This is a genomic window from Microbacterium sp. NPDC087589 (assembly GCF_044743635.1).
GTDB lineage: Bacteria > Actinomycetota > Actinomycetes > Actinomycetales > Microbacteriaceae > Microbacterium.
The window spans coordinates 1-112,820 of sequence record NZ_JBIUWV010000006.1; the positions used below are offsets into that span (position 1 = coordinate 1).

The window sequence follows — 112,820 nt, forward strand, 5'->3', positions numbered from 1 at the left end:
GGTTACATTCCGAACCCGGAAGCTAAGCCTCACAGCGCCGATGGTACTGCAGGGGGGACCCTGTGGGAGAGTAGGACACCGCCGGACTTCTTTTAGACAGAAAAGCCACCCAATGTTGGGTGGCTTTTCTGCGTTAACGTGCGTTCGCGGCTACACACGCTTCGGCTCACCGCTTGATGCGGGATTCGAGCACGGCAGCCGTCTCGATCACGGGATCCGCGAGCGCGCTTTCATCGAGCTCGCCCCCCGCCCAGGTCACCGCGACCGCGGCGACGGGCCACCCCGCATGATCCCGGACGACGGCGCCGACGCTGCGCAGGCCGTCGGCGACCTCGCTGTCCTCCGTGGCATACCCTCGTGCGCGTACCGTGCGGAGCAGCTCGCGCAGCTCGCTCGGTGTGCGCGGACCCAGTCCTGTGCGATCGGGAAACGCAGAGGCGCTCGGATAGAGTGCGCGGACCTGTTCGCGGGGAAGCGCCGCCAGCATCGCGCGACCCGATGCGGTCAAGTGGGCAGGAAGCCGCACACCGACATCGGTGATGAGGGCTTGGCGCCGAGGCGCACGCTCCTCGACGATATAGAGCACATCTCCTCCGCTCATCATTGCGAGGTGCGCACTCTCCCCGAGGCGATCGGAGAGAGCGGCGACGAGCGGTCGTCCGAGACGCGCGAGGGGCTGCTGTCGTGCGTAGCCTCCCGCGAGTTCGAACGCGGACGTGCCGAGGCCCCAGCGCCGGTCCTCCTTCATGTGCAGCACGAAGCCGTGCGACGCGAGAGTGGTCAGCAGGTGATAGACGGTCGAGCGCGGCAGCTCGAGTTCGCGGGCGATGGCCGATGCGGCGACCGGTGCCGGCCGTCCGGCCAGGTAGCGCAGGATCCGCAGGGTGTTGTCTGCTGCCGGGACCTGGGCTGCGGCATCCGCTGTGTCTGGGATCACAGACACAGGATCCCACGAACCGCTGTCGCCCGCGACTCGACGGGTGTGGAATCGAGACATGACCGAACTGCCGCCCGTCCTCGTCGGTGACGCCCCTCTGCGCCATGCCGATCTCGTCGCCGTCGCCCGCCACGGGGCGGCGGTCACGATCAGCGCCGCAGCCCTCTCCCGGGTGGCGGACACTCGCCGGGTGATCGACGGGCTCGCCGCCGACCCGAACCCGCACTATGGCGTCTCCACCGGATTCGGCGCACTCGCCACGACGTTCATCGCGCCGGATCGGCGGCTCCAGCTGCAGGCGAGCCTCATCCGGTCGCACGCGGCGGGAACCGGCGCCGAGGTCGAGCGCGAGGTCGTGCGCGGTCTGCAGCTTCTGCGCCTGCAGACCCTGGCCTCTGGGCGAACGGGAGTCCGCCCTGTCGTCGTCGAGACGTACGCGGCGCTGCTGAACGCGGGCATCACCCCGATCGTCCGCGAGTACGGCTCGCTCGGCTGCTCGGGCGACCTGGCACCTCTCGCACACATCGCGCTGGCCACGATGGGCGAGGGAGACGTCCGCGCAGCGGATGGCGCACTCGTTCCGGCATCCGCTGCGCTCTCCGCCGCGGGGATCGAGCCGCTCACCCTCGTCGAGAAGGAGGGGCTGGCGCTGATCAACGGCACCGATGGAATGCTGGGGATGCTCGTGCTGGCTCTGCACGACCTCGAAATGCTGCTGTTCACGGCAGACATGGCGGCGGCGATGTCGGTGGAGTCTCAGATGGGGACGGACGCCGTGTTCGCGGCAGATCTCATGGCGCTGCGCCCGCAGTCGGGCCAGGCGGAATCGGCCTCGAACCTGCGGGCGTTCCTGCGCGATTCCCCGATCGTGCACAGCCACAAGGGGCCGGAGGACGGCCGCGTGCAGGATGCGTACTCGCTGCGCTGCTCGCCTCAGGTGCATGGCACGGCGCGCGACACGATGGGCTACGCGTCGACGATCGCCGAGCGCGAGCTCGCCAGCGTGATCGACAACCCCGTCATCACCGTCGACGGTCGCATCGAGTCGAACGGCAACTTCCACGGCGCCCCGGTCGCTGCGGTGCTCGACTTCCTCGCGATCTCTGTCGCGGACGTCGCATCGATCTCCGAGCGTCGTACAGACCGGGCGCTCGACCCGGCACGCAACCACGGTCTGCCTCCGTTCCTGGCAGACGAGGTCGGCGTCGACTCGGGCCTGATGATCGCTCAGTACGCCTCCGCGGGCATCGTGTCGGAACTCAAGCGCCTCGCGGTGCCGGCGTCCGTCGATTCGATCCCTTCGTCGGCGATGCAGGAGGACCACGTGTCGATGGGCTGGGCCGCGGCCCGCAAGCTCCGTCGGGCGATCGACGGACTCGGTCGTGTCATCGCCATCGAGATCCTCACCGGCGCTCGTGCGCTGGACCTGCGCACTCCGTTGCAAGCCGGACCTGCGACCGGAGAGGTGCGCGACCTGGTGCGCACCGTCGCCGCAGGACCGGGGCCCGATCGATTCCTCTCCCCAGACATCGAAGCCGTGACCGCACTCGTGCAGTCCGGCGCCATCGCCCGCATCGCAAAGGAGCACGCGCATGACTGACCCTTCGACAGGCTCGGGGACCACCGCTTCGACAAGCTCAGGGACCACCGCTTCGACAAGCTCAGGGCCGCGCGTGGTCCGGGCCGCCCGCGGCAATGAGCGCACGGCCAAGAGCTGGGGCGCCGAAGCGGCGAAGCGGATGCTGATGAACAATCTCGATGCCGAGGTCGCCGAGCACCCCGAAGACCTCGTGGTCTACGGCGGCACCGGCAAGGCGGCGCGCAGCTGGGAGGCGTACGACGCGATCGTCCGCACCCTCGACGAGCTCGAGCCCGATGAGACGTTGCTCGTGCAGTCGGGCAAACCGGTCGGTGTGTTCCGCACCCACGAGTGGGCGCCGCGGGTGCTCATCGCGAACTCGAACCTGGTGGGCGACTGGGCGAACTGGCCCGAGTTCCGCCGGCTCGAAGAGCTCGGTCTGATCATGTACGGCCAGATGACCGCGGGGTCGTGGATCTACATCGGCACCCAGGGCATCCTGCAGGGAACCTACGAGACGTTCTCGGCGGTCGCCCGGTCGCTCGGCAAGGAATCGCTCAAGGGCACGCTGACGCTGACCGGCGGTGCCGGTGGGATGGGCGGCGCGCAGCCGCTCGCGGTCACGCTCAACGACGGGGCGGTGCTCATCGTCGACGTCGACGAATCGCGCCTCGCCCGTCGGGTCGCGCACGGTTACCTCGACGAATACACGACAGACCTCGACGCGGCGGTCGCCCGCGTCGTCGCGGCGAAGGACGCCGGGGAGGCACTGTCGGTCGGTGTCGTCGGCAACGCGGCGGAGGTCTTCCCCGAGCTGCGGCGACGGGGCGTGCCGATCGACATCGTCACCGACCAGACCAGTGCGCACGATCCGCTCGCCTACCTGCCGGTGGGCATCTCGGTCGGCGAGTGGAAGGCCGAGGCCGAGCGGGATGCCGAGGAGTTCACCCGCCGCTCGCGCGAATCGATGGCGCAGCACGTCGCGGCGATGGTTGCGTTCCAGGATGCAGGGGCGGCGGTCTTCGACTACGGCAACTCGATCCGTGCCGAGGCGCAGCTGGGCGGCTTCGACCGCGCCTTCGAGTTCCCCGGATTCGTGCCTGCGTACATCCGCCCTCAGTTCGAAGAGGGCCGCGGCCCCTTCCGCTGGGCGGCTCTCTCGGGCGACCCCGAGGACATCTACAAGACCGACCGCGCGATCGCCGAGCTCTTCCCTGAAGACAGGGCCCTGCACCGCTGGCTCGAGAAAGCGGGCGAGAAGGTGCACTTCGAAGGTCTGCCCGCCCGCATCTGCTGGCTCGGTTACAAGGAACGCCACCTCGCCGGCCTCAAGTTCAACGAGATGGTGGCATCGGGTGAGCTGGCTGCGCCGATCGTGATCGGTCGTGACCACCTCGACTCGGGTTCGGTCGCATCGCCCTACAGAGAGACCGAGGCCATGAAGGACGGCTCGGATGCCATCGCCGACTGGCCGCTCCTGAACGCGCTGCTCAACACGGCATCCGGTGCATCATGGGTATCGCTGCACCACGGCGGCGGGGTCGGGATCGGCCGCTCGATCCACGCAGGCCAGGTCACCGTGGCCGATGGCTCGGCGCTCGCCGCCGAGAAACTCGAACGCGTACTCACGAACGACCCGGGCACCGGCGTCATGCGACACGTCGACGCCGGGTACGAGCACGCTCGCGACATCGCCCGTGAGCGCGGCCTGAAGGTGCCGATGCTATGAGCACCACGCTGATCACGAACATCGGAGAGCTGACGACCAACGTCGGCTCGTCCGACGGCGACCGCTTCGGCACCCTCGTCGACGCGGCCGTTCTCATCGACGGCGAGCGGATCGCCTGGGTCGGCTCCGCCGCCGACGCACCGGATGCCGACGAGATCGTGGATGCGGCCGGTCGCGCCGTCATCCCCGGGTTCGTCGACAGTCACAGCCACCTCGTGTTCGGCGGCGATCGTGCCGTCGAGTTCGAGGCGCGCATGGCGGGGCAGAAGTACGCCGCCGGCGGCATCCGCTCGACCGTCGCGGCGACCCGAGCCGCGAGCGATGACGAGCTGCGCGCGCGACTGCGCGGGTTCGTCGACGAACTGCTCGCGCAGGGCACGACGACGGTCGAGATCAAGAGCGGGTACGGGCTGAGCGTTGCGGACGAGGAACGCCTCGTCCGCCTCGCTTCAGAGGTCACACCGGAGGTCACGTTCCTCGGCGCGCATGTCGTGCCCGCGGACTATGCCGACCGCGCCGACGAATACGTCGACCTGGTGACGGGGCCGATGCTCGACGCCTGCGCTCCGCACTCGAAATGGATCGACGTGTTCTGCGAGACCGGGGCGTTCTCGGTCGAGCAGTCCCGACGCGTGCTCGAAGCCGGCATCGCGAAGGGACTCCGGCCCCGCGTGCACGCGAGTCAGCTCGGTCCGGGCGAGGGAGTCCGTCTCTCGGTCGAGCTCGGCGCGGCATCCGTCGACCATGGAACCTACCTGACGGATGCCGATGTCGCTGCGCTCGCGGCATCCGACACCGTGCTCACGCTGCTGCCCGGCGTCGAGTTCTCGACCCGTCAGCCGTACCCCGATGCGCGTCGACTCATCGACGCGGGCGTCGCTGTGGCGATCGCGTGCGACACGAACCCGGGATCGAGCTTCACCTCGTCGATGCCGTTCTGCATCGCGATCGCCGTGCGCGACATGGGGATGACACCCGGCGAAGCCGTATGGGCGGCGACCGCCGGTGGCGCCCTGGCGCTGCGGCGCGACGACGTCGGCGTGATCACGCCGGGTGCGCGGGCCGATCTCGTGCTGCTGAAAGCTCCCACTCGCATCCATCTCGCGTATCGACCGGGTGTGCCGCTCGTTGCACGGGTCTGGAAAGACGGTGTCGCGGCGCTCTCATGATGCGCTGAACCTGGAGCGGTCGCCGGCACACGCGCCGCAACAGTCTGCGGCAGCCTGCAATCTCATGCGACTGCATGTGGGTGCTTCGTTCCGGGCCCGCCATGGCCGATGCCTCTGACTGCTGCGGCGGCGAGTACGCCCGCGGCGGGGATGAGATTGATGCTCAGGCCGGGTTGTAGAACGGTCGCGACGATCAGCATGACTGTCGCGACGATCCCGAGAATCCATGAGAACGGCCCGGTTGGCACGAGGCTGAGCAGGCCGACCAGCACGCCGATCGCGCTGATGAGCGCTGCCGGGCCGACCGCGTCTGCCCAGTACTCCGCGCCCGTCATGGGTGCGTGCTCGTCCTGAACGTGCGTCGTCGACCCGTACCAGGTCAGTCCGAGGATCCACGCGGTGGACGAGGCTGCGAGAAGCACGAGACTCAGTCGGGCCGGTCGATCGTGACTTACGAACAGGGCGACGAGAGAGCCGACGACCACGACGACGAGCCACATGATGCCGAGGATCCCGGCCATGCCGAGGTACCCGATGCCGTCGCTGCAGATCCAGGTGCCCGCTCCCTCAGAGCCGGGCGGTTGCATCCCGCAATTGTGGTGCAGCTGGTCCCGAACGAGATCCAGGACCGAGCTCGCGAGGACGAAGGCGACGACGCCGCTGGCGAGTACGGACAGCGCTGCAAGGGATCGGCGGACCCATCGGCCAGCCGCTCTTCTATGGCCTGAACTGATGACGGTGTCGGCGGCGTCCATAGGTGAGGACCCTAGCAACACGACCTGGAACTGCAGCGGCAGGAGCCGGAGTCACACCCCGGGAATGACCAGGTGCGCGATCGTGAAGATCGCGAGACCTGCGAGTGCGCCGACGAACGTGCCGTTCAGGCGGATGTACTGCAGGTCGCGGCCGACCATGAGCTCGATCTTCTCGGTGGTCTCGACCGGGTCCCAGCGCTCGACGGTGTCGGTGATGATCGACGCGATGTCGTGGCGGTAGCGGTCGACGAGGAACACCGCGGCATCCGAGACCCACGTGTCGACGCGGCGCTGCAGCGCGGCATCCGTCGTCAGCCGTTGGCCGACCTCCTGCAGAGCCTGGGCCGCGCGCACGCGCAGTCCGCTCTCGGGGTCGGCGAGGGCGGCGAGCAGTCCGTTCTTGGCCGTGTTCCACGCCTCGGCGGCGAGGGCGCCCACGCGCGGGCTGTCGAAGAGCGACGACTTGGCGTTCTCGAGCTTGGCCCGGGTCTCCGGGTCGTTCTGCAGGCTGTCGGCGAGGCGGGCGAGGTACCCGTCGACGGCGATACGGGCCGGATGCTGCGGATCGGCCTGCACCGCACGCACGAACTTCACGGCCTCGTTGTAGGCGGTGTCATCGACGAATCGGTGCGCCAGCTTCGGCACCCATCCAGGGAGTCTCCGCGAGATGAGCCCCGAGAACGACTCGGCGTTCGCGTCGAGCCAGCGTCCGATGCTGTCGGCGGCGAGGTCGACGGCTCCGTGGTGGGCGTCGGCCTCGACGATCTTCTCGAGCCAGGCGCCGGCGGGTGGACCCCACTCGGGGGAGACGAGGTGCTCACGGGCCAGGTCGGTGATGAGGTCGCGCACGTCGTCGTCGCTGAGGGCGTTGAGCACGGCCGTCGCGATCGTCGCCCCCTCCGCGCCCACGCGCTCGGCGTGGGCGGGCTCGCTCAGCCACTCGCCCGCGCGCTTCGCGATCGCGGTGCTGGCGAGCTTGGTGCGCACGACGCTCGCCTCGAGGAAGTTCGTCTCGACGAACTCGCCGAGGGTGCGGCCGATCTCGTCCTTGCGGTTCGGGATGATCGCGGTGTGCGGAATCGGCAGGCCGAGTGGCCGACGGAAGAGCGCGGTCACGGCGAACCAGTCGGCCAGGGCACCGACCATGCCGCCCTCTGCGGCTGCACGCACGTAGCCCAGCCAGGGCTGTCGCTCTTGGAAGGCGAACGCGAAGACGAACACGACAGCCATGAAGATCAGTGCGCCCAGCGCCACCGCCTTCATGCGTCGGAGGGCGCGAAGCCGCGCCTGGTCTGCGGGCGACAGGAGCGCCATCGGTGTTCGCGGCATGACGTCATCCTTTCACGCGGAGTCCTCAGTGCGGGGCGGTCAGCAGCACCAGCGCCGTCGCCCTATCGGTCGGTGGCGCTGTGTAGTACTCTCACTACATTCCGAAGTGAGGTGCATCGTGTTCACCATGACCGCTCGAGAGTTCAATCAATCCGTCGCACGCGCGCAGCGCGTCGCCGAGGACCAGCCCGTGATGATCACGAAGCGCGGCGAGCCCGCCTACGTGCTGCTCTCGATCGAGGAATACACCCGGCTCGCCCCGGATCGACCCCGATCGATTCTCGAGTTCCTCGCGATGCCGGCGGATGACCTCGCGGGGGACGACGGCGAGTTCGACCGCATCATCGACGAGATCGTCGCAGACCGGAAGGACGATTTCGGTCGTCCTCCGATCGAGTTCTGACTGATGTACCTGATCGACACGAACACGTTCTCCGAGGCGAGGCGAGGCGCGGAACCGCGGTCGGCGTCGCCGCGCGGACGTGGATGGAGAGCGGGGCGCCGGAGACGCTCCATATGAGCGTCATCACGGACTACGAGCTCGAAGTCGGTGTGCTCGGACTTCAGCGACGCGATCCGCGTCAGGCGCGCGCGATCCGGCGGTGGCTGGACGCGCTCCGCCTCGGGCTCGGCTCTCGCATCCTTCCCATCTCTCCGCAGATCGCGCGCACGTGCGCCGCTCTCAACGTTCCGGATCGTCGTCCGTGGGCCGATGCGCTGATCGCGGCAACCGCGCTGCACCACGGACTGACGCTCGTCACTCGAAATGAGCAGGACTTCGACATCCCCGGGCTCACGGTCCTCAACCCGTTCTCGGGCTGACACGCGCAGTACCCGAGTACCCTCGAAACGTGATCGAAGACATCAAGAAGCGTGCACTGCACCGCACCAGCATCCTCGAAGGTCAGATGCGCGGCGTCGCGCGGATGATCGAGAACGAGGAGTACTGCATGGACATCATCACGCAGTCCCGCGCGATCCAGCGCTCACTGGAGTCCCTCAATCGCCTGCTGCTCGAGAACCACCTGCGCACGCACGTGACGCACATGTTCGACGAGGGTGGGGAGGAGCGCGACAAGGCCGTCGACGAGCTGCTCAAGGCGTTCGACTTCGACCGCAAGTAGAGCCGCGCTCCGCCGCCGTCACCGCGTGCCGTCGAAGACCTCGCCCTCCATCGCGTCGTAGCCCTCGGCCTGCGGGTCGCCGTGCGAGCCGCCCGACAGCGCGTACTCCTCTTCGGGGGAGAGGATGAGGCGGTGCCGGAAGAACAGGCCGAATCCGAGCAGGATGATCGCGTAGACGATCGCGATCGCGATGATCGCCGGACCGAACGTCGGGTTGAGCAGGAAGCCGACGAAGATCAGTGCGGCGATCACCAGGGCGATGACCGCACCCGGGATGCCCCACGGGCTCACGTATGGGCGATCGACGTTCGGGAACTTCTTGCGCAGGATGATGAACGACACGAGCTGCAGCCCGTAGGCGACGACGGCTCCCCACACGGCGATGTTCAGCACGATCGCGCCGGCGACCGTTCCCGCGCCCTCGGAGTCGACGGCGGTGAGCACGTCGAGCACGATGAGGGCCACGAAGCCGATCGCGGCACCCACGGTGAGCGCGACCCACGGGGTCTGACGCTTTCCGGTCAGCGAGAGGAAGCGCGGGTAGTACCCGGCCCGCGACAGCGAGTACATGTTGCGTCCATAGGCGAACATGATGCCCTGCAGCGAAGCGAGCAGGCCGATGAGGGCGAACAGCGCGAGCACGGCGGCGAGCTGGTCGCCGACGATCGCACGGAAGCCGTCGAGCAGCGGCTCTCCGGCCTTGCCGGTCGCCTCGGCGCCGATGACGCCCGTGTTCAGGAACAGCACCAGGAGACCGGTGACGATGAGCGTGCCGCGTGCCCAGAAGCCTGCCTTCGGGATGTCGCGCGTCGGGTTGTGCGACTCCTCGGCTGCGAGCGGCAGCTCCTCGATGCCGAGGAAGAACCACATCGCGAACGGCAGCGCGAACAGGATCGGCAGGACGCCGTGGGGGAGGAAGGTCGACTGGCCCTCGTCGGGGACGATGTCCCACAGGGCGTCCCACGAGAACGCGCCCGAGAAGAGCGCCATGGCGGAGAACACGAGGATGATGCCGATGGAGATCACCGAGACGACGATCGCGAAGCGGAACGAGATCGCAGCGCCTGCGGAGTTCAGGGCGATGAACACGATGTAGAGGATGAGATACCAGGCCCACCCGGGCAGCTCCAGGCCGAGCAGTTCGCTCGTGATGCCATTGGCATACGACGCCGAGAAGTAGACGATCACCGCCGTGGTCGCGACGTACTCGATCGTCTCGGCGGCGCCGGTGACCAGGCCGCCCCAGGGGCCCATGGCCGAGCGGGCGAACGAGTACGCCCCGCCGGTGTGCGGCATCGCGGCCGCCATCTCGCCGATCGCGAAGATCATGCCGTAGTACATCGCCACGAGGATCGCGAAGGCGATGAGCATCCCGCCGAAGCCCGCGAACTCGATGCCGAAGTTCCACCCCGAGAAGTCGCCCGAGATCACCGCGGCGACCGCGAGGCCCCACAGGCCCCAGACTCCGGCCGACCTCTTCAGGGTGCGTTTCTCGAAATAGTCACTCCCGGCGCGTGTATAGGTCGCTCCGGCGACCTTGCGGGATTCATTGCTCTGCTGGGACATCCGCTCTCCGTTCGCATGCGTGCAGGCGCCGGGTGCACCTTGCGGATGATTGTGGCAGTCAATGGTGGTTTCGTCTACCTTTAAACGGCGCGGTGATCTACTCTGAGGGCGAAGCCGGTCGGCCGATCGCTTCACCGCACGAGAACGGAGCGTCAGATGTCGGGCAACCTGAGCATCGAACAGCTGGATGCCGGCATCGCCGCCGGCGAGATCGACACGGTGATCGTGGCCTTCGCGGATGCGCAGGGGCGACTGGTCGGCAAACGCGTGTCGGCACGGCTGTTCCAGGAGGACATTCTGGCTCACGGCGCCGAGGCGTGCGACTATCTGCTCTCGGTCGACGTCGACATGAACACGGTCGACGGCTACGCGATGTCGGGCTGGGATCGCGGCTACGGCGACATGGTGCTCAAGCCCGATGTCGAGACGCTCCGCAACATCCCGTGGATCGAGGGCACCGTGCTGGTGATGGCTGACCTCGTCTGGCAGAACGGCGAGCCCGTCGGCCCGTCGCCGCGCGCGATCCTCGACCGCCAGCGCGACCGCCTCGCGGAACGCGGCTGGACCGCGTACTCCGGCACAGAGCTCGAGTTCATCGTCTTCGACAACACGTACCGCGACGCGTGGGCACGCAAGTACGAGGGGCTCACCCCGGCGACCGACTACAACGTCGACTACAACCTGCTCGCCTCGACCCGCATGGAGCCGCTGCTGCGCGACATCCGCAACAGCATGGACGGTGCGGGGCTCTATTGCGAGGGCGTGAAGGGCGAGTGCAACTTCGGGCAGCAGGAGATCGCGTTCCGCTACGCGGAGGTGCGCGAGACCGCCGACCAGCACGCGATCTACAAGAACGGCGCGAAGGAGATCGCCGAGCAGCACGGCCAGGCGCTCACGTTCATGGCCAAATTCAACGAGCGCGAGGGCAACAGCTGTCACATCCACCTGTCGCTGCGCGACGAGTCGGGCGCTCCGGTGATGGCGGGTGACGGCGAGCACGGCTTCAGCCCCGTGATGGAGCACTGGATCGCCGGCATCCTCGCCACGCTGCGTGAGTTCACCCTGCTGCTCGCGCCGAACATCAACTCGTACAAGCGCTTCGCGAAGGGCAGCTTCGCGCCGACCGGTGTGGCGTGGGGCATCGACAACCGCACGTGCGCTCTGCGGGTGGTCGGCCATGGATCGGGCCTGCGGGTCGAGAACCGGGTGCCCGGCGGAGATGTGAACCCGTACCTCGCGATCTCGGCCATCATCGCGGGCGGTCTGCACGGCATCGAGAACGAGCTGCCGCTGCCCGAGCGCTTCACCGGCAACGCCTACGAGGATGCGGTCGACCACCTGCCGACGACGCTGCGCGAGGCTGCGAAGCTCTTCAGCGAGTCGGCCGTCGCGCGAGCGGCCTTCGGCGACGACGTGGTCGAGCACTACCTGAACCAGGCGCGCATCGAGGTCGAGGCCTACGACGCGGCCGTCACCGACTGGGAGCGTATCCGTGGTTTCGAGCGCCTCTGACCCGGCGCCGCTGATCGGCGTCACCACGTACCTCGAGCGCGCGCAGCAGGGGGTGTGGGATGTGCGGGCGGCGTTCCTGCCCGAGCAGTACCTCACGAGCGTGACCTCCGTCGGCGGCGTCGCGCTTCTTCTCCCACCACAGGATCCGGATGCCGCAGAGGCGGCGATCTCGGGCATGCACGGCCTCGTGCTCTCCGGCGGGGCGGACGTCGCGCCGGAGCTGTACGGCGAGGACCGGCATCCGCTCACCGATCCGGCGAGGGCGGACCGCGACGCGTGGGAGCTCGCCCTGTTCCGTGCGGCGGAGCGCCGCGGCATCCCGGTGCTCGCGATCTGTCGAGGTCTGCAGCTCGTGAACGTCGCCCGCGGAGGCACCCTGCAGCAGCACCTGCCCGAATCGCTCGGCACCGAGAAGTACCGCATCGGCGGCGGGGTCTTCGCCGAGAACGACGTCGAGGTGTCGACGGCGACGCCGCTCGCCGGGATCATCGGCGAGACCGAGATGCGCGTGCACAGCTACCACCACCAGGGCGTCGATCGTCTCGGCGACGGTCTCGTCGCGGCGGCGCACTCCGACGACGGCCTCGTGCAGGCCTTCGTCGACACCTCGGCCGGTCACATCGTCGGCGTGCAGTGGCACCCCGAGGAGAACGCCGAGGACCGGCGCCTCTTCGCAGATCTCGTCTCACAGGCCCGCGCGTTCGCCGCGCGGCGGAAGGAGGACGCCCGATGAGCGCGTTCACAGTCATCAACCCGTCGACCGGCGCGGCGATCCGCGAGATCGTACGCGCCGACATCGGAGACGCGGATGCCGCGATCGCCCGCGCCGTCTCGGCGCAGCGCCGGTGGGCCGCTCTCGCCCCCGTCGCTCGCGCGGATGCGCTGCGTGCCTTCGCCCGCACGGTCGAGGGCGCCGCCGAAGAACTCGCGCAGCTGGAGGTGCTGAACTCCGGGCATCCGATCGGCTCCGCCCGGTGGGAGGCGGGCCATGTCGCACAGGTGCTCAACTACTACTCGGCCGACCCCGAGCGTCTGTCTGGCCGGCAGATCCCGGTGGCGGGCGGACTCGACGTCACCTTCCACGACCCGTACGGCGTGGTCGGCGTCATTGTGCCGTGGAACTTCCCCATGACGATCGCGGCGTGGGCGTTCGCGCCGGCGCTCGCCGCAGGCAATGCCGTGGTGCTCAAGCCCGCCGAGCTCACGCCTCTCACAGCCATCCGGCTCGGAGAGCTCGCCCTCGAAGCGGGCCTTCCCGAAGGCCTCTTCGAGGTCGTCACCGGATCGGGCTCCGTCGTCGGACAGCGGCTCGTCGAGCATCCGGATGTCCGCAAGGTCGTCTTCACCGGATCGACCGAGGTCGGCATCGAGGTCGCGGCCGGATGCGCGCGCGCACTCAAACCCGTCACTCTCGAACTCGGCGGCAAGAGCGCCAACATCGTCTTCGCGGACGCCGACCTCGAGAAGGCCGTCGCCGCGGTTCCGGGCTCGGTCTTCGACAACGCGGGGCAGGACTGCTGCGCTCGCAGCCGGCTGCTCGTGCAGCGGTCGGTGTACGACCGGTTCCTCGAAATGCTCGAACCGGCTGTCGCCGCCTGGCGGGTGGGTGACCCGTCGAGTGCCGACACCGACATGGGGCCTCTCATCTCGGCCGCGCACCGCGACACGGTGTCGGGGTTCCTGGACGACGCGAACATCGCGTTCCGCGGCAGCGCTCCGAGCGGCGACGGATTCTGGTTCGCGCCCGCCGTCGTGCTCGCCGATCCGTCTGACCGGATCGCGCAGCAGGAGGTGTTCGGGCCCGTGGTCGCAGTGATGCCGTTCGAGGACGAGGCCGACGCGATCCGCCTGGCGAACGACACCGCCTACGGCCTCGCCGGATCGATCTGGACCGAGAACCTCGGTCGCGCCGTGCGTGTCTCGCGAGGGGTGCAGAGCGGTGTCCTGTCGGTGAACTCGCACTCTTCGGTGCGGTACGCGACGCCGTTCGGCGGCATGAAGGCATCCGGTCTCGGGCGTGAGCTCGGACCCGACGCCGCCGAGCACTTCACCGAGACCAAGAACGTCTTCTTCGCGACCGACGAATCCTGACCCGCTCACACACACCCTGCAACGGAGAACACACATGACCATCGATCTGACCCAGCGCCTCAAGGACCGCGTCGCCATCATCACGGGCGGCGCGAGCGGAATCGGCTTCGCCACGGCCCAGCGCTTCGCCGCAGAAGGCGCGTTCGTCGTCATCGCCGACGTCGACCCCGCCACGGGCGAAGCGGCCGCGGCCGAGGTGGGCGGCGTGTTCCGTCCGGTCGACGTCGCCGACGAGGCCATGGTCGACACGCTGTTCGACGGGGTCGCGGCGGAGTTCGGCCGCATCGACATCGCGTTCAACAACGCCGGCATCTCGCCCGCCGACGACGACTCGATCGAGACGACCGAGCTGCCGGCCTGGGATCGCGTGCAGGACGTGAACCTCAAGAGCGTGTACCTGTGCAGCCGTGCAGCGCTGCGCCACATGGTGCCGGCAGGTCGGGGGTCGATCATCAACACGGCCTCGTTCGTCGCGTTGCTCGGGTCGGCGACCTCGCAGATCAGCTACACCGCGTCGAAGGGCGGAGTGCTCGCGATGTCGCGTGAACTCGGCGTGCAGTTCGCCCGGCAGGGGGTGCGCGTCAACGCGCTGTGCCCCGGACCGGTGAACACCCCGCTGCTGCAGGAGCTGTTCGCGAAAGACCCCGAGCGGGCGCAGCGGCGACTCGTGCATGTGCCGATGGGGCGGTTCGCCGAACCGTCGGAGCTCGCCGCGGCCGTGGCCTTCCTCGCCTCGGACGACTCGTCGTTCATCACCGCCAGCGCCTTCGTCGTCGACGGCGGCATCACCAACGCCTACGTCACCCCGCTGTGAAGCGGGACCATGTCGCTGTGACAGGCTGAGAAGCATGAGCGAGCACCCATCCGACGGCGATCTCGTCGGGGTGCGCCGGGCGGTCTACCGTCCACTGCGCCGAGGCAACGCCCTCGAGGATGCGGTCGCTCGGCTCGTGCAGACCATCCGTCTCGGCGTGGTCGCGCCAGGAGAGTCGCTGCCACCCGAGCGCGAGCTCGCGGCATCCTTCGGAGTGAGTCGCGACACCGTGCGCGAGGCGATCCGCGAGCTCGCCGACACCGGCTATCTGGTTCCGAAGCGCGGTCGGTACGGCGGCACGTTCGTCGCGGATCCGCTGCCGCAGCCCTCGGATGCCGGAGCAGTGACCGCCGCCGAGATCGACGACGTGCTGGGTCTGCGGCGGGTGCTCGAGACCGGCGCGGTGCGTGCGGCTGCGGGCCGCACTCTGGATGCGGCGACTCGTGCCGACCTGTGGGCCCGGCACGAGGCAGCGCTGCCGGCCGGTCCCGAGGAGTACCGCCGGCTCGACACCCTGCTGCACCTCGCGATCGCCGAGGCCGCCGGCATCCCGTCGCTCGTCGCACTCGTCGCCGAGAACAGGGCCGACGTCAACGCGTGGCTCGACACGTTCCCGCTGATGCCGCGCAACATCCAGCACTCGGGCGAGCAGCACGAGCGCATCGTCACGGCGATCCTCGCCGGGCGTCCCGATGTCGCCGAGGCCGCGATGCGCGACCACCTCGCGGGGTCGGAGGTGCTGCTGCGCGGGTTCCTGATCTAGAAGCCGCGCAGCAGGACTCTCAGCTCGCGGCGTGCTCGTCGGCGACGGTGAGGGCCTCGTCGAGCACGGCGAGACCGCGCACCAGCTCGTCCTCGCCGATCACGAGCGGCGGAGCCACGTGCATGCGGTTGAAGTGCGTGAACGGCCAGACGCCGGCCTTCTTCGCCGCGGCGGCGAATGCGGCGACCGGCGCAGCATCCGCTCCGCTCGCGTTGAACGGCACGAGCGGCTCGCGCGTCGCCTTGTCGCGCACGAGCTCGACGGCCCAGAAGAGGCCGCGCCCGCGCACCTCTCCGACGCTCGGGTGCGTGTCGACCCAGCCGCGCAGCGTCGGCTCGACGATGCGCTCGCCCAGGTCGCGTACGCGCTCGAGGATGCCGTCGCGGCGGAACACCTCGAAGGTCGCGACGCCCGCGGCACAGGCGAGCGGGTGGCCCGAGTACGTCAGTCCGCCCGCGAAGGGCGTGGTGTCGAAGGCGCGCGCGATCCGCTCGGAGATGACGACGCCACCCAGCGGCACGTAGCCGGAGTTCACGCCTTTGGCGAAGGTGATCAGGTCGGGGCGCCCGTCGTAGGCGTCGATGCCGAACCACTCGCCGAGCCGTCCGAAGCCGACCATGACCTCGTCGGCGATGTAGACGATGCCGTAGCGATCGCACAACTCGCGCACGCCCTGCAGGTAGCCGGTCGTCGGCACCAGCACGCCGTTGGTGCCGACGACCGTCTCGATGATGATCGCGGCGATCGTCTGAGGGCCCTCGAGCTGGATCGTCTGCTCGAGGTGGGCGAGTGCGCGCTCGGATTCCTGCTCCGGCGTCTCGGCGTGGAACGGCGAGCGGTAGAGGTAGGGACCGAAGAAGCGCACCGCGCCAGAGTCGGGGGTGCCGTTGGCCCACCGGCGAGGGTCACCCGTGAGCGAGATCGCCGTGGAGGTCGACCCGTGGTAGCTGCGGTACATCGAGAGCACCTTGTGGCGACCGGTCGACTGGCGGGCCATGCGCACCGCGTACTCGTTGGCCTCGGCGCCGCCGTTCGTGAAGAAGACCTTCTCGAACCCCTCGGGTGCGACCTCGACGATGAGCCGGGCGAGCTCGCCCCGCACGTCGTTGGCCATGGCCGGCTGGATCGTCGAGAGGCGACCGGCCTGCTGCTGGATCGCCGCCACGAGATCGGGGTGCTGGTGCCCGAGGTTCAGGTTCACCAGCTGGCTCGAGAAGTCGAGGTACGCGTTGCCGGCGTAATCCCAGAACGTCGAGCCCTCGCCCGCGGCGACGGGAAGCGGGTCGATCAGGCCCTGCGCGCTCCAGGAGTGGAAGACGTGGCCGCGGTCGTCAGCCCGCACCTGCGCCTCGGCCTCGGGGGCGGGGAGCGGGTGCGATGCGCCGTGGCGATCGGTGAAGGTCGTCATGTCGTGTGTCGCTCTCTGGCTCAGTGGTTGCTCGGGAAGCCCAGGTCGATCTGCGAGGGCGTGTGGTCGGGCCAGCGCGTGGTGACCACCTTCGACCGAGTGTAGAAGTGCACCGACTCGGGACCGTAGATGTGCGAGTCGCCGAACAGCGAGTCCTTCCAGCCGCCGAAAGAGTACGCGCCGATCGGCACGGGGATCGGCACGTTGACCCCGACCATGCCGACCTCGATGTCGAACTCGTACTGACGGGCGGTGCCGCCGTCACGAGTGAAGATCGCCGTGCCGTTTCCGTAGGCGTTCGCGTTGACGAGGTCGACGGCCTCGGCATACGTCTCGACGCGCACGACCGAGAGCACCGGCCCGAAGATCTCGTCGTCGTAGACCTTCATGCCCGGCGCGACCTGATCGATCAGGCTGACTCCGATGAAGAAGCCCTCGGAGTCGAACTCCTTCGTCGTGCCGTCGACGACGACCGTCGCTCCTTCGTCCGCGGCTCCCGTCACGTACGAGGCGACGCGGTCGCGGTGCTCGCGCGTGATGAGCGGACCCATCTCGCTCGCGGCGTCGGTGCCGGCGCCGATCGTCAGGCCGCCGATGCGCGAGGCGATCGCGGCGACCAGGTCGTCGGCGATGTCGCCCACGGCGACCAGCACCGAGACGGCCATGCAGCGCTCGCCGGCCGACCCGTAGGCGGCCGAGATCGCGGCGTCGGCGGCGGCGTCGATGTCGGCATCCGGCATCACGACCATGTGGTTCTTCGCGCCGCCGAGCGCCTGCACCCGCTTGCCGGCGTTCGCGGCGCGCTGGTAGATCGAGCGGGCGATCGGGGTCGAGCCCACGAAGCTGATCGCGTTCACGCGTGGCGACTCGAGCAGAGCGTCGACGGCCTCCTTGTCGCCGTGCACGACATTGAGCACGCCGTCGGGCAGACCTGCCTCCTGGAAGAGCTTCGCAAGCCAGACAGCCGCCGAAGGGTCTTTCTCGCTGGGCTTGAGCACGACCGTGTTGCCGCACGCGATCGCCGAGGCGACCATCCACAGCGGCACCATCACGGGGAAGTTGAACGGGGTGATCGCGGCGACCACACCGACCGGCTGCTTGACCGAGTGCACGTCGACGCCGCGCGACACCTGCTCGCTGCGCTCGCCCTTGAGGAGGTGCACGAGACCGGCGGCGAACTCGACGTTCTCGATGCCGCGCGACACCTCGCCGGCGGCATCCGAGAGTACTTTGCCATGCTCCGACGTGACGATCGCCGCGAGTTCGGGTGTGCGCTCCTTGAGCAGCTGACGCAGGCGGAAGAACACGTCGGCGCGCTTGATGAGGCTCGTCTCGCGCCAGGCGGGCAGAGCGGATGCCGCGGCGGCGATCGCCTCGTCGACCTCTGCGGTCGAGGCGAAGGCGACCTGCTTGGTGACCTGTCCGGTGGCGGGGTCGAAGATCTGCCCCGTGCGCGCGGCCTCGGCGGTCTCTGCTCCATTGATGATGTGACGGACGATGTCCACGGGGCTCCCTCGCAGTGTGTGATCCGCATCGAACATTCTGACCGAGGTTCGATACGCTGGCTTTCTCCCATGATCACAGAGCAAGAGGGGCTGGCCCGGTGTCAGAACGTAGCGAGATCAGCGGCAATCGTACAGATCGTCCGGCGATGGCTGCCTATCTCACGGTCGCTGACGTGCTGGGGGAGCCGGCCGTGCAGGCGGGCGAGCCCGACGTGCTCGTCGGGGGTGCGGCGCTGGACGCCGCGGTGCGGTGGGTGCACGTCTCCGACAGCGTCGGCGTCGCGCGTCTGCTCGACGGCGGTGAGCTGCTGCTGACGACGGGCGCGGGCTGGCCCGCCGACGCCGCAGAGCTGCGTGACTTCGCGACGAGCCTGCATCGGGCGGGCATCGCCGGCATCGTCGTCGAGGTCGGGACAGCGCGCGATGCCGTGCCGCAGGCGGTCGTCGACGTGTGCGCCACGGTCGGTCTCGCTCTCATCGCGCTCACCCACGAGGTGAAGTTCGTCTCGGTGACCGAGTCGGTGCACCACGCGCTGATCGCCGCGCAGACGCAAGCCCTGCACGAGCGGCAGCATCTGCACGAGCTGTTCACCGCACTGAGCCTGCAGGGGGCGCCGGCCGATGTGGTGGTGGCCGAGACCGCCCGCGCTCTCGGTGCCCCGGTGGTGCTCGAGAACCTCGCGCGGGAGGTGATCGCGGCCGAAGGGCTCGGGATGCCGATCGCCGAGGTGCTCGACCGCCGAGGCGACGCCGAGCAGGTTGCCGTGCAGGCGCGAGGAGTGCGCTGGGGCACGCTTCTCGCGCTTCCCGGCCCGGCACACGCCGCCGGCCGCGTCACCGTGCTCGAGCAGGGGGCGACCGCTCTCGCGTTCGGCTGCATCGCCGACGGCGGCGATGCGGAGTGGTCACTCCTCGCACAGCGGGCCGTGATCGACGATCTCCTCGGCGCGCGCTTCGCGAGGGCGGAGGACATCGACGCCCGCCTGCGCGCAGGAGGATTCGCGCTCGCGGGACGCCACTGCCATGGGATCGTCGCCCGCGGTTCGGCGTCGATCAGCGAACTCGCCTATCGCGCACGGCAGGCGGGCTTCGCCGTGGTCGCGGCCCGCGTGGCCGACGACGACGTCGCGCTGCTGTCGCTGCCGGCATCCGCGGTGCTGTCCGACGAGGTGCTGCTGCGCATCGCCGGCCCCGATCGCGCCGTCTTCGTGGGTCCGGTCGCGGACGAGGTGATCGGCCTGCTCGGGTCACTCCGCGCGGCGCGTGATCTCGCTGACAGCGACAGGGCCGAGGCCGGAGCGAGGGTGCGCCGCGTCGATGACCGCCCGCTCGAGCGTCTGGTGGCGACCCTGCGCGACGACCACCGACTGCACGAGCACAGCGAGCGGATGCTGGCGCCGCTGATCCGCCATGACCAGGAGCGCCGGGGTGACCTGCTCGACGTGCTCGCGGCGCTCGTCGCCCACCCGGGTAACCGCTCGGCGGCGGCCGCCGCGAGCCACCTGTCACGGTCGGTGTTCTATCAGCGCCTCGCGCTGATCGGCGACCTCCTCGAGGCCGACCTCGACGACGGTGAGACGATCGCCGCGCTGCACCTCGCCCTGCTCGCGAGGCGGCGCACCGCGGCATCCGCCTGAGCCGTTGCCTGGCATTGCGCCACTTCGGGGGCCGACACGCCATGTGTCGGACGCGCCTGCACGGGGCGTTCGGCGTCTGGTGTGTCGGCCCCCGAAGCGAGCGTCAGAGCACCGACTGCGCGTCGGTGAGCACGCTCCGCAGGATCTGCTCGATCTCACGGAACTCGGCCGGGCCCACCGTGAGCGGCGGCGCGAGCTGGATCACGGGGTCGCCGCGGTCGTCCGCGCGGCAGTAGAGGCCAGCCTCGAACAGCGCGGGAGAGAGGAACCCCCGCAGCAGCCGTTCGGACTCGTCGTCGTCGAACGTCTCCCTCGTGGCCTTGTCTTTCACGAGCTCGATGCCGAAGAAGTAGCCGTCGCCGCGCACATCGCCGACGAGGGGCAGATCGAGCAGCTTCTCGAGCTCGGCGCGGAACAGGGGCGAGTTCTCACGCACCCGCTCGTTGAGCCCCTCCTCGTCGAAGATCGCGAGGTTCTCGAGAGCGACCGCTGCCGAGACGGGGTGGCCGCCGAACGTGTAACCGTGCGGGAACGACACGTCGCCCTTCGAGAACGGCTCGTATATCCGGTCGCTCACGATGGTGGCGCCGATCGGCGAGTAGCCGCTCGTCATGCCTTTGGCGCACGTGATCATGTCGGGCACGTAGCCGAGTCCGGTGCACGCGAAGGTGTGTCCGAGACGGCCGAACGCGCAGATGACCTCGTCCGAGACGAGCAGCACGTCGTGGCGGTCGCAGATCTCGCGCACCCGGGCGAAATATCCGGGAGGCGGAGGGAAGCATCCGCCCGAGTTCTGCACGGGCTCGAGGAAGACGGCCGCGACCGTATCTGCGCCCTCGAACAGGATCATCTCCTCGATGCGGTCGGCGGCCCAGCGCCCGAACGCCTCGAGGTCGTCGCTCGGGCCACCCATCTCGGCCGCGCGGTAGAAATTGGTGTTGGGCACCCGGAAGCCACCGGGCGTGACAGGTTCGAACATCGACTTCATCGCCGGGATGCCGGTGATGGCCAGGGCGCCCTGCGGCGTGCCGTGATAGGCGACGGAGCGCGAGATCACCTTGTGCTTGGTGGGCTTGCCCATCAGCTTCCAGTAGTGCTTCGCGAGCTTGAACGCGGTCTCGACCGCCTCGCCGCCTCCGGTCGAGAAGAACACGCGGTTGAGGTCGCCGGGGGCCTCATCGGCCAGACGGTCGGCGAGCTCGATGGCCGCGGGGTGCGCATAGGACCACAGCGGGAAGAACGACAGCTCGGATGCCTGCGTCGCTGCGGCCTCGGCGAGACGGCGGCGTCCGTGCCCGGCGTTGACGACGAACAGCCCCGAGAGACCGTCGAAGTACTCTTTGCCCTTCGAATCCCAGATGCGGTGTCCGTCGCCCTTGACGATGATCGGCACACCGTTCTTCTCCATCGTGGACTGCCGCGTGAAGTGCATCCACAGGTGGTCCTTGGCCATGGCCTGCAGTTCGGCCTCGGACGGAGTCGTGCGGTGCGTGCTCATCTGGTCCCCCAGTTGTAGAGCTGCTTCTGCAGCTTGGCGTAGATGAAGGTCTCGGTCGACAGCACGCCGTCGATCGGGCGGATGTGGTCGTTGATGAGGGCGAGGAGGTCTTCGTCGTCCTCGCAGACGACCTCGGCGAGGATGTCGAACGAGCCGACCGTGATCACCACGTAGTCGATCGCGGCGATCTCGGCGATGGCCTCGGCGACCACGCGGGTGTCGCCCGAGACGCGGATGCCGATCATCGCCTGCCGGGCGAAGCCCAGCTGCATCGGATCGGTCACCGCGACGATCTGCATCACGCCGGACTCGGTGAGACGCTGCACGCGCTGGCGCACGGCGGCCTCGCTCAGGCCGACCTCACGCCCGATGTCTGAGTAGGAGCGTCGGCCGTCTTCCTGCAGCAGTTCGATGATCGTCTTGGCGACACCGTCCAACGGGGGGTGCTTCTTCGAAGGCGTCATGATGCGATCCTCGCACCAGGGCGGGCTGTCTTCAACCGATTCCGCAGAATTACCGGAGTCGCAGCGGGCAAACCGCAGAATATCGCGGTCAGGAATCGAGTGGACCCAGCCAGGCGCTCGCCGCGGTGGCGTGTGCCGATTCGGGATCAGACGGGTGGAAGGCCCCCGCGAGCACATCACGGTAGAGGCGCGAGAGCTCGTTCGAGGAGAAGTACGAGCCACCGCCGGCGACCAGCATCGCCTGATCGACGACGTGCTTCGACATCGTGATCGCCCGGTGCTTGACGCCTGAGAGCAGGGTGAACCAGCGGGCACCGTTGTCGACCTTCTCGTCGACATCGCGGGCGAGCACGGCGATCTGCGGAGGGAGGGCATCGTACGCGAGGCCCATGTCGGCGATGCGCCAGCGGATGTCCGGGTCCTGACTGTACGCCGCACCCGTCTTCTTCGAGCGGCGCTTCTGCGCGGTGAGCACGGCCAGGTCGAGCGCACGGCGCGCGATGCCCGTGTAGACCGAGGCGAGCAGGATCTCGAAGACCGAGAAGATGCCGAAGACGATGGGGTCGGGGTTCGGGCCCGGATCGATGCGGCGCACCACATGCGCGGCATCCGCCGTGGCTCCGTCGAGTCGGGTCGTGCGGCTCTGAGTGCCCCGCATGCCGAGAGTGTCCCAGTCGTCGCCCGTGACGACCGCATCGGTGCGGTCGACGAAGGCGAAGACGAGCTTCGGGGCGTCGGCGCTCGTCGTGTCGAGCCCGTGCAGGCCGAGCTTCGTCCAGACCGGCGCGAGCGAAGTGAAGATCTTCGTGCCGGTGAACGCGTAGCCGCCGTCGGCGCTGGGCACGGCATCGGTGTCGCTGCCGAACAGCACCAGATCGTTGCCGCCCTCGCTGATGCCGAAGGCGAAGACCTCGCCGGCGACCGCGCCGTCCTGCACGAACTCGAGGCCCGGCACTCCGCGGTCGGAGAACACCTTGGCGACGCCCGTCCACACGAGGTGCATGTTGATCGCGAGGGCCGTGGCCGGGGCGGCCGTGGCGAGACGCTGCTGGAGGATCGCCGCCTCGGCGAGTCCGAGACCAGCGCCCCCGCGCTCGGTCGGCACGAGGATCGACAGGTAGCCGGCGTCGCGCAGCTCGTCGAGATCCTGCTCGGGGAACGTGTTCTCGCGGTCATGGATCGGTGCCCGCTCGCGGATGCGCTCGAGCAGGTCGTCGGGAAGATACGCGGTCGGGTCGAACATGCTCACGCGAGGGCCTCTCTCAGCTGTCGAACGGTCTCTTCGGGCTTGTCGCGGTGCAGCGAATGACCGGCTCCCTCGACGACCGACATCGTGATGAGAGGGTTCGAGGCGAGTACCGCGGCGGCGACGTCGCCGGTGAAGATGCTGTAGACCGCGGGATCCGACGCGATCACATGGGTGGAGACGGTCAGCCGCGCGGCATCCGCCGTGACATCCCAGGGGGTGTTCTGCGCACTTGTCTGCTCGACGGCCCACGCACTCGCCCGATGCACGGCGTCGACTTTGAGCTCCCAGTCCTGCGGATGCCACTGCGGATGTTCCTGCTGCACGAGCTCGACTCTGTTGTCGGCGAACGCGCGCTCTTGGCTGCGGCGCACGATCGCGGCATCGCGGCCGCCGACCAGGATCGCCGGGTCGAGCAGCACCAGGCGGCGGGTCCATTCGGGAGCGGATGCTGCGGCTGCTGCGCTCGCGGCACCGCCGAGCGAGTGGCCGACCACGGCGTGCCACGGCCCGCCGCCCTCGGGAATCGTCGCGACGAGATCTGCCGCATAGGCCGCGACCGAGTAGTCGAGGGCGCGAGGGGCATCGCCGTGGCCGCGCAGATCGACGGCGGTCGCATGCCATCCGGCGTCGGCGAGGGCGACGCCCACTCGCCACATGAGGGCGCCGGATGAGCCGAGTCCGTGCACGAGGAGCACTCGGCGGTCGGAGGCCGGATCACCCCAGGAGATGCGGGGCAGCGAGAGCGGTGCGGGCATGCAGCAAGCCTACGACCGGGTCGTGCGGGTGAGGCGTGCCGAGCTCAGGCCAGCGGGGGCAGATCCCCGTGAGTGGTGAGCACGCGGGCGGCGGCTGCGTGTCCGGCCGAGAGCCGCTCGGCGAGCTCGGCGCCCTCGAGCGTCGCGGCGAGGAACCCGGCTGCGAAGGCGTCACCGGCGCCGACCGGCTCGACGACGTCGACTCGCGGGGCGGGCACGAACACCGGCTCGTCATCACCGTGGAACGCCGTCGCACCGATGTCGCCGTCCTTGACGATGAGCAGCCCGCAGCGCGGAAGGTGCGCGCGGATCTCGGCGGGAGTCACGGTGCCCCAGATGCGCTCGGCCTCGTCGCGACCGACGAAGGCGATGTCGGCGGCATCCGCAAGCCTGGCCAGGGTCTCAGCCGCCTCGTGCATCGTCCACAGCGCCCTGCGGTCGTTCACGTCGAACGAGACGAGCGCGCCGGCCGCGCGCGCGTCGCTGAACAGCTGGTCGACCATCACGCGGCAGGAGGGGGAGAGCGCCGGGGTGATGCCGGTCGTGTGCACGATGCGGACGCCCGCGAGATGCTCGGGGTCGAGGAACCCGGGTGCCATCAGCGACGCCGCCGATCCGCGTCGGTAGTAGTAGACGGACGACGACTCGATGCCAGGGTCCTTGAACATGACGCCGGTCGGAGCATCCGCATCCGTCGTCACCCAGAGGTCGACTCCGCGGCGCGCGAGCTCGGTCGAGATGCGCCCGCCGATCGGGTCGTCGCCCAGGCGTGACGCCCAGGCGGCCCGGTGCCCTGCCGAGACGAGCCCGACGGCGACGTTGCCCTCTGCGCCGGCGATCCCCAGTGCTGCCGTCTCGGTCTCGGCGAGCGGTGCGCCGAGGGCGGTGACGAGTCCCATGGACTCGCCGATGCAGACGACCTCGGGGGCGATGGATGCGGGGGAGGGGGCAGAGCTCATGAAGGGGTGACCGCCAGGGGTTCGGTGTCGGGGTGAGGACTCGCATCGCGATGACGCAGATCGGGGAAGGAACGGACGAAGATGATCGACACGACGAGTCCGGCTGCCGCGAAGAGCGTCGCGGCGAGGTAGGCGCCGCGCGGATCCGTCGCGTCGACGAGGAAGCCGGCCACCGCCGAGCCTGCCGCGGCGCCGATGAGCTGCCCGGTGCCCGCCCAGCCGAACGCCTCTGCGGTCTCGCTGAACTTGACGCTCGCAGTCGTGATGGCGAACAGCACGGCGAGAGCCGGGGCGACGCCGATGCCGGCGACGATGAGCGTGCCGCCGAGCCAGAACTCGTTGAGGGAGAACATGGTCAGCGCCAGGCCGACCGTGACGATGGTGAGTCGGCGGGCCATCGCCCATGGGCCGATCGGGATGTGCCCGAAAGAGAGTCCGCCGGCGAGGCTGCCGACGGCGAACACCGCGAGCACGAGGCCCGCCGCCAGGCTGCCGTGCTCGAACGTCGCGACGACGCCGACCTCGACGGCCGAGCACGCCCCGATGAGCAGGAACCCGATGACGGTGGCGAGCAGCACCGGCGGCTTGAGCACGACCTTGCCCAGTGCGCTGCGACTGCGCGGGATGCGCACGCGGCCGACCTCGGGAGAGAGGATGAACCAGGCTCCGCCGCCGATGAGAACGATCGCCACGAGCAGCAGTCCCTCGGCGGTGCCGACCTGGGTGGACACGAGGGTGATCACGACGGGGGCGAGGACCCAGATGATCTCCTGCAGCGAGGCGTCGAGGGAGAACAGCGGGGTGAGCTGCTTCGCGTTCACGAGCTTCGGATAGATGGTGCGCACCGCCGACTGCACCGGGGGTGTCGAGAGCCCGGCGATCATGCCCAGCACCATATAGCCGGGAACGTTCAGGGGAAGCAGTGCCAGGCCCAGCACCGCGACGACGCACACGGCGAGCGTGAGGGTGAGCACGCGGCGCATGCCCCAGGCGCCCATCCATCGACTCGTGATCGGACCGGCGACCGCCTGACCCACGCTGGTGGCGGCGAGCACCAGGCCCGCCGAGCCGTAGGAGCCGGTCTGCTGTTCGACGTGCAGCAGGATCGCGAGCGAGGTCATCCCGTTGGGGAAGCGAGCGGTCAGCTGTGCAGCGATCATGCGCGCCACTCCGGGCGTGCGAAGAAGGTCTTGATATCCCGCCACGGGTCAACGCTACCGGGAGCTGCCGACACCGATCGAAGCGGCTCATCTGCGACACGCCGCGACACGCCCAAACCGACTTTCCACAGAAAATCCGATGTCCGAGGTCGGTCGTATGGTCCGACCTGTGGATGGATCTCTCACAGGTCGTTCCCAGCCGCGATTTCTCGCGGTTCGGAGGTGCTCTCGAGGGGCCCGAGCCTGTGGAAGAAACGGTGGAGAACCTGTGTTGTATCAGTGGAGAGCGGTGGAAAACTACACGTATGTAACTACTACCCCTAGTGGTCACCCTGAATGTCCGTACCTATATGTAGTATTGAGATCCCGGTGAGGGTCTACCGGAAAACAGCCTGATTCAGATGCAGGCCAGAGATGTGAGGGGAAGCGAAAAGATGTCGATCACGGTCTACACGAAGCCGTCCTGCGTTCAGTGCAACGCCACCTACCGAGCGCTCGACGCCAAGGGCATCGAGTACGAAATCCTCGACCTGTCGGAAGACGCGAGTGCACTCGAGCAGGTCAAGGCGCTCGGCTACATGCAGGCGCCGGTCGTCGTCACCGACGAGGGCCACTGGTCGGGCTTCCGTCCCGACAAGATCGACGAGCTCGCCTCGCGTCTGGCGTGATCCACCATGAGCGCCGTCGCGACCGCCGCGCCGCTCCTGGCCTACTTCTCGAGCGCCTCGGGTAACACCGCGCGTTTCGTCGAGAAGCTCGGGCTCCCGGCCCGACGCATTCCCCTTCTCCGACAGCAGGAAGGGCTCGTCGTCGACGAGCCCTTCGTGCTGATCACCCCCACGTACGGCGGGGGTGAGGGGCGCGGCGTCGAACGAGGCGCGGTGCCCAAGCAGGTCATCCGGTTCCTCAACGACGAGCGCAACCGGAAGCACATCCGCGGAGTCATCTCCGCGGGGAACACCAACTTCGGCGACTCGTTCTGTCTCGCCGGTGACATCATCAGCCGCAAGTGCAACGTGCCTCACTTGTATCGGCTCGAGATCTTCGGCACACAAGACGATGTAGATCGCGTGAGCGACGGATTGGAGCGACGGTGGGTACCGCAGTTGACGAGCAGGCAGGATCAGACTCAGTGACGGACACGGTGGCGTTCAAGATGAACCCGACCTACGAGGGCCTCGACTATCACGCCCTAAACGCGATGCTGAACCTGTACGACGCGAACGGGAAGATCCAGTTCGACGCCGACAAGCGGGCGGCACGCGAGTACTTCCTGCAGCACGTCAACCAGAACACGGTCTTCTTCCACTCGCTCAAGGAGCGCCTCGACTACCTGGTCGAGAAGGAGTACTACGAGCCGGCCGTGATCGAGCAGTACTCGCTCGAGTTCATCCAGAAGCTCAACGACCTCGCCTACGGCAAGAAGTTCCGCTTCGAGACGTTCCTCGGCGCCTTCAAGTACTACACGAGCTACACGCTCAAGACGTTCGACGGCAAGCGCTACCTCGAGCGCTTCGAAGACCGCGTCGTGATGACGGCCCTCGGCCTCGCTGGCGGCGACGAGAACCTCGCTGTCGCACTGGTCGAGGAGATCATCTCCGGTCGCTTCCAGCCGGCGACCCCGACGTTCCTCAACTCGGGCAAGGCACAGCGCGGCGAGCTCGTCAGCTGCTTCCTGCTGCGCATCGAAGACAACATGGAGTCGATCGCCCGCGGCATCAACTCCGCTCTCCAGCTCTCCAAGCGCGGTGGTGGCGTTGCACTGCTGCTTTCGAACATCCGTGAGGCCGGCGCTCCGATCAAGCAGATCGAGAACCAGTCGTCGGGCATCATCCCCGTGATGAAGCTCCTCGAAGACAGCTTCAGCTACGCCAACCAGCTCGGTGCCCGTCAGGGCGCAGGAGCGGTGTACCTCAACGCGCACCACCCCGACATCATGCGCTTCCTCGACACCAAGCGTGAGAACGCCGACGAGAAGATCCGCATCAAGACGCTGTCGCTCGGCGTCGTGGTTCCCGACATCACGTTCGAGCTCGCCAAGAACGGCGAGGACATGTACCTCTTCTCGCCGTACGACGTCGAGAAGGTCTACGGCGTTCCCTTCGGCGACATCTCGGTCACCGAGAAGTACCGCGAGATGGTCGACGACCCGCGCATCAAGAAGACGAAGATCAACGCGCGCGAGTTCTTCCAGACCGTCGCCGAGATCCAGTTCGAGTCGGGCTACCCGTACATCATGTTCGAGGACACGGTGAACAAGGCCAACCCGATCAAGGGCCGCATCAACATGTCGAACCTCTGCAGCGAGATCCTGCAGGTGAACACACCGACCACGTACAACGACGACCTGTCGTACGACCAGATCGGCAAGGACATCTCGTGCAACCTCGGCTCGATGAACATCGCGTTGTCGATGGATGCCGATGACCTGGGCCAGACGGTCGAGACCGCGATCCGTGCGCTGAGCGCGGTGAGCGACCAGAGCCACATCCGCTCGGTCCGCTCGATCGAAGACGGCAACGACCGGTCGCACGCGATCGGCCTCGGCCAGATGAACCTGCACGGCTTCCTCGCTCGCGAGCACGTGCACTACGGGTCCGAAGAGGGCATCGACTTCACGAACATCTACTTCTACACGGTGCTGTTCCACGCGCTGCGCGCCTCGAACAACATCGCGATCGAGCGCAAGCAGGCCTTCGACGGCTTCGAGGACTCGACGTACGCGTCGGGGGAGTTCTTCGACAAGTACATCGAGCGCGCCTGGGTGCCCGAGACCGAGAAGGTCAAGGATCTCTTCGCGGGCAAGCACATCCCGACGCAGGCTGACTGGGTGGCGCTGAAGTCGTCGATCCAGGAGCACGGCATCTACAACCAGAACCTGCAGGCGGTGCCCCCGACCGGTTCGATCTCGTACATCAACAACTCGACGTCGTCGATCCACCCGATCGCGTCGAAGATCGAGATCCGCAAGGAAGGCAAGCTCGGCCGCGTCTACTACCCGGCGCCGTTCATGACGAACGACAACCTGGAGTACTACCAGGACGCATACGAGATCGGCTACGAGAAGGTCATCGACACGTACGCCGCCGCCACCCAGCATGTCGACCAGGGCCTGTCGCTGACGCTGTTCTTCAAGGACACCGCCACGACGCGTGACATCAACAAGGCTCAGATCTACGCATGGCGCAAGGGCATCAAGACGATCTACTACATCCGTCTGCGTCAGATGGCACTGGAGGGCACCGATATGACGGAGTGCGTCTCCTGCATGCTCTGACACTTCGACAGGCTCAGTGACCCAGGTATCGAGAAACGAAGAATCATGACTCCTCACCCCCCGCTCAAGCTGGTCGACAGCGTTCAGGCGATCAACTGGAACCGCATCCAGGACGACAAGGACCTCGAGGTCTGGAACCGTCTGGTGAACAACTTCTGGCTGCCTGAAAAGGTGCCGCTGTCGAACGACGTGCAGTCGTGGAACACGCTGACGCCCGAAGAGCAGCTGCTCACCATGCGCGTCTTCACCGGCCTGACGCTGCTCGACACGATCCAGGGCACGGTCGGCGCCGTGTCGCTGATCCCCGACGCGATCACGCCTCACGAAGAGGCCGTCTACACGAACATCGCGTTCATGGAGTCGGTGCACGCGAAGAGCTACTCCTCGATCTTCTCGACGCTCGCGTCGACCAAGGAGATCGACGAGGCGTTCCGCTGGTCGACCGAGAATCCGAACCTTCAGAAGAAGGCTCAGATCATCATGGACTACTACCAGGGTGATGACCCGCTCAAGCGCAAGGTCGCCTCGACGCTGCTCGAGTCGTTCCTGTTCTACTCGGGCTTCTACCTGCCGATCTACTGGTCGTCGAAGGCGAAGCTGACGAACACGGCCGACCTGATCCGTCTCATCATCCGCGACGAGGCCGTGCACGGGTACTACATCGGCTACAAGTTCCAGAAGGGTCTCGAGAAGGAGACCGAGGAGCGCCGCCAGGAGCTGAAGGACTACACCTTCAACCTGCTGTTCGAGCTCTACGACAACGAGGTGCAGTACACGCAGGACCTCTACGACGGCGTCGGCCTGACCGAGGACGTCAAGAAGTTCCTGCACTACAACGCCAACAAGGCGCTCATGAACCTCGGCTACGAAGCGATGTTCCCCTCGACCGTCACGAACGTGAACCCGGCGATCCTGTCGGCGCTCTCGCCGAACGCCGACGAGAACCACGACTTCTTCTCGGGGTCGGGCTCCTCCTACGTCATCGGCAAGGCCGAGGCGACGGAAGACGACGACTGGGACTTCTGAGTCACCTGTCGGTTCGGCTGACATCGTTCGAAAGCCATGCTGGTCCAAGAAGGGCCGCGGAATTCTTCAATTCCGCGGCCCTTCTAGCGCGTTCTCGCTCATCGATCCCTGAGAGCCGGTGATGACGAGGGTCCGCACGGCAGAGGGTTCCGGATCTTTCTGTTGGGCTCACACTCGCAGGAGCAACAGTGTCCGGACTCGCTCTTTCGCTCTACTATGAACGCCCGTTCCGCGTGCTCGGCGGTTGGAGCAAGAGAAGTCACGGTGGGATGCGGGGCGCGTGCTGGACGCGCCCCGCATCCGCTTACCCGGCTTTCTTCACGGTGTAGGTGAAGACGTCCGACCGCAGAACGTCCCCTGAGGTCTTGACTATCTCGATGGTGTGTTCCTTGTCCTTTAGCTTCGTCGCGGAGAACAGCTCCTGAGACGTGAGCCTGGTCGCGGCATGGGTGTCGACCGTCGCGACCTTCTCGCCGTCAAGGAACACGTCGACTGTTCCTTGGTCCGCTGCCTTCGGTCCGATCCATGACACTGCCGTGCCCCGGAAGGTGAACGATACGCGGTCGCCGTCCGCTGTCGTGGAGTGCACGTCGTCCAGGTAGTCACCCGAGAAGTCGAAGTCGAGGATCGTCTCGCCGACGGACAAGGTCCCCAGGAACGCGGAGGAGATTGTCACAGTGGATCCCGACAACATGTAGTCCGTTTCGCGCTCCAGCGTCACGCCCCCCATGCTGATTGCCGACAATGAACTGGGGTCGCGAAGCAGATCGACGGTGATGTCGCTGGGTTCTGCCTTGTTGAAGGCGCCCGACGTCGTACTCAGCTGACTGTCGAGGGTGACCACCAGTTTGTCCAGGAGCATGAACGAACCGGACTTTTTGACGGCACGCAATGTGTGGCTGCCGCTTGGCAAGTCCGCGACGCTGTAGACGACCTGCTGCGACAGTCGGCCGTCAGCGGGCGCCCGGTAGGTGCTCACCGTATCGACAAGCTGGCCATCGAGGTAGATCTCGACGTCCCCTTGGGATTCGTGGAGCTCAGTGACGTACTGGATGCCGGTGCCCTGGAACGTGTACTCGAAAGACGCGCCGTTCGCCTCGGCATAGTGCACATCATCGTTGTGGTCGCCGTTGCCGCGGTTGTTGCTGTACCCCCACGATCCGCCGTAGGCGATCCGTGAGTCGTCGTCGTTCAGTGTGACCGTCAGCCCCGTCGCGGGCGGGGTCGGGGTGCCGCCGCCGGGGGTATCGGAGACGGCGACCGTGAACGGCTGCGAGGTGGCAGGCAGCTCAGCGCCGTTGTTGCGCGCCCAGTCGCCTGCGTACTTCACGCGCAGGGCGTCGTCGTTGACCGTCAGTACCGACTGTTTCGCCGGCGTCACCTTGAGCAGGCGCACGCCGTGGATCGGCACGCTCTCTGCCGTGAAACTGCCATCGGCGTTGCCGAGGTTCTTGCGGGACCACAGGTCACGGACCTTCGCTGAACCGTCGAGACCGATGTCTGCGAAGTCGACGGTGATGTCGGCATCCGCTCGTCCGAGGTTGTACAGCGCGACGGTGTACGTCCCATCGGGAGCGAGTGCGTACCAGATCTGGTGCTTCGTCGCGGTGGAGACAGGGCGGGCGGGGATGCCTGCCTGATTGACGGCGATGACCTCAGGGTTGGTGAGCAGCTCGAGCCCATAGGGGTCGAGGGTGGTGAGGTCGTTGCCTAGATAGAACGGGGCGGCGGACGTGGCCCACAGTGTGGCGGCGAGGCGGCGCTCGTCTTTCGTCAGCCCGTCCATCTTGCCGTTACCCACGTTGAGGGAGTCGAGGTCGTTCCACCCGGCCGGCCCGCCGTGACGCCACCAGTCAGAAAGGCGCGGGAACAGGCGAGAGACTGTCTCCCAGCTCACGAGTGCTTCATCGCCGCAGTAGCACTCGACATCCCAGTCGATGCGCCACCCGTCCGCATACTGCTTCCAGTAGTCGGCGTAATTGATATCGACGGCCCAGGACAGTTCGAACCAGATGTTGTTGCGTTCGAGAGCCGCAGACCACGCAGCGACTTCTTCGCGGGCGTCCATGGACAGGTCGCTCACACCCGAGCCAGGAGTGACGCTGTCGAACTTGATGAAGTCGACTCCCCATTCGCCGAGCATGTCGGCGATGGAATCGATGTACTTCGTGGCACAGGGGTTCTCGAAGTCGATCCGGTAGCCGTAGCTCCAGTAGTCGCCCTGCTGGAGGGGCTGCTTGAGGATGTTCTCTGTAGTGCACTCGGGCGCGCCGTAGATCGGGAGTGCCTTCTGCGCCGTTTCGAGGCTCATACCGGGGATGAGGTAGAGGCCGACTTTCTGACCGTTGTCGTGCACGTGGTCGATGACGTCGTCCAGGCCGTCTGGGAACAGTGTCGTGCTGGGGATCGGACGACCGTACTCATCCTGCCCGCCGTTCCAGCCGGCGTCGATGTTGATGTACTCATAGCCGTACTCCTGCAGCTTGTCGTGCATTGCGTCGGACTGGGCCTTGATCTGGTCGGCCGTGATCCATTGACCGCCCTCGTAGACCTGCATGCTGTAGCTGCTCCAGCCCATGTAGGGCTTTGCGGAGAGCGGGGAGATCCCGTCGTCGCTGTTCTGCGTGCGCCGTGCCTCTTTGGCGGGGGCCGTGGAATCGGGGGACGGCGCGGAGGTCGGAGTGGTGACCTCCTCCGGGGCGGCCGACTCTGTGGGAGCCGGCGTCTCGGTCGGTTCTTCCATCGGCACGGCCGTCTCGGATGGAGCCGGCGTGCTCTCGGGCGCGGAGGTGGACGTCGGGTCCGGGGTGGGCTCGGTCGCCCAGCTCGCGCCCGGCGCGAGGCTCAGGGCTAGCGCCGGGACGGCGAGCGCGGCGGTGACCGACGCCATCCGCTTTTTCTGTCGGTGGGCTTTCATTGTTTTCCTCTCGTTCGACTGCTCTGTCGTGGGGATGGGAAGAAGGGTCGTGTCTAGTCCTGTGAGCGACGGACCTCGATGAGCATTGCCTGCTGCGGGTTCAGCGTGGGCAAGGGAAGACCTACGCCGACAATCACCGCTCCGGGGACAGCAATGGGGCTCTGGATGGCGTCCGCTATCCACTCAGGGTCGTCACCCTGATGGCGGCTCGCTGCGCCAAGATCCTCGCGGATCACGACCGTGTAGGTCGCCGCTGCGTCGAGGCCGGGGAATCGCACGCGCCCTGATTGGCCGGAGGGCGACGTGACGAAACGGCTCCAGGTGAACAGCGCAGCGCTCCCATCCTGGGCAACGATGCCGGTCAGCGCGGTCGCCTCGTCGGTCACGTCGGCATTTACAACGCGACCGCTGTGGAGCAGCGGGCGGAACTCCCGGTACATCCGTGCCCACGTCGCGATCATTGCCAGTTCCGCATTGTCGACCGCCGTGAGGTCCTGCTCGATGCCGGCGTGAGCGGTCAAGGCCGTCGTCAGTCGAAAAGAGAGGTCGGTTGTACGTGAGGTGGTGTGCGAGCGGGCCGCGCCGAGGTGCGAACCAATGAGTTCAGGCGGCACGATGGTTCGCGTCCAACGCTCGATCTGGACGCGCTCGACGGGGTCGTTGCAGTCCGAAGCCCATACGCGGTCGGTGCGATCCAGGATGCCGAGGTCGATACGTCCGCCACCGCCGGAACAGGTTTCGATCTCGAGGGCGGGATGACGTCGTCTCAGTTCGTCAAGGAGCCGGTACAGCGCCATTGTCTGCCGGTGGACGCTGGGTCGGTCGCCGTCGTCGCCACGACTCACTGCCTCCAGCAGGTCGCGGTTGTGGTCCCACTTCAAGTAGTCGATAGCGTGCTCGCGGACGAAGAAGTCGATGCGTTCGAGCAGGTAGTCGTAGGCCTCGGGGCGGGCGATGTCGAGCACGTACTGAGAACGTGATGCGGGGCCAAGGCCCTCCGCGGGTCCCAGCACCCAATCGGGATGGGTGCGGGCGAGATCGGAATCGAGGTTGATCATCTCCGGTTCGAACCAGAGGCCGAACTGCATGCTGTGGGACCGCACGAGGTCGACGAGCGGGGCGAGGCCGTGCGGCCAGACCTGCTCGTCGACGTACCAGTCGCCGAGTCCGGCATCGGCCTCGCGGCGCCCGCGGAACCAGCCGTCGTCGAGCACGATCCGTTCGACGCCGACCTCGGCCGCGCGCTCGATGAGGGCGGTGAGTCGATCAAGGTCGTGGTCGAAGTAGACGGCCTCCCAGGTGTTGAGCACGAGCGGTCGAGGGGTACGCGGGTGCGAGTGGCGCGACCTGAGTCGGCGGTGCATGCGATCCGAGAGCCCGTCGACTCCTGCGTCCGACCAGACGAATAGGGCCGTTGGCGCGTCGTAGCGGTCACCGTCCTCGAGGATGATCTCGCCCGAGTGCAGTTCCTCGCCCGCCCCGATGATTGAGGAGAATGTGCCGGCCCCCTCCGTGAGGCGCTCGGCGAGGTAGCGCTGCTCACCAGACCACGCGAGGTGCACGGCCCATGCCTCGCCGTGCCCGAAGCCGAAACCGGGCGTCCCGGCAACGAGGAGGAACGGAGAGTCGTGACCGGGCTTGCCGCGGTGCGCGGAGCGGAGGTGTGTCCCGAAGCCGAACGGCATCCGCTGAGGTGACCGCTCACGGCACCACTTGCCGGTGAAGTCGAGGACCTCCGCCGCGCGCTCAGGCAGGGGTAGGAGGGCGAGAATACCGTCGAGCGTGTACGGCGTACCCCCGATGCGCGGGCTGAGCGCGGCATCCCGCACGATTGCGGCGTCCACTGCGAGGACGCCGTGCTCGTCCAGGTGATAGCGCAGGGTCGTGCGCAGACCCGTCACGGCGTCGTCGAAGTCGAGCGTGATGCGCCCTCCACTCACCGGGCCCTCCCGCTCAACCTCGTGGGCCACGAGGCGCGGACGAGGTGTGGTCGCCCGCCCCTGCGCGTTGCCAGCGATGGCGGGCGTGCCCGACCAGCCTTCGAACTCAGTCGGCAGTGCGGAGAAAGTGCGGGGGATATCGGGCGAGTTGTTGAGCTGAGCAGGTCCCGCCGTGTGGGCGAGCGCGGATGCCGTCGCCGGATCCACTTCGCCGATGTCGGCGCCCCAGTGCAGGACGCGCGGGATCGGGGCGGCGATATGGACGACGAATGAGGCGCCTGCGGCGCGGAGTGCGACTACGGCGTCGGCACGGGAAGTCATGGAATGCGATCCTCCGGTAATTACTTGACATCGTCAATAAACCACGTCTGCGAGACGCGCGCAAGCGTTGTGCCGGATTCGGGCGGTAGGGAAATCACCGTTGCGATTTGAGCGAGGTCGTGATTTTATTACGACGTAAAGTAATCCTGCCCCGGGAGGGCGAACATGAAGCTCAGTGCCGAGCACGCACCACCGACGGAGGTCGCCTCGACCGTCCGTCGATCCACAAGACGCTCACGACTCACCAGCAGTCTGCGCCGCTATTGGCAGCTCTACCTGCTGCTCCTCGTGCCCATCGTCTGGTTCATCGTGTTCCGATACGTGCCGATGGCGAATGCTGTGATCGCGTTCAAGAACTACAACCCCATCGACGGCGTATGGGGGAGCCCGTGGGTCGGCTTCGACAACTTCGCGAACCTCTTCGGCAACCCGGTGTTCCCCCGGCTCGTCGGCAACACCTTCCTCCTCGCCGCGTACACGCTGATCGCGAGCTTCCCGCTGCCGATCATCCTCGCGCTGGCCCTCAACGAGGTCCGCCTGCGGTTCTTCACGCGCACCGTGCAGCTCGTCACCTACGCGCCCTACTTCATCTCCACGGTTGTGGTCGTCTCCATGACGATCCTCCTCCTCTCGCCGAGGGTCGGATTGTTGGGCAGGACGTTCAGCTTCTTCGGCGCAGGGCAGGTCGATCTCTTGGCCGACGCCGACTTCTTCCGGCACATCTACGTCGCCACAGACATCTGGACCACCACCGGGTACTCCGCCGTCATCTACCTCGCCGCATTGGCCTCCGTCGATACCTCGCTCTACGAGGCGGCGAAGATCGACGGCGCGTCGCGGCTGCAGAAAATCTGGAACGTCGATATCCCGGCGCTGCTGCCCACGGCATCCATCATCCTCATCCTGGGCGTCGGGAACATCATGGCCATCGGGTTCGAGAAAGCGTTCCTTCTGCAGAACGCGCTCAACCTGTCGACCTCAGAGATCATCCCGACCTACGTGTACAAGACAGGCATCCTCAATGCGAACTTCAGCCTCGGTGCGACCATCGGACTCTTTAACGCCGTCATCAGCCTCGTGCTGCTGCTCGTGGTGAACACAGTGTCGAAGCGAGTGACGGGAAACGGGCTGTGGTGACCATGACCAACACCGAAGCGCTCCTCACGGAGGAGGTCGGCGTCGCCGGGAACCGGAGACGCCGGCCGAAGCGCGACCCGCTCACTCGCGGCGTGCGCGTCAAGGAGACCAAGGCGGATCGCGTGTTCGTGATCGCCGCGTACATCCTGCTCTCCGTCTTTCTGCTCGTCGTGTTGCTTCCGCTGCTGAACATCGTCGCGAGCTCGCTCTCGAGCCCCCAGGCGGTGTCGTCCGGCCGCGTGCTGTTCTGGCCCGTCGACTTCACCTTCCGCGGCTACGTGGAGGCGCTGGGCAACCCAGCCATCCTGCGCGGCTTCGGCAACTCCGTCTTCTACACGGTCGCCGGCACGCTCATCAGCGTCGTGGGCACTGTCGCCATCGCGTACCCGCTGTCTCGGGCGGGGCTGTTCGGACGCAAGGCCATCACCGGCGGGGTCGTGTTCACCATGCTCTTCACCGGCGGCGTGATCCCGATGTACCTCGTCGTGCAGTCGTTGGGGCTCCTCGACACCCGCTGGTCGATGCTCCTGCCCAATGCCATCGGTGTCTGGCAGGTCATCATCGCCATCGTCTACTTCCGCTCGTCGGTGCCGGACGAGGTGTACGAAGCGGCTCAGCTCGACGGCGCGTCAGAGCTCCGGATCCTGTGGACTATCGTCGTGCCGCTCGCCAAGCCACTGCTCGCCGTAGTCGCCCTCATGTACGCGATCATGCAGTGGAACTCCTACTTCGACGCCTTGCTCTACTTGCGGGATGCCGATCTGCAACCTCTCCAGCTCGTGCTGCGCGGCCTGCTGATCCTCAACGACGCGGGCGGCGGTGGTGATGTCGCCGAACAGCTGCGGAGGCGCGAGCTCGCGGACCTGCTGCGCTACTCCACCGTCGTGATCGCCACAATCCCGATGCTCGTGGCCTACCCGTTCGTTGCGAAGTACTTCAACAAGGGCATCATGGTCGGCGCCGTCAAGGGCTGACCCCCACAGACCCACCACACAACCCACCCATTCACCGGTCAAAGGAGATTCCGGCACATGAGACACAGCATCATCAGAGGAGCCGCGGCCGCAGGCGTACTCGCACTGGCGGTGGGAGCACTCGCCGCCTGCACGTCGCCGAGCGACGACAACGGTCAGCTCGTGGCCTTCGGACCGCAGGGCGAGAACGGCTCCCTAGAAGACAACAAATTCACGCAGTTGCTCGAGGAGAAGTTGGACATCGACTTCGACTGGCAGACCACCACCTACGATGGCAGCGTCGCGGGGGAGAAACGTCAGGTCTCGCTGGCCAGCGGCGACTACCCCGACGCGTACTTCCTCGTGCCGTGGGTCGATGCCTTCTCGCGCAGCGAGATCCTCAAGTACGGGCAGCAGGGCGTGCTGGTGCCTCTCGAGGAGCTCATCGACGAGTACGCCCCGAACCTCAAGGAGCGCTTCGACGAGAAGCCCGACTGGAAGCAGTCGGTCACCGCGCCGGACGGTCACATCTACGCCATCACCCAGTGGACAGAGTGCTTCCATTGCGGCTACCCGTCGAAGCTATGGATGAACACCACCTGGCTCGACACGCTCGGGCTCGCTCAGCCGACGACCACCGAGGAGCTGCGCGAGGTGCTCCGCGCGTTCAAGAACGACGACCCCAACGGCAACGGCAAGGCCGACGAGATTGCGCTCAGTGCCTCGGCATCCGAGCCCGTGATCAACTACTTCATGAACGCGTTCGCGTACGCGCCGTATGGCAGCCCGTCGAGCCCGCCGCCCATGGTCATGGACGACGGCAAGGTCACGATCTCGGCGACGTCCGACGGTTGGCGCGCCGGTCTGCAGTACGTCGCGTCGCTCGCCGACGAAGGCCTCATCGACACGGCATCGTTCACGCAGAACGGCAACGCGCTTCGCGCCCTGGGCGACAACGCCGAGGCCGAAATCCTTGGGGCGGCCGCGGTGCTGCACCCCTACGAGATCGTGACGGCGGACTCTCCGGATGGGCGCGACACGCACTACGACGCCATTCCTCCGGTGAAGGGGCCCGACGGTACCCAGTTCGCGACGTATCGCTCGCCCGTGAGCCCGCTCGGCATGTTCGCGCTGACGAACAAGTCGAGCGAGGAGGAGCGCATCAAAGCGATCAAGGTCATCGACTACCTCGTCACGGACGAGGGTGACCGCCTCGGCGCCATGGGACCGGAGGGCGAGGCGTGGGTCCCCGCTGAGGAGGGCGACGTCGCCCTTGATCCCGAGCTGGAGCCCACGTTCAAGCCACTCACCTATGACGAGACGTCGAACGCCGCCTGGCGTTCGATGGGTCAGTACTGGGATTCACTCGAGTACCGCAACTCGCAGGTCGTGCCCGAGGACGTGTACAGCCCGGACGGCTACGAGCGGCGGCTGCTGGAGGCGACGAAGCTCTATGAGCCATTCGCTCCGGACGAGGACCTGCTGTTCCCCGATGCGAAGCTCTGGCCCGACCCCGACACCTCGGCGGAGGTGGCCGAGCTGCAGACGAACATCGCCACCTACATCACGCAGGCGCAGGCGGAGTTCGTGACCGGTCAGCGGGACATCGACGACGACGGAGCGTGGCAGTCATACCTCGACGACCTGTCAGGACTCGGCGTCGACCGCTACCTGGAGTTGCAGCAGCAGCTGTACGACGCACTCTGAGCGTCTGAAGGGATGCGCGGGACGGGATTCTCCGTCCCGCGCATCCTGCTGCCTGGAGATGGGTGTCCGCGCGGACACGCGGGTGAGCGCTCGAGCCTCGAGTAAGTCAGCGAGCGAGAACGTCAGCGGACGAGTGACTGTATGGCGGCCGCCGCGGCGCCGCGGGCCCAGTCCTCGAACGTGTGCGGCCTCGTCACAATGCGGCAGCGCACGGCGGCACCGAACGCGTGTGCCTCGAAGGCGTCGCGCAGGGTCTTCTCGAAGAGGTCGAAATTCGACACGCCCTCACCGCCGATGATGACGACTTCGGGGCCGGTGAGATTGACGAGTGCGGCGATGGCGGTTCCGATCAAGCGCGCGGCCTCCCGGAATGCGGCATCCGCCCCCGGTTCGCCGGCGTGGGCGAGCTCTACGGCCTCGGTGATCGTGACCGGGCGACCGAGTGCCGCCGACACGGCCGCTTCGATGGCGGGTGTCGACGCGGCGGCCTCGACGCAGCCCCGGCGACCGCACGGGCATACGAGCGCCGAGTCGGCCAGCGGCAGATGTCCGATCTCGCCTGCGACGCCGAACGCTCCACTGACGACCTGACCGTTCAGGTGGAGCCCGCTGCCGATACCGCGCCCGATAGTGACCATGGCAAAGGACGCTGTGCCGAGTCCGACTCCGAACCAGTGCTCGCCGATGGTGAGGGCGTGCACGTCATTCTCGAGGGTGACGGGCCAAGGGAGACGCTGTGCGAGGAGGTCGCCGAGAGGCACGTCGGCCCAGCCCATGATGTTCGACTCGCGCACGATGCCGGTAGCGGTATCGACGTCGCCGGAGACGGATACGCCGACACCCGCGACCGCGGAGACGCTGCTGCCGAGTTGGCCCTCGAGCGCGGCGACGACATCGGCTATGGCGTCGAGAACCGTGTGCGGGTCGTGGGCGCGGAGTGTGCGTCGCTCACTCGCGAGGATTGTCGTGGCGAGGTCGGTGGCCACCGCGATCACTTCATCAACGTTGACCTTCACGCCGATCATGACCATCGACTCGAGCACGATTGATACAGGGCTCACCGGGCGGCCAGGGGTCCCGTCGCGGTGCGAGGCGGGGGGCGTGTTGACCAGACCGGCGGCGACCAGCGGAGCGACCGCCTTGGTCACGGCGGCCTGGGAGAGTCCGGTCTGGCGGGCGATGTCGATGCGGCTGATGGGGCTGCGCGTCAAGATCGTCTCGAAGACCCGTGAACCCGCGTCGGACGCCGAGCGGATGAGAGTGGTGCGCGCCGCGGTGTCGTGATCCATCAGATCCTTCAGTTCGTGTCGGCTATCGTAGCGAATCCGCGCGGGCAGGCAGGGGGTCCCGGGTGGAGATGTGTCGCGCTGCGAAGTCGAGACCGTTCTCCTCATCGAGATCGCCGCCCGCCTCGTGGCCGTTGTAGGGCCACAGTATGACAGTCTTCGCGCCGCCGTACGCGCTGAACGCTGGGAGCACGGTATCTGGCGGAGCGATGCCGTCAAGCATCCCTGTGCTCAGCAGAGCAGGAGCGGTCGCGCGCTTGGCATGGTTGACGCCGTCGAAGTACCGCAGGGTGTTGAGGGCCGTCGCGGCGTCGCCACGGCGGTCGGCGAGGTACTGCGTGAGCAGGGAGTACGGGTGCTCTCGGCTCGGCGTCGCGGCGCGGTTGAGCTCGCAGAGAAATGGTGCCTGAATGACGGAGACGGCAAGGTCGGGCACCAGGCCGGCGATAGCGAGCGCGATGCCCCCTCCCTGGCTCGCCCCGACGACGCCGACGCGCCCCGGGTCGACGAGGTCGATGGATCGCAGTGCGTCCACGGCCCGCACAGCATCGGCGAAAACGCGACGATAGTAGTAGTCGTACGGAGAGCGAAGTCCCCGCGTGAGGAAGCCCCCGGCCGACGGACCGCCGTCCGCGTGGTCGTCGTCGGTGTCGCCGTGACCTTGGCCCCGGGCGTCGACGACGAGGTGCGCGTAGCCGGCGGCCGCCCAGCGCAGGTCGCGCAGGGCGTGCCCCCGGCCGTTCCCGTAACCGAAGAACTGCACCATGCCGGGGAGCGGGGCGGTCGCGCCGTGCGGGACGCGCAGCCACGCACAGATCGGTGTGCCACCGAATCCCCGGAAGCGAACCTCGTACACGTCGATCTGAGTGAGCCGAGTCGGGCGCGGCGTCAGGGTCACGTCGAGCGGCAGGCTCCGGGTCTCGGCGATGGTGTCAGCCCAGAAAGAGTCGAAGTCGTCGGGCTCGGTCTGCGTGGTCGGGACGCCGACCGTCGTGATCTCACCGTGCATGCACATCCTCCACTCGCTCTGGACTGGTCGTTGCGGAAGGCGCCGGGATGGTGACCGCGCATCCGGCCGGAACGTCGAGCGGTATCACGCGGTCGCCGATGCGAACGCGGAGCGACCGATCCTCGGTGCCGGGGTTGCGCAGGGTTGACGCGGTTACGCGTCCGCCGGACCAGGAGAGGTCGAGCAGCAGCCCGGTGCGGACGGCGATACCCTGCGCGTCACCCTTGGGCCAAGCCGCGGGCAGCGCGGGCAGCAGGTGCACCTCGCCGGCGTGGCTCTGCACGATCATCTCGGTGATGGCTGCGGGGAAACCGAGGTTGCCGTCGATCTGGAAGGGGGGATGCGTGCTGAACAGGTTCGGCAGCAGGCCACCCCACTCGGAGCCGTCGACCGGACCGTGCCGGGAAGAATCTCCGTCGAACGGAGTCAGAGCCTCCTCGAGCAGGGATGCCGCATCCTCGCTCTGTCCCGCGCGCGCCCGGAGCGCGACCTTCCAGGCCCACGACCATCCCATCGCGCCGGGACCGCGGGCGTCGAGGAACCGCACGGCGGCGTCAAGGAGCAGCGGCGTGGCTTCCGGCGTGATGCTGTCGAGCGGATACAGCCCGACGACAGGGGAAAGGTGGCGGTGCAGGGGCTCGTGCTCGCGCACCTCCGCACCCCACTCCAGAATCCGCCCGTCAGTACCGATGCGTAGCGGTGCGAGCCGGGCAAGCGCACTACGCACCTCAGCTTCCAGTGGATCGCGGTTGTCGAGGTGCGATATCGCACGAAGGGTGCGCCTGAAGAGCGCGCCGATGAGGGCGAGATCGGAAGCGGAGCTGAGGCCCAGAGGTGTGGGCTGGCCGTCCTCGGCGACGAACGAGTTCTCGGGGGAGGTGGAGGGCGAGGTGCGGAGGAGACCGTCGTCGCCCTCGACAAGCCAGTCGAGGCAGAACTCGGCCGCCCCACGGAGGACGGGCCAGATTCGAGTCCGGAGCAGCTCGCGGTCGCCGCCGAACTCGTAGGCGTCCCAAAGATTGTGGGTGAGCCAGACGCCACCCATCATCCAGATCGCCCAGCTGGCCGCGCCACTGCCGTTGCCCACGGGGAGAGTCCAACCCCAGACATCGCTGTTGTGGTGTGCAACCCATCCGCGGGCACCGTACAGGCGTCGCGCTACGTCCCGACCTGTGTCCGCCAGATGCTCGACGAGCGCCAACAGTGGCTCGAAGACGTCGGGGGCGTGGAGCACAGGGGCCGCCCAGTAGTTCATTTCCGTATTGATGTTGATCGTGTAGTTGGACGACCATGCAGGGCGCAGCTCGGCATTCCAGATGCCCTGGAGGTTCGCCGGGGGGTTTCCGGCGCGCGAGCTCGAGGCGAGCAGGTACATGCCGTACTCGGCCGCGATGGTCGCGCGGAGTTGCGGGTCGTCGCCGCGCAACACGTCGCGATCCACGCTCCAGATCCCCTCACGTCGACTGCCAATCGCGAATCGCGCCCTGCTCACGCGCCGCCTATCAGCGACGTGCTCGGCGAAGAGGTCCGCGACGGCTCGGCGAACCGTCGCTTCCGCTCGCTTGTGGGCGCGATCCCGGATCGTCTCGCGTGAGGCGGTCCGCCAGTCCCCGTCAGCGTCGGCCCACCACGACCCGGCGCGCGACGATGTGGACAGGGCGATCAGCAGTCGACGGGCTCTGCGAACGGCGAGGCGCTCAGGAGCGCCCTCGATCTCGCCGTCTGAGTCGATGGCCGCGACGACCGCGGCGTAGGCGTCATACGAGTCGGCGTCATCGTCCGCGTAGCGATGGCCGGGTTCGACCGAAGCCTCGTGTAACGGCGCCCCGTCGACGGGGATCTGTATGTCGAGGCCGAGTGCTCCGGGCAGATCGACCGGGTGGCCGCGCAGGGGGGTCGTAAGAGTGATGTTGACGTCGAACTCGTCGTTGGAAGACAGCTCTACGAGCAGTGCCCCGGCGGGTGCGGACACCCAGGAGCGTCGACGCACGCGTCCTTGCGGGGTTTCCAGCATCTCGAGCAGGCATGCCTCGTCGAGGTCGAGGGCGCGCGCGGGAGTGATGGGCTCCGCTCCAGAGACTTCGACGTGGAGATCAGCGAGAGGGAGAAATTCCTGCGAGTATGGCCCTTCGAACGCCATCAGGAGGTCTTCCGCCTGCCTCACCTCGCCGGCGTTCAGAGCGGATCGCACCTCGGCGAGGCGCTCTGGTCCTGCCCCGCGCGTGGCGACATCGTCGAGTGCGCGAGCTGGTCCGTCCGGGGTGCCGGACCAGACGGTCGAGTCGTTGAGGCGGTAGAGGCCGGAGCCTCCAAAGGCCATGGCGCCGATGCGGCCGTTGCCGAGGGGAGTGGCCTCGTCCCAGCAGGATGCGGGTGTATCCCAGGTGAGGCGCAGGGTGTCGCTCATCGCACTCCAGTGTGTTGATCGAATCGGGCAGCACCGTCAGCGTAGGAGGCATTAATTGCCACTGTCAAGTAATTGAAGTGGAGGTGCGGGCGTCAGGCGCGCAGACGAAAGGAAACCGCTACGGGGACCGCGGCATCCGCCACCTCCACCACGACGGCGTCGCCGTCACGCGATGCACGGATCGGCTCTTCTCCGACACGCGCCGTCGTCTCGTCGAGCAAGCCCTCGGGATCGGGCAGGCGGATACTCCCGCGCTGATCTGTCACGGCGTGCACGGAGCCATCGGTCCGGGTCCAGCGCAGCCACGGCTCATCCAGGGGCTGGAGTCGAGGCTCGGGGCGAGCGCCGAACACCGCATGCCCGAACCGCTGATTCCATCCCCCCAAGCCCTCGAGCGTCTGGCGCTGCGCGTCGGGGATGCGGCCGGATGCCTCCAGCCCAATGTTCAGCAGCAGGTTGCCGCCGCGAGACACGACGTCGACGAGCAGACGTACAGCAGCGTCGGCAGAGAGCAGGTGCTCCGGGCCCTCGTTGCGGTTGTGCCCGAACGAGAGTCCGATACCCCGGCAGTTCTCCCACGCCTCGCCGACCTCCACTGCGGTGCCGTGCACGTACTCGCTCGTGCGGAAGTCCCAGTGCGACTCTCCCCATCGGTCGTTCACGACGCCCTCCGGCACCGCGTCGTAGAAGGTTCGGAAGACGTGCGCGAGGCTTTTCGGCCCGGGTTCGATCCCTGCCTTCGGCCACCGAATATCCCCCCAGAGAACGTCGGGGCGGTACCGGTCGATGAGGTCGATGACGTGGTCATGCGCGTACTCGGCGTAGGCGATGTCATCGGGCGCGGGTGCGTCGTCGCGGTCGATGGGAGGCAGATTGGAGAAGTGCCAGTCGAGTCCTCCGGAATAGTAAACGCCGAAGCGCAGGCCCTGAGCGCGCGTGGCTGCGGCAAACTCGGCCACCAGGTCGCGGCGGGGGCCCCGGGCGACGGTGTTGCGGCCGTCGGTGGCTGGGGCGTCCCACAGGGTCACGCCGTCATGATGCTTGGTGGTGGGCACGAAGTATCCGGCTCCGGTCGCAGCGACCACCGCTAGCACGTCCTCGGCGTCGAACTCCTCGGCTTCCCAGGCGTCGAGAAAATCGTCGTAAGGTGCTCCGCCGTACACCTCTTGCTGGTGGCGCTGCGCCGGTGACCCCTCGATGCGGATGGTGTTGGCGTACCACTCGGCATACGGGTTATGGGCGTACCACTCTTCTCGTGGAACCGCACCGAGCTCGCCGGTCGGCTCGGCCCACGCGGGAACGGAATACGGTCCCCAATGAACGAAGATGCCCAGGGCCGCGCTGCGGAACCATTCGGGCAAGGGCCGCTCGAAGCCCCGGTATTCCGCGGGTCGAATCGGATCAGTCTGGAACATGGCCATGGTCGGCACCTTTCGTCACGCCCTTGTGAACTACAGCATTTATCCCGTATCCTATAGGAAATCTGGAACTCAGCGAGGAGCTTCAAATGTCAAAATCGAGCGTGCGTCGCCCGACAGCCGTCATTCCCGGCGGTGAATGGTTCAGCGGTGCCGGTCTCGGCATCTTCGTGCACTGGGACCAAGCGTCCCAACAAGGCGTAGAGATCTCCTGGCCACTCGTCGGCCGGTCGATCATCCCCGGTCAAGATGCCGTGGAAGACGACGTGACAGTCGCCGAGTACCAGGCCACCGCGCCCACGTTCGATCCGCAGAACTGGGATGCCGCTGACCTCGCCCGCCGCGCGAAGGCGGCCGGAGCGACATACGTCGTCTTCACCGCTCGCCACCACGCCGGATACAACATGTTCTTCACCGAGCAGTCCGACTTTGGCGTCGAGCACGGCCCCTTCGGCCGTGACATCACTCGCGAGTTCGTTGAAGCGGTGCGGGCGGAGGGCCTGAGAGTCGGTATCTACTACAGCCTCCCCGATTGGAATCACCCTGACTACCCGGCGTTCCGTGACGAGGACTTGCCGTACAAACTCGAGCACTGGCCCGCTGCCGGAATGCCCGAGTTCGCCGACACCCCGGATGCCACGGATCGTCACCGTCGCTCGAGCCCCGAGGAGTGGTCGCGCTACCTCGAATACGTGCGCGCTCAGCTTCGCGAGCTGCTCACCAACTACGGGACGATTGACCTGCTCTGGTTCGACGGTGACTGGGAGCGCTCGGCCGCCGAGTGGACCGCGCCCGTCCTTCGCCGCCTCATCAAGGAGCTGCAGCCCGACGTCATCATCAACGACCGGCTCCCCGGCCAGGGTGACTACCGCACGCCCGAGCAGGGTTTCCCGCTCACCGTGCCGACCGGGCCATGGGAACTGTGTCTCACAATCGGCGACCACTGGGCCTGGCGCAAGCATCCCGACAACGAGAAGTCCGCGCGCACGCTACTTGTGACCCTCATCGACGTCGTCGACCGCGGCGGCAACCTGCTGCTCAACGTCGGCCCTGGCCCGGACGGTACCCTCCCCGACGTGGAGAACGAGCGCCTGCAGGAATTCTCCGACTGGATGCAGGAACACGCCGAATCCGTGATCGGCGTGCAGCCCACTCAGGGCATCGACTTCCACGGCCCGACGACCGCTCGTGAAGGGCGTCTCTTCCTGCATCTCACAGCAGTCCCTGTCGACGAGATCATCGTGCGCGGCCTGCCTGTGCGACGGATCACCCGAGTACACCGCCTCGCCGACGGCCTCGAGCTGCCGCACGACGCCAGCTTCGAGGTGCACGAAGCCTCGACCGCCGGCGACGACTCCGGTGAGCTTCGCATCACCGCACCAGCATCACCGAGCGGCGCGCTCATCGACGTCGTGGCCATCGACTTCTCCACCGAGTAACCCGAGCAGTACCCGAAACGCACCCGTTGCAGCATCCAATGAAGGAGGCAGTCCGTATGAATGCAATCTCGAACCGGCGTGTGAAGCGCCTCATCCTCACCGGCGTCGCCGGCCTCAGCGCACTCGCCCTCGCGGGGTGCGCGAGCGGCGGCGGGGGAGGCGGCGGTGAGGCCGGCGGCCCACTCGTCCTCTATACCTGGGCGGCGAGTGAGGGCGATCAGGCCCAGTGGGCTGACTTCATCGAAGGCGCGAAGGCCGAAGACCCCGACCTCGACATCTCGGTCGAGGGCCCGAGCTTCTCCGACTATTGGACCAAGGTGAAGACGCGGCTCTCGGGGGCGAATCCGCCCTGCCTGCTCACCACGCAGGCCGCTCGCGCGCAGGAGCTCGGAGACCTGCTCATGCCTCTCGACGACCTGATCGAGAAGAGCGACTTCGACATCGACAACATCGACGACTCCATGCTCAGCGGCATGACGGTCGACGGCACCATCCGCGCGATCCCTTACGACGCCGAGCCAATCGTGCTCTTCTACAACGTCGAGGCCTTCCAGGCGGCCGGCCTCGAGTTGCCGGGCGCCATGTACACGCGTGACCAGTTCATCTCTGATGCGAAGGCGTTGACCGACGGTGACAAGAAGGGGCTCGCGCTCGCACCCGGCGTGTTCATCCCGAACGCTTGGTCGCTTGCTGACGGCGTGCCCGCAGTCACTGAGGACGGCCAGCTCGAGCTTGAGAACCCGGAGTTCGTCGAACAGATCCAGAGCTTCTTCGACCTCGTCGCAGTCGATGGGGTCGCGAAGGCGCCTGAGGCCGCTGACGGCTCGGAGGTCTCGCAGCAGGCCTTCACCAGCGGTGAGGTTCCTATGCTCATCGAGGGCCCATGGATGTATGGCAGCTTTGCCGATGCGGCCGACTTCACCCTCGGCGTCTCGATTGTGCCGTCGACCAGCGGCGAGGCCGCCGCAATGACCGCCGGCTCCGGATTCGGCATCGCCGCGAACTGCGAGCGACCCGAAGAAGCCTTCGCTGCGATTGAAGCCCTGACTTCACTTTCGGTGCAGGAGAAGCAGGCAGAAGCCCGCGGCATCGTGCCCGCCCGGATCGAGGCGCTCCCGGCCTGGGCCGAGGGCAAGACCGAGGGCTCGGCCGAGGTCGTCGAGGCGCTGCTGTCGAACGCGACGCCGCAGCGCACCACCCCGACCTGGAACCAGGTCGAGACCCTGATGACGCAATACGGCGTGCAGGGGTACCGGGGTGAGCTGACAGCCGAGGAGATCATGAAGACGATCACGAACTCGGTGGGCGGCTGAGCGGATGGCGATCATAAGCGACCGGAGTGAGGCGGCGGCCTCCTCCGCGACCTCCGGTGGGGAGGGGGCGTCCCTTGGCGTCCCCTCCCCGCCGGGGCCACGTGTACCGCGGCGACGCGGGCAGGGATGGGTGGCGGTGGCATTTCTCGCCCCCGGGATGATCGGATTCGTCCTCTTCATCCTCACACCGCTGTTCGGCTCCGCCTTCATCAGCCTCTTCGACTGGAAGCTGTTCGGCAGCCCCACCTTCACCGGAATCGACAACTACGTCAAGCTGTTCGCCGACCCGACCTTCTACACGGTGCTCGGCAACACGCTGATCTTCGCCATCGTCTACACCGCGCTGAACCTGTTCGTCGCTCTCACGATCTCGCTCTGGCTCAACACCCGTATGAAGGCAGCTGGCGCCTGGCGCGTCATCTTCTTCCTGCCCGTCATCACGCCGATGGTCGCGAACGCGCTCGTCTGGCGACTGCTGCTCTCGCAGGACGGTCTCGTCAACTCGATGCTCGCGACAATCGGCATCGACGGACCCAACTGGCTGTCCGACTCCGCCTGGGCCTTGCCCTCGGTGATCGCGATGTCTGTCTGGCAGTCGTTCGGCTACAACGTCATCGTCCTCTCTGCAGGGCTCAGCGCCATTCCCAAAGAGTTGCTCGAGGCCTCCCGCATCGACGGCACCAGCGCCTGGCAGCGCCTGCGGTACATCATCCTGCCGCTGCTCTCGCCCTCGCTCTTCTTCTGTTCCACCATGACGATGATCGGAGCCTTTCAGGTGTTCGTCCAACCGCTCTTCCTCACGCAGGGCGGACCGGGCGAGAGCACCAACACGTTCGTGCTCTACCTCTACCGCAACGGATTCGTCTTCGACCGACTCGGCTATGCGTCCGCTCTCGCGTGGATCCTGTTCGTCGTTGTGATGCTCATCACGGCCCTACAGTTCGTCGGCCAGCGAAAGTGGGTGAACTATGAGTGACCGCGACCTCTCGGCGACCGCGTTGCTAATCCTCCCGAAGCGGCGACATCAGCGCCGAACATCCCTGAAGGAATGGCTCAACACGGCGGCGATTGCACTCGTCGCGCTGATCTTCGCGTTCCCCTTCATCTGGATGTTCCTCACGGCTCTCAAACCTGAGAACGAGGTCTTCACGACGACGCCTCAGATCTTCGGATCCGAGATTCGCTGGGCCAATTTCATCGAGGCGTGGACCGTGGTGCCCTTCGGGCGTTTCATCCTGAACGGCCTCCTGGTCGCGGTCGCCGGAGCTGCGCTCTCAGTCGTCGTCGCCGTGCTGTCGGCGTACGCCTTTTCGCGGCTACGCTTCAAGTTTCGCAACAAGCTCTTCCTGCTGTTCGTGCTCACGCTCGTGCTGCCCCAAGAAGTGCTCGTCGTACCGCTGTTCATCATGATCAACAGCTGGGGGTGGAATGACACCTACGGTGCGCTCATCATCCCGTTCGCGTTCACGGCCTTCGGCACGTTCCTCATGCGACAGTTCTTCCTCACGATCCCCATCGAGTACGAGGAAGCGGCACTGATCGACGGAGCCTCGCGCCTACGCACCCTCTGGTCGGTGCTGATGCCGCAATTGATCGCACCGCTCAGCGTGCTCGCGGTCTTCTCGTTCATCGGCTACTGGAACTCATACCTCTGGCCGCTGATCATCATCAACACCCAGGACATGGCCACGGTGCCGCTCGGACTCGGGATGTTCACCGGTCAGTTCGGCACCCAGTGGTCGCTACTCATGGCGGCGTCGACGCTCGCCGTCATCCCCTCGTTGATACTCGTGCTGCTGCTACAACGGCAGCTCATCAAAGGTGTCACCCTGGGCGGACTCGGAGGACGATGATGAACGCATCGCAGAACACCGGCTCGAAAATCCTCGACGCCACCATCCCCCTCGCCGACACGACGGCAGGCAGCCGCATAGTGCACGTTGAGGCGCAGCTCGTCGATCTACCGGTCGAGACTGTGCGCACCGACGCGCTACAGACCTTTGTGAAGCAGGAAACGATCTTCGTGAGGGTGCGCACCGCTGACGGCACCGAAGGCATGGGGTACAGCTACACAATCGGCACAGGCGGTGGCGCCGTTCTGAGTCTGCTGCGCGAAACGCTGCTGCCGGCGCTGATCGGGTTGGAGGCGGAGCGCCCCGAAGCGGTGTGGTTCGCGCTGTTTGGAATCACCCGCGCGACGACAGTCGGGCCGATAACGGCGCTCGCGCTTGCCGCGGTGGACACAGCGGTGTGGGATGCCAAGACCCGCCGGGCGGGCCTGCCTCTCTGGGTCGCGGGCGGAGGCGCATCGCCGTCAATTCCGATGTACGACACCGAGGGCGGATGGTTGCACCTCCCCACCGACGAGCTGGTCGCCCACGCTGTGGCCTCGAAGGAACGCGGCATGGGCGGGGTGAAGATCAAGGTTGGTAAGCCCCGCGGGCACGAGGACCTCGAGCGCCTGCGCGCGGTTCGCGATGCTGTGGGCCCCGACCTCGACATCATGGTCGATGCCAACCAATCGTTCACGGTGTCCGAGGCCGTGCGCCGCGCGCGCCTGTTCGAGCAGGTAGACGTGTTCTGGTTCGAGGAGCCACTGCCCGCCGAGGATATCGAAGGGCACCGGCAGCTCGCTCGCTCGACCTCGGTTCCCATCGCGGTCGGCGAGAGCATGTACTCGATTGGGCATTTCCGCGAGCACCTGCAGCGTGGGGGCGCGTCGATTGTGCAGCCCGACGTCGCCCGAGTCGGCGGTATCACCCCCTGGCTCAAGATCGCGCACCTAGCCGAGTCATTCAACGCCCCTGTCGCTCCGCACTTCCTGATGGAACTGCACGTGTCTCTCGTGTGCGCAATCCCGAACGCGCTCTACCTCGAACACATCCCACAGCTACGCGCCATCACCACCGACGAGCTCCGCATCGAAGGTGGTCGTGGCTGGGCTCCAACCACGGCGGGGCTCGGGATCGCCTGGGATGATGATGCGCTCGGGCGGCTGATCATCTCGTGACTCCAAGCGACTCCGTGCGCATCGGCCGCGGTGGACTTTCGGCGCCGCCAATCGGCTATGGCGCGGCTGCTCTCGGGAATCTCTACACCGCACTCGCCGACGACGCCTGGCCTCACGTGGTGCCCGCGGCGTGGGCCGGCGGCATCCGCTACTTCGACGTAGCACCCCATTACGGGCTCGGGTTGGCCGAGCAGCGGTTGGGAGAGGGCCTACGCGCATTGCCTCGCGACGAGATCATTGTCTCAACGAAGGTAGGGCGGCTGCTTGTGCCGCAGGATGCCGCTGGCCGCTCCGATCTTGACGAGTTGTTCGACGTACCTGCCGATCATCGGCGTGTGCGTGACTACTCCCGTGACGGGGTGCTGCGCTCCATCGACGACTCGTTGAGGCGACTGGGCCTGGACCGGATCGACATAGTACTTGTACACGACCCCGACGACTTCCAGCTCGAAGCCCTCGAGGGAGCCTTCCCGGCTCTGAGCGAGCTGCGCGACCAAGGCGTGATCACGTCATTCGGCGCGGGGATGAACCAGAGTGCGGGGCTCGCGCGGTTCGTGCGCGAGACGGACGCCGATGTCATGATGGTCGCCGGGCGCTGGACGCTACTCGATCAGTCGGCCGCAGACGACCTGCTGCCTCTAGCTGCCGAGCGCGACGTCTCGGTGCTCGCGGCAGCTGTCTTCAATTCCGGGATCCTCGCGACGGATGCTCCCGGGCAGGGCAGCTTCTTCGACTACGGCCGCGCAGATCGCGCCGTGGTTGAACGCGCGCAGGCCATCGCACGGGTCGCTCACCGGTACGGGCGCACTTTGCCGGAGCTGGCGATTCAGTTTCCGCTCCAGCATCCGACCGTTGCCGCCGTGGTGCTCGGCGGAGCAAGCGCCGAGCAGCTCACGCAGAACAGCGCGCTCGCCGACCGAGCGGTGCCGGACGAGGTGTGGAGGGAACTGAGGGAGCTGGGGTTGCTCGGAGCAGACGCCTTCGCGCGGCTCGCGAAGGGCCTAGAAGGGCAGCCCGTACGATGAGACTCATGTTCAACGACGATCACGCTCGGGGGCCGAGGGCTCTGCCCGCCCGCCGCGCCCTCGTCGACGACGTCTACGATGCCGTGCTCGGCCTGCTCATGGACAGGGTGATCGAGCCGGGCGCGCGGGTCAACATAGACGCGGTTGCCCGCGACCTCGATGTGTCGCCCACACCGGTTCGCGAGGCACTCACCCGTCTGGAGTCGGAGGGGCTCGTCAACAAACGGGCGCTCAAGGGCTTCGTCGCGACGCCACTGCTTGACGGCGACGGCCTCCGCGACCTCTATGACATGCGTCAGCTGCTCGAGCCTGAGGCGGCGCGTCGTGCAACCCCGCACATCGATGAGGAGACCGCTGCGGCGTTGGCTGCATCAGTTGAGCGGATGCGCGCAGCCTCCGCTTCCGGCGAAGACGCGCACTTCGAGAACTACCGCCGCCTCATCGACGAGGATCTGAACTTCCACCACCTCATCGCCGAGAATGCACAGAGCCGCCTGCTCTCGGATGCGATTGTTCGTCTGCGCTCCCACATGCATCTGTATCGGCTCAATTTTCGGCACGACTTCGAACATGTCACCATTGCCGAGCACGAAGCGATCCTCGAGGCTGTGCATCGACGCGATCCGTCTGGGGCGGCGTCGGCGATGCGGGCTCATATCGAGAACTCCTACGCACGCCTCGGCACGGGGCTCTTCAACACCCCGCATGATGCTTCGGCACCGCCTGACGACATAGGACCTGCCCGCGTACCCACCGGCCCATCTGCCAGCTGAGTCCGCTCCTCGGGGTAGGGGGCAGGACTATGTCCCCCTGGCGTTCAGGGCTTCTGCGCTCGGCGGCAGTTAGGCGTTCGGCGTCTCCCAGTCGATGCCACCGCGCTCGGTGATGAACGTGTGGATCTCGCCGACAGCCGCCCGGTGGATGGGGTTGTTCGCGAAGGCCTCGAGTCCCGCGACATCGTCGAAGGTCGCGAGGACGGCGAGGTCATGATTCACCTCAGGGAAGGCGACGTTCTCGATGACGTCGATGGAACGGATGGAGTCGACGACGCCGACGAGTCCGAGGAGAAGCTCGCGAGTGCGGCCGATGGATTCGGCGCGGTCGACATCTTCCCTGAGCTTCCAGGAGACGAGGTGGTGAATCATGCGCTCGCTCCGTCCTGGCCGTAGGCGGGAGTGCCGTCAGCGTTGGTCTCCTGATAGCCAATCATCTGCGCGCGGCCGATGATGTGCGGTCGCAGCCGGAGGCCGACGATGGCTGGGGTCGCGTCCGCAGCGACTTCGAGTGTGGGAATGTCGAGCGCACTCAGCGTGTAGACATACCGGTGCGGACCGTGACCTGCGGGCGGAGCGGCGCCGATGAAGATGTCCGTGCCGTATTCGTTGCGGCGGCGCTTCGCTTTCGGCGGCAGCAGATCGTCCTCGGTTCCCGCCCCGCGAACGAGGGCAGTGACGCCAGCGGGGATGTCGATGAGGGTCCAGTGCCAGAAGCCCGAGCCCGAAGGAGCGTCCGGATCGAACACGGAGAGCACATAGCTCTGCGTGCCTTCGGGGGCTCCTGTCCACTGCAGCGCGGGCGACCGGTCTTCGCCGCCGCCGGCGGAACCGCGAGCCCACATGGGAAGGTGCGCACCGTTGACGAAGTCTGGGCTTGTGAGGGAGAAGGAGGGAACTTCGGGAAGCTTCCAGTTCGGGTCGTTGGTCATGACCTCATTCAACGACTGCGACCGAGCGCGAGCATCGAGCGAGAGTCGGACGGTGCCTCTACATTCGTCCGGTGCGTCCGGTCGGACAGCGCTTCTACCGTGGAGCCATCGTTGCCCGAAAACCTGCGAGGACCTCATGAACAGCCTGCTCATCAAGCGCGTCTACGAACCTTCGGCCGTGGAGGACGGGTTTCGGTTGCTCGTGGACAGGGCCTGGCCGCAGGGCGTCTCGAAGGGGCATGCGGACCTTGACGAATGGATGCGAGACATCGCACCCACCCCCGTTCTACGGTCGTGGTGGGATCATGACCCGGCTCGGACGGTCGAGTTCACCCAACGGTACGAGGCGGAGCTGGATGCGAACGAGTCGGAGGTGCGCCATCTCGCGGCGGTTGTGAGCGCCCACCCCACCGTGACGCTTCTCTACGGCGCGAACGACCCGGTCGTGAACCACGCCCGCATCCTCCGGGACTACCTTCTGCGGCGTCTCGTGGACGACTTCGACAGCTGACCACGCCTCAGGGCGGTACAGACCTCTCGTCGCCGGGCGGAGCTCACCGAATGTGCCCGGCGCTCTCCCAGTATGTTGCGAGCTTCAACGCCAGGTGCAGGGCGCTGCGCTGCATCCCGTTGTCCAGGGCCTCCTTCACTACAGGTGGCATGTTCTCGAGCCGGTAGTAGAGAGTGGTGCGGTGAATGTGGAGCGTTTCGCAGACGTCGCGGACGTGATTGGCGGTATCCAGGAGGACCTCGACGGTCTGACGGCGCATCGGGTCGGGATCGTGGATGAGCGTGTGTGCGGCTGGCGAATACCACCGCAGACGCTCCGGATCTACGAGCACGTCCGCAAGGAACAGCCACGGGCCCACGTTGTCCGCGTGAGCGCTCCGCCCGAGGTCCGGAAGCATCTCCACGACTGCTGCGGTCGCGACCGCTCGCCCTGCGACCGGGAGGAGATCGGTCTCATTCGCCGAAAGGGCGGCGGACCCAATCGCTTTGAGGGCCACGCCCGCCCTGGCTGCCTCGGATGCGATGAGCGCATCGATGTTCTCCGGGACCCCGTGGCGGCCGACGAAGAGGAGCGCTGCCCCCAACTCGCCGATATAGAACAGCGCCTGTCGAGCTGCGCTCTCCAGCGCCTGCCCGAGCGCCGCACGTTGGATCAGAGGCGCGTCTTCCGCGACGGTGATGGCGCGCACGACCGTCTCCGGTCCGCGGGTGACGCCGTGGCTGCGAACGGCCGTAGCGAGCGCCTCACGACGCGAGGCTGGGTCGCTCGCGAGGAGGGAGCGGAAGACGCCTTCGCGGGCGTTGCGCGCCGTTCCCCCCGACCTGGCTTGCAGGAGCGAGCTTGCGACAGTGACGGTCGCGTCGATGGCGCGGAACTCATCTTCTTTAAGGGCGGCGAAGCCAGTCTTGATGAGCCAGATCGTGCCGAGTTGCTCATCGTCGCTCCAGATCGGAATGATGAATCGCTCGTGTGCACCAAACTCGGCGAAGTCGACCGTGAGGGGATGGCGGGTTCGGCTGACCCCGCGCTGTTGCGCCCATTCGCGCTCCACCTGAGGTGTCATTCTGGTGAGAAGTGTGCGCACCTGCAGCTCATCGATGTCGTCTCCCTGCGCGCTGGCCGCAACCAGCCGGAAGTCGGTGTCCTGCATCATGACCGAACGACCGAGGACGTCGGATAGTTCGTCTACGAGATCCTGCAGGCTTGTCGCTCCGCCCCCCGCAGGCAGCGGGATGAGGTCGGGGCGGATACCCGCGCGGTGCTCAACGGTTGCTTGAGTCTGTTCTGGCCACACCAACGACGCTACGGAAGGACCGCCGGCGGGTAACAGGTCCGCGTTGTACCACCCTGAGTCAGCGCTCATCGCTCGACTCCGGTCATCAGCACGGTGGCGGCTCCGCCGGGCAGCGACTCCGCGAGCCGCGTCAATAGGCTTGCACCCAGTCCGCCTGGCTGCGCAGACAACACCGTCAGCTGATATCCCGGCATACTGCGAACCGCGAAGTTCTGAGCATCGATGGCGATCTCGCCCACGCCGTCGAAGACGAAACGGAAGGTCGCGTCCTCGGGGCCCGAGACATCGTGGCGTTCCCAGATGCGTCGGAAGTCGTCGTGAACGGACAGCTGCCTGAGGAGCTCCCGCAAGCGCGGAGAGTGCGGGTGTGCGTCGCGCCGCAGCGTCGCAACGGCCGCACGGGCCATCGGCTCCCATTCGCGGAGACTGCGTCGCATGCGCTCATTGAACAGCGCGCTGACCTGATTTGAGCCGGCCGCGAGACCGCCTTCACCGAAGATCGTCGCGAGCGGGTTGGAGGCGATGATGTCACGGTGCGGGTCGGAGACATACGCGGGGGTGTGCGTCCACTGCGACAGAGTGCGTGCGATTCGATCCGGCGTGTCACTGTCATGGATGACTCCGCGCGGCATCTGCCCTGACACGAGACGGAACGCGTACGCCGTGGATTCGACATCCAGACGGAGGGCACGCGCGATAGCTCCCATCACTTGGTCGGAGGGGCGCGCGCCCCGACCCTGTTCGATTCGCAGGTAGTAGTCGTTGCTGATCCCTGCCAGTTCCGCGACCTCATCCCGGCGAAGGCCCGCGACACGACGACCGCGGGTGCGGGGGAGGCCCACATCTTCCGGAGCGATGACGGCGCGCCGTGCCCGGAAGTAGTCTCCGAGTGCAATCAATGCGGTGTCCATGTGCGCTCCTTGGGGTCGGTGTTCTTCATGTGTGCGTTGGAAACGTACCGATGGCCGCAGCCCGCCACATCACCCGAAGTGTCCGCCGATATCCCACGTCACAGAGTCGAACTCGTGCTCGACATCTGTCGGATGCCATCACCTTCCCGGGCGACTCACACTTTTCCAGGCGCCGAGGTACGTGCGCGTGGGAGCGAGGATCTCTATGGCTGGGACGACCGAGGCGGTACAGGCGTTGACGGCGCCGTTGACCGCGAACGCTGTCTTTCTCGTCACCACAATCACCTCTGGCGGGCTGGATCAGGTGCGAGATGTTCTGACGAGTCTTGCCGACACAGTCAAAGCGCTCACTTTCCGTTTTCCCGAGACAGCGTTGACATGCACGGTCGGGATCGGGAGCCGAATCTGGGATGACTTGACCGGGCTTGCTGCACCGCACCAGTTGCGAGAGTTCACACCGGTCGCCGGTGCCGCGCACGCCGCTCCGGCAACGCCCGGCGACCTGCTGTTTCACATTCGCGCTGAGCGTGCCGATGTCTGCTTCGAGCTTGAACGTCAACTTCTGGAGGCGCTCGGTGCCTCCATCGTCGTCCAGGACGAGACGGTCGGGTTCCGTTCCTTCGACCGACGAGACCTCCTGGGATTCGTGGACGGCACCGCCAACCCCGTGGGGCCCGATGCCGAAGCGTCGGTGCTCGTCGGCGACGAGGATCCGGTTCACACGGGCGGCACCTACGTGGTCACGCAGAAGTACGTTCATCCGCTCGCTGCGTGGCGAGATCTCCCCACGGAGACGCAAGAAGCCATCATCGGACGCACGAAACTCGAGGGTGTTGAGCTGGATGACGCGGAAGAGGGCCAGAAGTCTCACAAGACGCTGACGACCATCACGGACGACGCCGGCGCCGAGCACGACATCCAACGGGACAATATGCCGTTCGGTAGTCCGGGTCGCGGTGAGTTCGGCACCTACTTCCTCGGTTATGCGCGGAACCTGTGGGTCATCCAGCAGATGCTGGAGCGGATGTTCATCGGCGACCCTCCCGGCCTGCACGACCGGCTCCTCGACTTCTCCACCGCAGTGACCGGCTCCGTGTTCTTCGCACCACGCGTCGACGTCCTCGCCTCCCTTCGTTCCGCGGAGTAACGGCGGCAGGTGATGTCCCCAGCTGCGCCGGGGGATGTCCTCGCTCCCATCCCAGACCTACCGTCACATCCATCCACCGCACCTCAGACCCGACAGAGAGCACCCATGACTACCCACACCGCACCGGCCATGACCGAAGCCCCGAAGCCGGTCGCATCCGTTCGCCACCCCGTCATTCGGGGCATCGCTGACCCTGCAGCCCTCGGCCTCGGCGCATTCGGGATGTCGACCTTCCTGTTGAGCTTTGCCAACGCGGGCATCTTCCCCGGCGCGGCTGTCGCTGTGCTCGGCCTCGGCCTGTTCTACGGCGGTATCGCTCAGATCATCGCCGGGATTTGGGAGTTCGTTCAGGCGAACACGTTCGGCGCTCTCGCCTTCGTGTCCTATGGAGCCTTCTGGCTTGCGTACTGGTGGACCATCACTACCGGTATGGCCGAGAAAGCGGGCCGAGAGGGTATGGGTACGTTCCTGATCCTGTGGGCGGTTTTCACCGCGTTCTTGGTCGTCCCGTGCACCCGTATCTCCGTGCTGCTCACCGTTCTGTTCAGCGCCGCAGCCATCACGTTCGTCCTCCTCGCCATTGGCGCATACGCATCCTCGGACGTGATCACCCGTGCCGCCGGGTACACCGGCTTCGTTGTGGGAATCCTCGGACTCTACGGCTGCTTCGCATCCGTAGTGAACGCCACCTGGCACCGCACGGTCATCCCGCTGGGAAGCCGCGAGTGATGACATGAGGCCTCAGACCAACCGTTCGGCCCCCGCGGGAGTCGGGTCGCCTGCGCTCGAGCATGTGCGTCGTCTCGAAGGACACGTACCGTCCGTGGTGACCGATGCCCTACATGCCGCAAACTCCCAGAACGCGGACGCTCTCACCCGATGCTTCCACCCCGACGCGGACGTGGACGCGTGGGGGATGCTGTTCGAGGGCTTTCAGGGGATCACCTTGTGGATCGAGAAATGGATCATCGAAAACCGCGTGCAATTCACGGACCTCCTGTACGCCTGGGACGGCAGCGACCTTGCCGTGCACACCCAAGTGCACGGGAACAGCTACAACGGCCCCGCTACTTTGACCTTCTCCACGCGCGGCGACACGATCTCTGCACTCCGGATCACCACGGCGTAGAGGCCGACATGCACGAGCACTGGGAACGCCCTCTGACAGCCATCGAGTTGCTGGAAATCGAACTCGTTGTTCGCGATTTCGTCACCATCTTGAACGAAGGCAGCGACCACGATATTCATGCGTTCCTGACCGAAGACGTCACCTATCAGCCCTCCGCGCGGGAGATCATTCGCGGACGCGGCGCCGTCGTGTCGATGATCCGGGACATCCGGGACACGTTCACTGACTGGCACACGGAACTCGTGAGCTTGGCGGTCTCGGGGCCAGTGGTTCTCGCCGAACTCGCAATGTGTCTCACCCTCCCCGCGACTGGGCCCCAATGGGTCATGGGGTTCGCGAGTTTCCGTGTGGACAACTTCAGAATCAGCGCATGGCACCAGGTGCACGCTTGAATGCGGACGTGAATCCAGTCACCATGATCCCGACAGCACACCGACGACAGGAGAACCACTCATGAGCGACGTCAGCGACTTCATCCGAGCGGACGTTCCGCCATCCGGACCTGGGTGTGTGGACTGCGAGAAGATCGGCTCGTGGTGGCTGCATCTGCGCCGGTGCGCCTTCTGCGGACATGTCGGATGCTGTGACGACTCCCTGCACAAGCACGCGACGAAGCACGCTCACACGAGCGGTCATCGAGTCATCCAGAGTTTCGAACCGGGCGAAGACTGGTTCTGGGACTTCAGCACTGAGACCGCATTCGACGGCCCTCTCCTTGCGCCACCGCGAAGCCACCCACGAGCCCAGACCACCCCAGGGCCGGCAGACCGCGTGCCAAGAAACTGGGAAGACCAACTCGCTGAAAACGCATGACTGAGATCACTCCTGGCAGCAAGCTGCCGCTCAAACTCATTGCGGACGCGGATGGACGAGACGCCTATGCACTGCGTGACTATCTGACTCGAAGTGAAGTGCCCTTCTTGTCCATCAGCGTGCCGCCTGACTCTCGTGAGGCCGAAGGCGTGCTCCTGACCGGTCGCCAGCTTCCGCTGGTGCTGTTCGCTGACGGGGAGGTGCTCGAGCACCCCACGCCGGCTCAGGTGGCCTCCGCCTTGGGGTGGGTGACGCCGCCGTCGCGGTCTGCGTACGACCTCATCATCCACGGGGCGGGCCCCGCGGGACTCTCGGCTGCCGTCTACGCGGCGTCGGAGGGTCTCAGTGTCGCGGTCGTCGAACGTGATGCTGTGGGTGGACAGGCTGGTTTCAGCAGCCTCATCGAGAACTACCTCGGCTTTCCCGGGGGGATCTCCGGGGCAGAGCTCGCCGAGCGAGCCCGCCGCCAGGCGCTGTCTTTCGGCGCGGACCTCGTTCTCATGCGTCACGGCATCGCCCGGACGTTCAAAGACCATGACGTGCGCGCCGTCCTCGCCGACGGTTCGGAGATCCATGCCCGCGCGGCACTCTCGGCGACGGGCGTGCAGTGGAGGCGACTCGGTCTAGAGGGGGAGCATGAGTGGGAAGGGGCCGGCATCTACTACGGTGCAGGCACCAGCGAGGCCTCCGCCTGCATCGGATTGCACGTGTATGTCGTGGGTGGCGCGAACTCTGCAGGACAGGCGGCGATGAACCTGGCCGCTCACGCCGCCCATGTCACCGTCGTCGTGCGCGGAGCTTCGCTCTCCTCGACCATGTCGGCGTACTTGCTCAACCGCCTCGCCGTGCAACCGAACGTCACCATCCTCGTCCACACCCGCGTCGTGGCGGTCGATGGCGATGATCACCTGCGTGAGATCACACTCGAGCAGGCGGGTACTGCGACACGGGTTGCTGCGACCCACCTGTTCGTCTGTATCGGCGGCGCGCCGAACACCGAGTGGGCCAAGACGACCGATGTGCAGCTCGACAGTCGTGGGTTCGTCCTCACCGGTGTCGACTTGAAACCGATGGATCTTGAGCGGTGGCCCTCGGCGCGCCCGCCGTACTACCTCGAGACGTCGGTCCCTGGGATCTTCGCCGCAGGCGACGTACGAGCGAACTCCGTCAAACGGGTCGCCTCAGCGGTCGGCGAAGGCGCCATGGCGGTCACCCTCATCCACCGGTACCTGGCCGGATCGGGCTAACCCTGCTGATTCGAGGTCGCCGCGACGGCGGATTCCTCCTGGAATCGATGTGCTGCCTCACGCCTCGTATTCACGCCCCATTTCGAGAAGATGTGGCGAATGTGCGTGACGACGGTGTGGGGGGAGACCATGAGGTCTTCCGCGATCTTCTGTGTCGTCAGCCCCGCCGCAATACGTTCGGCGACCTGATACTCCCGTGAAGACAATCCCATCGGGCCGTCGGTCACTGACTTTGCCCGGGTTCGAACTCCACGATTCCGAAGTGTCCGGAGCACGCGACTCACCTCACGGGAAGCGCCCAATTCCTCGAACAACCGCATCCCCTGCATGTAGCACGTCGCCGCTTCGTCGTCGGTGGGGGCGAGGCTACCAGCCAGCTCGAGCAACCGAGCACGGATCAGTGGTCGCTCGACGTCCGCCATCAAGGCGACAGCTTTCATGACAGAGGAGAACGAGTCATCGCGGACCGCGAGCACTGCCCATGACACCGCGGCAACGTATGCGTTGTTCGGGTTCTGAGATGCACGGCTGGCGGCGTGCCGCGCTACTTTCTCAACGGCGGCGTCGTCACCCATCTTCTTGCTCAGATAGGCGAGGTACACATCATCGGAGAAGTCTGCCGGTGTGGTCATCGAGGGAACGGGCACGCTCACGCACTCGCGCGCTATCGCCGTGTACCCGTAGGCCGTCTCGATGTCGCCGAGATCGAACGCTTCGAGCGCCAAACTCCAGTTGCCGGTTCGGGTCAGACTCACACTATTCGCAAGCTGTTCCACGAGAGGGCGAACGCTCTGCCGCAGTTCGACATCGCCCGTGTCCAGGGCGATCCGGTGTAGCACCACACCCGCGGTGGCGTTCGCGAAGTCGCCGAGGTGGAGCATCTCGGCCAGGTCCAGAACAGTCTCGGCTTGCTCACGCGCTTGATCAAGGCGTCCAAGGTCGTAGAGAACTCTTGACCGCACCATCATCCAGAATGCCTCGGCGACGACATACTTCGCGGTCCTCGCCTCGTGCAAGCCCTCGTCTACGAGCCGAAGTGCTTCGATGCAATCGCCTCTGCTGTTGAACATGAAGGCCATCCACAGGCCTTCAGGAACCCACAGAGCCGCTGAACGTCCGGCACCATCAAGCTTCTCGAGCGCTGATGCTTGCAACTGTTGCGCATCATCCAAACGATTCTCATAGAACAGAAGCACCGATTCCGTGGCATCCACGGTGGCGAGTGCGAGCACATCGCGTTCATCGTCGGCGTGCTGGCGGGCGCGCGCGAGACTGTCGCGCAGGCCGACAGCATCAGCCTTGTTCGCATAATTGAGTGCCCGAACCGCGAGTAGTTCGACCACGGTCTTCTGCGAGACGCCTCCGAGGGCAAGCGCCGACTCCGCCTCAGTGATGGCTTTGCCGAAGTCTGATTCCGTGAGCTGCCTCGCGAAAGCGAGACTCACGCGGGCACGTTCTTCTGCACTCAGCCCGGGCGTGAGCCCCTCTCGGATGTGACGCGCGTCGTCTTGCAGTCCGCCAGCGAGGACCAAGGGGAGCAACTCGACCACACGAGCGGAGTGATGCGTTCGCCCTTGCGCCAGCCGTGCCCCGCGGACTGTCAGGTCGGCAGCGCCGCGGGCATCGATGGGGGCGAGTTCCATAGCAGCGGTAAAGAGCAGATCAATAGACGCATCGTCTCCCGCCTCCGCCGCGGCGGAGATCGGGGAAGCCAGAGAGGATACGGACTCGCCCGCCCGCAATCGATGCTGGAGAACTTCGCGGGCGACCGCCCGGCGGACAGTCGGAGACAGGCTGTCGTATGCTGCCGTCTGAATCGTGTCGTGTCGGAATGCAAAACTGCTTCCGGTGTCGACGACGAACCCCAGGTCGAGGAGCTGCTGGACCGCCGGCACCACCTCCGCCGCAGATTGGCCGACGACTTCGAGGACGCCGTTGAGGGGGAACTCTCGACCGTAGAGGCTGCCGATCTGAATGATTCGACGAGCGTCAACGCTCAGCGCGGCGATACGCTCGCGTACCGACGCCCCGTACCGGGCTGGGACCACGTCCTTTTCGAGGTCGACCATGCCCCGAGACGATTGGAGGAGGCCTTCTTCTTCCATCCCACGAAGCATCTCGAGGATCAGAAGTGGCGACCCGCCGGTCTTGCGGATGGCCACCTCAACCTTCGGCCCCGGCGCGGCCCCGAGAATGTCGCGGGCCATCGCGTCGATGGCATCCAGGTCAAGCGAGGCCAGATCGATGACCGAAGCGAACTCTCGAAGACTGATGAGGAATCGGCGATGCTCCGGTCCGTAGGCCCCGCTGCGCGTGGCGAAGACCCAATACACGGGGAGGCCTTCAAGAGTCCGCAGGAGGGCGGTGAAGACCGCAAGGGATGCAGAATCCAACCATTGGAGATCGTCAACGACGACGAGCACCCCTGCCCGGGAGCTGGCAGCTTCCAGAGTGTCGCCGAGGACTCGGGTGATCCAATACTGCGGCGACGTCCCCTGAATCGCCGCGTGCAGCTCGTCCGCAGTGAGCAGCGGGGGATCCGCCTCCACTACCGCGCTGATGAGGGCGCCCAAAGGGGACAGCTGAGAGTCGAAATCAGGTGCCACGACCAGCGTGGACCACCCGCGTCCGCGTGCCTGCTGCAGCGCATGCTGCAGCAGTCGGGTCTTCCCCATGCCGGGGTCACCGGAGAAAACCGTGACTGCGTTCTGGCCGGCGAACGCGAGATCGAACCCCTGCTCAATCGCATGAACTTCTGGCTTTCGGCCACGAACGGGAATCAAGTAGAGGTCGGCTGCACTTCCCGCGAGCGCGTCGCGGTTGCTGGCGCGATGTGGCTTGCGGGACGGGGGCACGCACTCACGATACTCGCGCAACGGCTGAACACGAGACGAAGCGACTTTCGCCAATCGTCGTAACGCTATTCGGCCAGAGGGTGCGCGAATAGAACATGCGATGTATCGGCGGAACCCGGGGGATGTAGCCCCCGAAACTGCCGAATAACGTCGCATCTGCGAACGCCGGATCGGCGGCTCGTGCCAATCCACACAACCGCCGAATCACCGGCATGAAACCAAAGGAGCCACTCATGGCTGCAACCCCTCGCCCCGACCTCGTGCTCTCGCACGCCGTGGTCACCTCCGACGTGACCGGCAACTTCGATGACATCGACATCGAAGCGTGGCTGAAGAACCTTCCCACCCACGAGTACCAGCGCTGTGCGCCCGGCGACCACAAGGCTGCCGGCTACACGGTCGACGACGACGGCACACCCATGTCGATCAACGTCGAGGTCATCGGAGCGGGCCTGGTCATCCAGAACTACCGCTATGAGGTCGCCTCCAAGCACTACTGCAAGATGGTTTCCATCTCCGACGTTCTCTCCCCGGCCGGGTGGACCACCACCCAGGTGATCTGGGAGCTCGGCATGGAGCAGCTCGAGGGCGACCAGTTGCGCTACGTCAACACCGTCACCTCGCACCCCACGGAGGAGTTCCTGGAGTTCATCACGGCCAGCGGACAGACCTTCGAGGAGGCCGCCGCCGCCCGCCAGGAGGCTTCGGGCCGTCACTGCGAGCTCGAGACGCCGCACTACGCGCAGAGCATCGTCGCGTACGCCAAGGCCAACGCATCCGCCTGAGCGGAGTGACCATGGCTACCACGGACACGCACGCCGAGCACCACGCGGTTGCAGAGCACGAGCACGGCGCGAGCTGCGGACACGAGGCGGTCGCCCACGGCGACCACGTCGACTACGTCCACGACGACCACCGTCACGCTCTTCACGGCGACCACTACGACGAGCACTAAGAACCCGTCTGGGTGGAGGGGGCAGACTGTCTCCTCCACCCGCTCGCGTTCGAGAACGAAGGAACCCCATGACCTCGGCAGTACGGTTCACCCGACCTGGTTCACCTGACGTGCTCCGCCTCATCTCGGTGGACCGACCCCACCCCGCACCTCACGAGGTGCGCATCAGCGTCCACGCCGCCGGCATCAACAACGCCGACCTGCTCGAACGTCGCGGCCACTACCCCGTGCCCCCGGGAGCTCCTCCCGGACTCGGGCTCGAATGCGCCGGAGTCATCGACGCCGTGGGCGCGGACGTCACCGGCTGGAAGGCCGGAGACGAAGTCTGCGCGCTCCTCACCGGCGGCGGTTACGCGGAAGAAGTCGTCGTCCCTGCCACGCAGGTGATGCCGAAGCCCACCACTATGACCATGCTCGAAGCGGCGGGCCTTCCGGAAGTCGCCTGCACCGTCTACTCGAACCTTGCGATGATCGCAGGCCTGAAAGCGGGTCAAACGGTTCTCATTCACGGTGCGGCCGGGGGCATCGGGTCCTTCGCTACACAGTGGGCAACCGCTATCGGCGCCCGGGTCATCGGGACAGCCGGAAGCGAGGCGAAGACAGATGCCGTCCTTGGCTTTGGAGCATCCGTCGCCATCAACTACCGCAGCGAGGACTTCGCCTCGGTCACGCGTGCCGCGACGAACGGGCGCGGCGTAGACGCCATCCTCGACATCGTCGGCACGCCGTACCTCGAGAGCAACATCGAATGCCTCGCCGACGATGGCCACCTCGTCATCATCGGCGGATCCACAGGTCCCGCCACCGTCGATCTCTGGGAGCTGATGTCGCGACGAGCCAGCATCTCCGCCACCCTCCTGCGGGCGCGCCCCGCAGCGCAGAAGGCCGAGATCATCGCCGGGGTCACGCGCGACGTCCTACCGCTCATCGAAAGCGGTGCCATCCGCGGCGCAGTCGACGCGGTCTTCCCGCTCGCAGAAGCGAACCGCGCACATGAACTTCTCGAAGGCGGGCAGACCGTGGGGAAGGTCGTCCTGAACGCCCTCGAGCAGTAGCCCGTCTGGGGCTGGATCTGTCGGGCAGCGGCATCGAACGGGGGTTGCTGCTCCCGGCAGATCACATCGACTTTGGAGACACCGTCATGAACACACCGGCACCCCGACCCGCAACCGGCGACGTCACGACGTCCGACGACACCGCACCCCGCATGTCGATCTGGGCTCCCCTGTCCGTCCCGATCTTCCGAGCACTGTGGTTGACGGCGCTGGTCAGCAACATCGGCACCTGGATGCAGACAGTCGGGGCGCAATGGTTCATGGTGGAGCAGCACACCCATCCGCTCCTCATCGCCCTCATCCAGACAGCGTCCGCTGCCCCCGTGCTGCTCCTCGGCATCCCGGCGGGAGTGCTCGGCGAATTCTTGAACCGTCGTTCAGTCTTGATCTGGATGCAGACGCTCCAGGTACTGCTGAGCGCAGCTCTCGTGACGTTGACCGCGACGGGCGAGATGACGCCGTATCTGCTGCTGCTCATCACCGTGCTCCTCGGTGCTGCGACGGCCGTGCAGCTTCCCGCCTATCAGGCGCTGGCCACCGAGATCGTTCCCCTCCGTATGGTGCCGATGGCGGCCTCCCTCAGTGCGGTATCCGTCAACGTCGCCCGTGCCATCGGGCCAGCCGTCGCCGGCGTCCTTCTCTCCGGGTTCGGGGTCGCATTCGTCTTCGGTATGAATCTGCTGTCGTTCGCCGCATTCCTCGTCGTCCTCATCACGTGGCGCACCTACCGCCCGAACCCTCATCAGGCCGAGCGGTTCGTAGACGCGGCACGTGCAGGCCTTCGGTACGTCACGCAAGCTGCCGTCGTTCGCCGTATGTACGTGCGTCTCGGAGCGTTCGTCGTCCCGGCTAGCGTGTTGTACGCACTGCTCCCGCTCATTGCCACACAGCGCTTGAATCTTGACTCCGCTGGGTACGGGCTCCTGCTCGCAGGGCTCGGTGTGGGCTCTATCGGCGCGGCGTTCCTCATCCCGTGGTTCCACGCGCTGGGCGCGAACCGGACAGTATTGCTGTCGTCGGTGCTGTTCGGGGCGGCGACTATCGGGGTTGCTGTGTCCCCGTGGCTCTTCCTCACACTGCCGATCCTCGCGGTGGCTGGAGCGGCGTGGATCGGCGTCGTCGCCACGCTGAACGGTGCCGTTCAGTCTTTCCTCCCCGTCTGGGTCCGCGCACGAGGTCTGTCCGTCTACCAGATGGTGCTCTACGGAGCCATGGCCGCGGGCGGCCTCGCGAGCGGACTCATCGCCGGATGGATCGGTGCCATCGCCACCAGCGCAATCGCTGGAGCGGCGACGCTCGTCGTCGCCGCATCCCAGCTCCTCTGGCCGCTGCTGGAAACGGCAGACAAGAAGAGAGACACCTTCGCACTCCCGCTAGCGGACGCCGTACAGGACTGGGACGGCAAGAGCCCCACCCTCGTCCTCGTCCGTTACGACGTCGCTGAGGAGCAGGAGGCCGCGTTCGTGCAACAGATGAGTGCTGTCGAGCACAGCCGTCGACGCACAGGCGCCCGCACCTGGGCCTTGTACCAGGACCGAGAAGACGGCACGTGGGTGGAGGTCTTCGGCGTCGGCAGCTGGAGTGAACATCTCCAACAGCACCAGACCCGTCTCACCCAGTACGACCAGGTTGTCATCGAGACAGCTGGCGCGCTCGCACAGTCCGTCGACGTCAACCACCTCATAGAGCACGACAGCGTCGCCGGCTCACACACGAAGCCGGGACACAAGCGCGCCACCGTGCCAGCAGGCACCCGACAGGAGAAGACCTCATGACGCTCTCAGCTTCGGACCTCGTCGGCGCATGGCGGCTCGTCAGCGCTACGGAAGTCTTCACCGACGGCGTCCGGATGCCGGAGTTCGGTCCCCACGTGAACGGTTACCTCTCGTACAGCCCAGATGGCATCGTCTCAGCGACCCTGGGATCGACGGACCGGATTCGCACGAACGACGCTGACCCGCAGTCCGTCTCGACCGCGAACCTGGCGCTCATGGCCGGAGGCTTCCTCGCCTACGCCGGGCCATACACCGTCGACTCCGCCAGCGACATGGTCACTCACCATGTTGATGTCGCCCTGTTCACCGGATGGGAAGGCAAACCCCAGGCGCGGCACGCCCGTATCGAAGGCAACGATCTGTTCATCACGGGATCTCCACGCACCACCATCGACGGGCTCACCTTTCACAGCGAACTCCACTGGACGCGGGTGAGCGCGCGCGCGACGCAGGATTCATGAGCGCGGCCCGCATCGCACGGGCGCTTGTGCATTTCGCGCCCGCGTCTGGCGCGTGGGTTCCCGCCACCCAAGCGGCCATCGCGGTCGCCGGTCCACCGGCCGTGTTCGCCGCCTACGGGCAGCTGCACCTGGGACTCCTCGCGGCGTTCGGGGCGCTCATCGTCCTGTACCTGTCTGGGCAAAGCAGGCGAGAGCGCGCCGCAAAGCTGCCGGTCATCGCAGTCGGTTTCCTGGTGGGCACAATCATCGGCATCAGCACGGGAAGCTCGCTGCCGACAAGCCTTCTCGCGATGAGTATCGTCGCTGTCGTCTTCTCGTATGTGAGCTTGACGTTCAACGTGGGACCGCCCGGCGCCATCTTCCCGGTTCTCACTGCCGGCTCCATGGGGCAGCTGACGGCACCCGTGTCGATGGGCGGAGGTGGAGTGGACCCGCTTCTCATCATCTCGGTTGTGGCGTTGGGCGTTGTCACCGGGTACGTCGTGATCGTCGCGCCGCTCGCGCTTCCTCGCGTGCGAGCAGACGATGCCAAGCTCCGTCACGACTACCGCTGGACGTACAGCTGGGGGTCGGATTCTGTCCGCATCTTCGCGCGCCTCACCGTCGCCATCGTCCTCGCCGTTCTCGCGAGTGCGTCGCTGGGTCTCCATCACGTCGGATGGGTGCTCCTTGCCGTCATCAGCATCCTGCAGAAAGATTCCGACCTTCACCTCGGGGCCCTCCGAATGGCTCAGCGGCTCATCGGAACCGCCCTCGGTGTCTGCATCGCGCTGGTCTTCATGCTCTGGATACCCGAGGGGTTCGCGCTCGTCGCTGTCGTCGGCGGACTCGTATTCGGATTCGTGTTCTTCATCCGCAGTAACCTCATGTTCGCGCTCATGCTGGTGACTCCGATGGCCCTCCTTCTCGTGGCCGGAGGCAGCCGTCCGCTCCTCGAGGCGTCCATGAGCACACGCATCATCGACACCGTTGTCGGGGGTGTGGTCGCCGCCGTCGTGCTCTATGCGGTGGGCGTAACTCGCCGGTGGGGAGTCCGTGGATACGCACCTCGCGGCGCAAGTGAGGGGGTGTGACGCATGGCGCCACACCCCCTCACTTCACGCGGTGCTTAGTCAGCGCAGTGGCGTGATGCCCTGTGCGCCGCGGGGGAAGGTCGCGAGCACGGCGGGGTCGATGTTCAGGTGTGCGGAGACGAGCTGCGGGGGCACGTGGGAGAGCCAGTTCGCGAGGGAGATCTCCTCATACTTGTCAGTGCGGAACACCTCGAGGAACTGCAGCACGTCGTCACCGGTGTTCTCGATGTAGTGTCCGAAATTCTTCCGCACCACACCCACATCGCCCGCCCGGAAATCGGTCGTGTTCGCATGCGGACCCGTGTTGAACACGGTCATCCGTGCGGATCCTCGCAGGTAGTACTGCCACTCGTCAGCGTTCGGGTGCCAGTGCAGCTCGCGCATCGACCCCGGCTCCACAGTCACGAGTGCCGCGGCGACCGTGCTCGAGTACGCGTAGTTGGTCGAGTCGGCGATCTGGATGGATCCTCCGGAGTTCTCATACAGCGGCTTCGACCGGGACAGCCGGAAGATGACCGGTTCCATGCCCCACTCGACGCCCGCGGCGGCCTGGTCGACGTCGAGCGCCGGGGGCTCTTCGCCCGGGAAGATCCAGAGGTTGTGCAGGGGGATCTCGGAGAACACCTCCTGCGCGACACCGAAGTTCTTCGCGAGGACCTCGGGCGGGGTGTGCGCGAACCAGTCGGTCAGCAGCAGTGTGTTCGACTCGGACTGGTCGCCGTCATCGAACGCGAGCACGAACTCGGCACCGTCGGGGCCCAGGCCCTGCAGGGAGTGCGGGGTGCCGGCGGGGAAGAACCACAGGTCGCCCTCCTCCACGTCCTCCACCGCGGGAAGGCCCGACCGGCTGAGCGTCGTGACCCGGGCCTTGCCGCGTGTCATCACCGCCCATTCGGCGGTCTGGTGCCAGTGCAGCTCGCGGATCCCGCCGGGCTCGAGATACATGTTGACCCCGGCGATCTCGTCGGAGATGTGGAAGTCCTGCTTCGTGAGCTCCCGCGCCCAACCGCCGCGCTGCACCCGGCGGGGTGAGATATTGAACGAGGACCAGAAGAACGGCTGCGTGCTGATGTCGGTCGCCGGCGCGTGCATCTGGTTCGGGAACTGCGACTCGATGACCTCGTTCTGTGGCCCGGTCATCGTGTTGCTCTGCGGGCGGTCGGTGATGTTCACCTCACCCTCCTGAGGAAGATCAGGGTTACCCAGCGTGGGGACCTCGTGGCCCACCTCGGGGCTCTCGGACGTGTCCATGTAGTGCTCCTTCGTGACGATTCCGGACGGTAATGAGGAGTCTGCCGAGCGGGAAGCTCGGAACGCATCGAATCGTGACGAATGCTCACTCGACTCTCGTCGCAAGGGACTCAGCGCAATCGGCATTTTCATGAATAGGCACCCACTTAGGAGGCCCCATGACTAAGTCAGTCCCCACGCCCGCCCGCCGCTACCCCCTGCTGGAGACGGCTCCGGCAGCAGTCGCCCTTGCGCTCGTCTCCGGGCTTCTCAACGCCTGGACGTTCGGGCAGGTGGGCACGTTCGCCACCGTTCAGTCCGGAAACCTGCTGTCCATCGGATACTTCCTCGCCGACGGCAACCAGGGACGTGTGCTCCTCGCAGCGACCAGCGTCCTAGTCTTTGCGTTCGGCTCCTTCGTCTGCAGCATCTACGTTCTGTGGCGCGCACGCGAGGACAGGCCGTACTCCGCCGAGGTCCTCGTCTTCGAACTTGTGATCGTTGCACTTCTCGCCGTGCTCACCGCGACTACCGGAATCAGCCCGTGGGCGGTTGCATGGACGGTCAGTTTCATCGCGGGTGTGCAAGGGAATGCCTTCCACCGCGAGACCGGCATGCTCTACGGCAATATCGCCGTGACCTCCGTCGTCCAGATGGCCGCGAGCCTCGTTGCCCGAGCTCTGGGCCGGCGGATCTCCGACGACGGTGAAGCGCACATGCGACCTGCCGGCGCCTACGTCGTGGTTCTCATTGCGTTCGTTGTCGGTGGTGGCACGGGCTTTGCCCTCGACGAGCTCTGGGCCGGTGCGTCACTCGCTGCCGCCGCAGTCGTTCTCCTCCTCTTGTTCATCGCGGCATCGTCGGCGCGTGGCCCCATCGACCCCACTCAGAACAACCCCACCCCCTGAAAACGAGAAGGAGCAACCCATGACCACCACCGACGAGATCACCCCCGAGTACCAGAACGTGTCCATCGGCACCGGACAGACCGGCCAGCGCAGTGAGTTCGACAGCATGGGAAGTGTCGACGTTCCCGCCGGACGCTATTGGGGTGCACAGACGCAGCGTTCCCTGCGGCACTTCTCCATCGGCGACGACCACATGCCCATTGAGGTCTACCGTGCGTACGGCGTCGTGAAGAAGGCCGCGGCACTCGTGAACGAGAAGGCCGGGCGTCTCGCCCCCTGGAAGTCGAAGGCCATCGTCCAGGCGTCTGACGAGGTCATCGCCGGCGACCTGGACGAAGAATTCCCCCTTTACGTCTGGCAGACCGGATCCGGCACGCAGAGCAACATGAACGTCAACGAGGTGATCTCCAACCGCGCCATCCAGCTTCTCGGTGGAGAGCTCGGAACCCAGCAGCCCGTGGGCCCCAACGACGACGTCAACATGGCTCAGTCCAGCAACGACTCGTTCCCCACGGCGATGCACGTCGCCGCGCTGACTGAGCTCGACGACCGGCTGCTGCCGAGCCTGCGGGCGCTGCACGCAGAGATCGCGCGCAAGTCCAAGCAGTGGATGGGCGTCGTGAAGATCGGACGCACCCACCTCGAGGACGCCGTTCCACTGACCGTCGGACAGGAGTGGTCAGGCTACGCGGCGCAGCTGGAATCGGGTATCCGAGACATCGAACACAGCCGGGATGACCTGCTGAAGCTCGCCCTCGGAGGAACCGCGGTCGGTACGGGCCTGAACGCGCCCGAGGGGTTCTCCGTGCAGGTCGCGGCGAAGATCGCCGAGCTGACAGGCAAGAAGTACGTAACCGCCCCGAACAAGTTCGAGGCTCAGGGCTCGCTGGACGCGATGGTCCGTGCTCACGCGGCGCTGCGCGGACTGGCCGTGTCGCTGATGAAAATCGCCAACGACATGCGCTGGCTGGCCTCCGGGCCGCGGACCGGCTTCGCGGAACTCGTGCTGCCGTCCAACGAACCGGGCTCGTCCATCATGCCGGGCAAGGTCAACCCGACCCAGTGCGAGGCCATCGTCATGATCTCCATCCAGGTCATCGGAGACGACGCCGCTGTGGCATTCGCCGGCTCACAGGGCAACTTCGAACTCAACGCGATGCGCCCCATCATCATCAACAACTTCCTCCACTCCGCGCGGATCCTCGGCGATGGGATGGCGAAGTTCCTCGAGTACTCGGTGTCGGGCACGGAACTGAACGAGAAGAAGATCAGCTCCTATGTCGGCGAGAGCCTCATGCTCGTGACAGCACTCAGCCCTGTCATCGGATACCAGAACGCTGCACACATCGCAGAGGACGCCCTGGCAAAAGACCAGACCCTTCGCGAAGCGGCGCTCGCTTCCGGCAAGGTGACCGCAGAGCAGTTCGACTCCATCGTCGTGCCGGCCGACCTCGTCGGCCGCGGAGTCGGCGGAGCCTGATGCAGCTGCACAACGTCGCCGACGCGCTGGCGACGAGGCACGACCTCATCGCCAGCGCGTCGGCGACGCTCCAAGCCTCAGGCGAGTCCACCTCGGTGACGCTCGCCGCCATCGACCGGATGAACCACGGCCTGGGCACGGACGTGGAACTCATCCCCGCCTGGACGTCCGTGACACTCGCGGAACGCGGCACGGGCGTGGCCTCTGATCCCCGCATCGTTGTCGCGCCCCCGACCGGAATCGCCATGAACGCCGTCGCCACGCTCATGCGAACAATCGACAAGGTGGGAGCCGGGTCGGCGAGCGAGTCCGATCTTGCAACGGCACTTGCCGACGCGAAGAAGATGCGGCCGGCGAACATCTGGCTCTTCCTCCTTGCCTGCGCCACCGGTTCCGCCTCGTTGGCAGTCATCTTCGGCGCCCAAGACGCAACGGCCGTGGGACTCGCAGCGGGCAGCGCAGTGCTCGGTGGTATCGCCCGACGCGCGCTCGCACGCGCACGCGTCGGACCCATCGGCCAAGTCTTCGCCGCCGCTCTCATCGCCGGGCTCATCGGCGGGCTCGCCGTGCACGCAGATCTCAGCTCGGCACTGCGCCTCATCGCGGTCTGCCCTGCGATGATCCTGGTGCCCGGACCGCACATCCTCAATGCCACGCTCGACCTGCTGAACCTGCGGATCCCGCTCGGTTTCGCGCGTCTCGGGTACGCAGGCCTGCTGTTGCTGTCCATCGGGACGGGGCTTGCAATCGGCTTGGCCGCCTTCGGCACAGGCCTGCCGCCCACGCCGCCGGGACGAGAGGTCGCACTCGGCCTCGACGTCCTCGCGGCAGCCATCGCCGCCGCGTCCTATCCGGTGTACTTCGCGATGCCCCTGCGGCTCATCTGGTGGCCAGTCGTTATCGGCGCGGTCGCACACGGACTCCGGTGGTTCGTCATGGACGTGTGGGGCTGGAACATCGCGGTGGGCGCGCTTGTCGCGTGCTTGTTCGTCGGATTCGCGCTGGCCCCCGTGGCACATGCCAAGCACATCCCGTTCGCAGGCATCGGGTTCGCGGCCGTGGTCTCGCTTGTCCCAGGCGTCTACATCTTCCGCACCATCGATGCACTGGGGGTGCTGACGTTCGCCGGCAACGCGTCACCGTCGTTCGGGGCGCTCGCCGATGGGGCGACGGCGGTCTTCATCATCATGGCGATGGCGGCAGGGCTTGTCATCCCCATGCGGTTCTACGAACTCATCCGGCAGAGGCGGACCACATGAACCGGCAGATCTCTATACCCGCTGCCCTTGCGGTCATCGCCGGCGTCACTGACGTCACGAGTTGGCTGCTGCTCGGCGGATTCTTCTCCGCACACGTCACAGGCAACCTCGTGGTGATAGCTGCAGACGTCGTGCGTGGGACACTCCCCGACCTCGCCTCGATGCTGGCCGTGCCGGTGTTCATCGTCGCGACGGTGGCCGCAACCCTCGTCGCCCGCCGTATCGGCGCCCATACTCCGGCCACGAACCGGTTGCTCCTCGGAGTTCAGGCAGCGTTCCTCATCGCGGCAGCCGTCCTGTCTTTCACCACCCAAGCGTCGGCACACCCGAAATCCGGGATCGCCGTTCTCATCGGAATGCTTGCGGTGTGCGCAATGGCAGCCCAGAACGCCTACCTTCATCTCGTCCCGGATCGCGCGCTCTCCACCGCGGTGATGACCGGCAACCTCGTGGCGGGGACCATCGCCGTCACGGACATCGCCCGGTCGCGGGGGAAGGATCAGCAAGCCCGGCAGAGATGGACGCAGACATGGCCGTTGCTCGCGGGCTTCATCGGCGGGTGCCTGGTTGGGGCAGCAGGAGCGACACTTTTCGGCGACCATGCGGCCGTCCTGCCCGCCCTTCTCGCGTTGGCACTGTTCCTGACGACGCTCGGACCCACCACGTCCGGCAGCGCCGGCCCTTCGCAACAGAAAGGAGCTGAGCGATGAGTCTCTTGCACTCGAAAGCCGGTTCACGGCCCCAGTACGAGTCGGCGAAGGCCGAGGTCGTGGCTCCTGTGAGAAACGACGCGTTCGCCCTACCGATCCTGATTGCGTACATGGTGTTCATGCTGCCGGTGCTCGTGCTGAGAGTGGTGGCCGTGGCTGCTTTCGCGAGGCTGGTGAGAGGAAAAGGGCAGGCGAATTTGAATCCGCCCGCATGTGTGAAGCGGTGAATCACCGCCCCGACAGCGCTGACAAAACGGTGTCCACGGTTTCGACGGGCACGCTGAGGCCGGCGTCGACGCGGATTGCATCCTCGCCATGCGGCGGTTCAAACGTCCGTCGGTGCTCCGCCATGACCTCGTCAGTGACATCCGGACGCCTTCGGGCTTCCCTGTTCGCAGCCAGTCGACGGGACTGCAGGCTCTCGTCGACATCGAGCCAGACAATTCCGAAACGCGCTCCTGCAGTACGTGCGATGTCACGCCACCTATCGCGGACGAACCGAGGTGACCCGGTGTCATCGAGGATTACGTGCCGACCCAATGCAAGATGTCGACGGACGTCTTGCTCGGCGAGCCGGTGAGTTCTCATCCACTCTTCGCCTGAGATCCCTTGTCCACCATGAAGACCCCGATTGGCATTGATGTCGTCCAGGCTGACGATATCGGCGTGTAGCGAGGGTGCGAGCGCGCGAGCCAAGGTGCTCTTGCCGCTGAAGGATAATCCGCACATCAGGACGAGTAACGGCGCCTCCTCGCTTGAGATGACATGTCGCCGCAACCGGTGCTCAGTAGACGACCGGCTCATGACGCCGACCCGCGCCAGATCCAGCGGAGGGCATCGGGCAACAGAACCCCGCCATGATTGGGGCTATGCCCACCGTCTCCGAGAACCAATCGGAAGTCATAGCTGGCTTTCGCTAACGCTGCTGCAACCTCGAGATTCTCGGCGAGCCAGTTCATCTCCGGCTGGTTCCATCCGTCGTCGCGGTGGCCCGCCTGCATGAAGATCCGCAGCGGCTTAGGAGGTTCGGAGGCGAGCAGCGCCGGGTAGGGATTACCCCCGGGCATCTGCGAGAAGCTCGAAAGGTAAGCGATGACCCGAGTGAACTCGTCGGGACGTTGCCATGCCGCAGTGAATGCCGCATTCCCGCCTGAGCTGCCGCCGCAGATGCCACGCATCGCCGGATCGTGGGTGATGTTGTACCGCTCGGCGACTATGGGCAGCACCTCAGTGAGGAGAAACGTGACATAGCGGTCGTCGAAGGCGTCGTACTCGGCGTTCCTGTTCTTCGGGTTCGTGGCGTGGCGCAGGAGACCCGGGTCGACGAAGACGCTGATGGTCGGCGGCATCTCACCTTTGTGTATGAGATTGTCGAGGACGACTCCGGCGCGAACGTCGCCTTCGGGATCGAGGTACCACCAGCCGTCGTTGAAGATCATGACTGCAGCCGGGATGCTCGAGTCATATGTGTGCGGCACATGGATCCAGCAGCGTCGCGACGTTCCGGGGTAGATCACGCTGTCGTCGACGGCGAACTCGATGAGCTCGCCTGGGTTGACGCCCGGGAATAGAGACGAGTCCGGACCGAACATGTACGTGACGTCGTCCTGCTGCACGGGGAGCTGTTGGTAGGGGATCACGGCGGCCATCGTGTTCACGTTAGCGAGTCAGCCATACTTCTGGAATGGCTCCATCTCGCCGCGGTGCTGATCCCAGGTGCGTCATCGTCACGGGAATGCCCGGAGCGGGCAAATCCACGGTTACAAAACTCCTCGCCGGCGAGCTGCCGCGAGCAGCGCGCATCAGTGGCGATGTCGTCGCCGACATGGTCTTAGGCGGCCGAGTGTGGGCATTGGGCGAGCCTGTCGACGAAGCCGCCGCCCAAGTAGCGCTGACACATCGAAACGTGGCAGCTCTAGCGCAGAACACAACGGCTGCTGGGTTCACCGCTGTCATCGACATCGTGCTGGAAACCCCCGCGGAGCTGGCCATCCTCACAGACTCGCTGAAGTGTGACTGGCTCCTGGTCGTCCTCGCACCAACTATTGACGTGTGTCGGTCCCGCAACGCGGGACGAGACGAAGCCGAGCGATGGACCTTCGCCAATTACGGGGGACTGGCAGCCCAGATGAGGCGAAGCTTCGAGGGCTCTGGCTACTGGATCGACACCTCCGACCTGAAGCCCCAAGACGTCGTGGAAGAGATCCGCTGCCAGATGAATCAGAATCTACAACCGACGGGCGGTGAATCGACGCGGCCGTCACGGTAGACACCGGACGTGCTCCCGGACCGTCCTCGCCTTTGGGGTATCTGTCGTGTCTGGGAGGAGGCTACGGCGGGAGTAGCGCACTACGGAACTGAGTCAAGTGAGCAAGCGCTCTCGACAACGGTATGAACCGCGACCGCCTGGCCGTCGTTACGTTGAAATAGCTCCGCCAACCCGAGCGGAGTACAGCAGACCCCGGCAACGCCGGCCCAGCGACTCTGGAGCTTCCATGCCTTTTGTGACCACCGATGACGGCACCGAAATTTACTTCAAGGACTGGGGCCCCCGCGACGCCCAGCCCATCATGTTCCACCACGGCTGGCCGCTGTCGTCGGACGACTGGGACGCCCAGATGCTCTACTTCCTCGGTAAGGGATTCCGTGTCGTCGCCAGCGACCGTCGCGGCCACGGTCGCTCCTCGCAGACCAGCGTCGGCCATGACATGGACCACTACGCTAGCGACGTGAACGCTGTGGTCGAGCACCTCGACCTCCGCAACGTCATCCACATCGGACACTCGACCGGCGGCGGCCAGGTCGCCCGTTACGTCGCGAAGTACGGCGAGCCGCAGGGACGCGTCGCCAAGGCCGTCCTGGTCTCCTCTGTTCCTCCGCTCATGGTGCAGACCGACGCCAACCCCGAAGGCACGCCGATCTCTGTGTTCGACGGCTTCCGCGAAGCGCTGGCTGCCAACCGTGCTGAGTTCTTCCAGGCTGTCGCCTCCGGACCGTTCTACGGGTTCAACCGCGAGGGCGTGGAGCTCTCGGGGCCGGTCGTCGCGAACTGGTGGCGTCAGGGCATGACCGGCAGCGCGCTCGCTCACTACGAGGGCATCAAGGCCTTCTCGGAGACCGACCAGACCGAAGACCTCAAGGCCATCACGGTGCCGGTACTCGTGCTGCAGGGCGACGACGACCAGGTCGTGCCCTACAAGGATGCGTCCGTCAAGCAGGCAGAGATCCTCAGCGACGCGACGCTCAAGATCTACGAGGGCTACCCGCACGGCATGCTCACCACGCACGCGGACGTCATCAACCCCGACATCCTGGCCTTCATCCGGCAGTGAAGTGAATCCGGGACCGAGGCAGCGCGCAATCGAGCGCGCTGCCTCGGGACGTTTATCGTGGGCACGGGTGAAGAGTTCGATCTCGCCGACATGGCCGGCCATTTCGACCCCCTACTCGTCACCCGCATGTTTTCGCGAGACCCCAACCGTTCTCTCGATGAATTCAGCTGCTCCACGCCCACGGGTCATGCCCCGCGTCTCGAATACCAGCGTCGAGGTGCCCGGTTCGAAGATACTCAATCGCGTTCGGCTCACGTCTTTCGCAATCGTGCGCCCGTGCTCAGCACCTGAAGTACGTCACCGAGACTGTCGACCAACCGCCCCTCCCACACCTGGAAAGCCGGGTAGAGCTTGACGTGTTGGTCGGTGTCGAGTTCGAGCACGACCAGAGAGGCAGCGGATTCGTCTGGCCACCAAGCGAGGCCCTCGATTCTCGAGCTTTGTCCACCGATGCCGCGCCGCCCGGGGAGCGCACCGGCTCATGCTCGGTGGAGGTACCGTGTCGGCGCGCACCTTCGAAGCGCTGCACGCGCCGTCGGCGTTAACGGTGTCACCGTGACCGGAGTCGCAGCACTCGTGGACTCAGCGGGTTCGTCTCTGGGGTGACGAACAGGGAAAACAGCTCTCTCATGTATCCAATCTGACCGATGTAGATAGGTTCCGGACGGCCCGCGTGAGGAGTCGGCCGGCATCAGACGCACGAGCGCAATTGACGTTTCGGCATATGTAAAGACATCCTTTACACATGCCGAATGATGACCTGCTGCGACTGGCGCTTGATGCCGTGACCGGCTCCAAGGATGCGAGCGTCGACCGGATCGCGGCCCTTGAAGCGCTCCGATCCTTGTCGGAAACGACCCTCCACGCCGAGGTGGCTCAGGCGCGTAACGCAGGCGTCACATGGGCTGCCATCGGTCAGTCACTCGGAGTAACTCGGCAGGCGGCGTTCCAGCGGTTCGGCGCGAAGGGCAAAGAAGTTGATGCGAGAGGTGGCGTGATGCAAAGAATGTTGTTGGTGGAGGCTCCAGAGCGGGCGAAAGAAGTCGTCCGCGCGATCTCCAAGTCCAGCGCTCAGACAGTCATAGATACGTATTTTGGCGACGAGGCGGCGGCTTTGCTCACCGACGAGAAGCTGACCAAGGCATGGGCCGACCTCACGACCTCGTTCGGCGAGTGGGAAGACTTTGGCGCAGAAGCTGCCGTCGTGGCCGGCGAGTACGTCGTCGCTGAGACGCGCCTGGAGTTCGAGGCAGGGTCGGTGACTTGTCGGAGCTCGTGGAGCGCAGACGGAAAGCTCGCGGGGCTGTTCTTCGCTCCGGTTTCGGAGTGAGGTCCTCGAGGGCCCTCGGGGTAGAAGTCGGAGTGGCGGTTGTGGCCGGAGTGCTTTCCTTCATCGCCGCCCCGCCGCAGGGGGTGCAAATTCACTGGAACCCGGACGAGGTGGACCCCTGGCGTGCGCCGACCCTGGCATATGCGCTGGTTGTCCCGTTGCTTGTCTTTGCGATTGGGCGGGTCTATGTCTTTGTGGTGAGCGCTGGCTCTGAACGCGCGCGACGCCCGCTGCGCATCGACTGCGCCGCGGGCATCGCATTCGTCGCGTTCGTCGGTTTGCAACGAATCCCTGATCTGTCGGTCTTGATCGCGGTAGCGGGCGCCGTGCTGGCTGGCCTCGCCGTCTACTCTGGGACGGGCGCGCTGTTCACACGCTCGAGCTCTGGGTCTGGGTCTGGCGCGACCCCGGAAGCGGCCTGGCTCTTCTTTCGATGGTTCGGCACTCGGAACGCAGAAAATCGTGCCCCATGTGAAGAATGCGGTTCCTAACGGCGTATCCGTGATTGCGCGCATGATCTCAGAGGAGGTACCCGGTGTCGTTTCGTGAAACCCTCATCGGTCCGCGATGGTTGGCGGTCGCGGGAGCATCGACGCTGGTGTTCCTCGCCGTCATCACGCTCACCTCGGCCCCAGCCGTCGTCGGCAACGTAGCCGAGGTCGGCGGGTGGGTCATCGCGCTCCTTATCGCGGCATTCTTCCTGATCCTTGGAGCCGGACTCATCGGCCTCGACAGGCGCATCAGGGTCTCGGTGAGCGCAACGCACATCGATGCGTATCTCTCCTTGTTCCGCGTCATGCACATCCCGGTCTCGGACGTCCATCACGTCGAAATCGCAGAGGTGAGTCCGTCGCAGGCAGGCGGACTGGGATGGCGCATCGTCGGGGGCGACCGATTCCTGTTGTGGTCCACCGGTCCCGCTGTCTGGCTGACTCTGACCGGCGGGCGCTCGCGGGTCATCCGCACCGATCGCCCCCAGGAGCTTCAGAACTCACTTCAGAGCGTCTCGCAGACATCGTCGCCCTGACTTCGCGACGGTAGATGGCGGATGCCGTTGCTCTCCCGGGTCCACCTCCTCCCACGCTGACCCCACCGCCCCGCGCAAGGGGTGAAAACCAGGGGTGAAATCGCCCCGTTCGCGAGGACGGGAGACCGCCAGCACGGCAGTCTTGCGAAGGCCCGATTCGAGCGCGCGGTCAGTCGACAGCGCTCCGGGATGCCGCCGAAGGGGGTGGTGGGCCCCGTGTGCGCGAGCGCGCACCGGATGCGACAAGGGGAGAGTAGTCGTGAGTATTCGTGGTGCGCGAAAGCGCCATCAACCGACCGAGACAGAGCAGGCGAAGCCGCGCTGGGCGAGCGCTGCACGCAAGCTCGTCAGCGGCATCGTCACGACCGCGGTCGTCGCATCGTCGATGATCTTCATCGGCGGCACGGTCACGGCCGCGCCGGCGGCGGCAGCCGATCCGTTCCTCTGCACGCCCGGAGCGGTGTTCGTGCAGAGCTCGACCGAGATCCGCGAGTTCGCGGTGAACGAGCAGGGAGGCGCGCCCGGTGAGGGCGGCACCCTGGGCACGGTCAGCTTCGGCACCGATCACTCCGACAACGGCCTCGGCATCTCGGCCGGCGGTCGCTACGCGTACACGGTCACGAACACCTCATCGAACAAGGTGCTCGCGAAGCACGACCGAGTCACCGACCAGACCACGCGCACCTCGTTCACACTGAACTCCGCCGTGCTGCGTGGCGCCGTCAACCCGGTGACCGGCGTCTACTACTTCGCGAGCAGCACCGCAGGCAACGCGATCAACATCTACGCCTGGAACGAGAGCGTCACCCCGCAGACCTACGTGCAGGTCGGCACGCTGCGTCCCACCGCCGGCAGTAGCGACTTCGGTGCGAACGGCGACATGGCATTCAGCGCGTCCGGCCAACTCGTGCTGGTCGCGGATCAGGACATCTACGCCGCCGATCTGCCCACCGAACTCGTGTCGAGCACCGCCACCATCGACGCCAAGCAGGTGCACGACCTCGGTGACGGGGTGCAGGGCAACGGCATCGCCTTCGGCAACCTGGGTCATATCTTCGTCTCGGTCTCGGGTGGCGGCAACCGCATCATCGAGGTCGACCTGCCCCGTGGCGAGACGGTCAACACGACCTCGATCGGCAGCTTCTCGCCGACCGACATGTCGAGCTGCACCTTCCCGAACACCCTCACGCTCAAGAAGGACCTGCCGGAGGGGCGCCACGCGCCGACCGACCAGTTCGCGCTCAGCATCCAGTCGCCCGCCGGATACAGCGTCGCCCAGACCTCGGTCACGACGACCGGTGACGAGCCGGGCCTTCAGCGTGACTACGCCGGTCCGGTCTTCACGAACCAGGGCGACACGTTCGATCTCGCCGAAGCGGCCGCGGGCTCGGCCGACCCGACAGGCTATGACTCCTCTCTGGTCTGCGAGCAGATCAACGGAGACGGGTCGACCACGCCCGTGACCGTGAGCGCGACGGGCGAGGTCACCCAGCCCACGGGACCTCTCGGCACCGACGTCACCTGCACCTACTCCAACGTCCGCCTGGCGCCCGGGCTCGACCTGCGCAAGACCTCCGACCCGGCAGACGGCACGGCCGTCCAGGCGGGGCAGCGGATCACCTACCAGGTCGCAGTCGAGAACACCGGGAACACGGTGCTGGATGACGTCGAGGTCGCTGACGACCTGAGTGGCGTCTTCTCGTTCGCCGAGTATCAGGACGACCTCGCGACGACCGTCGACGGCATCGATCTCGTCGACAGCGGCGCCGCCATCGCCGGCGACATGCTCACGTGGACGGGAGCCCTCGAACCGGGCCAGATCATGACGTTCGCCTACTCGGTGATCGTCGATGACGACGTCGAGGGTGAGACCATCGCGAACAGCGTGACCGCCTCGGGCACGCCTCCCGGTGGCGAACCGATCGTCCCGCCCGCCGTCACGACCGAGCACCCGGTCGCGGGCTTCACCGTCACCAAGACCGCCGACCCCGCCTCGGGCACCGTGGTCGAGCCGGGCCAGGTCATCGACTACACCGTGACCGGCACCAACACCGGTGCGACCACCCTCGACCCGGCGTCCATCGCCGACGATCTCGCCGAGGTGCTCGCGCACGCCGAATACAACGCCGACATCGCGACCGCGATCGACGGCATCCCGGTCGCCACCGGGGGAGCCACCCTCACCGACGCCGACCTCGCCTGGAGCGGCACGCTGCAGGCCGGTCAGATCGTGACGATCACCTACTCGGTGACCGTCGCTGACGACGCCTCAGGCGAAGTCCTCAGCAACGTCGCCTCAGGCGCAGCCACCCCGACGACGCCGAACCCCGCCGACCCGACGGGCCCGCAGATCCCCGGCGAGCCGATCGTTCCTCCGACGTCGGTCACCCAGCATCCCGTGCTCGGATCGGGCTTCACCATCAGCAAGACGGCAGACCCGGCATCGGGCACCGCCGTCTCGGCCGGCGACACGATCGAGTACACGGTCACCGGAACCAACACCGGCGACACCGACCTCTCGCCGGTGACGATCACCGACGATCTCGCGGCAGTGCTCGACGACGCCGCGTACAACGACGACGTCACGGCCGACCGCGGCAGCGCGGATGTGGCCGAGGGCACGCTGACCTGGACGGGCTCCATCCCGCAGGGTGAGTCCGTCACGATCCGATACACGGTCACCGTCGACGACGGTGTCGAGAGCGCCCTGCTCCGCAACGTCGTGAACGGCGAGGCGATCCCGCAGATCCCCCTGGACCCGAGCGACCCCGAGAGTCCGACGACTCCCGGCACGCCGATCACTCCGCCGCAGGTCGAGACCACGCATCCCGTCGTCGACACCGGCTTCGAGATCACCAAGACCGCTGACCCGGAATCGGGCACGGCTGTGAGCCCCGGCGACACGGTCGAGTACACGGTCACGGGAACGAACACGGGCAACACCGTGCTCGACCCCGCCGCGATCACCGACGACCTGTCGGCCGTTCTCGCGCACGCCGCCTACAACGGCGATGTGTCGGCGACGACGGGCACGGTCGACGTGACCGGAACCCAGCTGAGCTGGACGGGCGCGCTCGGTGCCGGTGACGACGTCGTGATCACCTACACGGTGACCGTGAACGATGAGGCGACCGGCGTGCTGCTGCGCAACACCGCCGAGGGCGCGGCCACGCCGCTGATCCCTTCGGACCCGACCGACCCCGAGAGCCCGACCACCCCGGGCACTCCGGTGTCGCCGCCCCCTGCGACGACCCAGCATCCGGTCGTCTCGCCCGGCTTTGAGGTCAGCAAGACCGCTGACCCGGAATCGGGCACGGCCGTCGACCCCGGCAGCGTGATCGAGTACACCGTCACCGGCACGAACACGGGTGACACCGTGCTCGACCCGGCGGAGATCTCGGACGACCTCGCGGGCGTGCTGGCGAACGCCTCGTACAACGACGATGTGGATGCCACACGCGGCACCGCCACGGTGGCGGACGGCGCGCTCGTCTGGACCGGTGCGCTCGTGCCGGGTGCGAACGTCGTGATCACCTACTCGGTGACCGTCGACGGCGGCGCCGGTGGCGAGACCATCATGAACACGGTCACGGGAGAGGCGACACCGCGGGTGCCCGCGGATCCGAGTGACCCCGAGAGACCGACGACACCGGGGACGCCGATCGTCCCGCCGACGGTGATCACCGAGCACCCGGTCACCGTGCCCGGCTTCGAGTTCTCGAAGACGGCCGACCCGGCATCCGGAACCGCTCTGGATCCGGGTGACGTGATCACCTACGTGCTGACCGGAGTGAACACCGGTGAGACGGCGCTCGACAGCGTCGAGATCGTCGACGACCTCTCGGGCGTCCTCGATCACGCTTCGCTCGACGGAGATCCCGTCGCGACGATCGTCGGCGGCACAGCGGCGCCTGCCGTGGTCGACGGCGACGAGCTCTCCTGGACGGGCGCTCTCGCGGTCGGACAGACTGTCACCATCACCTACTCGGTGACGGTCGGAACGGATGCCGCCGGCGAACTGCTCGAGAACTCGGCGACCGCCGTCGCGACGCCTCCGGGCGGCGTGCAGATCACGCCTCCGCCGGTCACGACCACGAACCCGGTCAACCAGCCCGGCTTCTCGGTGTCGAAGAGCGCCGCGCCCGCTCCGGGCACGGCCGTCGACCCCGGCACTGTCGTCACCTACACGGTGACGGGCGTGAACACCGGCGAGACCGCGCTCGACCCCGTCGCCATCGTCGACGACCTGTCCGGAGTGCTCGATGACGCCGAGTTCAACGACGACGCGGTCGCCCAGGTCGACGGTTCGCCGGCGGCTGCTCCGGCACTCGAGGGCCAGACGCTCTCGTGGACGGGCGCGCTCGAGATCGGCGAGACCGTCACGATCACCTACTCGGTGACCGTGAACGCGGATGCCGGCGGCGACGTGCTCGAGAACTCGGTGACGGGCAGCGCGACTCCTCCCGGAGGAGTACCGCCGATCGAGACGCCCCCGGCGGTCACGGAGAACCCGATCAACGAGCCCGGATTCGAGCTCGTCAAGACGGCCGACCCGGCCTCGGGAACCCGCGTCGACCCGGGAAGCGTCATCACCTACACGGTGACCGGCATCAACACCGGTGCGACCGCGCTCGATCCCGTGACGATCGGTGACGACCTCTCGGGCGTCCTGGCTCACGCCGAGTACAACGGCGATGTGGCGGCCACCATCGGCGGTTCGCCCGTCGCGGCGCCCACCGTCGACGGTGACGAACTCTCCTGGCAGGGTGCTCTCGCGGTGGGCGAGCGGGTCTCGATCTCGTACTCCGTGACGGTGGATGCCGATGCGGGCGGCGAGACGATCTCGAACGTCGTCGGGGGCAGCGCCATCGCGCCCGGCGGTGCCGAGCTCACGCCGCCTCCGGCGTCGACCGAGCACCGTGTCGGCGCCCCTGGATTCACCTTCGCGAAGACCGCGAACGTGGACTCCGGAACGGCCGTGGCCGTGGGCAGCGTGGTCACCTACACGCTGACCGGCGTCAACACCGGTGAGACCGACCTCGACGAGGTCGTCGTCACCGATGATCTCGCCAAGGTGCTGGGTCACGCAGCGCTCACGGGCGTCGTCAGTGCGACCGTCGGGGGCCACACGGTCGAGGCGCCTGTGATGGCGGGCACCGAGATGCAGTGGGTCGGCGGCCTCGCCGAGGGCGAGACGGTGACGATCACCTACTCGGTGACCGTCGACGCCGATGCCGCCGGTGCCACGCTCGAGAACGTGGCCATGGCGTTGGCGGTGAGCCCGGGGGGCGATCCGCTGCCGGCCGTCGAGGGCGCCACCGTTCACCCCGTCCAGTCCCCGCTGGCGATCACGGGCGGTCAGCTCGCACCCTGGGCGTTGGTGCTCGCGCTGACCCTGCTCCTGGGGGGAGCAGCGCTCCTGATCCTGCGCCGTCGCGCAGCGATCGGCTGAGCGACCCGCGCGAAGAGAGGCCCTCGGCACCTGCCCCCTCAGGTGCCGAGGGCCTCTCGGCGTCGTGATCCGCCTCGGCGTCGTGATCCGGCTCCGCTGATACGGCTCGGCGCGGTGATCCGGCTCTGCGTCGTGATCTGACTCCGCTGCGGCGGACTTTCAGTGGTCGGCGAGCAGGTCGTGTGTCGCGGCCTGCTCGATCGCGTCGGCGCGATTGCGCGCATCGAGTTTGCGATAGATGCTTCGCAGCTGCGTCTTCAGGGTGTTCTGCGACACGTTCAGGTCGGCGGCGATCGACTGCAGAGATGCTCCCGAGGTGAGTGCGCGTAGCACGACCAGCTCGCGCGCTGAGAGGCGGGGGCGATCAGAGGTGGCGGGGAGCGCCGCGGTCACGAGACGCCCGGAATCGCGCACCCCGAGGGCATCCTGCAGCAGCTCGACGTCTTCGGGTCCGAACAAGGCGACTGGCGCAGTCAGCTCTCGATCGTCGAGTCGGATGCGCAGCGCGGCCGCCGCTTTCGCGGCCGCGGTCTCACCGGCGGTTCTCCGCAGGGCGGCGACCTGGATCGCCGCCGCCTCAGCGCGCTGACGTGAGGTCTGCGGCACCTGTCTCGTCTGCGCCAGCATCCGAGCCGCTTCAGAGGCATCGCCCTCGAACAGCGCGAGGCGCGCGCGTTCGACGATCGTGCCGAACTCGTCGGGCTTCGCATCATGGCGCAGTGTCGCGCGCGCCGAGGTCACGTCGCCGACGGCGAGATGCAGCAGGGTGCGCGCTCGGCTGAGCACGTGCCGTGCGTGGGCGCTCGACGTCTCGCGCCGTCGCAGGCGTCGCAGTGATTCCAGCTGCTCGAGTCCGGCCGCGGCCCTGCCCTCGTGCAGAGCGACCCATGCCTCAGCGAGCCCCATCGTCGCCCAGTGCTCGCTGGTCGAGCGGTGCGGGCCGAACACGCCGACGTGCTCGCGGGCAGCGGGCAGGTCGCCGTCCTCGACGGCGAGCAGCGCTTCTGCGACGCGGTAGAAGGTGCCGCGGTAGCCGTCGAGCTGCTGCTGCTCCCACGAGCTCTCGCGGATCAGCTCGGCGTAGTGGCGTGCCTCGGGCATGTCGCCGTTCAGAGCGTGGATGCCGCTGAGCAGCGCGATGCTGTGGAAGGCCTTGCTCAGGTCACGGGATGCGGCCAGCGCCGCCGCGTTCTCGAAGCACTCGATCGCGGCATCCTCACGCCCCCCGTAGTAGAGGGAGATGCCGAGATGCGTGCAGAGCAACGGCATCTCGAGGGCGTAGGGCTGCCATACCGACTCCGGCGTCTCGCGATACAGGGAGAGCGCTCTGGCAGCCACCTGAGCGGCACGCTCCGACATCCCGATGAGTCGCAGAGCGGCGCTCTCGGCTGCCCAGATGAAGACCCGTTCGGTCGTCGCCACACTGTTGCGTCGCGAGTTGGCCGCCGAGATCGCGACTCGCATCAACTGCAGGCCGCGCAGACGCCGCAGGTTGCTGGCGTTGTAGCAGATGGCGAGCAGCATGGCGATGAGCGGCTGGTCCTTGAGTCGCGACACCGGAAGCCCGCGCAGCAGTCGGACTGCGGCCGGCCCGTGGCGGTCGAGCAGCTGGCTCCATCCCGACATGATCACGTGCGATGCGAGCGCGAGGTCGTCGTACTCCATGGCGAGCTGCAGGGCATCCAGCGGCGCTCGCCGCTGGAGTGCGCCCTCGACGGCCAGGTTCATGAGGTGCGAGAGCTCATCCGCGTGCGATCGCACGAGCTCGCGGCGCAGCAGCGTGCGCACGAGCGGGGCGAACGAGAACAGCCGGTCGGTCGACCAGCTTCCGAAGCCGAAGGCCTCCGCGTCGTCGAGAGTGCGCTCGATCTCGTCCACGCCCGACAGTGTCCGCGCGGAGGCGAGATCGACGGCATCCGCGATGCTGATGCGCACCCACGCCGTGCGGGCGTCGGCGGCGACACCCGAACGCTCGAGGCGGGACTGCATGTACTCCTCGGCCGCGGGGGAGGCTGCCGCGATCGCCGACGCCGGGTCGTCGCCGAGCGCAGCCCGCTTCGAGGCTGCGTGGATCAGGGCAGGGAACCCGCCCGTCGCCGCGCGGATGTCCTCTGCGTCCGATTCGTCGACACCGAGCGTCCGCGAGATCTCCTCGACGTCGAAGAGAAGCTCGTCAGGCCCGATCAGCACGCGATCGATCACCAGGCTCACTCCGTCGCCATCGAAAGCGCTGCGCCGGTTGGCCGCTGCGATCACACGTGCGCCGTGTGCCGCGGCGACGGTCTGGCAGAGGTCGAAGATGCTCTCTCGCGACAGGCTCGCGGCGTCGTCGAGTACGAGGACGAGGTCCTCCGAGGTCTCGTTCAGGCACTGTGCGACAGTGCTCCACGGGTGCGTGAGCGTCTCGTCGGGTGGCGAGGTCAGACCCCCGCGTGCCATCGCGCGCAGAGCCCCGTGGGCGAGTTCGGCGCTGCCGGCTCTCGTCGCGTCGATCGTGACCCAGACGACCGTCGACGCGGTGGTGCGCGACCACTCGGCGAGTGCGACCGTCTTGCCGAGACCCGACGCACCGCGCAGCACCGTCAGCGGGCTGTCGTTCTCCAACGCCGCCACGAGTCTCGGTCGCGAGACGACATCACTCGGCACGCGGGGCACGTCGACGGGCACGCGTACGGGCACGGCGGATGCTGGCATCGTCCCTCCCCGGATCATGTGCGTCTCTACGATATTCCGAAACATCGGCGACCGGGGCGCATGGTCGGGCTTCGCGCGGCAGAGACGATCGATGAGTGAATCCCTCCGCATGCGCGCACATAGTCTGGTGGCATGGATCAGGCGCGACCGAGAACCGTGAGGCGCGCGCCGACGAGCGCGCTGCTCATCAGCGCAGCCTTCGCCGCGGTTCAGGCCCTGATCTTCGTCATGGTCGTGCCCGTCACCTCGCTGCTCGCCGTGTCGTCTCCGCCCGCCTACGCGCTCGTCGCCGCCGTGCACACCGCGATGCCGCTGCTCGCCCGCGTGGTCACCCGCACGCCCGGCATGGCCGTCTTCACGGCTGTGGTCACGGGGCTGCTGACGTCGGTGGTCTCGCCGATCGGCCCACTGGCGGCGGTGCCGATGGTCTGCGCCGCCGTCGTGATGGACCTCGTCCTGCCGCTGCAGCGGGGAGGAACGGCGAGTGCCCGCCGCATCCTCCTCGCAGGAGCAGCCGCCGGCATCGTGCTGTTCTTCGTCGCACTGCCGGTGTTCTCACCAGACCACCTGGTGCCAGGAGTCTTGATCGCGACGCTCATCGCCCGCATCGCCGGCGAGTTGGCCGTGGCCGCAGGCGTCATCGGAGTGCGGAGACTGCTCGTGCGCGCCGGGACGATTCGGTGAGGGGCGCCTGAGACCAGCTCGGCGCTCAGGCGGGAGCGTCGTCCGGGTTGAGGGCGCGAAGAGCGTCTTCCTCGACCTCGTTGTCGGCCGTCAGCTGGTCTTCGGTGTGATCGTCGCCGCCGAGTGCGGAGTCGCGGTCGGGGCTGGCGTCGCCCTGGATGGCGCCTCGGGGCGATTCGCCGTGCGAGCTGTCGCCCTGGATCGCGCCACCCTGGGCTGCACCCTGAGCGTTCTCTTCGTCGGCGTCGCCCTGGATGGCCCCGCGCGGTGAGTCGCCGTGTGAGCTGTCGCCCTGGATGGCGCCGCCCTGGGTCGATCCCTGCGCGTTGCCGTCGAGCTCGTCGGGGTGGCGCCCGGCATCCGCCGTCGACTGGCCGTCAGGAGCTGTGTTGTGCTCGGGAATCGCCTCGGGGGAGCCTTCGGCGGGCTGCTCGGGGTGCGGGGTGCGTCCTGTGTTCTGGTCCATGCGGCGAACGTACGTCCGCAGTGGCCGCCCGTGGAGGGCATTGACAAACCGTCGTGATGCGCTCAGAGCTCAGGTCGGTCGTTCTTCGGGGTGCGGATCGGCGTCGTGACGGCCGCCTCATCGCTGAACTCGACCGGCTCTGCCTTCTCGATGATGTCTGCCTCATCGACGACGTTCAGAGGCCGGGTCTCGTCGAGTGTCATCAGGAACCGGCTGTCCTCTGAACGGTGCAGTCTGCCGGAGGCGAAGATCCAGATCGCGCCGATCGCACAGGCCACGAATCCTGCGGTGCCGCCGAGCATGATCGCGCTGCGCGGCCCGAACGTGTCGGCCACCCACCCGGCGATCGGGGCGCCGACCGGCGTCGAGCCCATGATCACCGCCATGTACAGCGCGAGCACGCGGCCGCGCAGCGCGGGAGCCGTCGTCATCTGCACGTATCCGTTGGCGGTCGTCAGCAGCGTCACGATCATGAAGCCCGTGAACGTCAGCGTGATCGCATAGGTCAGATACGTCGGCATGGCTGCCGAGATGAAGGCCGCGACCCCGAATCCGCCCGCCGCGAAGATCACGACGCGAACGCGAGCGCGGTCACGCCGGGCTGCCAGCAGCGCCCCGGCGAGCGAGCCGATCGCGAGCACCGAGCTCAGCACGCCGTAGCCGTCGGCACCCGCCCCGAACTCGAGCGCCATGGTCGACGCGAAGATCGGGAAGTTCATGCCGAACGCGCCGATCAGGAACACCGTCACGAACACCACCCGCAGGTCGCTGCGACCCCACACATAGCGGAAGCCCTCGGCGAGGCCGCCTGGGCGGCGGTTCTTCAACCGAGGCGCGAGCTGGCCGGTGCGCAGCAGCATCAGCGCCACGAGCATCGCCAGGAAGGTCGCGGCGTTCGCGATGAACACCCATCCAGAGCCGATCGCCACGATCAACAGACCGCCCACGGCGGGGCCGATCATGCGGGCCAGGTTGAAGGATGCCGAGTTGAGGGCGATCGCGTTCGACATGTCGCCCATCGAGACCATGTCGGAGACGAATGCCTGCCGCGCGGGTGCGTCGAAGGCGTTGACGACACCGAACGCGGCTGCGAAGCAGAACATCATCGGCAGCGTCATCACGCCGCTCAGCAGCAGGACGCCGACGGCGATCGCGAGCAGCAGGAGGGCGCTCTGAGTCGCGAGCAGGATGCGGCGTCGTTCGAAGCGGTCGGCGACCCAGCCGGTGAGGCTCACGAGCACCAGCGGCGGACCGAACTGCAGCGCCATGGTGAAGCCCATCGCGGCGGCGTCGTTGTCGGTGAGCTCGGTGAGCACGACCCAGTCCTGCGCGGTCGCCTGCATCCAGCCGCCGATGTTCGAGACCAGAGCCCCGGCGAACCAGATGCGGTAGTTGATGTTCGAGAACGAACGGAACATCGCGCTCATCTGTCGACCACCTTTCGCATCAGCGCGCTCGCTTCTCGCAGCGTCGTCAGCTCCTCTTCGGTGAAGTCCAATTCGCCGAGCATGTCGGCCAGCAGCTCGTCTCGACGGCGGATGGTCTGGGCGACGATCTCTGTGCCCGACTCGGTGATGTCGACCTGCACGCGTCGTCGATCTTCGGCATCCGGAGTGCGGAGGACGAAGCCCTGCTCTTCGAGCCCGTTGATCATGCTCGTCATCGACGGCGCGGTGACCCGCTCGCGTTCGGCCAGGGCCGTGATCGTGCGGCGTCCGTGCATGCGCAGCGTCGCCAGCACCGCAAGCTGCGCGTCGCTCATCGCGTCGACGGCTCGAGCGGAGCGGAGGCGCCGTGCGAGTCGGAACGTCGCCATGCGCAGGTCTGTCGCGGTGAGTTGGAGGGATTCATCAGTCGCAGACATTACTTAGACAGTCTAAGTAATTGTGCTCGGAATCGGAAGTCGGTGGCGGGAGGCCCTCGTCGGACAGGCCACAATGGACGGGTGACCCGAACCCTCGCCATCGAAATCGCCGTGCAGGACCCCACCGGAGTGCGCATCGCCGGAGCTGTCGGCGCCGCGCGCGTCGAACTCGCACAGGCGCTGCCGCTCGGTGGACTCACTCCGTCGCCGGCGACCCTTGACCTGTCGATCGACGCGGCACGTGCCGTCGGGGTCGAGGTGCACGTGCTCGTCCGGCCCCGGGCCGGCGGTTTCCGCTACTCGGCCGACGAGATCACGATCGCAGAGAGCGACGTCCGCCGTGCGATCGACGCGGGCGCCGACGGTGTCGTGATCGGTGCACTCGATGACGAGGGGCTGCTCGACATCCCCGCCATGCGGCGACTGCGCGACGCCGCCGACGGAGCATCCGTCACCCTGCACCGAGCGATCGATGTGACCCCCGACCCCGTCGCGACGCTCGTCGCCGCCCGGGATCTCGGCCTCCGCCGGGTGCTCACCTCGGGTGGCGCCTCCGTCGCGATCGACGGCATCGACACACTCCGCGCGCTCGTCGCCGAAGCGGCTGGAGAGATCGAGATCATGGCCGGCAGCGGAGTGGATGCCGCCAGCGCCGCCGCGCTCGTCGCCGCCGGCGTCGACGCCCTGCACTTCTCCGCGAAGCGCATGGTGCACGAAGACGGCGGTGTGCGCATGGGGTCGGCCTCGGACGGCGTCGGCGGATACGAGGTCACCGACCTCGAGATCGCCCAGGGCATCATCGCCGCGCTGTCGAGCTGAGGCGCATGACGCAGTCGGCCTGACGCATGTCGCGCACTCTCAGTAGGGTGGGGGCGTGACCGATACGCGCGAATTCACGGATGCCGACGGCATCGCCATCGTCTACGACGTGCACCCCGCGGTGGGTGATGCGCGAGGAGTCGTGCAGCTGCTGCACGGTGTGGGCGAGCACGCCGGTCGCTACGGGGCGCTGATCGCCGCGCTGACCGGGGCCGGATTCATCGTCTACGCCGACGATCACCGCGGGCACGGTCGCACCGGCATCCGTCAGCATGGAGGACCCGAGAAGCTCGGCCGCCTCGGCAAGGGCGGACTGCGTGCGGCGCAGGCGGCTGTCTGGCAGCTCACCGGCATCATCAAGGATGAGCACCCCGACCTGCCGCTCGTGCTGCTCGGGCATTCGTGGGGCTCGTTCCTCGCGCAGATGCTCGTGAACGACCACCCCGAGGCGTGGGACGCTGTGATCCTTTCGGGGTCGGCTCTGCGCACGCCAGGGTCACTCAACGCGGCGCCGCTCAACGCCCGCTGGGCGGCCGACGACGCCACCGGCCTCGAGTGGCTGAGCCGTGACCCCGCCGTCTGGACCTCCTTCGACGAGGATCCGCTCACCACGAACCAGCCGCTTCTCAAGCTGTTCGGCCCGGTCGAAGCGGCCAAGCTCTACGGCCGCCCGCGCAAGGACCTCGGCCGCGACTTCCCCCTCTTGCTCCTCGTCGGACGCGACGACCCGGTCGGCGGACCCCGCAGCGTGCACAAGCTCGCCGACGAGTACCGCACGCGATCGGGGCTCACCGACATCACGACGCTGGTCTATCCGGATGCGCGTCACGAGATCTTCAACGAGCTGCAGCAGGACGAGGTGCGGGCCGACATCCTGTCGTGGCTCGACACCCGCATCCCGCCGCGCTGAGGCACCTCTCGCCGCGTGCGCCCCGTGTCGCGCACGTCGTGCGTCGGCGTGTTACGCACCGTGAACCCGCGTTACAGCGGGTGAATCCGCATGACGTCATCTCGGCACACCCGCCACTCCGCCGCATAGATTCGCGGCGAGAGCGAGGTGCGGGGTGGGTTTCGAAGACGAGTGGCGTGCATGGCATGAGTCGCGAGAGCGCTATGCCGGCGCCGAGTACGGCCCGGCCGCGCTCGAGTCGACGAACTGGCTCATCACCGAACCAGCCGCCGTGGAGGGGGTGCCAGGACTCTGGGCGCTCACGGGAGACGGAGGGATCCGCGGCAGCGATCTCGGCACCGCCGGGTCGGTCGTCACGCTGAGGGGCCGTGACACGCTGCGGCTCGGGCGCCGTGAGCTGCGCGTGTTCGACAGACGCGGCGATGTCGCCCTGCGGGTGTTCAACCCGAGGCGGCCGGAGCGGGAGCGTTTCAGCGCGATCGACGCGTATCCGCCTCGCAAGGGGTGGCGCATCGACGCAGTCTTCGAGTCGACGCCGGGCGAGACGATCACCGTGACCTCGGTCGACGGCCGCTGGTATGAGTCAGACCTCGCCGGACGGCTGCGGTTCACGCTCGACGGGGTCGCGGTGACTCTCGCTGCGACCCGCACGCCCCAGGGCGGCCTGAGTGCGGTCTTCGCCGACGGCACCAACGGCACCGAGACCTACCGCTTCCGCTTCCTGCCCGTGGAAGAACCGGCATCAGACGGGTCCGTTGTCATCGACTTCAATCGTGCCTACCTGCCCCCGTGCGCGTTCTCCGATCAGTACGTATGCCCCCAGCCGCCGCCTGGCAACCGCTTCTCGGCACCGATCCGTGCGGGCGAGCGGGCGGTCGTGCTCGGTCGCTGAATCCGCGGCGCACCGCGCCTGGGCGACGGCCTCGCCTTAAGCTGTAACCGTGCACGGTGAATTCAAGGTTCCAGGAGGAAAGCTCGTCGTCGTCGACCTCGAGGTCGAAGACGGCAGGATCGCCCGCTTCCGGCTCGCCGGCGACTTCTTCCTCGAACCCGACACGGCACTCGACGACATCGACCAGGCCGTCACCGGACTGCCGGTCGAGACGGATGCCACGGCGATCGCCGCCGCAGTGCGCGGTGCGCTGCCCGACGGCGCGCAGCTGCTCGGATTCACTCCCGAAGCCGTCGGCACCGCTGTGCGGCGGGCGCTCGTCACGGCTCCCGGGTGGAACGACTTCGACTGGGAGATCGTGCACGAGAAGGCGGTCTCGCCGCGCATGAACCTCGCGCTCGACGAGGTGCTCACCTCGCGGGTCGGCGAGGGGCGCCGTCGTCCGACGCTGCGCATCTGGGAGTGGGACCAGTCGGCCGTCGTCATCGGATCGTTCCAGTCGTACCGCAACGAGGTCGACCCCGAGGGCGCTGCCCGTCACGGCTTCGACGTCGTGCGCCGTATCTCGGGCGGTGGCGCGATGCTCATGGCCGCGGGGCAGATCATCACGTACTCGCTCTACGTGCCGGCATCTCTCGTGCAGGGCATGACCTTCGCCGACTCCTACGCCTTTCTCGACGACTGGGTGCTGCAGGCGCTGCGCTCGCTCGGCATCGACGCGATCTACCAGCCGCTCAACGACATCGCGAGCTCGTCGGGCAAGATCGGCGGAGCCGCGCAGAAGCGCCTCGCCAACGGGGGAGTGCTGCACCACGCGACCCTCTCGTACGACATCGACGGTCAGATGATGGCCGAGGTGCTGCGCATCGGCCGCGAGAAGCTCAGCGACAAGGGCACGACGTCGGCGGCGAAGCGGGTGGATCCGCTGCGCAGCCAGACCGGCCTCGCGCGGGCCGAGATCATCGAGCGCTTCAAAGACACGTTCCGTTCGCTGACCTCGGCGGAAGACGGCGCGATCAGCGCCGACGAGTACGCGGATGCCGAGGCGTTGGTCGAGTCGAAGTTCGCCACCGACGCGTGGCTGCATCGGGTTCCGTGACCGACCCCTCGCCTGCGCCTGCGCCTGCGTCTGATCCGGCGACGCCTGCTCCTGTCGTCCGCGGTGACGTCTCGATCATCCAGGGCGACAATCTGGCGGTCACGGCGACCCTGCCGTCGGCATCGTTCACGCTCGTCTACCTCGATCCACCGTTCAATACGGGGCGGACGCAGGAGCGGCAGGTCGTCACCGCCCGCCGCACGTTCACAACTCAGGATGAATCCGACGCAGACGGGGTGGTGCCCCCGGAATCCCGCGGGTCGGTCGCCGCTGCCGACCCAGCCTTCCTGAGTTCTGAACCGGCGCCCCCGGTTGCGGAGGTCCGGCACGGGTTCCACGGTCACGCGTACGAGCGGGTGCGGGGCATGCTGCGCACCTATGACGACCGCTTCGACGACTACGGCGCCTTCCTGATGCCGCGGCTCGAGGAGGCGTGGCGGCTGCTCGCCGACGACGGCACGCTCTATCTGCACCTCGACTACCGCGAGGCGCACTACGCCAAGGTCATGCTCGATGCGGTGTTCGGCCGCGACTGCTTCCTGAACGAGCTCATCTGGGCGTACGACTACGGCGCGAAGTCGCGGCGCCGCTGGCCCACCAAGCACGACACGATCCTCGTGTACGTCAAGAACCCGCGCGAGTACGTGTTCAATGCCGACGATATCGACCGCGAGCCCTACATGGCGCCGGGTCTCGTCACACCCGAGAAGGCCGCCCGCGGCAAGCTGCCCACGGACGTGTGGTGGCACACGATCGTTCCTACGACCGGCCGCGAGAAGACCGGATACCCGACGCAGAAGCCCGAGGGCATCCTGCGCCGCATCGTGCGCGCATCCAGCCGCCCGGGCGACCGCGTGCTCGACCTCTTCGCCGGCAGCGGCACGACCGGGGCCGTGGCCTCGGCCCTCGGCCGCGATGCCGTGCTCGTCGACGACAACCCCGAGGCGGTGCGCGTCATGACCGAGCGGATGCCGCACGCCGTGGTGTCGCGCGTCGGGGCATAGGCGGGCATCTTTCGACGCACCCGCGAATGTCGGATGCTCTGACTCCTCTCGCGGTATGACCAGTTATACTCTTCCCATGAAGACGGCGATCTCAGTACCCGACGGCGACTTCGCTCGTTTCGAACGCGTGGCTGCGCGACACGGCATGAACCGGTCGGAGTTCTTCCAGCTCGCAGGGCGACGGCTGGCCGATGAGTTGGAAGGCTCTTCGGACCTGACCCGTATCGCGAACCAGATCTTGGCTCAGGCCGATTCCGATGGAGACGATGAGTCGTTCGTGCGTGCCAACGAGCAGCGGCTGCGCGAAAGCACCGACTGGTGATCCGAAGAGGCGACATCGTCTGGGTCGACTTCGAGATTCCGCGAGGCTCGGAACCGGCGAAAGTCCGTCCGTCCGTCGTGGTGCAAGACGACTGGCTGCTCGATACGAACATCACTACCGTTCTCGTCGTGCCGCTGACCTCGAACACCGCTCTCGAGGGATTTCCCGGCAACGTGCTGGTGCCGGCCGCAGCGTCAGGTCTCGATCGCGACTCGGTGGCGAACGTCAGTCAGATCGGTCCGGTCTCACGTGAGTTCGTCGACACCTACCCGGCCGGCCACCTCGCGCCCTATCTGATGGCGCAGATCGGAACCGGCATCCGTCTCGTCTTGGGAGTCTGAGGCACGCGCTGCTTCACCATGCTCGCGAGCCGGCCGCAGGGGCCCGTCGTCATATGGCACCGGGTCTCGACAGCAGACCGCGAGCTCTGACCCTCGGTAGTGTGGTCGGGTGCTCCCTACCTGTGATTGATCGGTGACGGCGACCTCTGAGGTCGCTCTTCTCACCGATCATTTTCCTGACCGCGTTGACAGCGCGCTCTTTGGCTTGGAGTCACCCATCATGCAGTCCACCCGGACGGCACGTTATATCGACGTGCTTACATTGCCGCGAGTTCCCACAACCTTCGGGGCCGCACTCATCGGCAGGGGCGCCTACGCCCTCGTCTTCCTCCCTCTCTTCTATGCCGTCGCCGATGCCACTGGGTCAGTGGGTCTGGCCGGCATCGCGGTCGGCCTCTACGGTGCGGGTGCCAGCTTCCTCGCCCCAGTGCGGGCCTGGTGCATCGACCACGTCGGCGCCCGCCGTGTCCTCGTAGTGCTCGTCGTGATCTTCGGCGGCACGCTGGCGGCGATCGGCCTGTCAGCGCTCTTCGCGCCTCACGGCGGTGTGCTGATCGTGCTCGCGGCCGCTGCCGGCGCGTTCGCGCCACCGCTCGGGCCGACGATGCGGGTCGCATGGGGGAGGCTCACGCCCACCAGTGACCTTCTGAAGAAAGCGCTTAGCTTCGATGCAGTCGTCGAAGAACTGCTCTATCTCGGTGGCCCTGCCGCCATGGGCGTCGCTCTTGCTTTCATCGCGCCCGGAAAAGCCCTTCTCGTCCCTGCCGGGCTTGTGCTCGTGGGCGGTCTTCTCTTCGCGGTGAGTCCAGCAGTCGGAGACATGGAGCCTCAGGCTCGGGTCGTCGAGGGGCCTCGTCGCGACCGGCCGCTGGTTCTCGATCCTCGATTCGTAGGTGTCCTGATACCCACTCTTGTTGCGGGGGCGGTGTCGGGAAGCATCAGCGTGAGCGTCCCGGTCGTCGTCTCCGACGCAGGGGGCCCTGCGGCCGCGGGCATCGCACTGGGAATCTTCGCCGGAGGGAGTGCCGTCGGCGGGCTCCTCTTCGGAGCGCTTCGCATTCCCGGGTCACCCATCCGGCAGCTTCTCTTCCTGACCGCCGCGCTCGTCACGATCAGCTCACTCGTTGCCGTCGCAACTGGGGCCGTCTCGGTGACGATCGTGCTTGCCGCAGCCGGCCTGTTCTTCTCGCCCGTGATGATCGTGGCCTACTTCGCCGCTCACAGAGCCGGTGGTGAACACCGCCAGAATTCGGCGACGACCTGGGTCAACACCAGCCACAACATCGGAGCCTCGCTCGGCAGCGCCCTTGCGGGCATCGTCATTCAAGCCGCGGGCGTCCCCGCCGCCACGATAGGGATCGCCTCTGGTGCGGCCGCGCTGCTTGTCGCTAGCGCCGTGCTGGGGAGCGGCCGCACGACGACGAGTCGATGACTCACATGCGGGGTGGATGAACGCATCCGCCCCGCGTGTTTCCCTGCTGCGTCACGGGCAGGAGGCCCAGAGCTCTGGTGCTCGCCAACCGCAACAGGCGTCAGTGCGGTCCGTGCTGGTTCGTGTGAGCATGGCAGCGCGCGAGCAGGTCGGCGCGGCGTCTGATGGCGGCTTGGGCACTCTCCGTGACGCTGCGTCCCACGCTGCTCGGGGTGGTCACATCGAGATCGGGACGGGCGAACAGGACGTCGTAGAACGGAGCGAGAGTCTCGTCGGAGAACTTGAGCGTGCGACTGAGGGTCTGCAGCGGCGTGCCCCACCGACTGCCGCTGTCGGCGTTGATGTCGGCGCCTTCATCGATCAGGCGGGCGAGCAGAGGTGCTTCGGCGGTGAAATCGTGGGCCGTCGCGCTCAGCAACACGTGCAACGCGTTCACGTGACTCGCGGTCGCGGCGCTGGCATCAGCGCCGTCGTCGAGCAGTCGCGTGGCTATCGCGACCCGGCTGGCGGGGTCGCTATTGCGCAGAGCCCGCATCAGCAGTGTCGATCCGTCTTTCTCGGCCCACGTCGCGAGCGAGGGTTCATAGTCGGCGAGGAATTCGGCCTCGCTCTGGGTCGCGGAGAAGTAGACGCGGGGGTATGGCATGTTGTCGACACTAAGCGACGGGCGCGATCTGTGACGGGGACATGCGGGATGAGGATCGGCGGACGGGACACATCCCGGGCTGCCGTTCGGCGGGAGAGAGCCGCGGCGTGAGAGTGTGAGGGTCATGACCGAGTACGTCGAGGTGCAGACCGCCGCGGGGCGGATCCGGGGGCGGTGGCGCCCCACCACGGGAGGGCGAGGGGCTCCGCGATCGGCGGCCTTTCTCGGCATCCCGTTCGCCGAGGCGCCGGTCGGCGAACTGCGCTTCCAGGCTCCGGTGCCGAAGGCGCCGTGGGAGGGCGTGCGCGATGCGCTCGAGTTCGCCGCCACAGCGCAGCGGGGCGACCCGGGTGTGACGCTGATTCCCGAGCCGAGCGTCGAGGGGGAGTCGACGCTGAACGTCAACGTCTTCACGCCCGACCCCACGGCATCCGGCCTGCCCGTGCTGGTCTGGATCCACGGCGGCGGGTACTTCGCCGGTTCCCCCGCGAGCCCCTGGTACGACGGCCGCAACTTCAACCGCGACGGCGTCGTCACGGTCTCGATCTCGTACCGGCTCGGCTTCGACGGCTTCGGCTGGATCGAGGATGCGCCGTCGAACCGTGGCGTGCGCGACTGGCTGCTGGCACTCGAATGGGTGCAGCAGAACATCGCCTCGTTCGGAGGAGATCCCGGTCGTGTGACGATCGCCGGACAGTCCGCGGGAGGCGGAGCCGTGCTCACCCTGCTCGGCATGGAGGCGGCACAGCATCTGTTCCACGGGGTCTACGCGATCTCGGGAGCTCTCGGAGATGTATCGGCGCCGCGGGCCGAGAAGCTCGGGCGGGCGCTCGCCGCATCCGCAGGAGTGGCTCCGACCGTGGCCGGTCTCTCGACGGTGAGCGAGGATCGTTTGCTCGCCCTCCAGAAAAAGGCGACCCAGCTCGGACCGTCATCGATGACGACCATGATCGATGAGGGCCTGCCGCTCGGGCCGGTGATCGACGGTGACCTTCTCGCGCGATCGACCCATGAGTCGCTGCGTGCCGGTGTCGGTGCCGCCAAGCCGTTCGTCATCGGTGCCGCAGACGACGAGTTCACGATGGCGTTCACCGGCAGTGCCGGGAAGGCGCTGCGATGGGTGCCGCAGAGTGTGCTGTTGACCCGGCTCGGGCTGCCCAAGAGCATCCAAGCCGAGTATCTCGCCGCGAACGCGGATGTCGCCCGTCTCGGCAAGGCCCGTCTCGCAGGGCGTGTGCTCACCGACCGGATGTTCCGCGCCTCGGTTCCTCGCATCGCCGCCGCCCGGGGCGACGCCCCGACCTGGCTCTACCGGTTCTCGTGGCCGTCAGGGCACTTCGGCTTCGCGGAGCACTGCCTCGACGTGCCGTTCTTCTTCGACTGCCTCGATGGTCCGTCGATGGAGCCGTTGGCTGGTCCGAACCCGCCGCAGGAACTCTCCGACGACGTGCACGGCGCCGCCGTCGCGTTCGTCACGACGGGCGATCCGGGGTGGGCGAGGCATGAGGGGGATGCCGGGATCGTGCGCGTCTACGACCAGCCCACCGGCGAGGTCGCGGATGCGTATGCGTCGGTGCGGTCGTTGGTCTGACGTCGGGCGTCAAGAGTCGGTGCGGGTTGTCGGAGCAGCTGCTGGCGCGCCCCGCCGAAAACGCTGATGTCGGCCTTCGGGCGCATCGAGGTTCGCTTGTGTGCAGCAGCGATGGGAAGATGGAGCCATGACCCCGTCGAGGAAGCCCGCCGTTGTGCGCGGCTTCGCGGCCGCGTCGCTTGCGACGTTCGCAGCGCTGGCGGGTCACATGACGGGTGGCGGGCAGATGCCTGGTGCGCTAGGCATCGTGGTGCCGTGGATCTTCTCGTTCATGGTGTGTGTGCTCTTCGCTGGGCGAAAGCTCTCGGTGATCCGATTGAGCATCTCCGTCGCGATCAGTCAGCTCCTCTTCCACGCGCTGTTCGTACTCGGCTCGATTGAGCCCTCGGGAACGGCAGTTGGTCACGTGCACGGTGCGCCTCTTGTCTTGCCCGGCGGTACCGATCTGACAGGGGCTGTAGTCGCAGACGGGACGATGTGGGTCGGGCACCTGCTGGCTGCGATCGTGACTGTTCTCGTCGCGCATCGTGGTGAGCGGATGTTGCTCGCTCTGCGTGAGCTCGCAAGTCAGGTCGTTCGCTGGGTCCGTCGTCGAGTGGATGCCGCGCTGGCATCGCCCGCGTTGACCGACGTCCGAGACCTCGGCTTGGCGGTCGACATCTGCCGCCCTCTCGCATCGAGGATCCTGGCGACGCTTCGGGGCCGGGCTCCGCCTAGGGCCCGCGCGATCTGATCCGCACCGGCTTCCGTCTGTCGCCGGTGTGTTCCCGCTCGGGTGCATCTGCGCGCTCCGGGCATTGTGAACGACCGTTGGCGTCGCCTGTCGGCGCCTGACGAGAGGCTTCCTCATGTCTGCACTGCGCCGTATCGGTGCGGGGCTGGCGCTGGTCCTGATCGCCGTGCTGGCGACCGCGGTACCGGCGTCCGCCCATGACCAACTGACCTCCAGCTCGCCCGCGGAGGGCGAGGTTCTGGCGACCGCCCCGCCAGAGATCGTGATGACGTTCTCCGGCGAGCTGCTCGTCCTCGATGCGTCGATGACAGGCGCCGTCGTCATGGTCGTCGATGCATCCGGGCACGACTGGGCGTCGGGAGAGATCGACGTTCAGGGAAACACTGTGACGGCGCAGCTCGCGCCGGGCATGCCAGTGGCGGGCTATCAGGTGCGGTGGCAGGTCGTCTCCGAGGACGGGCATCCGATCTCCGGGTCGATCCCGTTCACGATCGGCGACGCTGCTCCGATGGTCACGGCCGGGAGCAGTGACGGTGCCGCGGATATTGACGCAGTCACCCCAGCGGAAGATCAGATCGCAGACGACTCGAGCAGCCCGGTCCGGGTTTTGCTCATCGGGGCGGGCGGCGCAGCAATCGCTGCGGCCGGCTTCGCCCTCTATCGATTCCTTCGTCGCCCGAAGGCGACAGCCGTACCGCCGGAGTCCGGCGATGACGCGGCAGAAACTCTGTGAAAGGCACTACACGATGAACACTTCCAAAACCCTCCCTCGCGCCGCGGCACTGCTCGCTGTCTCGCTTCTCGCACTGACCGGCTGCGCCGCAACAGCTGCTCCGGCATCCGAGGACTCCAAGCCCGCCGGCGATGTCGTGACGATCGAGGACGCGTGGGTGAAGTCCGCCCCAGACGGCATGTCCGCCGGCTTCGGGATGCTCGAGAACACCGGCGATGCGGACGTGACGGTCGTCTCCGTCGAATCCGATGTCTCCCCGATGATGGAGTTGCACGAGACGGTCGAGAACGAGGCCGGCGAGATGGTGATGCGCGAGATCGAGGGGGGATTCGTGATCCCCGCCGGTGGTGAGCTGGCGCTCGAACCGGGCGCGAACCACATCATGCTGATGGGTCTCAAAGGCCCGCTCGTCGCCGGGGATGAGGCGACGTTCACGCTGACGTTCTCGGACGACTCGACGTATGAGTTCACCGCTCCGGTGAAGGACTATTCGGGTGCGAACGAGAACTACGAGGAGAGCGACGACGAAGGCATGGATCACTGATGCCAGCGCCCGCTGAGGGCGCGCGCACCGGTCCCGGTCGGTCGACCCGGCGACAGTTCCTCCTCGGAGGGGCTGTTGCCGGGATCGGCGCGGCCGCGGCGATCGGCGCGGACTACGCGCTCAACCGCTCAAGCACTGAGGAGAACACGGCGCCCTCGACGCCCATGAACGGCGATGAGAAGGTCCCCTTCTTCGGAGCGCACCAAGCCGGCATCGACACCGCCGCGCAAGCACACGGGGTCTTCCTCGGACTGGATCTGAACGACGGCGTCGACGCGGCAGCGTTGGTGCGCCTCATGCGGATCCTCACGGACGATGCCGCCCGCCTGACCCAGGGAAGACCGGCATTGGCCGACTCGGAACCCGAACTCGCGCTGTCACCGGCTCGACTGACCATCACCTTCGGGTTCGGTCCCGGGCTCGTCGCCCGAGCTGGCGCGGCTGGTCCGGGCTGGCTTGCTCCGCTTCCTGCGTTCGGGATCGACCAACTGCAGCCGAAGTTCTCCGACGGGGATCTGCTGCTGCAGGTGAACGGTGACGACCCGCTCACGGTGGCTCACGCGACGCGCATGCTCCTGAAGGATGCACGCGGCTTCGCAACGATCCGGTGGACGCAGCAGGGATTCCGGCGCGCGTACGGGACCGAGCGACCCGGGACGACGATGCGGAACCTCTTCGGGCAGGTCGACGGTACGACCAACCCGGAACCGGGGACGAGGGACTTCGACCAGGTCGTCTGGGCGGAGGACGGCTGGCTCGCCGGCGGCACCGGGGCCGTGATCCGCCGCATCCGGATGGACCTGGACAAATGGGACCGCCTCGACCGGAGCGGACGCGACGCGTCCGTCGGACGAAGCATCGCCAATGGGGCGCCGCTGACGGGAACCAAGGAGTTCGACGAGCCGGACTTCGAGGCGAAGACCGCCATCGGTTTCCCGGTGATCCCGCAATTCGCCCACATCCGTCGCGCGCGCGGCGATGACAGCGAACGCATCTTCCGCCGCGCCTACAACTACGACGAACGACCCGTGGGGGCGGAAGTCTCCGAGTCGGGGCTCATCTTCGTCTCCTACCAGGCCGACATCGAACGCCAGTTCATCCCGATGCAACGGCGGCTCGACGAGCTCGACCTGCTCAACGAATGGACCGTGCCCCTCGGCTCCGCCGTCTTCGCGATCCCGCCCGGATGCGCCGAAGACGGCTTCATCGGCGACTCCCTCCTCTCCTGAAAGCACCACCATGACTGCAACCACCACCGAACCCGCCCCGCACGCACCACCCACCTTCACCCCGACGCGTCGTCGAGGGTGGTTGGGGCCGCTCCTGCTCCGACTGCACTTCTATGCCGGCATCCTCGTCGGCCCGTTCATCCTCATCGCCGCCATCAGCGGCGCACTCTACGCGCTCACCCCACAGCTCGAGCAAGCCGTCTACGCCGAGCAGCTCCACGCACCCAAGACCGACACGACGCTCACTCTCGCCGCTCAGATCGAGGCTGCCGATAACTACCGCGGCGACTCCTCCGGGCTCTTCGCCGTGCGACCCGCCCCCGAGCCCGGCGACACGACCCGGATCATGTATGCCGAAGACGGCCTCGGACCCAGCGAATCCCGGGCCGTGTTCGTCGACCCCGGCACCGGCGAGATCCGCGGCGACCTCGTCGTGTACGGCACCAGCGGCTCCACGCCGCTGCGCACCTGGATCAGCAACCTGCACCGCAACCTCCACCTCGGAGACGCCGGACGGCTGTACAGCGAACTCGCCGCCTCTTGGCTCGGGATCGTCGCCGTCGCAGGACTGGCTCTGTGGATCATCCGAATTCGCAAAGCGCGCGCCAAGAAAGACTTCGTGCGCCCGAACCCTACCCACAAGGGCTACCGCGGCCTCTTCGGCTGGCACACCAGCATCGGAATCTGGGTGATCCTCGGCGCCCTCTTCCTCTCCGCCACCGGCATCACCTGGTCCCAGCACGCCGGCACGAACGTCAGCAACCTGCGTGCCGCCCTCGACTGGGGAACTCCCTCCCTCAACACCGCTCTCGGTGGAGAGACACCAGCAGCCGACGATCACGCCCACCACCACGGTGCGGAGTCCGCGCCGACTGGTGCCGCCAACCCTGCCACCTTCGATGCCGTCCTTGCCATAGCACAACGTGAGAACGTCAACACCGGACAGGTCGAGATCTCACCGCCCGCCGAACCGGGAACCGCCTGGAAGATCCGCGAGATCAAGAGCAGCTTCCCCACCGAAGGCGACTCCCTCGCGATCGACGGCACCACCATGCAGGTCGTCGACCGGATCGACTTCGCAGACCTCTCCCTGCCTGCGAAGCTCGCCAGCTGGGGCATCAACATCCACATGGGCGTCATGTTCGGACTCGCGAACCAGATCGTCCTGTTCCTCGTTGCCATCGGGCTCGCTGCGATGGTCGTGCTCGGCTACCTGATGTGGTGGAAACGCCGCCCGGCGCGCGACACCAGCAAACTCGTGGGAAGCCCGCCGCGGCGCGCTCTTCGCGACGCACCCTGGTGGGGCATCGCGACCGTAGGAGCGGTTGCACTGCTGGTCGGGTTCTGGCTCCCACTCGTCGGATGGACCCTCCTCGCATTCCTCGTCCTCGACACCGTCATCAGCATCACCGCCCGGCGACGATCGAGCACTCGCTGACCTCCTCCATCTCCCTGCCCCTTAGCCTTCGCAAAAGGGGCAGGGAGATGGAGAAAGCGCGGGCAGACTCCCTTCCTGCTTCGGGCGCGAGCCACACCGGCGGACATCAACTAACCGGCAGGGACGTGGCGGCAACCAACGGGACGATCACCACGCTCTCACTATCGGCCAAGCCCGGCACGGGGGGACAGCTCGGGGACTTGCTGGTGTCCGAACGAGACATCGACATCAGCACAGGACAGATCGTCGGAATCCGGGAGATACACCCGCACCGCTCAACGAGTCTCGTTCCAGCGGGAGTCCCCTGGGTATCGTGGCGGATTGATGTCACCGTCGTAGACCGAGCTCCCGCACCATAGCCCTGTCCAGCGAGGTGCTAGACGGTACTCTCGCCGTCTGGCCCGCGAAATCTGTCGTCACCTTGCCACGGGCGAACGGAATCAATGTGTCTCTGCGACATCAGCCGGAACCCCCTACTGTTCGGTGGTGACGGCGAGCGTGTGCGGCAGCCGCTGCAACGCCGATATCTGGACCGCACCGCAAACGATCGTTTCCGGCGGCGGCCTCAGTTGTACTGCAAACAGTCCTCGTAGCCACGGGGGATGAGGTTCGAGCCGTCGCGCACGAGCTCGAAGCACCTTGGGTCGCCGGAACCGCTGTCGATGCCGAACGCGATCGTCATCTCGCCCTGTTGGCCGGATGCGAAGCCGCCTCCACCGCAGTCGGGCACTTCTGATAAAAGCCAGAAATTCTGGATCTCCACGTTAAGCGTCCAGGTTCCGGTGCAGCTAACCGTTTCCGATGAGCCCGAGCCGCTCGAATCACCAAGAGCGACCCACTTCGGCATGTCTGTCATCTCGAAGGTGCCATCTTCGCTAACTGTGATCCGACCAGCTGCGTGTGTCCATGTGCCGACGAGATCCGTCGGTTCTTCGGCGTTCGGGTAGCTGTCAAAGAACACTGTGCACCCGGCAAGAATGAACCCGGTTGACGCGAGAAAGACGGCAAGGAGGAGCGAGGTGCAACGCGAGCGAGCGCGCATAGTCGAACGCTAGCAAAAGCCCGGCAGAGCGCAACGACAAGCGCTGCGGCATCGATGCGGCGGGCATCCGCATGATCCATCACTTATCGAGCCGAGGCGAATATCGGAGGTCCACTGACTGGAAGCCCTTGCCGAAAGTGGTTTGCTGCCCGCGTTTGCGATGCGGCTGTACGGCGATTCATCGCTCGACCGCCGCGAACGATCGTGTCCGGCAGGTCGATCTAAAGACACCGTTGAGCCGGGCCAAGCGCGGGTGCACCCCGGTAGCGGGTGCTAGTACAGGGGAGGTGGCGTAGCCAGCACCGCGATCAGCATCCCCAGCACGAGGACCAGGCTCAGTCCCACGACGCTCCATACCGTGGCACGCCGTTCGCGCGTCGGGCGGTCGCCGCGTAGCCCAACGGGTACGGCAGATAGCAGCAGAACGAGCCAGACGACAAGCGCGATGATGCCCATCCCGATGCCGATCGCCCGCTCGGTGTCATCCGAATCGGAGTACTCGATGACCGTGACGCCCGGACCTGCCCAACTGAGGCCTGGGCCCGCCAAGCTGAGGCCGGCTGCGCCGAGCATGAGATTGCCGAAAAGCCCGATAATCGTCGCTGCGATGGCGAGGGAGACACTGCCGACGATCCGCACGGCACCATATTGCCAGGCGACGGGCACGTCATCCCAACGCCTAGCCATCCGCCGTCCGAGGCGTTCGGAGTCGTGCCCAGCGTCAGGAGAAGAGCTGGCGAAGCGCGTCGAGGTCGCCCGAGTCGACCACCTTCTGGACGGCGTCGATGGTCTCCTGGGTCGCGAACATGCCCTTGAGCGTGTCGTTCCAGATCGCCCGCACGGTGTCCACGTCACCCGCGTCAACTGCCCTGCCCGCCGATTCGATCGCCTGCTGATAGGGAATCTGCTGGAACCCAGAAGGTGCATCATGAGGGCCGTAGTACGGCACCCAGGGAAGGTCGGGGTTGGGGGTGAGCCAGAGCACCTGCCCGGGCTGGATCACGCGCACGTGGTTCATCGAGTCGAGGGCCGGGTACGCGCAGAGACGTTCAGCGATCACAGCCTGGACGTCGCCGGGCTCAACGGTATAGGTCACGGGAGTGCCGTCAGCATCCGAAGACACCTCGCCTTGCGCGAACTCTCGTGCGCCGAGATCTCGAAGAGTCCCCTGGCGCTCCCAGTACAAGCCACCGCCGTCGCCGTAGACCTCAGACATGCCAGCGCAGGTTTCCGGCTCGGCAGGTTCCGGCGTCGGCGGAGCCTCGGCAGCCGGCTCAGCGACAGCCGTGAGATCGGACGCCTTGGGCGTCTGAACTGCCGCTGGTGCTGTGGCTGTGCACCCGGCCAACGCGGCAGCCGTCACGGCGAATACGACGAGTACAGGGGCGAGCTTGTGTATGCCGGACATGACGCAATCCTGACAGACCGGTTTCAGCTTCAGGACGTAATCCAATCGGGCACGCATCGGTGCGGCTGGTGCTCAAGCGACACGACGCATCGTGAATCCAACCCTGTTCCTCTGCTGCTGATCCAGGTCCTAGCCCACCGACATCGGTTCGGTGGTGAGCTCCACCGATCCGAAGGGGAAGGGGTAGAAGAACGTTCCTGTTCCGTCCCAGTCGGTGATCGGAATCATCGCGAACCAGACCTGGCTGATCACGACGGACACGACAGCCAGGATCGCGATGGCGGCGGCAGCTCTGTCGAGGTATCGGATGGCTGAGGGAATGTCTGTCGCACGGCGGAGCACCATGGTGATCGCCGAGAAAGCGATCGCAGCGATCGCGATGAAGACCAACGGGCTGGCGTGCAGAGTGAGACTCACGCACAGTGGTGCGGTGTCAGTCAGATTCCCGGCGGCATCCGTGAAACTGCCGTCAGCGGTGACGCCTCCTGGGCAGTATCCCTTGTTGCTCGTCATGAATATGGAGTAGCCCGCGGCGGCGGCGAGACAGACCACGAGCAGACGGCGAACACGAGCGATGATCTCGACTCCGGGCAGGGAGGACGCCTGCAGTGGTGATTCCGACTGCGAAGTCTGAGACACGATGACACTCCTCACGCTGTGCACACGACACTATCGATGGTGTGGGTGAGGATCCACCCGAGAACGCAGAAGCCTCGCGCCTCCTTTCTGAGATGCAGCCGAGCCCTCACCACAAGCGATCGATGTCGGCGCGGAGGTATGGTGATCGAGTGATCGAGAAGCGCAAACGGATGCTGACGTTGTACATCTCAACACTCCTGGTCGTCGGTCTTGCTATGACGATCTTCGGCACGCTGTTGCCCCTCGGGGGCGGACTCGCGATCGCCGGTATCGGCATTGCGTCGATCGGCGCCGCCCTCGTTCTGATCGGGACCGTCATCGCCGGGACTTGATAGGTTCCGCCCATGAGGCTGAAAACACCACCGGCGGGGGCGAGCTGGACGCACACCGGAGCGAGAACCGGTTTCGAAGTCGCTTTCTTCGAGGATCTGGATGCCGGTCATCGTCTGTCCGGACACACCACGGCGAACGAATCCTCCGCACTGTGGTCGGTCGGCTATGACGTGGCGGTGGACCGGTTGTGGAGAACGGTCGCCGTGCGTGCATCGAACCTCACGGACGCCGGGGAAGAGAAGCTGACGCTGACGCGCGACTCGGAGGGAAGGTGGACGGCGAACGGTGAGCAGCGACCCGACCTCCATGGATGCGGTGACGTCGACTTCGAGTCGTCAGCGGTGACGAACACGCTTCCTCTCCACCGTCTTGACTTCATCGAGGGAGTCAGCGTCGATGTGCCGGCAGCGTTCGTCCGTGCTGACGACCTCCGAGTGGAACGTCTCGAACAGCGCTACACATTGATGAAGGCAGACCGCGAGCAGATCCTGTTCCACTACGAGTCATCAACTTTCGAGTTCGCGTGCGATCTGCGGTACGACCGCTCGGGGCTCATCGTCGAGTATCCGGGGATCGCCATCAGAGAGTGCTAGGTGAAGGTCCGACCGGAGTGTCTGGTGCGTCCCGCGGACGGCCCACGCCTCAGGCGATGTACACCTTGCGCAGCGTCTCGGTGACCGTCCACACGGTGCGCTGTCCCTCGGCCAGGCGCACGACCGACCCGGCCTCGACCTCGATCGCGGGCAGCGCCGGCTCGACGAATTCGATGCGGGCATGACCGGAGAGCACGACGAAGACCTCGTCGGTCTCGGTGTCGGATGCCGTGCCCGACGTCATCTCCCAGATGCCGATCTCGACCTCGCCGACGGCGGCCAGTGCCTGCGTGGCTGTGGTGGGCGTGCCGATGATCACCTCATCCGACGGCAACGGCGAGTGCACGAGCGGCAGCGCCGCAGCATCCGCTCGCTCCCCTGCAGCGAGCTCGCTCACGAGTCGAACCCCATGCCGACGGCATCCAGCGTCTTGAGGAACAGGTTGCGCTTGCCCTCGTTGTGATCGGCCCGGTTCATCGCGGCGCGCACGAGATTGACGCCGATCGAGGCGACCGGCTCGGGCGGGAAGGGGATCGGCTTCTCGCGCACCATAGCGAGCTCGGTGCGCTCGGTCGGCTCGCCCGTCAGCTTGTCGAGCATGACGTCGGCGGCGAAGCGGGCTGCGCCGACACCGAGCCCGGTGAACCCGGTCGCGTAGGCGACCCGGCCCTTGCGGGCGGTGCCGAAGAACGCGCAGAAGCGACTCGACGAGTCGATCGCCCCTGCCCACCGGTGCGTGAAGCGCAGACCCTCGAGCTGCGGGAACGTCGTGAAGAAGTGCGATGCCAGCTTGCGGTGACTCTCGGCGCGGTCCTCGTACTCCGGGCGCACCTTGCCGCCGAAGTGGTAGACCGCGTCGTACCCGCCGAAGAGGATGCGGTTGTCGGCCGTGAGCCGGTAGTAATGGAACTGGTTGGCGCTGTCGGCCAGGCCCTGCCGGTTCGACCAACCGATCGAGTCGAGCTGCTCGTCGGTCAGCGGCTCGGTCATCAGCACGTAGTCGTAGACCGGCACGGTCATCAGACGGTTGCGCTTGAGCAGCGACGGGAAGACGTTGGTGGCGAGCGCCACAGCATCCGCTCGCACCTGCCCGCCGTCACGCGTGACGAGCGTGATCGCGCTCGACCCGTCGCCGATCACCTCGCGCACTAGGGCGTGCTCGTAGATCTCGACCCCGAGCTCGACCGCCACACGGGCCAGCTCGAGACCGAGCTTGGCGGGGTGCACGAGGGCGCACCCCTCGCGTTCCCAGGCACCGGCGAGAAACGTGTCGGAGTGCACCTCGGCCTGCACGGCCTCGCGGTCGAGAAAGCCCTCCTCCTCGCGCAGCCACTCGACCTGGTGCGGTTCGACGGCCACGGCCAGCTGGCCGGTGCGCTCGAAGTCGACATCCATGTCGTGGCGCTTCACGGTCTCTTCGATGCCGTCGAGGTTCTCGATGCCCAGCTCTTCGAGGCGGTCGATCTCGTCGGGCCAGCGGGTGAGTCCGTTCTCGTGCCCGTGCGTGAGGCTCGCCTCGCAGAATCCGCCGTTGCGCCCAGAGGCGGCCCACGCGATGCGCGACGCCTCGAGCAGCACGACTCGACGCTCGGGGTCGCGCTCCTTGGCGCGCACTGCCGTCCACAGTCCGGCATAGCCTCCGCCGACGATCGCGAGGTCGGCCGTGATGCTCTCGGTGAGCGCCGGGTAGGGCACGCGCTTGACGTCGTCGAGCCAGAACACGCTGAAGGCCGTGTCGCGCAGCGAGGCGTCGATCACGGCATCCGCGGGGCGGCGGCGTTCGAAGACCGTGGTTCCCATGATCAGTCCTGTTCTCGGGGCTCGCGCCTCAGCGCGTGCCCCAGTTGTAGAGGTCTTTGTAGAGCCCGGCGTAGAGCAGGCTCTCGGTGTGGGTGATGCCGGGGATCGTGCGGATGCGGGTGGCGATCAGGTCGAGCAGGTGAGTGTCGCTCTCGCACACGGCCTCGACGAGGATGTCGAAGGTGCCCAGCGTGACGACGACGTAGGCGAGCTCGGTGATCTTCGTCAGCTCCTCGGCGATGAGCCGGGGGTCGCCGGTGACACGGATGCCGATCATCGACATGCGGTTGAAGCCGAGCTGCATCGGGTCGGTCACGGCGACGATCTGGATGATGCCGGCCTCGGTCATCCGCTGCACGCGCTGACGCGCCGCCGCCTCGCTGAGCCCCACCTCTCGGCCGATCTCGGCGTAGGGCCGACGGCCGTCCTCCTGCAGCAGCTCGACGATCCGCTTCGAGATGTCATCCAGCATGGGCTGCTTGGCTGTGGTGCTCATGTGTCGATATTGACAGGATCGCGCTCCCGAAGCAACTGATTCCATCGTTCAAGTCAGCTGACTCTTCTGTATTCGCAATCCGATGGCTAGCATGGCGAGTATGGCCACAGAACTCCTTCAGAACTTCATCGGCGGGCAGTACGTTCCCGTGAGCGGTCAGGCGCGGATGCCGCTCATCGACCCCGTGACCGAGGAGACGTATGGCGAGCTGCCGATCTCCGACACCTCTGACGTCGATGCGGCGTACGCCGCGGCATCCGCCGCCTTCCCGCTCTGGCGTGACACCACCCCGGCCGACCGCCAGCTCGCGCTGTTCCGCATCGCCGACGAGATGCAGGCGCGCGCAGAGGAGTTCGCCGACCTCGAGTCGAAGGACACCGGCAAGCCGCGGGCCAGCCTCGTCGCCGACGAGATCGTGCAGTCGATCGATCAGCTGAGGTTCTTCGCCGGTGCCGCTCGCAGCCTCGAGGGTCGGGCCGCGGGGGAGTATCTCGCCGGCCACACCTCGTTCGTGCGCCGCGAGCCGATCGGCGTGATCGGTCAGGTCACTCCCTGGAACTACCCGCTCAACATGGCGGTGTGGAAGATCGCACCTGCGCTCGCCGCAGGCAACACGGTCGTGCTCAAGCCGGCCGAGTCGACCCCGCTGACCACTCTGCTGCTCGCTGAGATCGTCGCGCTGCACACGCCCGCAGGCGCACTCAACGTCGTGCTGGGCGACCGCGACACCGGGGTGGCTCTCGTCGAGCATCCGACCCCGCAGATGGTCGCGATCACCGGATCCGTGCGTGCAGGCATGGCCGTCGCGCGGTCGGCGGCGAACGACGTCAAGCGCGTGCACCTCGAGCTCGGCGGCAAGGCTCCCGCGATCGTGTTCCCTGACGCGAACCTCGACAAGGCGGCATCCGGCATCGTCGCCGGAGCATTCTTCAATGCCGGGCAGGACTGCACTGCCGCGACCCGCGTGCTCGTGCACTCGTCGGTGCACGACGAGTTCGTCGCTGCGCTGGTCGAGAAGGCGAAGACGGATGCCCGCACCGGTTCCCCGCACGAGGAGGGGGTGCTCTACGGCCCGCTCAGCAGCGCAGCGCAGCTCGCCCAGGTGCAGGGATTCGTCGACCGGCTGCCCGCGCACGCCACGATCGAGACCGGCGGTGCGCGTCAGGGGGAGAAGGGCTACTTCTTCGAGGCGACCATCGTGTCGGGGCTGCACCAGGACGA

106 protein-coding genes and 1 rRNA gene (1 of these 107 running past the window's edge) are annotated in these 112,820 nt (G+C 66.7%); 69 read left to right on the forward strand and 38 right to left on the reverse strand.

All coding sequences use genetic code 11. The annotated features are described in order from the left end of the window. Positions 1–87: ribosomal RNA gene (gene rrf / locus ACIOU8_RS12990) — 5S ribosomal RNA — on the forward strand; the annotation flags it as partial. Positions 88–166: 79 nt separating this feature from the next. On the opposite strand, the gene ACIOU8_RS12995 is transcribed toward rrf, so the two are convergent. Beyond that, on the reverse strand, positions 167–943 hold the full coding sequence (locus tag ACIOU8_RS12995; RefSeq protein ID WP_400790135.1) for an IclR family transcriptional regulator: 777 nt from the start codon (positions 941–943) through the stop codon (positions 167–169). 52 nt (positions 944–995) lie between these two features. Here ACIOU8_RS12995 and hutH point away from each other — a divergent pair, with 52 nt between their 5' ends. From hutH to hutI, 3 genes are read left to right on the forward strand one after another with little or no spacing between them, the layout of a single operon-like run. After that, the gene (gene hutH / locus ACIOU8_RS13000) at positions 996–2,537 is read left to right on the forward strand and encodes a histidine ammonia-lyase (protein WP_400790137.1); all 1,542 of its coding nucleotides are present in this window, start codon (positions 996–998) and stop codon (positions 2,535–2,537) included. Further along, the gene (gene hutU / locus ACIOU8_RS13005; protein ID WP_400790140.1) at positions 2,530–4,245 is read left to right on the forward strand and encodes a urocanate hydratase; all 1,716 of its coding nucleotides are present in this window, start codon (positions 2,530–2,532) and stop codon (positions 4,243–4,245) included. The genes hutH and hutU overlap by 8 nt, the downstream gene beginning before the upstream one ends. After that, positions 4,242–5,414, forward strand: a complete 1,173-nt coding sequence (hutI, locus tag ACIOU8_RS13010) for an imidazolonepropionase (protein WP_400790142.1) — start codon at positions 4,242–4,244, stop codon at positions 5,412–5,414. The genes hutU and hutI overlap by 4 nt, the downstream gene beginning before the upstream one ends. A 62-nt stretch (positions 5,415–5,476) precedes the next feature. Here the strand turns inward: hutI and ACIOU8_RS13015 are convergent, their stop codons facing one another. Next, positions 5,477–6,001, reverse strand: a complete 525-nt coding sequence (locus ACIOU8_RS13015) for a hypothetical protein (protein WP_400790144.1) — start codon at positions 5,999–6,001, stop codon at positions 5,477–5,479. A 219-nt stretch (positions 6,002–6,220) separates the two neighbouring features. After that, entirely contained in the window at positions 6,221–7,498 is a 1,278-nt protein-coding gene (locus tag ACIOU8_RS13020) for a DUF445 domain-containing protein (RefSeq protein ID WP_400790147.1), read from the reverse strand. Between the two features lie 127 nt (positions 7,499–7,625). On the opposite strand from ACIOU8_RS13020, the gene ACIOU8_RS13025 reads away from it, so the two are divergent. The 3 genes from ACIOU8_RS13025 to ACIOU8_RS13035 are packed head-to-tail and all read left to right on the forward strand — an operon-like array spanning position 7,626 to position 8,622. Further along, a complete protein-coding gene (locus ACIOU8_RS13025; protein WP_400790149.1) occupies positions 7,626–7,901 on the forward strand; it encodes a type II toxin-antitoxin system prevent-host-death family antitoxin in 276 nt (91 codons plus the stop codon). Then, on the forward strand, positions 7,898–8,320 hold the full coding sequence (locus ACIOU8_RS13030) for a type II toxin-antitoxin system VapC family toxin (RefSeq protein WP_400790693.1): 423 nt from the start codon (positions 7,898–7,900) through the stop codon (positions 8,318–8,320). The genes ACIOU8_RS13025 and ACIOU8_RS13030 overlap by 4 nt, the downstream gene beginning before the upstream one ends. Before the next feature lie 29 nt (positions 8,321–8,349). Next, positions 8,350–8,622, forward strand: coding sequence for a metal-sensitive transcriptional regulator (locus ACIOU8_RS13035; RefSeq protein ID WP_042537810.1), 273 nt, complete (start codon positions 8,350–8,352; stop codon positions 8,620–8,622). Positions 8,623–8,640: 18 nt separating this feature from the next. Here the strand turns inward: ACIOU8_RS13035 and ACIOU8_RS13040 are convergent, their stop codons facing one another. Next, positions 8,641–10,188: an amino acid permease gene (locus ACIOU8_RS13040; RefSeq protein ID WP_400790153.1), complete on the reverse strand. Its 1,548-nt coding sequence runs from the start codon at positions 10,186–10,188 to the stop codon at positions 8,641–8,643. A 156-nt stretch (positions 10,189–10,344) separates the two neighbouring features. On the opposite strand from ACIOU8_RS13040, the gene ACIOU8_RS13045 reads away from it, so the two are divergent. Genes ACIOU8_RS13045 through ACIOU8_RS13065 form a run of 5 tightly spaced genes read left to right on the forward strand, consistent with a single transcriptional unit; the run spans position 10,345 to position 15,368 of the window. Then, entirely contained in the window at positions 10,345–11,700 is a 1,356-nt protein-coding gene (locus ACIOU8_RS13045) for a glutamine synthetase family protein (RefSeq protein ID WP_400790154.1), read from the forward strand. After that, positions 11,681–12,433 carry a gamma-glutamyl-gamma-aminobutyrate hydrolase family protein gene (locus ACIOU8_RS13050; RefSeq protein WP_400790156.1) on the forward strand — a complete coding sequence of 251 codons (753 nt, stop codon included), beginning with the start codon at positions 11,681–11,683 and terminating at the stop codon, positions 12,431–12,433. The genes ACIOU8_RS13045 and ACIOU8_RS13050 overlap by 20 nt, the downstream gene beginning before the upstream one ends. After that, the gene (locus ACIOU8_RS13055) at positions 12,430–13,791 is read left to right on the forward strand and encodes an aldehyde dehydrogenase family protein (protein WP_400790158.1); all 1,362 of its coding nucleotides are present in this window, start codon (positions 12,430–12,432) and stop codon (positions 13,789–13,791) included. Before ACIOU8_RS13050 ends, ACIOU8_RS13055 begins: the two co-directional genes overlap by 4 nt. Before the next feature lie 34 nt (positions 13,792–13,825). Then, a complete protein-coding gene (locus ACIOU8_RS13060) occupies positions 13,826–14,605 on the forward strand; it encodes a 3-oxoacyl-ACP reductase (protein ID WP_400790160.1) in 780 nt (259 codons plus the stop codon). Between the two features lie 34 nt (positions 14,606–14,639). Further along, the gene (locus ACIOU8_RS13065; RefSeq protein WP_400790163.1) at positions 14,640–15,368 is read left to right on the forward strand and encodes a FadR/GntR family transcriptional regulator; all 729 of its coding nucleotides are present in this window, start codon (positions 14,640–14,642) and stop codon (positions 15,366–15,368) included. A gap of 19 nt (positions 15,369–15,387) precedes the next feature. Here ACIOU8_RS13065 and ACIOU8_RS13070 read toward each other — a convergent pair whose 3' ends face one another. Beyond that, on the reverse strand, positions 15,388–16,776 hold the full coding sequence (locus ACIOU8_RS13070; RefSeq protein ID WP_400790165.1) for an aspartate aminotransferase family protein: 1,389 nt from the start codon (positions 16,774–16,776) through the stop codon (positions 15,388–15,390). A 20-nt stretch (positions 16,777–16,796) separates the two neighbouring features. Next, complete coding sequence (locus ACIOU8_RS13075) at positions 16,797–18,281, reverse strand: CoA-acylating methylmalonate-semialdehyde dehydrogenase (protein ID WP_400790168.1); 1,485 nt, start codon at positions 18,279–18,281, stop codon at positions 16,797–16,799. Positions 18,282–18,427: 146 nt separating this feature from the next. Here ACIOU8_RS13075 and ACIOU8_RS13080 point away from each other — a divergent pair, with 146 nt between their 5' ends. Then, positions 18,428–19,918 (forward strand): PucR family transcriptional regulator ligand-binding domain-containing protein, encoded by a 1,491-nt coding sequence (locus tag ACIOU8_RS13080; RefSeq protein ID WP_400790169.1) that lies wholly within the window; start codon positions 18,428–18,430, stop codon positions 19,916–19,918. A gap of 103 nt (positions 19,919–20,021) precedes the next feature. Here ACIOU8_RS13080 and ACIOU8_RS13085 read toward each other — a convergent pair whose 3' ends face one another. The 6 genes from ACIOU8_RS13085 to ACIOU8_RS13110 form a co-directional block, all read right to left on the reverse strand. Continuing rightward, positions 20,022–21,416, reverse strand: coding sequence for an aspartate aminotransferase family protein (locus ACIOU8_RS13085; protein WP_400790172.1), 1,395 nt, complete (start codon positions 21,414–21,416; stop codon positions 20,022–20,024). Further along, positions 21,413–21,880 (reverse strand): Lrp/AsnC family transcriptional regulator, encoded by a 468-nt coding sequence (locus ACIOU8_RS13090; RefSeq protein WP_400790174.1) that lies wholly within the window; start codon positions 21,878–21,880, stop codon positions 21,413–21,415. Before ACIOU8_RS13090 ends, ACIOU8_RS13085 begins: the two co-directional genes overlap by 4 nt. 88 nt (positions 21,881–21,968) lie before the next feature. Next, positions 21,969–23,123 carry an acyl-CoA dehydrogenase family protein gene (locus ACIOU8_RS13095; RefSeq protein ID WP_400790696.1) on the reverse strand — a complete coding sequence of 385 codons (1,155 nt, stop codon included), beginning with the start codon at positions 23,121–23,123 and terminating at the stop codon, positions 21,969–21,971. A 2-nt stretch (positions 23,124–23,125) separates the two neighbouring features. Further along, complete coding sequence (locus ACIOU8_RS13100) at positions 23,126–23,884, reverse strand: alpha/beta fold hydrolase (RefSeq protein ID WP_400790177.1); 759 nt, start codon at positions 23,882–23,884, stop codon at positions 23,126–23,128. 44 nt (positions 23,885–23,928) lie between these two features. Next, entirely contained in the window at positions 23,929–24,843 is a 915-nt protein-coding gene (locus tag ACIOU8_RS13105) for a sugar kinase (protein ID WP_400790180.1), read from the reverse strand. Next, positions 24,840–26,003 carry an MFS transporter gene (locus ACIOU8_RS13110; protein WP_400790182.1) on the reverse strand — a complete coding sequence of 388 codons (1,164 nt, stop codon included), beginning with the start codon at positions 26,001–26,003 and terminating at the stop codon, positions 24,840–24,842. Before ACIOU8_RS13110 ends, ACIOU8_RS13105 begins: the two co-directional genes overlap by 4 nt. Before the next feature lie 434 nt (positions 26,004–26,437). Here ACIOU8_RS13110 and nrdH point away from each other — a divergent pair, with 434 nt between their 5' ends. From nrdH to nrdF, 4 genes are read left to right on the forward strand one after another with little or no spacing between them, the layout of a single operon-like run. Then, positions 26,438–26,671, forward strand: coding sequence for a glutaredoxin-like protein NrdH (gene nrdH, locus ACIOU8_RS13115; RefSeq protein WP_290163066.1), 234 nt, complete (start codon positions 26,438–26,440; stop codon positions 26,669–26,671). 6 nt (positions 26,672–26,677) lie between these two features. Further along, positions 26,678–27,139: a class Ib ribonucleoside-diphosphate reductase assembly flavoprotein NrdI gene (nrdI, locus tag ACIOU8_RS13120; protein ID WP_400790185.1), complete on the forward strand. Its 462-nt coding sequence runs from the start codon at positions 26,678–26,680 to the stop codon at positions 27,137–27,139. Positions 27,140–27,159: 20 nt separating this feature from the next. Next, positions 27,160–29,280: a class 1b ribonucleoside-diphosphate reductase subunit alpha gene (gene nrdE, locus ACIOU8_RS13125; protein WP_400790698.1), complete on the forward strand. Its 2,121-nt coding sequence runs from the start codon at positions 27,160–27,162 to the stop codon at positions 29,278–29,280. Positions 29,281–29,325: 45 nt separating this feature from the next. Continuing rightward, positions 29,326–30,306, forward strand: a complete 981-nt coding sequence (gene nrdF / locus ACIOU8_RS13130; RefSeq protein ID WP_091226104.1) for a class 1b ribonucleoside-diphosphate reductase subunit beta — start codon at positions 29,326–29,328, stop codon at positions 30,304–30,306. Positions 30,307–30,610: 304 nt separating this feature from the next. Here nrdF and ACIOU8_RS13135 read toward each other — a convergent pair whose 3' ends face one another. Further along, positions 30,611–33,196 carry a X2-like carbohydrate binding domain-containing protein gene (locus ACIOU8_RS13135; RefSeq protein ID WP_400790187.1) on the reverse strand — a complete coding sequence of 862 codons (2,586 nt, stop codon included), beginning with the start codon at positions 33,194–33,196 and terminating at the stop codon, positions 30,611–30,613. An 80-nt stretch (positions 33,197–33,276) separates the two neighbouring features. Then, complete coding sequence (locus tag ACIOU8_RS13140) at positions 33,277–35,484, reverse strand: alpha-galactosidase (protein WP_400790190.1); 2,208 nt, start codon at positions 35,482–35,484, stop codon at positions 33,277–33,279. Positions 35,485–35,649: 165 nt separating this feature from the next. Between ACIOU8_RS13140 and ACIOU8_RS13145 the strand changes: the two genes are divergently transcribed. The 3 genes from ACIOU8_RS13145 to ACIOU8_RS13155 are packed head-to-tail and all read left to right on the forward strand — an operon-like array spanning position 35,650 to position 39,281. Next, the gene (locus ACIOU8_RS13145) at positions 35,650–36,621 is read left to right on the forward strand and encodes a sugar ABC transporter permease (RefSeq protein ID WP_253385570.1); all 972 of its coding nucleotides are present in this window, start codon (positions 35,650–35,652) and stop codon (positions 36,619–36,621) included. A 2-nt stretch (positions 36,622–36,623) separates the two neighbouring features. Continuing rightward, positions 36,624–37,595 (forward strand): carbohydrate ABC transporter permease, encoded by a 972-nt coding sequence (locus ACIOU8_RS13150; RefSeq protein ID WP_400790194.1) that lies wholly within the window; start codon positions 36,624–36,626, stop codon positions 37,593–37,595. A 57-nt stretch (positions 37,596–37,652) separates the two neighbouring features. After that, positions 37,653–39,281 (forward strand): extracellular solute-binding protein, encoded by a 1,629-nt coding sequence (locus tag ACIOU8_RS13155; protein ID WP_400790197.1) that lies wholly within the window; start codon positions 37,653–37,655, stop codon positions 39,279–39,281. A 122-nt stretch (positions 39,282–39,403) separates the two neighbouring features. Here ACIOU8_RS13155 and ACIOU8_RS13160 read toward each other — a convergent pair whose 3' ends face one another. The 4 genes from ACIOU8_RS13160 to ACIOU8_RS13175 all read right to left on the reverse strand — a co-directional run bounded on the left by ACIOU8_RS13160 (position 39,404) and on the right by ACIOU8_RS13175 (position 45,404). Further along, complete coding sequence (locus ACIOU8_RS13160; protein WP_400790200.1) at positions 39,404–40,570, reverse strand: ROK family protein; 1,167 nt, start codon at positions 40,568–40,570, stop codon at positions 39,404–39,406. 22 nt (positions 40,571–40,592) lie between these two features. Next, positions 40,593–41,576, reverse strand: a complete 984-nt coding sequence (locus tag ACIOU8_RS13165) for an acetylxylan esterase (RefSeq protein ID WP_400790203.1) — start codon at positions 41,574–41,576, stop codon at positions 40,593–40,595. Beyond that, on the reverse strand, positions 41,566–43,983 hold the full coding sequence (locus tag ACIOU8_RS13170) for a glycosyl hydrolase family 95 catalytic domain-containing protein (RefSeq protein WP_400790206.1): 2,418 nt from the start codon (positions 43,981–43,983) through the stop codon (positions 41,566–41,568). The genes ACIOU8_RS13165 and ACIOU8_RS13170 overlap by 11 nt, the downstream gene beginning before the upstream one ends. A gap of 92 nt (positions 43,984–44,075) precedes the next feature. Continuing rightward, on the reverse strand, positions 44,076–45,404 hold the full coding sequence (locus ACIOU8_RS13175; protein WP_400790209.1) for an alpha-L-fucosidase: 1,329 nt from the start codon (positions 45,402–45,404) through the stop codon (positions 44,076–44,078). 86 nt (positions 45,405–45,490) lie between these two features. Between ACIOU8_RS13175 and ACIOU8_RS13180 the strand changes: the two genes are divergently transcribed. The 7 genes from ACIOU8_RS13180 to ACIOU8_RS13210 all read left to right on the forward strand — a co-directional run bounded on the left by ACIOU8_RS13180 (position 45,491) and on the right by ACIOU8_RS13210 (position 52,961). After that, complete coding sequence (locus tag ACIOU8_RS13180) at positions 45,491–46,840, forward strand: alpha-L-fucosidase (RefSeq protein ID WP_400790212.1); 1,350 nt, start codon at positions 45,491–45,493, stop codon at positions 46,838–46,840. A gap of 56 nt (positions 46,841–46,896) precedes the next feature. Then, positions 46,897–48,153, forward strand: a complete 1,257-nt coding sequence (locus ACIOU8_RS13185; protein WP_400790214.1) for an ABC transporter substrate-binding protein — start codon at positions 46,897–46,899, stop codon at positions 48,151–48,153. 136 nt (positions 48,154–48,289) lie between these two features. Further along, entirely contained in the window at positions 48,290–49,129 is an 840-nt protein-coding gene (locus ACIOU8_RS13190) for a carbohydrate ABC transporter permease (protein ID WP_400790217.1), read from the forward strand. Next, positions 49,122–50,006, forward strand: coding sequence for a carbohydrate ABC transporter permease (locus ACIOU8_RS13195; protein WP_400790219.1), 885 nt, complete (start codon positions 49,122–49,124; stop codon positions 50,004–50,006). The genes ACIOU8_RS13190 and ACIOU8_RS13195 overlap by 8 nt, the downstream gene beginning before the upstream one ends. Beyond that, positions 50,003–51,163 (forward strand): mandelate racemase/muconate lactonizing enzyme family protein, encoded by a 1,161-nt coding sequence (locus tag ACIOU8_RS13200; RefSeq protein WP_400790222.1) that lies wholly within the window; start codon positions 50,003–50,005, stop codon positions 51,161–51,163. The genes ACIOU8_RS13195 and ACIOU8_RS13200 overlap by 4 nt, the downstream gene beginning before the upstream one ends. Beyond that, the gene (locus tag ACIOU8_RS13205) at positions 51,160–52,188 is read left to right on the forward strand and encodes an aldo/keto reductase (RefSeq protein ID WP_400790224.1); all 1,029 of its coding nucleotides are present in this window, start codon (positions 51,160–51,162) and stop codon (positions 52,186–52,188) included. Before ACIOU8_RS13200 ends, ACIOU8_RS13205 begins: the two co-directional genes overlap by 4 nt. 5 nt (positions 52,189–52,193) lie before the next feature. Then, positions 52,194–52,961 (forward strand): GntR family transcriptional regulator, encoded by a 768-nt coding sequence (locus ACIOU8_RS13210; protein ID WP_400790226.1) that lies wholly within the window; start codon positions 52,194–52,196, stop codon positions 52,959–52,961. Between the two features lie 69 nt (positions 52,962–53,030). Here ACIOU8_RS13210 and ACIOU8_RS13215 read toward each other — a convergent pair whose 3' ends face one another. Continuing rightward, a complete protein-coding gene (locus tag ACIOU8_RS13215; protein WP_400790229.1) occupies positions 53,031–53,333 on the reverse strand; it encodes a Dabb family protein in 303 nt (100 codons plus the stop codon). Then, positions 53,330–53,893: a YbhB/YbcL family Raf kinase inhibitor-like protein gene (locus ACIOU8_RS13220; RefSeq protein ID WP_400790232.1), complete on the reverse strand. Its 564-nt coding sequence runs from the start codon at positions 53,891–53,893 to the stop codon at positions 53,330–53,332. Before ACIOU8_RS13220 ends, ACIOU8_RS13215 begins: the two co-directional genes overlap by 4 nt. A gap of 136 nt (positions 53,894–54,029) precedes the next feature. On the opposite strand from ACIOU8_RS13220, the gene ACIOU8_RS13225 reads away from it, so the two are divergent. After that, positions 54,030–54,404 (forward strand): DUF488 domain-containing protein, encoded by a 375-nt coding sequence (locus tag ACIOU8_RS13225; protein WP_400790234.1) that lies wholly within the window; start codon positions 54,030–54,032, stop codon positions 54,402–54,404. Between the two features lie 43 nt (positions 54,405–54,447). On the opposite strand, the gene ACIOU8_RS13230 is transcribed toward ACIOU8_RS13225, so the two are convergent. Both ACIOU8_RS13230 and ACIOU8_RS13235 read right to left on the reverse strand, forming a co-directional pair. Next, positions 54,448–55,557, reverse strand: a complete 1,110-nt coding sequence (locus tag ACIOU8_RS13230; RefSeq protein WP_400790236.1) for a PucR family transcriptional regulator — start codon at positions 55,555–55,557, stop codon at positions 54,448–54,450. Positions 55,558–55,763: 206 nt separating this feature from the next. Then, positions 55,764–56,609 (reverse strand): helix-turn-helix domain-containing protein, encoded by an 846-nt coding sequence (locus ACIOU8_RS13235; RefSeq protein ID WP_400790239.1) that lies wholly within the window; start codon positions 56,607–56,609, stop codon positions 55,764–55,766. Between the two features lie 205 nt (positions 56,610–56,814). Between ACIOU8_RS13235 and ACIOU8_RS13240 the strand changes: the two genes are divergently transcribed. The 6 genes from ACIOU8_RS13240 (at position 56,815) to ACIOU8_RS13265 (ending at position 60,945) form a co-directional block, all read left to right on the forward strand. Continuing rightward, on the forward strand, positions 56,815–57,756 hold the full coding sequence (locus ACIOU8_RS13240) for a Dyp-type peroxidase (protein WP_400790241.1): 942 nt from the start codon (positions 56,815–56,817) through the stop codon (positions 57,754–57,756). A 105-nt stretch (positions 57,757–57,861) separates the two neighbouring features. Then, complete coding sequence (locus ACIOU8_RS13245) at positions 57,862–58,485, forward strand: acetate uptake transporter (RefSeq protein WP_400790242.1); 624 nt, start codon at positions 57,862–57,864, stop codon at positions 58,483–58,485. Between the two features lie 97 nt (positions 58,486–58,582). Further along, positions 58,583–58,885 (forward strand): hypothetical protein, encoded by a 303-nt coding sequence (locus ACIOU8_RS13250; protein WP_400790245.1) that lies wholly within the window; start codon positions 58,583–58,585, stop codon positions 58,883–58,885. An 8-nt stretch (positions 58,886–58,893) separates the two neighbouring features. Then, on the forward strand, positions 58,894–59,277 hold the full coding sequence (locus ACIOU8_RS13255; RefSeq protein WP_400790248.1) for a nuclear transport factor 2 family protein: 384 nt from the start codon (positions 58,894–58,896) through the stop codon (positions 59,275–59,277). A 61-nt stretch (positions 59,278–59,338) separates the two neighbouring features. Continuing rightward, on the forward strand, positions 59,339–59,698 hold the full coding sequence (locus ACIOU8_RS13260; protein WP_400790250.1) for a UBP-type zinc finger domain-containing protein: 360 nt from the start codon (positions 59,339–59,341) through the stop codon (positions 59,696–59,698). Then, positions 59,695–60,945, forward strand: a complete 1,251-nt coding sequence (locus ACIOU8_RS13265; RefSeq protein WP_400790252.1) for an NAD(P)/FAD-dependent oxidoreductase — start codon at positions 59,695–59,697, stop codon at positions 60,943–60,945. Before ACIOU8_RS13260 ends, ACIOU8_RS13265 begins: the two co-directional genes overlap by 4 nt. Here the strand turns inward: ACIOU8_RS13265 and ACIOU8_RS13270 are convergent. After that, positions 60,942–63,800 (reverse strand): helix-turn-helix transcriptional regulator, encoded by a 2,859-nt coding sequence (locus tag ACIOU8_RS13270; protein WP_400790254.1) that lies wholly within the window; start codon positions 63,798–63,800, stop codon positions 60,942–60,944. The genes ACIOU8_RS13265 and ACIOU8_RS13270 overlap by 4 nt on opposite strands. 233 nt (positions 63,801–64,033) lie before the next feature. On the opposite strand from ACIOU8_RS13270, the gene ACIOU8_RS13275 reads away from it, so the two are divergent. The 6 genes from ACIOU8_RS13275 (at position 64,034) to ACIOU8_RS13300 (ending at position 69,119) form a co-directional block, all read left to right on the forward strand. Next, positions 64,034–64,585, forward strand: coding sequence for a hypothetical protein (locus ACIOU8_RS13275; RefSeq protein ID WP_350538891.1), 552 nt, complete (start codon positions 64,034–64,036; stop codon positions 64,583–64,585). Positions 64,586–64,596: 11 nt separating this feature from the next. Continuing rightward, entirely contained in the window at positions 64,597–64,755 is a 159-nt protein-coding gene (locus ACIOU8_RS13280; RefSeq protein ID WP_400790257.1) for a zinc transporter permease, read from the forward strand. 68 nt (positions 64,756–64,823) lie between these two features. Further along, positions 64,824–65,810 (forward strand): NAD(P)H-quinone oxidoreductase, encoded by a 987-nt coding sequence (locus ACIOU8_RS13285; protein ID WP_400790259.1) that lies wholly within the window; start codon positions 64,824–64,826, stop codon positions 65,808–65,810. Positions 65,811–65,896: 86 nt separating this feature from the next. Continuing rightward, complete coding sequence (locus tag ACIOU8_RS13290; RefSeq protein ID WP_400790261.1) at positions 65,897–67,585, forward strand: MFS transporter; 1,689 nt, start codon at positions 65,897–65,899, stop codon at positions 67,583–67,585. Then, on the forward strand, positions 67,582–68,046 hold the full coding sequence (locus tag ACIOU8_RS13295) for a lipocalin-like domain-containing protein (protein WP_400790264.1): 465 nt from the start codon (positions 67,582–67,584) through the stop codon (positions 68,044–68,046). Before ACIOU8_RS13290 ends, ACIOU8_RS13295 begins: the two co-directional genes overlap by 4 nt. Then, positions 68,043–69,119, forward strand: a complete 1,077-nt coding sequence (locus ACIOU8_RS13300) for an FUSC family protein (RefSeq protein WP_400790266.1) — start codon at positions 68,043–68,045, stop codon at positions 69,117–69,119. Before ACIOU8_RS13295 ends, ACIOU8_RS13300 begins: the two co-directional genes overlap by 4 nt. A 39-nt stretch (positions 69,120–69,158) precedes the next feature. Here the strand turns inward: ACIOU8_RS13300 and ACIOU8_RS13305 are convergent, their stop codons facing one another. Next, positions 69,159–70,370 carry a cupin domain-containing protein gene (locus ACIOU8_RS13305; protein WP_400790268.1) on the reverse strand — a complete coding sequence of 404 codons (1,212 nt, stop codon included), beginning with the start codon at positions 70,368–70,370 and terminating at the stop codon, positions 69,159–69,161. Positions 70,371–70,528: 158 nt separating this feature from the next. Here ACIOU8_RS13305 and ACIOU8_RS13310 point away from each other — a divergent pair, with 158 nt between their 5' ends. From ACIOU8_RS13310 to ACIOU8_RS13330, 5 genes are read left to right on the forward strand one after another with little or no spacing between them, the layout of a single operon-like run. After that, a complete protein-coding gene (locus tag ACIOU8_RS13310; RefSeq protein ID WP_400790271.1) occupies positions 70,529–71,257 on the forward strand; it encodes a YoaK family protein in 729 nt (242 codons plus the stop codon). Positions 71,258–71,276: 19 nt separating this feature from the next. Beyond that, entirely contained in the window at positions 71,277–72,737 is a 1,461-nt protein-coding gene (fumC, locus tag ACIOU8_RS13315) for a class II fumarate hydratase (protein WP_400790273.1), read from the forward strand. Next, positions 72,737–73,996 carry a threonine/serine exporter family protein gene (locus ACIOU8_RS13320; protein ID WP_400790276.1) on the forward strand — a complete coding sequence of 420 codons (1,260 nt, stop codon included), beginning with the start codon at positions 72,737–72,739 and terminating at the stop codon, positions 73,994–73,996. The genes fumC and ACIOU8_RS13320 overlap by 1 nt, the downstream gene beginning before the upstream one ends. After that, the gene (locus ACIOU8_RS13325; protein ID WP_400790278.1) at positions 73,993–74,706 is read left to right on the forward strand and encodes a YoaK family protein; all 714 of its coding nucleotides are present in this window, start codon (positions 73,993–73,995) and stop codon (positions 74,704–74,706) included. Before ACIOU8_RS13320 ends, ACIOU8_RS13325 begins: the two co-directional genes overlap by 4 nt. Next, positions 74,703–74,933 (forward strand): hypothetical protein, encoded by a 231-nt coding sequence (locus tag ACIOU8_RS13330; protein ID WP_400790280.1) that lies wholly within the window; start codon positions 74,703–74,705, stop codon positions 74,931–74,933. Before ACIOU8_RS13325 ends, ACIOU8_RS13330 begins: the two co-directional genes overlap by 4 nt. 1 nt (position 74,934) lies before the next feature. On the opposite strand, the gene ACIOU8_RS13335 is transcribed toward ACIOU8_RS13330, so the two are convergent. Further along, positions 74,935–75,510 carry an AAA family ATPase gene (locus ACIOU8_RS13335; RefSeq protein WP_400790282.1) on the reverse strand — a complete coding sequence of 192 codons (576 nt, stop codon included), beginning with the start codon at positions 75,508–75,510 and terminating at the stop codon, positions 74,935–74,937. Continuing rightward, complete coding sequence (locus ACIOU8_RS13340) at positions 75,507–76,355, reverse strand: alpha/beta hydrolase (RefSeq protein WP_400790284.1); 849 nt, start codon at positions 76,353–76,355, stop codon at positions 75,507–75,509. Before ACIOU8_RS13340 ends, ACIOU8_RS13335 begins: the two co-directional genes overlap by 4 nt. Before the next feature lie 35 nt (positions 76,356–76,390). Between ACIOU8_RS13340 and ACIOU8_RS13345 the strand changes: the two genes are divergently transcribed. The 6 genes from ACIOU8_RS13345 (at position 76,391) to ACIOU8_RS13370 (ending at position 85,847) form a co-directional block, all read left to right on the forward strand. Next, positions 76,391–76,975 (forward strand): AAA family ATPase, encoded by a 585-nt coding sequence (locus tag ACIOU8_RS13345; RefSeq protein WP_400790286.1) that lies wholly within the window; start codon positions 76,391–76,393, stop codon positions 76,973–76,975. Positions 76,976–77,201: 226 nt separating this feature from the next. Continuing rightward, on the forward strand, positions 77,202–78,038 hold the full coding sequence (locus tag ACIOU8_RS13350) for an alpha/beta fold hydrolase (protein WP_400790288.1): 837 nt from the start codon (positions 77,202–77,204) through the stop codon (positions 78,036–78,038). A gap of 745 nt (positions 78,039–78,783) precedes the next feature. Beyond that, entirely contained in the window at positions 78,784–79,368 is a 585-nt protein-coding gene (locus ACIOU8_RS13355) for a DUF3887 domain-containing protein (protein WP_400790291.1), read from the forward strand. A 32-nt stretch (positions 79,369–79,400) separates the two neighbouring features. Beyond that, the gene (locus ACIOU8_RS13360) at positions 79,401–79,859 is read left to right on the forward strand and encodes a hypothetical protein (RefSeq protein WP_400790293.1); all 459 of its coding nucleotides are present in this window, start codon (positions 79,401–79,403) and stop codon (positions 79,857–79,859) included. 44 nt (positions 79,860–79,903) lie between these two features. After that, a complete protein-coding gene (locus ACIOU8_RS13365; RefSeq protein WP_400790295.1) occupies positions 79,904–80,395 on the forward strand; it encodes a hypothetical protein in 492 nt (163 codons plus the stop codon). 259 nt (positions 80,396–80,654) lie between these two features. Next, positions 80,655–85,847 (forward strand): isopeptide-forming domain-containing fimbrial protein, encoded by a 5,193-nt coding sequence (locus ACIOU8_RS13370; protein WP_400790298.1) that lies wholly within the window; start codon positions 80,655–80,657, stop codon positions 85,845–85,847. A gap of 159 nt (positions 85,848–86,006) precedes the next feature. Here the strand turns inward: ACIOU8_RS13370 and ACIOU8_RS13375 are convergent, their stop codons facing one another. After that, positions 86,007–88,541 (reverse strand): LuxR C-terminal-related transcriptional regulator, encoded by a 2,535-nt coding sequence (locus tag ACIOU8_RS13375; protein ID WP_400790300.1) that lies wholly within the window; start codon positions 88,539–88,541, stop codon positions 86,007–86,009. Between the two features lie 132 nt (positions 88,542–88,673). Here ACIOU8_RS13375 and ACIOU8_RS13380 point away from each other — a divergent pair, with 132 nt between their 5' ends. After that, positions 88,674–89,225 (forward strand): hypothetical protein, encoded by a 552-nt coding sequence (locus ACIOU8_RS13380; protein WP_400790302.1) that lies wholly within the window; start codon positions 88,674–88,676, stop codon positions 89,223–89,225. Between the two features lie 25 nt (positions 89,226–89,250). Here ACIOU8_RS13380 and ACIOU8_RS13385 read toward each other — a convergent pair whose 3' ends face one another. The 3 genes from ACIOU8_RS13385 to ACIOU8_RS13395 form a co-directional block, all read right to left on the reverse strand. Beyond that, a complete protein-coding gene (locus ACIOU8_RS13385; protein ID WP_400790304.1) occupies positions 89,251–89,691 on the reverse strand; it encodes a hypothetical protein in 441 nt (146 codons plus the stop codon). Between the two features lie 62 nt (positions 89,692–89,753). Beyond that, on the reverse strand, positions 89,754–91,109 hold the full coding sequence (locus tag ACIOU8_RS13390) for an MFS transporter (RefSeq protein WP_400790701.1): 1,356 nt from the start codon (positions 91,107–91,109) through the stop codon (positions 89,754–89,756). 5 nt (positions 91,110–91,114) lie between these two features. Beyond that, complete coding sequence (locus ACIOU8_RS13395) at positions 91,115–91,555, reverse strand: MarR family transcriptional regulator (RefSeq protein ID WP_400790307.1); 441 nt, start codon at positions 91,553–91,555, stop codon at positions 91,115–91,117. A gap of 81 nt (positions 91,556–91,636) precedes the next feature. Here ACIOU8_RS13395 and ACIOU8_RS13400 point away from each other — a divergent pair, with 81 nt between their 5' ends. The 8 genes from ACIOU8_RS13400 (at position 91,637) to ACIOU8_RS13435 (ending at position 98,374) form a co-directional block, all read left to right on the forward strand. Continuing rightward, positions 91,637–92,374 carry a copper homeostasis protein CutC gene (locus tag ACIOU8_RS13400; protein WP_400790309.1) on the forward strand — a complete coding sequence of 246 codons (738 nt, stop codon included), beginning with the start codon at positions 91,637–91,639 and terminating at the stop codon, positions 92,372–92,374. A 55-nt stretch (positions 92,375–92,429) separates the two neighbouring features. Next, positions 92,430–93,284: an alpha/beta fold hydrolase gene (locus ACIOU8_RS13405; RefSeq protein ID WP_400790312.1), complete on the forward strand. Its 855-nt coding sequence runs from the start codon at positions 92,430–92,432 to the stop codon at positions 93,282–93,284. A gap of 154 nt (positions 93,285–93,438) precedes the next feature. Then, entirely contained in the window at positions 93,439–94,176 is a 738-nt protein-coding gene (locus tag ACIOU8_RS13410; protein ID WP_400790314.1) for a DUF1684 domain-containing protein, read from the forward strand. A 49-nt stretch (positions 94,177–94,225) separates the two neighbouring features. Then, on the forward strand, positions 94,226–95,275 hold the full coding sequence (locus ACIOU8_RS13415; protein ID WP_400790316.1) for a lipoyl protein ligase domain-containing protein: 1,050 nt from the start codon (positions 94,226–94,228) through the stop codon (positions 95,273–95,275). After that, positions 95,272–96,279 carry a DNA-methyltransferase gene (locus tag ACIOU8_RS13420; protein WP_400790318.1) on the forward strand — a complete coding sequence of 336 codons (1,008 nt, stop codon included), beginning with the start codon at positions 95,272–95,274 and terminating at the stop codon, positions 96,277–96,279. The genes ACIOU8_RS13415 and ACIOU8_RS13420 overlap by 4 nt, the downstream gene beginning before the upstream one ends. A 76-nt stretch (positions 96,280–96,355) precedes the next feature. After that, a complete protein-coding gene (locus ACIOU8_RS13425) occupies positions 96,356–96,601 on the forward strand; it encodes a CopG family transcriptional regulator (RefSeq protein WP_400790321.1) in 246 nt (81 codons plus the stop codon). Next, a complete protein-coding gene (locus tag ACIOU8_RS13430; protein WP_400790324.1) occupies positions 96,598–96,942 on the forward strand; it encodes a type II toxin-antitoxin system PemK/MazF family toxin in 345 nt (114 codons plus the stop codon). The genes ACIOU8_RS13425 and ACIOU8_RS13430 overlap by 4 nt, the downstream gene beginning before the upstream one ends. Positions 96,943–97,162: 220 nt before the next feature. Then, positions 97,163–98,374 carry an MFS transporter gene (locus ACIOU8_RS13435; protein WP_400790327.1) on the forward strand — a complete coding sequence of 404 codons (1,212 nt, stop codon included), beginning with the start codon at positions 97,163–97,165 and terminating at the stop codon, positions 98,372–98,374. A 100-nt stretch (positions 98,375–98,474) separates the two neighbouring features. Here ACIOU8_RS13435 and ACIOU8_RS13440 read toward each other — a convergent pair whose 3' ends face one another. Then, positions 98,475–99,020: a hypothetical protein gene (locus tag ACIOU8_RS13440; protein WP_400790330.1), complete on the reverse strand. Its 546-nt coding sequence runs from the start codon at positions 99,018–99,020 to the stop codon at positions 98,475–98,477. A 124-nt stretch (positions 99,021–99,144) separates the two neighbouring features. Here ACIOU8_RS13440 and ACIOU8_RS13445 point away from each other — a divergent pair, with 124 nt between their 5' ends. From ACIOU8_RS13445 to ACIOU8_RS13470, 6 genes are all read left to right on the forward strand, one after another. Further along, positions 99,145–100,611, forward strand: coding sequence for a carboxylesterase/lipase family protein (locus tag ACIOU8_RS13445; protein ID WP_400790332.1), 1,467 nt, complete (start codon positions 99,145–99,147; stop codon positions 100,609–100,611). 127 nt (positions 100,612–100,738) lie between these two features. Beyond that, the gene (locus ACIOU8_RS13450; protein ID WP_400790335.1) at positions 100,739–101,344 is read left to right on the forward strand and encodes a hypothetical protein; all 606 of its coding nucleotides are present in this window, start codon (positions 100,739–100,741) and stop codon (positions 101,342–101,344) included. A gap of 115 nt (positions 101,345–101,459) precedes the next feature. Further along, the gene (locus tag ACIOU8_RS13455; protein WP_400790338.1) at positions 101,460–102,077 is read left to right on the forward strand and encodes a copper resistance protein CopC; all 618 of its coding nucleotides are present in this window, start codon (positions 101,460–101,462) and stop codon (positions 102,075–102,077) included. Positions 102,078–102,090: 13 nt separating this feature from the next. Then, positions 102,091–102,621, forward strand: a complete 531-nt coding sequence (locus tag ACIOU8_RS13460) for a copper chaperone PCu(A)C (RefSeq protein WP_400790341.1) — start codon at positions 102,091–102,093, stop codon at positions 102,619–102,621. Further along, complete coding sequence (locus ACIOU8_RS13465; RefSeq protein WP_400790344.1) at positions 102,621–103,850, forward strand: Dyp-type peroxidase; 1,230 nt, start codon at positions 102,621–102,623, stop codon at positions 103,848–103,850. Before ACIOU8_RS13460 ends, ACIOU8_RS13465 begins: the two co-directional genes overlap by 1 nt. A gap of 10 nt (positions 103,851–103,860) precedes the next feature. Further along, positions 103,861–105,288 (forward strand): PepSY-associated TM helix domain-containing protein, encoded by a 1,428-nt coding sequence (locus ACIOU8_RS13470; RefSeq protein WP_400790347.1) that lies wholly within the window; start codon positions 103,861–103,863, stop codon positions 105,286–105,288. A 565-nt stretch (positions 105,289–105,853) separates the two neighbouring features. On the opposite strand, the gene ACIOU8_RS13475 is transcribed toward ACIOU8_RS13470, so the two are convergent. From ACIOU8_RS13475 to ACIOU8_RS13490, 4 genes are all read right to left on the reverse strand, one after another. Continuing rightward, positions 105,854–106,330 (reverse strand): hypothetical protein, encoded by a 477-nt coding sequence (locus tag ACIOU8_RS13475; protein WP_400790349.1) that lies wholly within the window; start codon positions 106,328–106,330, stop codon positions 105,854–105,856. A 273-nt stretch (positions 106,331–106,603) separates the two neighbouring features. Then, entirely contained in the window at positions 106,604–107,017 is a 414-nt protein-coding gene (locus ACIOU8_RS13480; RefSeq protein ID WP_400790351.1) for a hypothetical protein, read from the reverse strand. 34 nt (positions 107,018–107,051) lie between these two features. Continuing rightward, positions 107,052–107,546 carry a hypothetical protein gene (locus ACIOU8_RS13485; RefSeq protein WP_400790354.1) on the reverse strand — a complete coding sequence of 165 codons (495 nt, stop codon included), beginning with the start codon at positions 107,544–107,546 and terminating at the stop codon, positions 107,052–107,054. A 321-nt stretch (positions 107,547–107,867) separates the two neighbouring features. Next, positions 107,868–108,377: a hypothetical protein gene (locus tag ACIOU8_RS13490; RefSeq protein WP_400790357.1), complete on the reverse strand. Its 510-nt coding sequence runs from the start codon at positions 108,375–108,377 to the stop codon at positions 107,868–107,870. Between the two features lie 149 nt (positions 108,378–108,526). Between ACIOU8_RS13490 and ACIOU8_RS13495 the strand changes: the two genes are divergently transcribed. After that, on the forward strand, positions 108,527–108,709 hold the full coding sequence (locus tag ACIOU8_RS13495) for a hypothetical protein (RefSeq protein WP_400790360.1): 183 nt from the start codon (positions 108,527–108,529) through the stop codon (positions 108,707–108,709). A gap of 12 nt (positions 108,710–108,721) precedes the next feature. Further along, a complete protein-coding gene (locus ACIOU8_RS13500) occupies positions 108,722–109,303 on the forward strand; it encodes a putative glycolipid-binding domain-containing protein (RefSeq protein ID WP_400790362.1) in 582 nt (193 codons plus the stop codon). A 49-nt stretch (positions 109,304–109,352) separates the two neighbouring features. On the opposite strand, the gene ACIOU8_RS13505 is transcribed toward ACIOU8_RS13500, so the two are convergent. Genes ACIOU8_RS13505 through ACIOU8_RS13515 form a run of 3 tightly spaced genes read right to left on the reverse strand, consistent with a single transcriptional unit; the run spans position 109,353 to position 111,599 of the window. Continuing rightward, positions 109,353–109,700 (reverse strand): cupin domain-containing protein, encoded by a 348-nt coding sequence (locus ACIOU8_RS13505; protein ID WP_400790365.1) that lies wholly within the window; start codon positions 109,698–109,700, stop codon positions 109,353–109,355. Then, the gene (locus ACIOU8_RS13510; RefSeq protein ID WP_400790368.1) at positions 109,697–111,103 is read right to left on the reverse strand and encodes an NAD(P)/FAD-dependent oxidoreductase; all 1,407 of its coding nucleotides are present in this window, start codon (positions 111,101–111,103) and stop codon (positions 109,697–109,699) included. The genes ACIOU8_RS13505 and ACIOU8_RS13510 overlap by 4 nt, the downstream gene beginning before the upstream one ends. 28 nt (positions 111,104–111,131) lie before the next feature. Beyond that, positions 111,132–111,599 (reverse strand): Lrp/AsnC family transcriptional regulator, encoded by a 468-nt coding sequence (locus ACIOU8_RS13515; protein WP_400790370.1) that lies wholly within the window; start codon positions 111,597–111,599, stop codon positions 111,132–111,134. A 100-nt stretch (positions 111,600–111,699) separates the two neighbouring features. Between ACIOU8_RS13515 and ACIOU8_RS13520 the strand changes: the two genes are divergently transcribed. Continuing rightward, on the forward strand, positions 111,700–112,820 hold the 5' portion of the coding sequence (locus ACIOU8_RS13520) for a gamma-aminobutyraldehyde dehydrogenase (RefSeq protein WP_400790373.1). 313 nt of this gene lie beyond the right edge of the window; the window shows 1,121 of its 1,434 coding nt (coding positions 1–1,121); the start codon lies at positions 111,700–111,702; its stop codon lies beyond the right edge, outside the window.

What these genes read in the sequence shown, in the direction of transcription:
- hutH (WP_400790137.1), top strand. Translation starts at nt 996, where the DNA reads ATGACCGAACTGCCGCCCGTCCTCGTCGGTGACGCCCCTCTGCGCCAT.
- hutU (WP_400790140.1), top strand. Translation starts at nt 2,530, where the DNA reads ATGACTGACCCTTCGACAGGCTCGGGGACCACCGCTTCGACAAGCTCA.
- hutI (WP_400790142.1), top strand. Translation starts at nt 4,242, where the DNA reads ATGAGCACCACGCTGATCACGAACATCGGAGAGCTGACGACCAACGTC.
- ACIOU8_RS13015 (WP_400790144.1), bottom strand. Translation starts at nt 6,001, where the DNA reads ATGCAACCGCCCGGCTCTGAGGGAGCGGGCACCTGGATCTGCAGCGAC.
- ACIOU8_RS13020 (WP_400790147.1), bottom strand. Translation starts at nt 7,498, where the DNA reads ATGCCGCGAACACCGATGGCGCTCCTGTCGCCCGCAGACCAGGCGCGG.
- ACIOU8_RS13025 (WP_400790149.1), top strand. Translation starts at nt 7,626, where the DNA reads ATGACCGCTCGAGAGTTCAATCAATCCGTCGCACGCGCGCAGCGCGTC.
- ACIOU8_RS13040 (WP_400790153.1), bottom strand. Translation starts at nt 10,188, where the DNA reads ATGTCCCAGCAGAGCAATGAATCCCGCAAGGTCGCCGGAGCGACCTAT.
- ACIOU8_RS13045 (WP_400790154.1), top strand. Translation starts at nt 10,345, where the DNA reads ATGTCGGGCAACCTGAGCATCGAACAGCTGGATGCCGGCATCGCCGCC.
- ACIOU8_RS13055 (WP_400790158.1), top strand. Translation starts at nt 12,430, where the DNA reads ATGAGCGCGTTCACAGTCATCAACCCGTCGACCGGCGCGGCGATCCGC.
- ACIOU8_RS13060 (WP_400790160.1), top strand. Translation starts at nt 13,826, where the DNA reads ATGACCATCGATCTGACCCAGCGCCTCAAGGACCGCGTCGCCATCATC.
- ACIOU8_RS13065 (WP_400790163.1), top strand. Translation starts at nt 14,640, where the DNA reads ATGAGCGAGCACCCATCCGACGGCGATCTCGTCGGGGTGCGCCGGGCG.
- ACIOU8_RS13070 (WP_400790165.1), bottom strand. Translation starts at nt 16,776, where the DNA reads ATGACGACCTTCACCGATCGCCACGGCGCATCGCACCCGCTCCCCGCC.
- ACIOU8_RS13080 (WP_400790169.1), top strand. Translation starts at nt 18,428, where the DNA reads ATGGCTGCCTATCTCACGGTCGCTGACGTGCTGGGGGAGCCGGCCGTG.
- ACIOU8_RS13085 (WP_400790172.1), bottom strand. Translation starts at nt 21,416, where the DNA reads ATGAGCACGCACCGCACGACTCCGTCCGAGGCCGAACTGCAGGCCATG.
- ACIOU8_RS13090 (WP_400790174.1), bottom strand. Translation starts at nt 21,880, where the DNA reads ATGACGCCTTCGAAGAAGCACCCCCCGTTGGACGGTGTCGCCAAGACG.
- ACIOU8_RS13095 (WP_400790696.1), bottom strand. Translation starts at nt 23,123, where the DNA reads ATGTTCGACCCGACCGCGTATCTTCCCGACGACCTGCTCGAGCGCATC.
- ACIOU8_RS13100 (WP_400790177.1), bottom strand. Translation starts at nt 23,884, where the DNA reads ATGCCCGCACCGCTCTCGCTGCCCCGCATCTCCTGGGGTGATCCGGCC.
- ACIOU8_RS13105 (WP_400790180.1), bottom strand. Translation starts at nt 24,843, where the DNA reads ATGAGCTCTGCCCCCTCCCCCGCATCCATCGCCCCCGAGGTCGTCTGC.
- ACIOU8_RS13110 (WP_400790182.1), bottom strand. Translation starts at nt 26,003, where the DNA reads ATGATCGCTGCACAGCTGACCGCTCGCTTCCCCAACGGGATGACCTCG.
- nrdH (WP_290163066.1), top strand. Translation starts at nt 26,438, where the DNA reads ATGTCGATCACGGTCTACACGAAGCCGTCCTGCGTTCAGTGCAACGCC.
- nrdI (WP_400790185.1), top strand. Translation starts at nt 26,678, where the DNA reads ATGAGCGCCGTCGCGACCGCCGCGCCGCTCCTGGCCTACTTCTCGAGC.
- nrdE (WP_400790698.1), top strand. Translation starts at nt 27,160, where the DNA reads ATGAACCCGACCTACGAGGGCCTCGACTATCACGCCCTAAACGCGATG.
- nrdF (WP_091226104.1), top strand. Translation starts at nt 29,326, where the DNA reads ATGACTCCTCACCCCCCGCTCAAGCTGGTCGACAGCGTTCAGGCGATC.
- ACIOU8_RS13135 (WP_400790187.1), bottom strand. Translation starts at nt 33,196, where the DNA reads ATGGCGTCGGTCACCGCCGCGCTCGCCGTCCCGGCGCTAGCCCTGAGC.
- ACIOU8_RS13140 (WP_400790190.1), bottom strand. Translation starts at nt 35,484, where the DNA reads ATGACTTCCCGTGCCGACGCCGTAGTCGCACTCCGCGCCGCAGGCGCC.
- ACIOU8_RS13145 (WP_253385570.1), top strand. Translation starts at nt 35,650, where the DNA reads ATGAAGCTCAGTGCCGAGCACGCACCACCGACGGAGGTCGCCTCGACC.
- ACIOU8_RS13150 (WP_400790194.1), top strand. Translation starts at nt 36,624, where the DNA reads ATGACCAACACCGAAGCGCTCCTCACGGAGGAGGTCGGCGTCGCCGGG.
- ACIOU8_RS13155 (WP_400790197.1), top strand. Translation starts at nt 37,653, where the DNA reads ATGAGACACAGCATCATCAGAGGAGCCGCGGCCGCAGGCGTACTCGCA.
- ACIOU8_RS13160 (WP_400790200.1), bottom strand. Translation starts at nt 40,570, where the DNA reads ATGGATCACGACACCGCGGCGCGCACCACTCTCATCCGCTCGGCGTCC.
- ACIOU8_RS13165 (WP_400790203.1), bottom strand. Translation starts at nt 41,576, where the DNA reads ATGCACGGTGAGATCACGACGGTCGGCGTCCCGACCACGCAGACCGAG.
- ACIOU8_RS13170 (WP_400790206.1), bottom strand. Translation starts at nt 43,983, where the DNA reads ATGAGCGACACCCTGCGCCTCACCTGGGATACACCCGCATCCTGCTGG.
- ACIOU8_RS13175 (WP_400790209.1), bottom strand. Translation starts at nt 45,404, where the DNA reads ATGGCCATGTTCCAGACTGATCCGATTCGACCCGCGGAATACCGGGGC.
- ACIOU8_RS13180 (WP_400790212.1), top strand. Translation starts at nt 45,491, where the DNA reads ATGTCAAAATCGAGCGTGCGTCGCCCGACAGCCGTCATTCCCGGCGGT.
- ACIOU8_RS13185 (WP_400790214.1), top strand. Translation starts at nt 46,897, where the DNA reads ATGAATGCAATCTCGAACCGGCGTGTGAAGCGCCTCATCCTCACCGGC.
- ACIOU8_RS13195 (WP_400790219.1), top strand. Translation starts at nt 49,122, where the DNA reads ATGAGTGACCGCGACCTCTCGGCGACCGCGTTGCTAATCCTCCCGAAG.
- ACIOU8_RS13200 (WP_400790222.1), top strand. Translation starts at nt 50,003, where the DNA reads ATGATGAACGCATCGCAGAACACCGGCTCGAAAATCCTCGACGCCACC.
- ACIOU8_RS13210 (WP_400790226.1), top strand. Translation starts at nt 52,194, where the DNA reads ATGTTCAACGACGATCACGCTCGGGGGCCGAGGGCTCTGCCCGCCCGC.
- ACIOU8_RS13215 (WP_400790229.1), bottom strand. Translation starts at nt 53,333, where the DNA reads ATGATTCACCACCTCGTCTCCTGGAAGCTCAGGGAAGATGTCGACCGC.
- ACIOU8_RS13220 (WP_400790232.1), bottom strand. Translation starts at nt 53,893, where the DNA reads ATGACCAACGACCCGAACTGGAAGCTTCCCGAAGTTCCCTCCTTCTCC.
- ACIOU8_RS13225 (WP_400790234.1), top strand. Translation starts at nt 54,030, where the DNA reads ATGAACAGCCTGCTCATCAAGCGCGTCTACGAACCTTCGGCCGTGGAG.
- ACIOU8_RS13230 (WP_400790236.1), bottom strand. Translation starts at nt 55,557, where the DNA reads ATGATGCAGGACACCGACTTCCGGCTGGTTGCGGCCAGCGCGCAGGGA.
- ACIOU8_RS13235 (WP_400790239.1), bottom strand. Translation starts at nt 56,609, where the DNA reads ATGGACACCGCATTGATTGCACTCGGAGACTACTTCCGGGCACGGCGC.
- ACIOU8_RS13240 (WP_400790241.1), top strand. Translation starts at nt 56,815, where the DNA reads ATGGCTGGGACGACCGAGGCGGTACAGGCGTTGACGGCGCCGTTGACC.
- ACIOU8_RS13245 (WP_400790242.1), top strand. Translation starts at nt 57,862, where the DNA reads ATGACTACCCACACCGCACCGGCCATGACCGAAGCCCCGAAGCCGGTC.
- ACIOU8_RS13255 (WP_400790248.1), top strand. Translation starts at nt 58,894, where the DNA reads ATGCACGAGCACTGGGAACGCCCTCTGACAGCCATCGAGTTGCTGGAA.
- ACIOU8_RS13260 (WP_400790250.1), top strand. Translation starts at nt 59,339, where the DNA reads ATGAGCGACGTCAGCGACTTCATCCGAGCGGACGTTCCGCCATCCGGA.
- ACIOU8_RS13265 (WP_400790252.1), top strand. Translation starts at nt 59,695, where the DNA reads ATGACTGAGATCACTCCTGGCAGCAAGCTGCCGCTCAAACTCATTGCG.
- ACIOU8_RS13275 (WP_350538891.1), top strand. Translation starts at nt 64,034, where the DNA reads ATGGCTGCAACCCCTCGCCCCGACCTCGTGCTCTCGCACGCCGTGGTC.
- ACIOU8_RS13280 (WP_400790257.1), top strand. Translation starts at nt 64,597, where the DNA reads ATGGCTACCACGGACACGCACGCCGAGCACCACGCGGTTGCAGAGCAC.
- ACIOU8_RS13285 (WP_400790259.1), top strand. Translation starts at nt 64,824, where the DNA reads ATGACCTCGGCAGTACGGTTCACCCGACCTGGTTCACCTGACGTGCTC.
- ACIOU8_RS13290 (WP_400790261.1), top strand. Translation starts at nt 65,897, where the DNA reads ATGAACACACCGGCACCCCGACCCGCAACCGGCGACGTCACGACGTCC.
- ACIOU8_RS13295 (WP_400790264.1), top strand. Translation starts at nt 67,582, where the DNA reads ATGACGCTCTCAGCTTCGGACCTCGTCGGCGCATGGCGGCTCGTCAGC.
- ACIOU8_RS13300 (WP_400790266.1), top strand. Translation starts at nt 68,043, where the DNA reads ATGAGCGCGGCCCGCATCGCACGGGCGCTTGTGCATTTCGCGCCCGCG.
- ACIOU8_RS13305 (WP_400790268.1), bottom strand. Translation starts at nt 70,370, where the DNA reads ATGGACACGTCCGAGAGCCCCGAGGTGGGCCACGAGGTCCCCACGCTG.
- ACIOU8_RS13310 (WP_400790271.1), top strand. Translation starts at nt 70,529, where the DNA reads ATGACTAAGTCAGTCCCCACGCCCGCCCGCCGCTACCCCCTGCTGGAG.
- fumC (WP_400790273.1), top strand. Translation starts at nt 71,277, where the DNA reads ATGACCACCACCGACGAGATCACCCCCGAGTACCAGAACGTGTCCATC.
- ACIOU8_RS13320 (WP_400790276.1), top strand. Translation starts at nt 72,737, where the DNA reads ATGCAGCTGCACAACGTCGCCGACGCGCTGGCGACGAGGCACGACCTC.
- ACIOU8_RS13325 (WP_400790278.1), top strand. Translation starts at nt 73,993, where the DNA reads ATGAACCGGCAGATCTCTATACCCGCTGCCCTTGCGGTCATCGCCGGC.
- ACIOU8_RS13330 (WP_400790280.1), top strand. Translation starts at nt 74,703, where the DNA reads ATGAGTCTCTTGCACTCGAAAGCCGGTTCACGGCCCCAGTACGAGTCG.
- ACIOU8_RS13335 (WP_400790282.1), bottom strand. Translation starts at nt 75,510, where the DNA reads ATGAGCCGGTCGTCTACTGAGCACCGGTTGCGGCGACATGTCATCTCA.
- ACIOU8_RS13340 (WP_400790284.1), bottom strand. Translation starts at nt 76,355, where the DNA reads ATGGCCGCCGTGATCCCCTACCAACAGCTCCCCGTGCAGCAGGACGAC.
- ACIOU8_RS13345 (WP_400790286.1), top strand. Translation starts at nt 76,391, where the DNA reads ATGGCTCCATCTCGCCGCGGTGCTGATCCCAGGTGCGTCATCGTCACG.
- ACIOU8_RS13350 (WP_400790288.1), top strand. Translation starts at nt 77,202, where the DNA reads ATGCCTTTTGTGACCACCGATGACGGCACCGAAATTTACTTCAAGGAC.
- ACIOU8_RS13355 (WP_400790291.1), top strand. Translation starts at nt 78,784, where the DNA reads ATGCCGAATGATGACCTGCTGCGACTGGCGCTTGATGCCGTGACCGGC.
- ACIOU8_RS13375 (WP_400790300.1), bottom strand. Translation starts at nt 88,541, where the DNA reads ATGCCAGCATCCGCCGTGCCCGTACGCGTGCCCGTCGACGTGCCCCGC.
- ACIOU8_RS13380 (WP_400790302.1), top strand. Translation starts at nt 88,674, where the DNA reads ATGGATCAGGCGCGACCGAGAACCGTGAGGCGCGCGCCGACGAGCGCG.
- ACIOU8_RS13385 (WP_400790304.1), bottom strand. Translation starts at nt 89,691, where the DNA reads ATGGACCAGAACACAGGACGCACCCCGCACCCCGAGCAGCCCGCCGAA.
- ACIOU8_RS13390 (WP_400790701.1), bottom strand. Translation starts at nt 91,109, where the DNA reads ATGTTCCGTTCGTTCTCGAACATCAACTACCGCATCTGGTTCGCCGGG.
- ACIOU8_RS13395 (WP_400790307.1), bottom strand. Translation starts at nt 91,555, where the DNA reads ATGTCTGCGACTGATGAATCCCTCCAACTCACCGCGACAGACCTGCGC.
- ACIOU8_RS13425 (WP_400790321.1), top strand. Translation starts at nt 96,356, where the DNA reads ATGAAGACGGCGATCTCAGTACCCGACGGCGACTTCGCTCGTTTCGAA.
- ACIOU8_RS13435 (WP_400790327.1), top strand. Translation starts at nt 97,163, where the DNA reads ATGCAGTCCACCCGGACGGCACGTTATATCGACGTGCTTACATTGCCG.
- ACIOU8_RS13440 (WP_400790330.1), bottom strand. Translation starts at nt 99,020, where the DNA reads ATGCCATACCCCCGCGTCTACTTCTCCGCGACCCAGAGCGAGGCCGAA.
- ACIOU8_RS13445 (WP_400790332.1), top strand. Translation starts at nt 99,145, where the DNA reads ATGACCGAGTACGTCGAGGTGCAGACCGCCGCGGGGCGGATCCGGGGG.
- ACIOU8_RS13450 (WP_400790335.1), top strand. Translation starts at nt 100,739, where the DNA reads ATGACCCCGTCGAGGAAGCCCGCCGTTGTGCGCGGCTTCGCGGCCGCG.
- ACIOU8_RS13455 (WP_400790338.1), top strand. Translation starts at nt 101,460, where the DNA reads ATGTCTGCACTGCGCCGTATCGGTGCGGGGCTGGCGCTGGTCCTGATC.
- ACIOU8_RS13460 (WP_400790341.1), top strand. Translation starts at nt 102,091, where the DNA reads ATGAACACTTCCAAAACCCTCCCTCGCGCCGCGGCACTGCTCGCTGTC.
- ACIOU8_RS13465 (WP_400790344.1), top strand. Translation starts at nt 102,621, where the DNA reads ATGCCAGCGCCCGCTGAGGGCGCGCGCACCGGTCCCGGTCGGTCGACC.
- ACIOU8_RS13470 (WP_400790347.1), top strand. Translation starts at nt 103,861, where the DNA reads ATGACTGCAACCACCACCGAACCCGCCCCGCACGCACCACCCACCTTC.
- ACIOU8_RS13475 (WP_400790349.1), bottom strand. Translation starts at nt 106,330, where the DNA reads ATGCGCGCTCGCTCGCGTTGCACCTCGCTCCTCCTTGCCGTCTTTCTC.
- ACIOU8_RS13480 (WP_400790351.1), bottom strand. Translation starts at nt 107,017, where the DNA reads ATGGCTAGGCGTTGGGATGACGTGCCCGTCGCCTGGCAATATGGTGCC.
- ACIOU8_RS13485 (WP_400790354.1), bottom strand. Translation starts at nt 107,546, where the DNA reads ATGTCTGAGGTCTACGGCGACGGCGGTGGCTTGTACTGGGAGCGCCAG.
- ACIOU8_RS13500 (WP_400790362.1), top strand. Translation starts at nt 108,722, where the DNA reads ATGAGGCTGAAAACACCACCGGCGGGGGCGAGCTGGACGCACACCGGA.
- ACIOU8_RS13510 (WP_400790368.1), bottom strand. Translation starts at nt 111,103, where the DNA reads ATGGGAACCACGGTCTTCGAACGCCGCCGCCCCGCGGATGCCGTGATC.
- ACIOU8_RS13515 (WP_400790370.1), bottom strand. Translation starts at nt 111,599, where the DNA reads ATGAGCACCACAGCCAAGCAGCCCATGCTGGATGACATCTCGAAGCGG.